Genomic DNA, 112024 nt, shown 5'->3' with positions numbered 1-112024 from the left:
CAGCCACACGTTCGACCAATAACCATCGTCAGGCTCGCGCTTGACGTTGATGTCGATGCCGCATTTTGCGGCACTCGCCTGGAACAGTGTCGCGGCGTCCAAGGCGCCGGCGAAGGCGGCGTTTGCTGCCGAAAGCTCGATCTTCAACGTATCGTGGCCAGCCTTCTTGAGGTGGAACTTGGCCTTGTCAGGGTCGTAGGCTCGTTGCGGCAGATCGGCGGCGTAGAAGCGGTTGGCTGGCGCGATCGGGCTGTCGTTGCCGAGGTGACCGTGGCCGCGCAGGATCTTCTGTAGCAGCTCTTCGCGATTGACGGCGTATTTCAGCGCCAGGCGCACGTTCACGTCCTTGAACGGCTCGCTATCGCACCACATGGGCCAGAGGTAGTGGGCGGTGCCCGTCACCTCTTCAATGGTAATGCCGGCCTTCCGCTGCAGCAGCGGCAACGTCTTGATCTCGACGCTGTTGATGACGTCGACCTGGTCCGTCAGCAGGGCATTCTGGCGGGCGGTTGCGTCGTTGATCGTCAGCAACTCGACCTCGTCGAACCAGGCGTGATCGGTCTTCCAGTAGTCTGACCGGCGCTTCAGCTTGATGCGCACACCGGGCTCGTGCGATTCCAGCGTGTAGCCGCCCGTACCGATGCCGGACTTCCAGTCCAGCGTACCGTCGCTATTGGCCGGCATGATGACGAATTGATACTCGGCCGTCAGGAACGGGAAGTCGGCATTGCCGGATTTCAGTTCGAAGACAACGGCCTCGCCGTCCTTGCGGATATCGACGACCTCCGAAAGGATCGCCTTCGCGCCGGAGGTCGAATCCTTGGCGCGGTGATGATTGAAGGAAGCGATGACGTCCTCGGGTGTCAACGGCTTGCCGTTGGAAAACGTGACGCCCTTGCGAAGCTTGAACGTCCACACCTTGGCATCGGGACTGGGGTCAATGCTTTCGGCAAGTTCCGGTACGATCTTACCGTCGGCATCGACTTCGGCGAGGTTGTTACAGACACCGCCCAGCATGGCCGTCACGACGGGGCCGGCTGCATAGGTCGCCGGATCGATGGAGTCGGAGGTGGCGCCGCCGGAATGGCCGATGCGGAGCGTCCCGCCGCGTTTCGGCGACGATTGAGCATGGGAGCGCGAGGGCATTGCGGATATGAGCGCCGCCGCTGCAGTCGCCTGCAGCAGGCCTCTTCTGGTCATGGAATTCTGAGACATTGTTGTTCCCCTTTTTTGCTTTCTCATTCATCGATTGACAGGCTGCTGGTCACGCACCTCCTTGTCTGGATCGAAGCAGATGGAAAGGGGATACAGGTCGCGGCAAGGCAATCGCATAGCCGAGTTCCGGCCGGCGGCACCGTAAGCCGCAGCCAAAATTCTCCGCTGTCCTGCCCGCTTCAGTCAAATCGATCGGTCCTGCCTCATTCCTACCAACGCTTCTTCAGTTTCAATTTCTCTCGCACATCCTGGGGTCTCAGAACGTTAACGTTCATTGCCGAAAGGATCGAAACGGCACGCTCCACCAGCTGACCGTTGGAGGCTAGGACACCCTTTGAAAGAAAGAGATTGTCCTCCAAGCCGACTCTGACATTTCCACCCGCGAGTGCCGCCATCGCAACGTAGGGCAATTGATTTCGGCCGATGGAAAATGCCGAGTAGGTCCAGCCCGCCGGAACATTGTTGACCAAGGCCATCAGCGTGCCGGGATCGTCAGGCGCGCCGTAAGGGATGCCCATGCAGAGCTGGATCATCACTGGATCGTCGATCAGCCCTTCCTTGACCAGCTGCTTCGCAAGCACGAGATGGCCGGTGTCGAAGACCTCGATTTCCGGTTTGACGCCAGCCGCTTGGATGCGGGCTGCCATTGCCCGCAGCATGCCTGGCGTATTGGTCATCACATAATCGGCCTCGGCAAAGTTCATCGTGCCGCAGTCCAGCGTGCAAATTTCCGGCAACAGTTCCTCGACATGGATAAGCCGCTCGGTCGCGCCGACCATATCCGTTTGCTTCGGATTGAATGGCAGCGGCTGTTCCGCGGAACCGAGTACCAGATCGCCGCCCATGCCGGCTGTCAGGTTGAGGACGACGTCGACTCCGGAATCCCGCACCCGCGCGACGACTTCGCGGTAGAGAGCGGGATCCCGCGAAGGCGCACCCGTTTCAGGGTTGCGCACGTGAATGTGAGCGACAGCCGCACCAGCCTTTGCGGCCTCGATGCTAGCCTCGGCAATTTGCTTGGGAGTTACCGGGACCCTGTCGCTCTTGCTGACGGTGCCGCCTGAACCGGTGACTGCGCAGGTAATGAATACGTCCCAATTCACGGTGCGGCCTCCTAACTCGATGAGGCCACTATACGAATTGCCGCCCTGCGCTTATTGGCATAAACTGCCAAAGAGTTTGCAGGAATTGACAGAATGGGTTTGAGCTGTGGCTTTCTGATCTTCGACGGTTTTTCCAATATGGTGTTGGCCAGCGCGATCGAGCCGCTGCGCGCGGCCCGCGACTATGCGGGCCCTAATACGTTTGCGTGGCGGTTGCTGTCGTCCGAGGGAATGGATGTCCGCAGCTCGAGCGGTCTCCTCATGCGGTGTGACGGCGAGATCGAGACCGCCCTTGATCTCGACATCCTGTTCATCGTTGCGGGCTACGGCGCACGCGAACACGCGCAGAGCTCGATCTTGAAGCGGCTGCAGCGTCTGAGCAGGTCTATCGGCATCGTTGGTGGGCTCGACTGCGGCGCCTGGCTGCTCGCGCAGGCAGGTCTTCTGAGCGGTTACCGAGCGACGATACACTGGCAGGATCTTTCGCAATTCGCCGAGATCCATCTTGATGTTGAGGTGACGTCGGACCGGTTCGTCATCGACCGAAACCGGATCACCGCCGGCGGCGCCACAACAGTGGTCGATCTCATGCTCAAGCTAATTGGTGATCATGGCGGTGGAGCGCTCGCCTTCGATGTTTCCAACATGTTCGTTTACGATGCCCGATTGCGGGCTCCTGAGGAGCGGGGGGCGCGCAGCCTTTCCTTGGCAACGCGCGTTCCGCAGCTTCTAAAAGCCGTCGCCTGCATGCGCGCGCATGTCGAAAGCCCGCTCAGCCTCGACGCGATCTCGGATGCGACCGCGACGTCTCCGCGTACGCTGGCCCGGCTCTTTCATCGAGAGTTCGGGATGGCCCCCGGCCACTACTATCAAAGCATCCGGCTCGACGTCGCACGCAGCCTTGCCGAGGAAACGTCGCTCGCCGCGCACGAGATCGCCGCGCGTAGCGGCTTTGCCTCGGCTGCATCGCTCTCCAGGGCCTTCAGTGGTCACTTCGGATCGACACTGCGGGAGACGCGGCGCAACCGGCGAGGCGCGCCACCCAATTGAGCGGCGAGAGGCCTTGCTCGCCCGGTCGCTCGAAGCCCCTGGCTCAAATTCGCAGGCTGTCATCCAGCCAAACCCGGAAGCCGCCACGGAAGGCGTTGTCGTTGTTGCCGCGCCGGCACTTCGGCGGCAGTTCCTTGAGCCGATCGACATTGCCGCCGCCGATGACGATGTAGTCAGGCAGCAGCGCCGCGCTTAGGCAATCAACGACATCAACGACCGATTTCCGCCACTTGCTCTTGCCTCGACGCTTCAGTCCTCGCTCGCCAACATAGTCTTCGAAGGTCGCCTTGCGGTAGGGCATGTGCGCCAGTTCCAGGGGCATGCAGACATTCTCGGCGATGATGGCTGAGCCCAAGCCGGTGCCCAAGCCAAGGAAGAGCATCCGGCCGTTTTCATAGCTGCCGATTGCCTGCATCAAAGCGTCGTTGACCATTCGGACCGGCCGGCCGAGGGCGGCTTCGAAATCGAAATCCTTCCATCCCGGCCCGAGGTTGAAGGGATCGGCGGCGGCACGATTGGCGGCGACGGGACCGGGGTAACCCATCGTGACAACGTCGTAGTGCCAGTCGTGGGTAAGATCGCGTAGCGCACCTACCATCTTGGTCGCGGTCATCTGATCACCGGAATCGACCGCGCGTCGCTCGCTGCCGCTGCTGAGTTCGGCTTTCACGTGCGATCCGCCGATATCGACGGCAAGCACAGTGCGGCCGGCCGGCGCTTTGGCGTGCTCGCGCTTCCGTTCGGCTGCAGATGTGTTGACGGTGTCTGCCATATCTTTGCGCTCCTCTGCCGGCCTATGCTCTCATCCCTGCCGCACCACGTATCGGGGCAAGATCGGCAGCTTCTGTCAAGCGCCGGGCGAAAATGCGGTGTCGCTTGATTTAAACGCCAGGATGGCTCACTGAAAAGAGCGCACACTAAGCGGAGGATCATCACTTGACCTTTCCGAGCTTGCCTCCCGGTTCCATCGACCCACCCGGCGCTCCCGGGATCGAGCCGCGCTGGACCTCAAGTGACAAGAGCGCGGTCGGCACCGCCGTCGGCCCGGCAAGTCCCGTTTGGTTCACGGCAAGCCACGGTATCCTCAACGAGATCTATGCGCCACGGCTGGATATGGCCTGTGTCCGCGATTTCGGCTTCATCGTGACAGGCGATGGTTACTTCTCAGAAGAGAAGCGTGATGCCGATCATCGGGTGCAGGCAATCGAGGATGGCGTCCCGGCCTTCCGCCTTATCAACACCGCCCGCGATGGCCGTTATCGCATCACCAAAACGATCCTTACTGATCCTGAGCGCGAGGTGGTGCTGCAAGAGTTACGCTTCGAGGCGTTGATCGGCGGCCTCTCCGATTACCAACTGCACGCCCTCGTGGCGCCGCATCTCGTCAACGGCGGCGCCGACAACACCGCCTGGTGCTCCGATTTCAAGGGCAGGCCGATGCTTTTTGCCGAGGGTTCTGGCCGAGCGCTTGCGGTTGCCGCTTCGGTGCCTTGGCTTGCGCGTTCGGCCGGGTATGTCGGTTTTTCGGATGGCTGGCAGACGTTGTCGCGGGGCGAAGGGCTGAAGGAGGAGTATCGCTGTGCCGTGTCCGGTAATGTTGCGCTATCGGGGACGCTCGACCTGCAGGCGGGCCAAGGGCGGATATTGGTCGCCATCGGTTTCGGCGCGGAGCCGGAGGAGGCTGCTTTCCGTGCCGTCCTCAGCCTGGAACAGGGTATCGAGCCGGCACTGAGGTACTATCAGAGCGGATGGCGGGAGTGGCAGGCCGGCCTGCTTGCGTTGGACGAGCCTCATGATCCCAACCAGTTGAACCGTTACCGGGTCAGCACCAGCGTGCTCGCCAGCCACCGCGACGATGCCTCCGGCGCCATTATCGCGAGCCTTTCCATCCCCTGGGGCTTCAACAAGAGCGACGACGATCTCGGCGGGTATCATCTGGTCTGGACACGCGATCTGGTGGAAACCGCGGGAGGGCTGCTTGCCGCAGGCGCCAAAGCCGACGCGCGGTCGGTGCTCGACTATCTCTCGGCGATCCAGGAGGCAGATGGCCATTGGGTGCAGAATGCCTGGCTCGACGGCCGGCCGTATTGGAACGGCATCCAGATGGACGAGACGGCCTTTCCGATCCTGCTTTACGACATGCTTCTTCGCGCCGGCGTGATCGGTTTGTCGGAGACAGGCCGATACGTGGCGATGATCGAGGCTGCTGCGGCCTACATCGTCACCAACGGTCCCGCCACCCAGCAGGATCGCTGGGAAGAGGATGCTGGCTACTCGCCCTTTACGCTGGCCGTCGAGATCGCGGGGTTGCTCGCGGCGGCCGATGCGATGGAAGCGGCCGGACGGTTGCCTCAAGCGCAATATCTGCGGGAAGTGGCGGATGGTTGGAACGAGTGCATCGAGGAGTGGACCTATGCCAGCGATACGGGGTTGTCGCGCCGGCTTGGCATCGACGGCTACTACGTTCGCATTGCCACCGCCGCGGAAGACGTCTCGTCGCTCGGCCGGGACTTCATCCCGATCCGCAATCGCGACGATGGCGAGGCCGTGCTCGAAGCAGACCTTCTTATTAGCCCGGACGCGCTTGCGTTGGTGCGGTTCGGACTTCGCGCCGCCGACGACCCACGCATCCTAGGCACGATCGCGGCGATCGATGCCGAGTTGCGACGTGACCTGCCAACCGGATCCTACTGGTACCGGTACAACGACGACGGCTACGGGGAGCGCGTTGGTGGTGCCCCGTTCGCTGGCCGCGGTGTCGGGAGGCTTTGGCCGCTTTTGACCGGCGAGCGCGCCCATTACGAACTTGCCGCTGGACGACGCGATGAGGCGCAACGCCTCTTGGCAGCGTTGGAAGCCTCGGCAAGCGATGGCGGACTGCTGCCGGAGCAGATATGGGATAGCGACGACGTGCCGGAGCGCGAGCTCTTTCTCGGTCGTCCGTCCGGCAGCGCCATGCCCTTGGTCTGGGCTCACGCGGAACATATCAAGCTCCTGCGCTCGATCCGCGATGGCGTCGTCTTCGATATGCCGCCTCAAACCTTTGCCCGGTATGTCGCAGCAAAGCTCGGTCGTCCGCCATTCGCATGGCGCCTAAACGCCAAGCGCACCCGTATGGCTGCCGGCCGCAAACTGCGGATCGAACTGCCCGAACAGGCCCTCGTGCATTGGTCTACCGACGGTTGGGCAACCGTTATCGACAGTCATGTCCACGATACGGGTTTTGGCACCTATGTCTGCGACCTGCCGACGGAGGGGCTGAGTCCAGGCACAATTCTGTTCACAATCTTCTGGACGAACACCCAGCGGTGGGAAGATGCCGATTTCAAGATCGACGTGGTTTGAGCGTGACCCGGCTCCGCTCAATCGAAGAGTTCGGGCAGTTCCGCTCGCGCGATCTGTCTTAGACGCTCAGCTTCGGCTTGATCGATAGAGCGGTATGGCCATCGGAGCTTCGGTCCAACCGGCCCCCAGCCTCCGATCGCGCACAGCAACTTGTCGAGGGCGGCATTCGAGTAGCCTTGCGCTTGGCGGAATGGAACGATGTGGTTATCCATGAACGCGCAAATGCGTTTCTCGATTGCTAGCGCGGCTTCGATGTCTTCCGCCATCAAATCTGTCCACCACTGGGCGCCTTGCGGGCTGAGGCAGGCCACGTTGGAAAAGGCACCTGCGGCAACGCCGTGGCTCATGCCGGTCGCGAGATGATGGCCAGGCACAAAGAGCGCGAACTCGGCAAGGTATTCGCGGGCAGCGGCATACCAATCGGCGTCGCCATCGGCGAGCTTGATACCGACGACGGCAGGCGATGGGCCACAGACGGCGGCAAGCTCCCGCGGCGTGAGAACCCGCTTGGCATGTGGCGGATTGTAGAGGATCAAGGGGGTCCCCTCGGCGCGGTCCGTCGCGCGCCTCAGGAAATCGATTGCCTCAAGATCGGTGACCGGCCACCAGTCCGGCAGAATGAGCTGGATCGCCAGCGGCTTCAGCGCGGATGCGCGGGCAACGCGTAACAGAGCGATGTGCGGATCCGGCTGGCATGCGCCGATCACGAATGGCATGCCGGCACTCGTGCAACGCTCCGCGAGGATAACCTGGATCCGCTCGAACTCGACGTCCGTCTGATTGTGAAACTCGCCGGCTGTACCGTTCGAATAGATGCCATCGACCCCGGCTTTGATCAGGATGTCGATCTCTTCGCCGAGGGCAGCGAAATCGATCGCGTCGTCCTCCACGATCGGGAGAAGAAGGCTCGCCCAATTGCCGGCGATTGAATGTCGTCTCTGCGTCGTCAAGGCATGGCTCCCAAAGGTATATCGTCGCGAATGCACGCCTTGAGGTGCCCCGGCGCGACTTCCCGCAGCTCAGGAACGGCCTGGCTGCAAGCTTCGATGGAATGCGGACAGCGGGTGCGGAAAACGCAGCCGCTCGGCGGATTCGCGGGGCTCGGGATTTCACCCTTCAGCACCTGACGCTGGCGTTTGGCACCGACATCGGTGGAGGGGATGGCGGACAGTAGCGCGCGCGTATATGGATGCTGTGGCCGGGCGTAAAGATCGCGGCTCGCCGCAATTTCCATGATACGGCCGAGATAGAGGACGATCACACGGTCACAGATATACTCCACGACCGCAAGGTCGTGTGAGATGAACAGCATGGTCAGCCCAAGCCGCTGCTGCAGATCGCGCAGCAGGTTTATGACTTGTGCCTGGATGGAGACATCGAGCGCCGACACCGGCTCGTCGGCGACAATCAGTTCCGGGGCCAGTGTCAGCGCGCGCGCAATGCCGATGCGCTGACGCTGCCCGCCTGAGAACTCGTGCGCGTAGCGATTGATCGCTTCTGCCGGCAAATCGACCTGCTCAAGCGCCACACGGGCGCGTTCGAGCCGTTCCCGGCGGGTTCCGATGCGCTGAATTTTCAGGCCTTCGGTCAGGATCTCGCCGATGGTCATGCGCGGCGAGAGGCTGGCAAAGGGGTCCTGGAAGATATACTGCATCCGCGGACGCATGCGTCGCATCGCCGTGGATGAAAGCCCCGTCAGATCGACGCCATCAAAATGCACGTTGCCTGATGACGGCTCGACCAGGCGAAGGACCGAGCGGCCGATTGTCGTTTTGCCGCTGCCGGATTCGCCAACCAGCCCAACGACTTCGCCCTTACCGATCTCGAAGGAAATGTCCTTCAGGATTGTCAGTTGCGTGCCGTGGGAAGTGTAGCTTTTCGACAGGTCGCGAACAGAAAGCAAAGGCTCGGTCATCTAAATCTCCCGCCACCGAATGCATCGGCTCTTATGAAGCGGTCCAACGGCTTCAAGCGCCGGCACCGCGTTGCGACAGGCCTCGATCGCAAATTGGCAACGCGGTGCGAAGGTGCAGCCAGAAGGCATGTTCATCAGGCTCGGAACGACGCCCGGAATGGCTGCGAGTTTTTCCCCTGATTGTTTCATCCGTGTTGCATCGCCAAGCCGCGGCATCGAGGCGAGAAGGCCCTTCGTGTAGGGGTGTTTTGGATTGCTGAAGACCTCGTTGACCGGGCCTTCCTCGACGATGCGGCCGGTGTACATAACGGCGACGCGATGGGCGATCTGGGCGACGACGCCGAGATTGTGGGTGACGAACAGCATTGCCATTCCGCGCTCGCGCTGAAGCTTCAGCAGCAGGTCGAGGATCTGCGCCTGGATCGTCACGTCGAGTGCGGTTGTCGGCTCATCCGCAATCAGCAAGGTCGGGTCGCAGGCAAGCGCCATGGCGATCGTCGCACGTTGGCGCATGCCGCCGGACAGCTCGTGCGGATACTGACGGGCCCGGCGCTTGGCATCTGGAATCCCGACGTTTTCCAGCAGCGAAATGGCAGTGGCCATTGCCGCTTTCCGGCTTGCTCCGCGATGAATGCGAATTGGCTCGGAGATCTGGTCGCCAATCGTATAGACGGGGTTGAGGCTGGACATCGGCTCCTGAAACACCATGCCGATGTCGTCGCCGCGAATGTCGCGCATCTCGTCTTCCGTTAGCGAAACCAGATTGCATCGGGATCCGTCCTTTCGGCGAAGCCGAATGCTGCCTGCCGCGATCGATCCAATGTTGCGGGTCAGAAGGCGCATGACGGAAAGGCTGGTCACCGATTTGCCCGAACCGGATTCTCCCACCAGGGCCACGGTCTCCCCCGCGCCGACGGTCAGGTCGACATCGTTGACTGCCGTGACATCGCCTCCGCGAATGCGGAAGATGGTCTTGAGGCCCTGAATGGCGAGGATCGGTTCGGCTGACTGCATATTGGTCACCCAAGCAGACCGGTTGCGCGCAGGATCTCGTTGATCCTGGCTGTCTCGGCTTCATTGAGCGCAGTGCGCGGGCGCGGCATTACCGCGCTGTCGATGATACCGAGGCTCTTCATGGCAGTCTTGAAGCCACCGATGCCGGAGGCGCCGCCGCTAACGCGGCCCTGGGCAACCCAGACGATTTCGAAGAGGCGGCAGAGCCGCTCCTGCTCCTTGCGTGCGGCGACCCAGTCGCCACGCTGGGCGGCGTCCCAAAGGCGCACATAGCCGTGAGGATCGACATTCGCGATGCCCGGAACGACCCCGTGCGCGCCCATCAGCAAGGCATTGTCGACGACAATCTCCGAACCGGTCATCAGGAACACGTCCGGCCGATCAGCGAGATCGAGGAGGGCATAGCGGAAGTTGCCGTCATCGCCACTGGAATCCTTGAGGCCGATGATCGTGCCTTCCTTCGCCAAGGCCACCGTCGTCTGGCGCTGCAGCTTGACGTGGACGCAGACCGGAATGTCGTAGGCGACGAGCGGTACGTCGACCGCGTCACGGATAAAGCGGAAATGGTCGAGGATCTCGGATTGGCTGGTGACCGTATAGAACGGCGCGGTGGCAACCACGGCGTCGGCCCCGGCACGCTTGGCAACGTCCGCATGATGAATGACGCGATCCGTCGTCGGATCGATGACGCCGACGATCAGAGGCACGCGTCCGTTCACCACTTTTGCCGAGTGCTCGATGATCTCGCGGCGCGTCTTGTCGTCGTGGAAGATCACCTCGCTTGTCGAGCCGAGCACGAAAACACCGTGGCAACCGCCTTCGATGAGATGCTCCAGAACCCGCGTGTAGGACGGATAGTCGACCGTGAAATCGGCATTGAGCGGCGTCACGACTGGAGGAATTACACCTTTGAATTTTGTCATAGTCTCTTTCTTTCGAGTGATCAGTTTAGTTCAGCGCGAGGGTCGAAAGCGTCCCGAAGACCGTCGCCGATGAAGTTGATGGCAAGCACCGCCAGGATGAGCGCCCCGCCTGGGAACAGCCATTGCCAAGGATACTGTTCGAGGACCGCCGTCGAACGGGCCGCGTTCAGCATGTTGCCCCAGCTGGCGGCCGGCGGTGCGATGCCGAGGCCAAGGAAGGAAAGCCCGGCCTCGAGCAGGATGGCGTTGGCGATCTGCAGCGTGGCGTAGACCACCAGGATATCGACGGCGTTCGGCAGCCCATGTCGGAAGAGCAGATGGGGCAAGCCGGCGCCCATTCCCCGAGCGGCGACGACGAAGTCACGCTCACGCAGTTCCAGCAGCCGTGCGCGCACCATTCGCGCCAGAAGTGGCCAGGACAACAGTGAGATGACGAGGACCGTCGGCCAGATGCCCGTGCCGGCGATCGAGGCGAGCACAAGGAGAAAAATCACCGGCGGCAGCGTCATCACAAGATCGACAAACCGCATACCGACCGCGTCTGCCCAGCGGCCGGAAAGGGCGGAGACAGCGCCGAAGAGAAAGCCGATGACGGCCGAGAGCAGTGTCGACGCAGCAGCGACGAGGAGCGAGATGCGGCCGCCCTCCATCACGCGGGCAAACACATCGCGGCCGACGCCATCGGTACCGAACCAATGTTTCAGGCTTGGGCCAGAGTTCATCGCCAAAAGGTCGATGTCGTTCGGCTTGAAGCTCCACCACAGGGGATAGGTGAGGATCATCGCCAGGACAGGAAGAGCCAGGCAGATACCGAAAACGGCGGCGCGGTTGATCAGGAAGCGGTCGAGTGCACGGGCGAGGGGGCCGGGACTGCGGCTAGAGGTTCTGGCCAGCATGCTCAGGCCACCTTGATGCGCGGATCGATCACCGCGTAAGTGACGTCCGTCAGAAGGTTCACGACGATCACGCAGGCTCCGATGATGAGCGTGGCGCCCATGATGACCGGGTAGTCGCGGGTCTCGACGGAATCCACCAGCAGCAGGCCCATGCCCGGCCAGTTGAAAACGCTCTCGATGAAGATTGCACCACCGACGGCAAGGCCGATAGTCGAGCCGATCAGCGTGACAACAGGCAGCAGCGCATTGCGCAACGCATGCTTGACGATCACCCAGAACTCGACGACGCCCTTCGCCCGTGCCGTGCGGACATAGTCCTGATTGAGCACTTCAAGCAGGGAGGCGCGCATATAGCGCATGATCAGAGCCGCTTGAGCGACCGCAAGGAGCGAGGCAGGAAGGATCAGGTGATGCAGCAGATCAAGGACCGAGAAAGGCTCGCCCGGCGTCAGCATTCCACCCGATGGCATCCATTTGAGCCGCACGGCGAAGACGTAGAGTCCGATCAATGCGCTGAGGAAGGCCGGGCTGGAAATGCCTGTGAGGGCAATCACCGAGAACGAGAGGTCGGCGATGGAGTTACGCCGTACGGCGCTGATGATGCCCGTGGCGATGCCGACGACAGTCGAGATAACGAGAGCCGTTCCCATGAGCAGGACGGTGGGACCTATGCGCGACAGGACGAGACCGAGCACCGGCTGATCCATCCGCTTGATCGAGTAGCCGAGATTGCCGGCCAAGGCTTGCTGCAGCCAGACCAGATACTGCACGGGCAGGGGCTGGTCGAGACCGAGGCTGCTGCGCAGCTCGGCCAAGTCGGCTGGCGACATCGGGATGTTCGGATCGATATAGGCGTCGATCGGATCGCCAGGGGTGAGGCGCAGCAGAAGGAAAATCAGCATGCTCAAGGCAAGCAGCATGCCTATTCCGATCGCCAGGCGCCGGAGACTGTATCTCAGCATTGCAACTCCGTCCTGAAAGGGTGGCAACGCCACCCTTTCGTATCCATGGCGGTCCTATTCGGTGATGGACCAGCGCTGCGGATCGGCCTGATAGGGGCCGCCGCCAGGGGCGGGAGTCCACACAAAATCCTTGACCTTGGAGGATACCACGCCATAGCGATTGGCTACCCAGAGGGTTCCCCACGGGAGCTGGCTATTCATGACCTTGCAGACCTGCTGATAGCGTTCGTCACGCTTTGCCGCGTCAGGTTCACCCAGGGCGGCGTCGAGCGCGGCCGTCAGATCGGGCATGCGGGCGCGAACGACGTTCGGGCCGGCCGGCGGGATCTGCTTTTCATTCAGCCCGACATTGATACTGCCTGCATCTGGTCCGTTTTGCAGGCCGGCATAGACCAGCTGAAACTGCGAGATATCTGCGTCCGGCTTCAGGACGATGCTGTTGTATGTTGGGGCATCGACCGCACGCGGCACGACGTTGATGCCAACCTGAGCCAGCATTGCCTGAACGGCGGCCAGCACATTGGTCGCCAAGGGCGTCGTGTAGTAGGTCAGGAGCGTAATCGGCTTCCCGCCGTTGATCTCGTCCCAGCCAGCTTCCTTCAGAAGCGCTTTCGCCTTTTCGGGATCGTAGGCATAGTCATCAATGCCCTTCGGGACGAGTTGATCGGCGACGTAGGCGCAGTTGGCGGGCTTGGCGGCGCCGCCGTAAAGGCTCTGGATAATCGCGTCGCGATTGATGGCGTGCATCACCGCCTGTCGGACACGCAAATCCTTCCAGATAGGCGATTCATGATTGAAACCCAGATAGTTGACGACGAAGGAATTGCCTTCGATCACCTGGAAAGACTTATCGTCCTTGAATGTCGGAACATCATTGGAGTCGACATAGGTGAACTGGATTTCACCGGCTCGAAGCGCGGCGATCGCAGCCGCCGGATCAGCGAAGTAGCGATTGATGATCTTCTCGAGGGCCGGTTTGCCGCCTCTGTAGTCCGTGTTGGCAGTGAGCTCGACATACTGGTCGTTGACGTACTTCGAGAATTTGAACGCGCCGGTGCCGATCGGTGACGTCGACCACCATGCGTTCTTGGCGAGGTGGTCGGCCGGTATTGCGGCCAGTGCGTGCTCGGGGAGCATCATGACCTTTGTCAGGGTATCCATGAGACTGGCCGACGGCGCGTTGAGCTTGATCACGAGCGTGTGGTCGTCCGGAGCTTCGACGGATGACACCGGTGTTAGGCGAGCGGCCAGGACAGATCCGGTCTTTGCATTCTTGGCGAGTTCCATCGTGAACTTCGCGTCCTTGGCCGTGAATGGCTTTCCGTCGTGCCACTTCGCGTCAACGAGCTTGAACGTATAGGTCAGCTGGTCAGGGCTCACGTCATAAGACGATGCAAGTACGCCGACCGTCTTCTGCAGCTTCGCATCATAGGTCACGAGCGGTTCGAAATAGATGCTGAGCCAGGTGAAGCCCGCGGTTGCGGCGAGCGGATTGAAATTGCCCTGAAAGCCACCGGGGCCAACATCGAAGCCGCCCGACAGGGTTGCAGCTTGCGCCGGGCGGGTGAAGCCCGATGCGACTGGTGTTGCCATCATCGCGGCGATTGCGATAGCCGAAAGTCGAGACAGGGTGTTCATTGCGTTCCTCCCACATTTGAACTTGTCTTATTGGTTGCGATAACTCGGGCGATGCCTTCGTAGTGGTGGTCGAGGCGCCGGCGGGCCTCCTCCACGTCCCGGGCTTCTACGGCATCGACGATGGCGGCGTGATCGCGCCAAGTGGCCATCGGATCGACGTTGTCGAGATTCACGAAATCCGAGGCCTTGTAGAAGGCGAGCCAGAACACGTCGATCAGCCGGCTCAGCGTTTCGTTCTCCTGGCAGCGGAAGAGCAGTCGATGGAAGAGCTGGTCGTCCTCGGCGAAGGATTCGCCGCGTTCGGCGTGCGCCTTCATACGGTTGACGGTGGCGCGGAGCTCGGCAATGTCGTCCTTGCCGATCGTTTCCAAGGTCTTGCCGATCAGGCCGACTTCGAGCGTCCGACGGATCTCGATCACTTCCTCGATCTGGCGGAGCGCGCCGCCAAGGCCGTAGGCAAGATTGTCGAGCAATGGCTCGAACGAGAACGCCTTCACGAAAATTCCGACGCCGCGCCGTGATTCCAAGACGCCAAGCGATTCAAGTGCCTTGATGCCTTCGCGCAGCGAGTTGCGGCTGACGCCAAGTTGTGTCGCAAGCTCGCTCTCGGCGGGCAGCAGTGTTCCCGGCTTCAGGCCGTTATCGTTGATGTAGGCGCGCAGGCTCTCCTGCACGGAAACATGCAGCAACGGGGCTCTTGTCAACGGCTTCATGGTCTTTAGGGGCATGCCGATCTCGCTGCGGAAAATTCCTAGTGTCGAGACACATATCCACTTGTAGGATATCTGTCAAATGAACATGTGTGCATGCTGGTACGGATTTCGGATCGAGCAGGCAGCGGGTCGTTCTCCTGACCATTGGGAGCGCTGCGTCAGCTACGAGTAGAGGGGTGTCAGAACCACGAATTTCGAGACCTTCGTTTCAGCGCGGTTGGCAAAGTTTTGCTGCAGCCGATGTCGAAAACGTCATAGCTTTTAATTATCGTAACGATCAGTAAATCCAACTTAGAATTATCGTCTAGTTCCGATAAGAAGAAGCAAAGGGAGGATGCGCGTCGACCGGTGTCTTCGCCTCAAGCACCGAACCTCATTCGGAAAGTGCCGCGGCTCGACCGGATGATTTGGAAGAGTTCCCTTTGGACGGCAGAAAACTCAAAGCAATCAAGGAGAACGTTATGGACCAGAAACCCGACAGCGCCGGCAAATGTCCCGTTGCGCATACGCCCCGTGGTCGATCCAACCGCGACTGGTGGCCAAACCAGCTGGACGTTCAGGTTCTTCATCAGCATTCCGGCCTCTCCGATCCGATGGGCAAGGCGTTCAACTACGCCGAGGAGTTCAAGAAGCTCGATCTCGACGCCGTGAAGACGGATCTTCATGCGCTGATGACCGACTCGCAGGACTGGTGGCCAGCCGACTTCGGCCACTATGGCGGTCTCTTCATCCGCATGGCCTGGCATAGTGCCGGCACCTACCGCATTACCGACGGCCGCGGCGGCGCCGGTGCCGGTCAGCAGCGTTTCGCTCCGCTGAACAGCTGGCCTGACAACGTCAACCTCGACAAGGCCCGCCGCCTTCTCTGGCCGATCAAGCAGAAATACGGCAACAAGATTTCCTGGGCGGATCTCTTGATCCTTACCGGCAACGTCGCGCTCGAATCCATGGGCTTCAAGACCTTCGGTTTCGCCGGCGGCCGCGCCGATGTCTGGGAACCGGAAGAGCTTTATTGGGGCCCGGAAGGCACTTGGCTGGGTGATGAGCGCTACAGCGGCGAACGCGAGCTGTCCGAGCCACTCGGCGCCGTGCAGATGGGTCTGATCTACGTCAATCCGGAAGGCCCGAACGGCACTCCGGATCCGGTCGCTGCTGCCCGCGACATCCGCGAAACCTTCGCCCGAATGGCGATGAACGACGAAGAGACCGTAGCGCTGATCGCTGGTGGTCATACCTTTGGCAAGACGCACGGCGCGGGTGATCCGTCTTTTGTCGGCGTCGACCCGGAAGGCGGCGAACTGGAAGCGCAGGGCCTCGGCTGGACGAGCAAGTTCAACACCGGTGTCGGGCGCGATGCCATCGGCAGCGGCCTTGAAGTGACTTGGACGCAGACCCCGACCCAGTGGAGCAACTACTTCTTCGAAAACCTGTTCGGCTTTGAATGGGAGCTGACCCAAAGCCCGGGCGGTGCGAAGCAGTGGAAGGCCAAGAACGCCGAGGCTTCCATTCCGGATGCTTTCGACCCGGCGAAGAAGCAGCTGCCGACCATGCTGACGACCGACCTCTCCCTCCGTTTCGATCCGGTATACGAAAAGATCTCGCGCCGCTTCCTCGAGAACCCAGGCGAGTTCGCCGATGCCTTCGCGCGCGCCTGGTTCAAGCTGACGCATCGCGACATGGGCCCGAAGGTGCGCTACCTCGGTCCGGAAGTCCCGGCAGAAGACCTGATCTGGCAGGACGTTATCCCGGCCGTCGATCATCCGCTCGTCGATGACGCCGACATTGCGGACCTGAAGGAAAAGGTTCTCGCGACGGGTCTTTCAGTGCAAGAGTTGGTTTCGACCGCCTGGGCGTCCGCTTCGACCTTCCGTGGCTCGGACAAGCGCGGCGGCGCGAACGGTGCGCGTATCCGCCTTGCGCCACAGAAGGACTGGGACGTGAACCAGCCTGCGCAGCTCGCCAAGGTGCTCGGCGTGCTTGAAGGCCTCCACAAGGACTTCAATGCCGCCCAAACGAGCGGCAAGAAGATCTCGCTCGCTGACCTGATCGTGCTCGCCGGTGCCGCTGGTGTCGAGAAGGCTGCAAAGGCTGGCGGTCACGACGTGACCGTTCCATTCACGCCTGGCCGTATGGATGCCTCGCAGGAGCAGACGGATGCGGCGTCCTTCGCCGCGCTCCAGCCGCGCGCCGACGCGTTCCGTAACTATGTCGGTGGCCGGCAGTTCATGCGACCGGAAGAGGCTCTCGTCGACCGCGCCCAGCTGTTGACGCTGACCGCTCCGGAAATGACTGTCCTGGTCGGCGGGCTGCGGGTGTTGAAGGCCGGCGTGCCTGAGCATGGCGTCTTCACCTCGCGTCCCGAAGCGCTGACGAACGATTTCTTCGTCAACCTGCTCGACATGGGCACGGTGTGGTCGCCGGTTGACGGCAACGAAGGCGTTTACGAGGGTCGTGATCGCAAGACGAACGAACGCAAGTGGACCGGCACGCGGGTCGACCTGATCTTCGGTTCGCATTCGCAGCTTCGTGCGCTTGCGGAAGTCTACGGCCAGTCCGATGCAAAGGCGAAGTTCGTCAAGGACTTCGTCGCAGCGTGGACTAAGGTCATGAACGCCGATCGTTTCGATCTCGTCTGATCGGTAAAATCTGGCATGGACGCGGCCGGTCAGCGGCGTCCATGCTTCCTCCCCTCCCCAAGTGCATCAGAAGGGATGTGCTTGCACATCAAGTCTCGACGATGATTTGCGCTTGAGGCGACCTCGGACTAACCTTCGTAAGTCTCGAAACCGGCGAGCACGAGGTCCATTTTGTCGGCACTACCCGTCGGATCGGCCGTCACGTGTAGAAAGCCGCGGTTGGGTATTCGATCCAGATGTCGATTGCTTCCCGCTCACGCTTATGGACTTTCCGCGAATCATAAAAATTCCTTCGATCGTCGCGCGTTCAATATCATGCCAGATGATTGCGGCTCCTATGCTTCGGGCTCTCGCCCGAAGTCCTTGCGGAGTTCGTCCTTGGCGTTTTCGAGTTTCGCGTGCTGCGCTTTGGTCAGTGGCTGCCCGGCGCGGTTGATATGGAAGTTCAGCATCGACATGGCGGCTGATTGTCGTCCAGTGGAGGCTGGAACAGTGCGCCAACCGCTTAGTTCCAGAATTTTTGGGCACCGGGCCTCGGGAGTTTTGATGAACAACAGATGAACGAAACAGGCTTGGGCGCGTTCCCTCTCCAGGAGATGGAATAATGTTCATGCCTCAATTCGATGGATACGCCTCTATTGGCGAACGCGCCCCTTTGGCTTCTCTTGCCGAGGAGATTTTGTCAGCAATTGCCTATTGCGGCTGTGCGGAAGACCTGCAGCTATCGATTGTCGAGTCGGCCGGACTGTTCTTTCTGGAAGGCCAGGTTCCGACCCAAGCCGCAGCCGACCAGATCCTTCAGGTCGCGCGCCGCTGCGCTGGTTCGATTGTTCTTTCCCGAATTTCTATAGGCTGATCGCGTTGCAATGTGAGGTGGAGTGTGGAATGAGCGCCAAGGTTAGTCTCGTAGCGGGCGCAAGCAGCCGCGGCGATCCAGGGCGAGGATGTGGCCGACTTGATCAGCTTCCAACACGAGATTCACCGAAAGGTAGGCCGCCTAACCGCCAATGGGGTACGTGCAGTCAATGCGCGGTTGTGATTTTATGGTCTCGGCCAGATGCGGCCATTGTATTGCGTCGAGGGCCCGTCAGGAAACTCGCGGGCCCATGCATATGGTGGCGTGGGTGGTCGCAGGCGAGGCGGAACATCGAACGTTTCGAATGGTTCTCCGACCACGGCAGTTTGGTCGAGCGCCGCAAACAATGCGATTGATCCGACGATCACCCAAACCAAGGGATTGCATCCGCAAGCAGCGGCTTTAGCTCTTCAACGGCGAGGTCTTGCGGCGTTCGAGCAGGGCTGCCCGGATCAAATCCACTTTCGTAGGCGCTGGCGAGGCCATCGGTGCAGGAGCGTCGGCATCCTCACGCGCCACACTTTGCCGCTTGAGGCCGAGATATTTTTCCTGCGCCGCAATCCGGTCACCCTCCGAGACCGGCTCGCGCGGTTTGCCATCGATGCCGTAACGCAAGGAGTCGGGCTGTGCGGTGGCGAAATAGTAGCGCTTGGAGTGAAGATAGGCACCCGTCGCGCGGCGCAGCGTGGTGATGCCAACGTCGGGCTTGAGAAGCGGCCTCAGCTCGTGCCAGAGCCCAAGCGCAAAAGGCCGGATAGGCTCGCCGACCGCGTTTGGCAGAACAGCGACGGGTTGCATGAGCAAGTCGCTGATTGCCTGGGCTTTGCGGATATCCGCTTCATTTGCGACAATCGGGCCGCGGCTGGTGGTCCAGGGTTTGCTCATCTCACAACTACCTCTGCGGACCTTTTAGGCAGCAACTGTGAACGCAATTTGACGAAAGCTTTTGGCGCGCCATGCTCGACCGCCGCTGGAGGAGAGCGATGCAGCTTCCGCCCCGCTCGCAGGCGAGGCTGCGCGCCTCCGCGACCTTCTGTCGGCGTGTCGTCTTGAGGCTGACGATGCTGTCTATGCGCCGGAGATCCGGGTGATTGCCGGTGGTTGAGGATGAGAAACGTCTCGAGCGTCTAGGCGCGGTTGCCCAGGATAGCGCGGGCCATCATGCTTATCGTGCGGGTCCGAGCTTCCAGTCGGAGTCACCGGACGGGCAGGCGAGGCCTTTGAAGCGGGTTTCGCCTTCGAGCGTGCGCTGTGTTGTCACAAATGCCCGGCATGAGCTTTCAGGGTCGACGCCGATTTCTTCAATCACGCCGGCACTTCCCGTCGATGGATTCGCCCAGGCAAGCGGCTTCACGCCGACGTCGCCGCGGCTGACAGTGTCTGCGATAACCGCTTGATCAGTCTTTGCGACTGGGGCCGACTGTGGAACGGCGGCGGTTTCCAGGGGCTCGACCTTCGTACATCCCGCCAGCACCAAGGCTACAAAAGACAGCTGCAATACGCCTATGTTTTTTCGCGTCATCCGGACGTCCCGATGATTATGGTTCTGCATAGTAGCATGCAATCCTGACTTCAAACTGAGGGCTACTATAGAAATGGGAGCTACACCAGTCAGTTCCGTTCATCGGGGTGTTTTTGCCGGCCCGTTCCCACAAAATCCGGTTCCAACGATGCCTGGAGCGCGGAACGCATCCTTCCCTTATTGCCTGCTTGCGGCGTCTGCGAGCAGCTCCTTACGGCAATCACCGAGGTCGGATGACGAGGCTTGCGCGGCGAGACGACGTAAAAATCCGAGCCAATCGTAAGTTCGTTCGGCAACACACGGAGGAGGCGGCCAGACGCAACGTCATCCTCCACGAAGAACGTGCTCGTAAGCGCGAGACCTTGGCCAGCAATCGCGGCCTCGATCGCTAAGGACGTCTGATTGAATCTGATATTTTTGGAGACAGTCGGCAGATTGTCCGGAAACGCCAGTTCGAGAAATTGTGGCCAAGAATCGTGGGCGTCGTGAAGAAGCGGATAGCGCCCGAAATTGCCATCCTGGCCTGGCGGCCCAAGCTTCTCGACCAGCAGGGGGCTGGCAACGGCGACGAGCACGTTGTCGAAGAGAAGTTCCGCATTCAGCCCCGATCCGAAAGGAAGCCGGCCATAACGCACGGCGAGATCCACAGCATCCGTCTGGAAATTGGCAATGCGATCGGTGGCCAGGATGCGCAGATCGATGTTGGGGTGGACCGCGGTGAAATCCGGCAGACGAGGGATCAGCCATTTCGAGGCGAAGGTCGGCGTGACGCTGATGGTCAGGTGAAGTGGTTCCGGCTTCAGCGTCTCCGTTGCGTCGGCGATCAATTCGAAGGCGCGTCGGATGTTGGTGATGTAGCTCTGTCCCGCCTCGGTCAGCGCCAATGTTCGCGGGAGTCTGTCGAACAGCTTCAGGCCCAATTCCGCTTCTAGGCCGCGTATTTGTTGCGCAACGGCTCCCTGTGTCACCCCAATTTCCTCGGCGGCCAGCCGGAAGTTCAAGTGCCGGGTGACGACCTCGAAGACACGGAGGCCGTTCAGGGAGGGAAGACGCCGGATACCTTCTGCCATTCGATAGTTTTTCTACTGCTTGATGAGAGGGGAATTGGTTCGCGTAGCCGATGCCGGAATGATATCACGCTTTCCGTGTGTGACAGAAGATGGCAATCGGTGCCGATCTTTTTGAAGCAGGAGAGGTTGATGTCAGTAGAAAAGGTAGCGGTGATTACGGCAGGCGGCAGCGGGATGGGCGCCGCGGCGGCGAAGCGTCTTGCGGCGGATGGGTTCAAGGTCGCAATCCTGTCGTCGTCGGGCAAGGGCGAGGAACTTGCGAAGACCCTGGGCGGTCTCGGGGTGACCGGCTCGAACCAGTCCAATGACGATCTACGCAGGCTCGTCGACCTTGCGATCTCGGCGTGGGGACGCATCGACGTGCTCGTGAACAGCGCCGGCCACGGTCCTCGGGCGCCACTCCTCGACATATCGGATGACGACTGGCACCGGGGCATGGAGGTCTATCTGCTGAACGTCATCCGCTCGACGCGGCTGGTCACGCCGCACATGCAGAAGCAGAAGGCTGGCTCCATCATCAACATTTCCACAGCCTGGGCTTTCGAGCCGAGCCCGATGTTCCCGACATCGGCCGTGTTCCGGGCCGGACTGGCATCGTTCACAAAGTTGTTCGCCGAGACGTACGCGGCCGAGAATATCCGTATGAACAACATTCTTCCGGGCTGGATCGACAGTCTTCCGGCTACCGAGGAGCGCCGCGACAGTGTTCCGATGAAGCGGTATGGCACGAGCGAGGAAATCGCCGCGACCGTTGCCTTCCTCGCATCACCGGGGGCGGGATATATGACGGGACAGAACCTTCGGGTCGATGGTGGATTGACCCGCTCGGTGTGATGTCACGAGGATACTGCGAAGCGCGCCGTCCCATGGGCAGGCGTGCTCCAGCCTTCCGTACGTCATCGATCAGAAGCGGAAGACAGCTCCCAAGATCGGGCCGTGTTCGATCGTGTCATAAGTGAAGCCGTCGTTGCTGTAATTGACGCCGAGGGCACGATAGCCGGCAACTGCCGAGATTCGATCGTTGAATTTGTAGCCAATCGCTCCCAGCACGTCCCAGTCGAAATCGGCGCCGCCGGCGCCAATCATGGCGGAACCAGTCAAAAAGGCCTTGTCGGTCAGCAAATAGTTGCCTCTGAAGCCGACAAGCCCATCCACCCAGTTTCCGGTGTCGGTGCGCGACAGGTTGCCAATGAGGCCGCCGTTTAGGGCGATCCTGGTTTCGACATGCCAGTATCTGGCGCCTCCAACCACATCCAGGCGGGCCTTGGGATCCTCATAGACCGTGTAGCCGACACCGAGCAGCGATGTGAACGTCACCGATTTGAGATCGACTTCGTCGGCGACGACGCCGCGTGGCGTGGCGGCATCCGTCGTTATGCGCGCGTAAATTATGTCGGTGAAGATGCTGAAGCGGTCATAGCGCGCATCGCCGGCTGCCATGAAGGCAAAGTCGAGATCCTTCAGGATGTCACTGAAACTCTGATTTATGTCGACGGTCGGAAGGCCAAACACCTGGGTTTTGCCGTCGAGTCCCGCGACCCAGAAATAGGGTGCGAACGAAAACGTCCAGCCGTTCGGTTCCGAAGCCTGAGGCTGAGGTGCCGTGGCCGGCAAAAGATCTGCTGCATGCAACGGTGTCACAAATGCCAACGCGGCGGCAGCGCATGCGATCAGCGAAATCCTGCTACTCATAGTGAACCTGTCCCCTCTCGCGTTCAGGTCACAAATGGCCCCGATTCACCGACCTGAACTGATATCGCAGATTGCACTAAGTTCTGTTTGCCGCAAAGTGCTTATATGTCGGTTCTCATATATCTGACGTCGGAAATCTCGGACACCGTTGCTAAGCCGCTTCAGCCTCCAGCGAAATCGGTGCATGTCAGTGCCGTACTGCTTCATCCGCGCCAGAATCTTTTCCGTTCCATCAGGTCATCCAGGGACGACTGTGCGGCGCTCAGCAGTTTTTCGCGGTTGCCAACGGCGACCAGCGATTCGGCGTCGGGATGCGAATCCAGTTCCAACTCGTGAACGACAGTCGGGGCCGTTGCCATATCGTTCAGGAGACCGAGTTCGTCCTGCAATTCCTCCATCGACTTGATGAACTTGGCGTACCTTCGCTCCGCCTGCTTGCCGGTAAACAATGAGATCAAGAACTCGCACGCGTATCTGAGCTTCTTCGCCGCCTTGCGTGCTTCGTGCCGGTGCTCGTCGTCAGCCTCGACGAGGGACTTGCCGCGCTTCTTCAACTTCTTGCGGTGACGGTCGAGAGTCTCGATCGCGAAATCGACCACCGGGCCGTTGCGGATCTCCGTGGTTTCCGACAACGTGAGATATTCCCCGCAACGGAGCCACTCGTTAACGTCGAGCATCAGGGCTTTGGCGCGCGAGCTGTAGATGGCATTCAGCACATCGTCATAGGCGCTATCGCGGGCCTCAAGCAGCCGGCCGCGGATGTCGCTGCTTCCTGCCCTGGCAATCAAGACATCTATGTTGCGCGCCGTTCCGAGAACGCCGGTCAGCCATTTCAGCTCGTCCTTGAGCCGCCGCGATTCCGCATCAACCAGGATTGCCTTGTAGAGTGAGAAGGCGGACCGCAGCCGCCTCAGGGATACCCGGCTTGATGAAGCGCCGCCGGGTTTGCCCGGTCGAGGAGAATTGACTCGTTCAGACGGAATTGCCGGAGGCACGCTTCGGCAACGATCTGGAACGACGCGGACACTCGCAGCTCGCGATTGAGGTGCACTGCTTCGGCTTTGTACGCGGTCGTCTGCTCGCCGAGGAGACGGTAGCCTCTCTCTGCTTTTGAGGCGACACCGAAATGGATTGGGACAATCGCCTCGATTCTGCGGGCAAGCACAAACAGGGCGTTTGGCTTGCCATCCTTCAGCTCCAGTTCCAATTCCCGTATCTGCGTCTGGCGGTCGCCGGCGACGACAAAGCCCGTATCCAGCGCAACTTCTATTTTGCTTCCATCCTGATCGACGTTCCATCGATGCCGCTTTACGGATGTAGAGAACTGTGGGATGGGGGCGGTCGCGTCGATATCAAGCTCTGCCTTCAATGGCGTCGAATAATCGATCACGGGTGTGTTGCCGGTGACCGGCGCTTCCCATTCGGAACGCGCGAAGATCGCATTGTTCGGGCCGGTCGCCTTTACCGTTTGGATGTGCGCTTCGCCGACACTGCGAATTCTTAGCGAATAACCGCCTTGCCATGCCTGGTGGTCGGGTGTGTCAAAATAAATCGAAGTCAGCGGCTCTACGGAGATTGGCTCGCCGAGCAAGCCGGATCCCAATAGTGTATCCGCGGCGTCGGCACTCAGCTCAAGCTTCAGTTCTGTTTCGGTTCCCAAATGGCGGTCTCCGCTCGGTCGCATGATGATCGATGGATGCAATTCCTTTGACGAGAGATAGAGCGGTGCCATCCGGACAAAACGCCTTGATGACAAAAAACTCGGGCAAGGGGAAACTGCAAACTAATCCCACAGAAAAAACGGCCTTTGAACTCTGCCATGCTACAGTAGAGCCCGCGCGAACATTTCCAGACCAAGCAGAAACAGGCCAATGAGGAACCACGCTCGGAAACGGGCAGGATTTATTCTTGTGCGGATAGCTTGTCCGGCGATCATGCCGGCAAGTGCAGGAACGACGGCCATTGTGGACATCATCAGGGCGCTCCCCTGGTATTCTCCATGCCAAGCAAGTCCGCCGGCAAGCGCAATCGTCGAGACGGTGAAGGACAGTCCGAGAGCTTGGATGAGATCGTCTCGGCATAGATTAAGCGATTGCAGATAGGGGACCGCTGGGACGACGAAGACGCCTGTTGCACCAGTGACCAGGCCCGTCACGAGGCCGATTGCCGGAGAAAGCCACCGCTCCTGCCATGCCGGGATGCTAAGCGGCTGGGCGACGAGAGTGTAGATCGCGTATAGCATGAGCACCGCGCCGAGCGCGGCGGTTGGCCCATTGCTGTGCCCGCCGGTTATGAAGGCGCTGCTAGCGATCGTAGCCACGGCAATCGCAGCCATCATTGGCCAGAGGCGTCGTGTCGCGGGAAAAACATTCGGTCCTGCCGCCAATTGCCAGATATTCGTGATCAGCGAGGGCACCACCAACAAAGCGGCTGCGGCAAGCGGCGAGACGAGTGCCCCCAACAGGCCCATCGCCACGGTTGGCAAGCCCATGCCCGTAATTCCCTTGACGACCCCGGCAACAAGGAAGATCACGATGACGAGCGGGAGGGAGGCAAGTGTCGTTTCCATCGGTTGCGGATAGCAGATCGATCATCGCGCACAATGCGGATTGCCGGAACACAGACTTCGGCTGGTCCGAAGGCTGGCCTTGGTGTAATCCTTTAGAATGCGCTTTGACCTTACCGATCTTCGCCTCTTTCTCGCGGTTGCCGAGGCGGGCAACATCACGCGCGGCGCGGCGGAAGTCGGCTTGTCGCTTCCTGCGGCCAGTGAGCGCTTGCGGTCGATGGAAGCAGTCTGCGGCGTCTTGCTCTTGGAGCGCGGACGCAGAGGCGTATCTCCGACACCGGCAGGAGAGGCCTTGGCCCATCACGCGCGGCTGATCGAACGTCAAATGGCGCATATGCGCGGTGAACTGAGCGAGCACGCAAAGGGACTGCGGGCGACAATCCAGGTTCTGGCCAACACTGCAGCGATCATGGAATTTCTTCCAACGCAGCTTGCGCCGTGGTTGGTCAAGCATCCCAATATCGATCTCGATCTTAAGGAGCGACAGAGCGCTGAAATCGCGCGGGCGATTGCGGCCGGGCACGCTGAAATCGGCATCTTCTCCGATGCCGTGGAAACAGGCGACCTGCACGTTCGCGATTTCGCCACGGACCGGCTGGTGGTCGTTGCGAGCAAACAGTGGCATCTTGCGGAACAGAAGAAAATCAACTTCCGCCAAGTCCTGGAGGAAGACTTTATCGGCCTCATGGACGGCGCGCTGCAAAGCCACGTCGAGGATCATGCCAGACGATTGGGCGCGAAGCTGAAGATGCGTGTCCGGGTAAGAAGCTTTGAAGGGATATGCCGTCTCGCTTCCAGCGGGGCCGGCATAGGCATTATTCCCGGCACGGCTGCAAAGCGATTTCGGAGATCATTGCCGCTATCGGAGGTGCGCATTGCCGACGCATGGGCCGTCCGGCGCCTGGTCTTATGCTGCCAGTCGCCGGATTGGTTGACGAGCCAAGCACGAGACCTCTTTGATCACCTGGCCGTCGATGTTTGATAAAGCGTGTTTGTGGCCGGTGTGCGCGTTCACGAGCCGGATTCGCGAGCAGCTTTGTCGAGGGCAGCAAAATCCTCTCCATCGAGAGTGATGTTCGCAGCCGCAACGTTCTCCTCAAGGTGTTTCACCTTCGAGGTTCCGGGAATCGGCAACATTACAGGGCTGCGTTTCAGCACCCATGCAAGAGCGAGCTGGCTTGGCGTCGCATCATACTTCCTGGCCAACCTGTCGAGGATGGAGCCGGGGCGGGCAAGCTCGCCGGCCGCCAGCGGATACCATGGAATGAAACCGATGCCCTCGCGTTCGCAGTAGTCAAGAACGTCTTCGCTACCGCGATCGACGAGGTTGTAGCGGTTCTGGACGGTCGCGACAGGAAATACCTCGCGGGCTGCCTTTATGTCGTCGACAGAAACTTCGCTGAGGCCCGCATGGGCAATGACGCCCTGGTCAAGAAGCATCTTGACGGCACCGAACTGCTCGCCGGCGGGAACCCGCGGATCTATGCGGTGCAGCTGCCAAAGGTCAATCCGGTCGACACCGAGCTTCTTCAAGCTGCCTTTCGCGCGCTCGATAAGATAGTCCGGCCGTCCGTTCGGCGTCCAGATATCCGGTCCTTTCCGAGTCAGGCCCGCCTTGGTCGCGATCAGCAGTCCTTTGTAAGGATGCAGCGATTCCCGGATGAGTTCTTCGGAAACATCGGGGCCGTAGGAATCGGCCGTGTCTATGAAATTGACGCCGATCTCCGGCAGGCGACGCAAAGTTGCCAATGCTGCGGCCTTGTCTGCCGGCGGTCCCCAAATGCCGGCCCCAGTGATGCGCATGGCGCCAAAGCCGAGACGATTGACGGTGATCTTGCCGATCGAAAATTGACCCGATGCGGCTGCTGAAATCGTGGAACTGTCGGGCACGGACCTTCTCCCGGTTGCCTGGTTTGGGGCTTGCTCGGGTGTTAAAGGTGGAGCGGGCAGGCAACAATACAAGTCGCTTTGCCCGCAATCTCGGCCGTTCGCGACACCTCCGGTGCCGCAGAGGTCAGGGGTGCTCAGGTCCGACCGAACGACCGGAAATGAGGCGCAGCCATGGCGGAAGGTGGAAAGCACACATCAGTAGGTACATGGTCGTCATGCCGTCCACCGGAAAGGCGTCCGGCATGGCGGAGCAGATCATCTCTGCTCCGCTGTTCGCCATCGTGACGATCGCCATGATGGCGAAGGTGGGCGCAGCGCCCAGGCATAGCCAGTCGGCGATGCTTGCTGCCGTGTCGGTCGGAGTCTCGATCGGTGCGCTGCGCTTCGTCTGGTCGTAGGAACGCATGAACGTTATCCCCGGCCATACTCGTCGTGACGACGCCACCAGATGCCATCCTCATTGCGGCCCCTGGGTGCCCGGTCGAGCAACTGATAGACACCCCAAATGCCGTCCAACCCGCGCGCGTAGCTGGAGTAGGTGTGGTAGACAACGCCATCCTCAAGAACGAAAGCACTGAGGCCGGGTCGGTCGCGCGTGTAGGTGGCAACGTCGGTTCCCGTCATCGAGGCGATCTGGGCGACGGGGCTCTCGGCGCCGCGCAGTTTCCATTCCTGCACGGTTTGACCTTCGAGTGGCACCCGGGCAGGTGGTTCACGGCGGTAGTTATACTCGATCCCGCCTTCGCGCTGCTGCTGTTCGCTGAACAAGACGCTGAAGTCGAGGTTGAAATCGCTGCCGAACGAGGAAGCCCAGTCGAATGTCCATCCCATCCGCTGCTTGAAAGCCTGCAGCTTCGGGAAGGGCGCGCGGGAGACGGCGGTGAAGGCCACGTCATGGTTTTCGAGATGGACGACGACGCCGTTGTAGCCATCTGCGATCGAAGAGCAGGACGGGCATCCGGCGGTGTAGTCGGGGCCGAACATGAAGTGATAGATCAGCAGCTGCGAACGACCCTTGAAGAGGTCAACCAGCGAAGCGCTGCCGTTGGCGGTCTCGAACCGGTATTCCTTGTCGATCCGTACCCATGGCAGCTCCTGGCGGCGTTGTGCCAGCATGTCGCTGCGTCGCGTCAGCTCTTTTTCTTCACCCAGCAGGTCGAGCCGGGCCGCAAGCCATTCTTCGCGTGAGCCTGTTTTATGCATTGTCATCCTACTTCTCCTTTTGCTGTCTGTTGCGTAGCATCGCCGCCGCGAGCGGCTGCTTTGCTGGTCGGGAACAGACTAGGGCCGGAGCGGGAGAAGGTGGGAGTTACAAGTTTGACGGGATTTCAATGGACTCGATGATCGTCGCTGCGGCGAGGCTGCTCGCGACCGGCGATCTTCTCGGCGCCTTGAAAAGGGTTGCGCTGCGCAACGATGCGCCGGCGCTCGCGCTTCGTGGCATCGCAATGGCACAGCTCGGCGATCTCGCGAGGGCGAAAATTCTGCTGAAGGCGGCGGCGCGTTCGTTCGGATCAAGGGAACCGATTCCGCGAGCGCGCTGTGTCGTCGCCGAGGCGGAAATTGCCCTGGTCTCGCGTGATCTCACCTGGCCGGCCAAAACGCTCACCGCTGCGCGCGAGGTGCTCGAAGCGCATGGCGACCGATTGAACGCCGCACATGCACGACATCTCGAAGCAAGGCGACTGCTCCTGGTCGGGCATCTGGACGAGGCCGAACACCTGCTTGCGGGCGTCGATCCGACACCGTTTCCACCTCCGTTGCGGACCACCCACGAACTGGTCGTTGGAGGGATTGCCATTCGCCGCCTTCGCACCGGCGCGGCGCGCGCGGCCCTGCAGCGTGCGGAAAATGCTGCGCGCGAGGCGGGAATTCCTGCTCTCCACGCCGAAGTCGACAGCGTATCGCAAGTTCTGAAAACGCCCGCAGCACGTTTGATCGGGCGAGGTGAGGAGCGGCTCCTGCTGCTGGAGGAGGTGGAGGCGGTTCTAACGTCAGACGCACTCGTGATCGACGCATGCCGGTACGTCGTGCGCAAAGGGGACTCGCTCGTTTCGCTGACGACGCGTCCGGTCTTGTTCGCACTGGCGCGTGCGTTGGCGGAGCGTTGGCCGGGAGACGTATCGCGAAACGCCCTTGTTGCTCGAGCCTTCGGGGCAAAGGAAGCCGATGAATCGCATCGCGCCAGGCTGCGCGTCGAAATCGGACGGTTGCGTGGTGAGCTTCATCGCATCGCGGATGTCAATGCAACGAGGGATGGCTTTACATTTGTACCGCGTCACAGCGAAGACGTGCTTATTCTGGCGCCGCCCGTCGAGGAGCAGCACGGTGAGATTCTCGCATTTCTGGCCGATGGCGAGGCCTGGTCGAGTTCGGCACTGGCGATTGCCATTGGTGCCAGCCCTCGCACCGTGCAGCGGGCACTCGATACCTTGTCGGAAAAAGGCAAGGTACAATCCTTCGGACGCGGACCGGCACGTCGATGGACGATCCCGTCCCTGCCTGGATTCCCGTCAACTTTGTTACTCCCAGGTCCACTGCCCAACGACTAGGATAGGCCCATGAAACACTCCAAAGCTGAAATCCTTCGCGAATATGGTCCCTTTGCGGATGTGAACCAGGTGGGCGGCGTCACCTATGACGGGCGACATGTGTGGTTTGCGTCCGGCGACAGGCTCAATGCCTTCGACCCCGATGCCGGTGAGCTGGTGCAAACGATCGACGTGGCGGCTCATGCAGGGACTGCCTTTGATGGACGCTACCTGTTTCAGATTGCCGAGGATCGCATCCAGAAGATCGATCCGAAAACCGGCGCGGTGCTCACCACGATCCCGGCACCGGCGAACGGCGGTGATTCCGGGCTCGCCTGGGCCGAAGGAACGCTCTGGGTTGGAGACTACCGCGGCCGAAAGATCCATCAGGTCGATCCGGAGACCGGTGCGGTTCTTCGCAGCATCGAGTCCAACCGGTTCGTGACCGGCGTGACCTGGGTGGATGGCGAACTCTGGCACGCCACTTGGGAAGGCGATGAGAGCGATATCAGGCGCCTTGAACCCAAGAGCGGGCGCGTGCTGGAACGCCTCGATATGCCGCCCGGCCTTACGGTGTCTGGGCTGGAATCCGATGGCGGTGATCGCCTGTTTTGCGGCGGTGGTAACAGCGGCAAAGTCCGGGCCGTTCGCCGGCCCCGGTAATTGGTGTAGATCGCGCCTGGTTGGTCGGGACTTCACTCGACTCCTAGTCCAAGGTCCGGCGGAAGCGGCGGACGGCGATGAGCATGGCCACACCCATCAGGCAGGCGAGGGCGATGGTGTCATAAGCAAGCGTTTCGATACTGGCGCCCTTCAGCATGATCGCCCTGACGATGCGGATGTAGTGGGTGAGGGGCAGGGCCTCACCGATCCATTGCGCCCATTTCGGCATCCCGGCGAACGGGAACATGAAGCCAGACAACAGAATATTCGGCAGGAAGAACATCATCGCCATCTGCATGGCCTGCAGCTGATTGGCCGCGATCGTCGAGAAGGTGTAGCCGATCGAGAGATTGGTGATGACGAAAAGCGTGGTCGCGGCTGCCAGCGAAGCAGGATTGCCGAGAATTGGCACTCCGAAAACGAGCAGACCGGCGGTGATGATCAGCAGCGACTGGACAAGGCCGATCAGCACATAGGGCGTGATCTTGCCCAGCATGATTTCGAGCGGCTTGATCGGCATCGAAAGCAGGTTCTCCATCGTGCCGCGTTCCACTTCCCGGGTAACCGAGAGGGCCGTGAAAATCAGCAATGTCATGGTTAGGATGGTACCAAGCAGGCCAGGCACGATGTTCAGGGTGGATGAACCGGCTGGATTGTAGCGACGGTGCTGGACGATGGAAAACGCGGGCTTGGTCGGCTCGGTGAACTCGACCTGCCGGTCGTTCACAAGCGCCGACGTCACGATGCCTGAAAGCGCACCCAAAGCCGAGCTTGACGCGACGGGATCGGTCGCATCGGCGGCGACCAGCAGTGAAGGCGTATCACCGCGGCGAAGTGAGCGTTCGAATCCCTCGGGAATCTCCACGACGAACAGCACCTTGCCGGATTCCAGAAGCGAATCCATGTCTTCGGCTCGGGTTACGACGGAACGGATCTCGAAGAAATCGGTGTTCGCAAGGGCCGCCAAAATCGACCGGCCGACATCGGTGTTTTCGCGCATCAGCACTGCGGTCGGCAGGTTGTGCGGCGTCGTGTTGATGGCAAAGCCAAATAGGAACAGCTGCATGATCGGCAAGGCAACCATCGTTGCCAGCGTTATGCGGTCGCGGGTCATCTGGATGAATTCCTTGATGGTCATCGCCCAGAAGCGCCCGAATGAGATGCCGTGGCCGTTCGTCGTTGTCATTGGAAATTGTCCTCGGAGCGGCGCATCAGGTCGATGAAGGCATCCTCCAGCGTCGCTTCGCCCTTTTGCCACTTGAGATCGGGCCGTTCCCGATAGGGCGCGATTGCATTTTCGAGCGCCTGTGGGTCCCGGCCGGCAACATGCAAGCTCGTCCCGAACGGGGCGATCATGTCGACGCCTGGCTGGTTCTCGAGTTCTGATTGAAGGCGGTGCACGTCCGTTCCCGAAACAGTCCAGGTGACGAGCCCGGTGCCGGCGATCACCTCGTCCACCGTTCCCTGCGCAAGCAATTTGCCATAGGCGATATAGGCGATCTCATGGCAACGCTCTGCCTCGTCCATGTAGTGGGTGGACACCAGGACGGAGAGGCCTTCGGCGGCAAGCGCGTGAATCTCATTCCAGAAGTCACGGCGCGCCTTGGGATCGACGCCTGCCGTAGGCTCGTCGAGGAGAAGCAATGCCGGTTCAGGTAGGATGCAGGCGCCCAGCGCGAGCCGCTGCTTCCAGCCACCGGAGAGCTCTCCAGCAAGCTGCCCCTCGCGGCCCTTCAGGCCCAAACGTTCAATCGCAGCAGTGGCTTTGCCGCGAGCATCGGCAAGGCCGTAGACGCGGGCGACGAACTCAAGGTTCTCCCGGATCGAGAGATCCTGGTAGAGCGAAAATTTCTGCGTCATGTAGCCGACGCGGCGACGGATGCGGTCGCTCTCGGTGAGGATGTCGAAGCCAAGGCAAGTGCCGTCACCGCTGTCTGGCGTCAGCAGGCCGCAAAGCATGCGGATCGTCGTCGTCTTGCCGGAACCGTTCGGTCCGAGAAAGCCGTGAATCCGGCCCTTTTTTACCGACATCGATACGTCGTCGACGACCTTGCGGCTGCCGAAAGTCTTGGTGAGATGATGGACATCGATCACAGTCTCAGGACTGTCGACGGCCGGTGCCGTGTCGCTCATGGGCGGGCTCCCGCAGTGACATCCACCGGCTGGCCGGGGCGCAGTGCCTTTGCATCGGCGGGGATCGCCTCGACGCGGTAGACGAGTTTGGCGCGCTCCTCGAGACTATAGATGACCGGCGGCGTATATTCGACAGTCTTTGAGATGAAGCTGATCTTCGCATCGGTTGGCTGGCAGGCATTGCAGGCGACGCGGATCGATTGATCCAGCGAGAACAGCGCGATCTCGGTCTCGGGCACGAAGAAGCGAATACGGACGTTCTCGGGCGGCAGGAGCGCGACGATCGGCCGGCCGGCAGGGACAACCTCGCCGGCGCGGTAATAGATGGTCTCGATACTGCCGACTGCTGGAGCCGAGACGAAACGGCGGGCGAGCGCGGCTTCTGCTGACGCGAGGTCCGCTTTCGCCGCGGCAACGGCCTGCCGCGCTTGGCGCAGCATCTCGACGCGGGCAGGCATGTTGCCAAGCGTGATTTGGCTGCGGACATTATCGAGAGCGGCACGGTTGGCAGCCTCGGTGGCCGTTGCGGTATCGAGACGGGCCTGTGTCGCCGTACCACGTTCGACCAGAACGCGGGTGCGGTCGAGGTCCTGCGACGCAAGCGCCAGCCGTGCGACTGCCTCGCGTTCGCTGGCGCGCAGCATGTCCATCTCCTCCGGGCGCTTCTGGGCCGCCTCGGCGAGTTCGAGTTCGGCCTGCAGCCGGGCAAGCGACGCGCGTGCCGAGCCAACAGCGGCCTCCTCGGTTTGAGAATCCAGGCTGAAGAGCGGTTCGCCGGGAGCAATTGCCTGGCCTTCGGCGACATCGAGCTTGACCACGCGACCGCTCGTGTCGGCGCCAATGAACAGCGTGTCGGCCTCGACCCAGCCCTGGTAGGCGCGCTGCGACTTGTCGGAGAACAGAAGAGGCAGGGTGGCGAGCGCCGCAGCGGCCACGATCGCGACAATAAGGAGCCGTTTCATTTCGCGCCTCCTTCCGGCACGAAGATCGTGTTGAGGAACGTGTCGAGAAGTTTCTGCGCGTCGAGGTGCTCGTACCCCTCAAAAAGCGTTGCCCAAACGACCGTCATCAAGGCGGGAGCCATGACCAGTTGCGGCACTTCTGCGACTGCAGGATTGCGCAATTCACCGCGAGCTGCAGCGCGTCCAAGCACGACGCGCAGGATCGCGAGACCCTTGGTGATGATTTCGCGATGGTAGAACTCGGTTACAACAGGAAACATCGGGCCTTCGGCGAGGATCAGCCGCAGCATGTGGCGACGCTCGGTCTCGAGGACTTCGCGCTTGAAGAGGGAATAGAACATGGAGACCACGGTGCGCGCCGGGATCGTCTCGTTCTGGATCATGCCGCCGACCTCGCCAAGGATTGGTGAGGCGATGCCGGACACAAGCTCGATAAACAGCCGCTCCTTGTCGGGGAAGTGCAGGTAGACCGTACCCTTGGCGATGCCGGCCCGCGCAGCGACATCCTCCATGCGTGTTGCTGCGAACCCGCGTTCTGCAAAACAGGCAAGGGCAGCCTTCAGGATCTCGGCCCGACGTAGCTCAGGGTCTCGTCTCTCGCGTTTTTTCTCTGGCATTCATTCTTAGCCTTCAATATGACTGACTGGACAGTCATTAACACAATGGGTGGCTGTTTGCAACGGTTGTCCGACGGAGCGCATCTGCTCGCAGTTTCGAAACCAGAAGGAACAGGATATGGAAAAGCCCCGAGACGCCGACTTCAGCGATTGCCGATCGGTTGGCTAGGAGGGGTGTCGCACGGATAGGGCGCAGCGAGGTATTCGCAGCGGAAACGATATCGACTCAATCCAAAGGAGGGGTTTAGAGGCGTGTGCAGAGAAATAATTAACCTATACGCGAATTTGACGGAACATTAGGGGGTTCGAATGTTTTTATAGGTGTAGATCGGCAGATGGACACCCACTCTTGGTTGCTCAACCGACGAGCATGAAGTGCGCGCTTCATTTTTCTTTGCCGAAGCATTGGGCCTCGGCTGGAGACAATGGAGGATGACAATGCAGTGCTATAAATCGGCCGTTGCCGCGGTGGCGCTTGGCTGCGCGACCATTATCGTTCCGATGCAGGCAGACGCCTTGGATATCGGCGGCAACAATGGGGTCAGTATCGGCAGCAATAGCAATGGAGGCCTCGGCGTGTCCGTCGGGGGTGCAAGTGGCATCAACGCCAACATCGGCGGCAGATCCAGCGGTGGACTTGGCGTCGATGCTTCGGTGGGCGGGGCCAGGGGCATCAATAGCAATACATCTGTCGGCGGGAGCAGCAGCAGGATCGGTGTCAGTACGACGGCCAGTGTTGGCGGCTCCGGCGGCATCAATGCTGATGTCAACGCTAATGTCGGGGGCTCCAGGCTTGCGACCGCCAACGCGACGGTAGGGGCGGGCGGAAATACGCTGCTCGATGCCAGGCTTGGGGTGCCTTCGGTAAATGATCCCAATTCAGGCGGGTCCGGCGGTCCTGGCGGTTCCGTTGGCGCGAATGGAGCGAGCGGTTTAGGCGGTTCATCGCCTACCAAGCCGGCGTTGACAGCTATCAACGACATGTCGGCCATGGATCGGGCGAAAGCAAAGCTCCGTTGCAAGGACGTGCTACGCTCGGGCGGATATGAGGCGAGCCTCACGAAACTCTGCAAGATGGTCGTGTCGATGCCTTAGCGGAACGGCACAGGATTTCAGTGGGAGGGCGCGAAGCGGCGCCCTCTTCCGTCCGAGAACCATTGCCTCGATAAACCCGGCGAGCGTTGCCCCGGCGTCGCCGCGGCGGCCCTTGCGCTGTCGTGGTAGCCGTTTCCTCCCTAAGTTGCCAAACACGCTCAAATGTCAGAAGTTTGCGCATGCAAGGGAACAGCGGACGTCTGCCGGGGCAGCCTAGACCATGACAACAGCCTCCGATTCCACAGATCCGACCAATCACCGCGACGCGCAAATCTGCCGTGGGTGCTGGGATCAAATGCGCGTGCCGATCCCGATCCGGGGTGCGCTCGCGCTGCCGTTCCGCATGTTTGGTGTTACCCGCAGCAAGATGAACCCGAACATCTGCACGATTTGCGAGCGCTCGTTTCGCTATGTCAAGAAACAGCGCCATATCGCCGCCACGGTCACCATTCTGTTCGCCGACATCAGAGGGTTCACGGCTCTTTCCGAGCAGATCGAACCGGTCAGATTGAGTGACATCGTCAGCTTGTTTCAGGATCGATGCGCGCAGGCGGTCTGGGCTCATGACGGGATCGTCAACAAGCCGATGGGCGACGGATTGATGGCGATCTTCAATTTTCCCATATTGAGAAAGGATCACGCGGCTGCCGCTGTCATGGCTGCGATGGATATACAACGGCGCTGCAAGACGGCCCTCGAAGCTTTGGATGTGGATCACCACGTGGGTGTGGGAGTTGGGATCCACAGCGGCGAGGTTGAAATCGGTGAGTTTTCGAGCTTCCGGAGCGATTTCACGGCGATCGGCGGCGCTGTCAATCTGGCGGCCAGATTGGAATCTCAGGCGGGCGCAGGCGAGATCGTCATGTCGCCGGAAACGGTCGTTCAGGCCGGGCCGCTGGCGGGCGGGGCGCACGTCCGTCCGCTCACCCTGAAGGGCATAGAACTGCCGGTGCAGGCGAGCGTGTTGGTTGGGACTTGATTTGCACTCGTGCACCTCCCGCGCCCACCAAGCATCGCGCAGTTATCGCGACCAAGGTCAGGTTGCTAGAACCACGGTCGCGATCCGAGGCGATCGGATTGGAGGGCACGCGCGAAGTCGGCGCCTTGACGTATAGATGCTATGCTGCATTGTCCTCAGCGCGGGCAGGAGGCGACATATCGACGGCCATAGCGATCCCGATAGTAGCACTGGCCAGGCTGCCCGGCGACGTTGCCGATGACGGCGCCAGCGGCGCCACCGATTGCGGCGCCCACTGCGGCACCGCGGACATTTCCGGTCGCCACGCCGCCGATGACTGCGCCCGAGGCGGCACCAATGCCTAAGCCCTGCTCAGTCGGGGTGCATCCGGCAAGCGTCACTCCTGCCAGAAGCAGCAAAATCGATAGACGTTTCATGTCGTTTTCCTTCTGATTGAGGTCGCACGCGCATTGGTAGATAGGGGCATTTCGGAAAAGACAATCGCTGCTTTAACCGGCTGCCCACGCCGGCTTCTTTCGATCAATCGATGCCGGGCCTCCATTGCCTAATGGGCTGCTTGCGCCAGTTAAGATCGGGTTGCAACGAAGAGCAGGATCCCTGTGATGAACGAGCGTGAAGAGAAAATCCGTCACCGCGCCTACGAGATCTGGGAGCAGGAAGGCCGCCCCCACGGCCAGGACATGAAGCATTGGCTGCAGGCTTTCAAGGAATTCGGCGAGCAGGTCGATGCCGCGGCCGCTCGCGTTTCGACAAAGTTGACTGCCAAGGCTAAATCCGCCAAGCCGCGCGCACCGGCGAAATCCGCGGCCGAAAAGCAGCCAGGAAAGAAGACAAAGGTGGCTGCCATCGCAATAACCGCGGCTCCGGGGGACAAGCCTCGTCGCGCTCGGTCTCCGAAGTCCGTGACGACACACTAGATCATACCCCGCAGCGTTGGTCGCTGTAGGAGGATGTATCCGTGCCATATGACGTGCGCCGCCGGGGCGTGTGATGGGATTTGCGCGTGATCTGCGGAAGGTGGCCAAATCATCTCAGCCACCCTCGCCCAAAGCGGGGCTACGCCAGCACCTTGGCCTCCACTGCGGCTGCAACGAAAGCGTCTCTGGAGGCTTCCAGGTGCGCGAGATAGTTCATGGCTTCCACACATCTGCGCTTCGCCGCTTCCAGATGCATGCTGTTTTCGATCGGCCACCTGTGTTCCAGATAGTCAACCGCTTCTGCCGGACCATGGATATGCTCGGAGGGGCGCGCGCCAATCCGGATAGCCACCGGCGCGGCCCATCTTGGTTCGGTTGCGTGGCTGATAGTGTTCATGATGAACCTCCTCGTTGCCAACAAGCGATACCGGGGATGTAGGTATTCGTCGCAACCGATCAACACCCGTCATGTCGGAGTATCTTGTTCCTCATGCACATACTGGCCGAGGCAACCGTCGACCAGTCGGCGCGGACTAATCAGTGGACACTCGGCAGCTTGGCTAAGACCGCGTAGTCCTCGGCCACGAGCTCGCTTATTGCGATCAGTACCTCTTCGGCGGTAAAGCCGGAGGCAATTGTCGTTCGGATCAGATCCTGGAGATCCGGTTCGATCACATCGCGGCAATCTTCCAGCCGTTCATCCGAAACAGTCAGGCTATGCAGTTCTTCCATCATTGACCCTTCTCGGGTTGGGGCTGTCACCGACGACGTCGGCGACAGCATCGTGACAAATTATCGGGCCGACGGGCGCCGTTTGGGCGAGGCCAGGAGGCCCTCCCGCTGCAATCTCTTCCGGGCGGCTTTGCGCTGTCTGGCGATAGCCTGCGCCCGTTCGCGTACGCGGCGCTCCGATGGTTTCTCGTAGGCTTTGCGTGCCTTCATTTCGCGGAAGAGCCCCTCGCGCTGCATCTTTTTCTTCAATGCGCGCATGGCCTGTTCGACGTTGTTATCTCTGACGATGACCTGCATGTTTTTCTCCTTGTTCTTGAGGGTCGGCATGCCTCTCAGCCAAGCTGTTCGGCAATCAATTCCTGCAATTCACGACGCGTGAGTAGGCAGGGGTAAGGTTTCCAGTTCTCGTCCGGGTGGCGAGCAGCGTCATCGCGCTCGCGCGGACACGCTGCCGGAGCAGCAGGCGTGTTTGGTTTGTTCAATTAAAGTCCTTTGCCGCGTAGGCGGCATTTCGACATGGCGCCCTCGGCTTCCATCACGCGAACGGAGGAAACACAGCAAAATGCGACGCTGTCGCGTCGACCATGTCAGTTAGAGTTTTGGGTGACCGACCTAAGATGGGAACACGGAACGCGCGTTGCAAGGCTTCCGTTCGAAGCGCCGTTTAGGTGCCGGTCGTGTCGAGGGTTTTGGCGAGGTCACCGCAAAACAGACGATGTGAGTTTTGCAGTGACCTCTTGATGACTAGGAAATGTAATCATCCAAGCACATGCTACTCGAAGTGACGGAACATGGAATTTACCAGATACGGTAATCCACATGTACTTTGGGGGCACGGGGGCGGTGCATATGAGCCTTTCGGTGGTATCGTGGGTTTGAATCACGAAAACGTGGCTCGTACCGACCCTATTTCGGATGATGTCTCTATCGCGCTGCCGGTGTCCCAGCAGTGATTCGCCCACGCATTACGATCGTATCCGATTAAATCGCATATTGACATTGTTGCCCCTTCCGTTTATTTACGGCGCATACGAGTTACTGGTGCGCGAATTGAATTCAGCGAAGGGATTTGTCTATGTGGCACGGGAACAGGTTCATGCCCTCGATGGAATCGGGCACTACAATCGCGCAAGCAGATGCCCTGACGGCCGGCAATCATCCGAACGCGTCCCCGGCCTATGGCGAGTTCACGAAGATGCTCGATCCCTCCGTCTACGAAGCGTTGCCCGATGATTGGCTGATCGGCATCACCGATGTGGTCAGTTCGACGTCGGCGATCAAGTCGGGGCGGTACGAAGACGTCAACTACGCTGGTGCGTCGGTGATCGCCGCAGTCGGAAATGCCTGGGGCGACTTCGATTTTCCCTTTGTGTTTCGCGGCGACGGGGCTGCGTTCGCGCTACCGCCGCATGGGATCATGACCGCGATTTCGGCAATGCGGCAGGTCGCAAACTTCGCAAGGAGCAGTCTTGACCTTGCCCTTCGCGTCGGTTTGCTGACTGTCGGCGAAATCCGTTCGAACGGGCATGATGTGCGCATCGCACGGTATGCCGCCTCTGAAAGTGCAACTTACGCGATGTTTGCCGGCGGTGGTCTCAAGTGGGCCGAGCGGCAAATCAAGAGGGGGCGGTACCTGGTGAAGCCGGGCAGCTACACGACGGAGCCTGATCTGACCGGGCTGACCTGTGATTGGAAGCCGTTTCCCAGCCAGCGAGGCGAGATCCTGTCGCTGTTGGTCGAACCATATGAACATACCAGTCCTGAGGCCTTTGCGTCGCTGGCCGGTTGCGTGCTTTCCGTTCTGGAGGCCGGCGCGCAGCACGCCCAACCTTTGTCCCGGGATACAGCCGTTCCCAGGGACGGTACTAGGTCTTTGGATATCGAAGGCTGGTCAGCGGTTGCTTCAAACTCGGACTTTCGCAAGTACGACGATGGCCTGCGTCTTACGCTCGACTGCACGCCGGAGCAGATCGAAACTGTCGAAGCCATGCTCGTTGCCGCAAAGGCGCGTGGCGAGATTAACTTCGGACTGCACCGCCAGTCTCACGCGTTGATGACCTGCTTCGTGCCTTCCGGGCGCCCCGAGTCGCACTTGCACTTCCTGGATGGCATGGGCGGCGGGTATGCCAAGGCAGCCGAGATGATGGAGGCAGAACTGCTTCCCTTGGTGTCATCGCGGTAGGACGAGGGCTCCTGTCGCAACGGGCGTCGGTCCAAAGGCCGGCGCTTTTTATCGCGCGAACATTTGCGCAAAGGGGAGTTGAGCGCCGAAACAGGCGCTCAATTGCATTGAAATCAGCGCTTCGTGGCGTTGTCCTGCGTTCTCTTCAGCAGGTTGTTGCGTAGACGCACGACGGATTTCTGAACGACGGGAAAATCCTCCCCGAGGCCCGTGGCTTCGACGAGTGGTGCGCCGGGATCAGCCGCGACGAGATCGCGTCCAGCCGGCGTCAGGCTCAGGCGCACTTGCCGCTCGTCAGCGGAATCACGTTTGCGCTGGATATAGCCGAGAGTTTCAAGTTTCTTCAGCATCGGGGTCAGCGTGTTTGACTCCAGGAACAGCTTTTCGCCGAGCGCTCCCACGGTCTGGTCGTCCTGCTCGGAAAGCGCCACCATCGCGATGTACTGCGTATAGGTCAGATTCAGCTTATCCAGAATCGGCTTGTAGGCGCGCCCGAAGGCAAGGTTTGCCGAATACACGGCGAAGCAAAGGAAGTTCGAGAGCTTCTTGTCGTTGCTCTCGGTCTCGCCGGAGGAGGGCATCCCAGTCTCTAGGGTTTTTGCGGTTTTGGACGTGGACATAAGGATATCCTGTTCGATTGTTTGTTCTATATATAAATCGCATCCGATTAAATCGCAATGCTATTGATATCGACTTTCTGCTTAACTATTTCAATCGCATCCGATCTAGGCGGATGCGATCAAAAGAGTAAAGCGAAGGATTTTGTGATGACTGAGAAGCTTCTTTTTTCCGGCAAGACTCACAACAAGGGCGGTCGCGACGGTTTCACCCGCAGCGGCGATGGCGAGCTGAATCTTCAGCTTTCGCAGCCGCATCCGGCCGCCGAGCATCTCTTTGGTGCAGCATGGTCGGCCTGCTTCATTGGCGCGATCGAGCTCGCGGCGTCACAGAGGAAGATCAAGCTGCCCGTCGATCCTGAGATCGATACGGAAATCGATCTGAACGTCGACGGAGGTTCCTTCTTTCTGCGGGCGCGCCTCAATGTGAGCGTGCCAGGCATCGAGCGCGGTGTCGCAGAGGAGCTGATGCATGCAGCGCACGAGATCTGCCCGTACTCCAAGGCAACCCGCGGCAACATCGACGTGTCGCTGACCCTCGTCTGAGCGAGGCTCGTAGCGACGCCGATATCAAGGCATCGCCGATCTTAACCATCGTGCATGGAAGCGCCCGGCCTTTGCGAAGAATGCGCCAGGCACCCGAATGAACCTGAACACTTAGGAGGACGTCATGTCAGCTCTATTATCATCGGTCACTCGACGGAGCCTGCTCGCTTCTGCGGCGGTTGCGGGTGCAGTCAGTCTCTTGCCGGCTTCGTTCGTTGCTGCGGCCGGCAACGGCAACGCAATCCGGCCCTTCCAGTTCAAGGCAACCGACGCGCAGCTCGCAGACCTGCGCCAGCGCATCAACGCCACCCGATGGCCGGAACAGGAAACCGTCAACGACAGTTCACAGGGCGTCCAGTACGCAACGACGCGAAAGCTGGCGGAATACTGGGCAAACGACTACGACTGGCGCAAGGTCGAGGCCCGGCTGAACGCCCTGCCGCAGTTCATGACCACGATCGACGGGCTGGATATTCACTTCATCCATGTTCGCTCCAAGCACGAAGACGCTTTGCCCCTGATCGTCACACATGGCTGGCCCGGCTCGATCATCGAGCAGTTGAAGATCATCGAACCGCTAACCGACCCGACGGCGCACGGCGGCCAGGCCTCGGACGCGTTCCACTTGGTCATCCCGTCGCTGCCCGGTCACGGCTTCTCGGGCAAGCCGACGAAGACGGGTTGGGACCCCATTCGCATTGCGCATGCCTGGATCGAGCTGATGGATCGGCTTGGATACACGCGCTATGTCGCCCAGGGCGGTGATTGGGGCGATGCCGTTTCGGAACAGATGGCGGTGATTGCACCGCCGCAATTGATCGGCATTCACGTGAATATGCCGGCCACCGTTCCCGATGACGTTGCCGCGGCATTGCAGCTCGGCGGCAAACCGCCGGCAGGTCTCTCGGCGGATGAACAGCACGCCTACGCGCAGCTCGACGATTTCTACAAGCATGGCCTTGGCTATGCGCTCGAAATGGCGAACCGCCCGCAGACGCTTTATGGAATCGCGGATTCGCCTGTTGGTCTCGCCGCATGGATGCTCGATCACGATATCCGCAGTTACGAAATGATCGCCCGTGTCTTCGACGGGAAAGCGGAAGGCCTGACGCGAGACGACATCCTCGACAACGTCACGCTCTACTGGTTGACGAATACCGCCGTCTCGTCGGCGCGACTCTATTGGGAAAACAAGCTCGCCTTCTTCGCAGTCAAGAATCTCCAGATACCGGTCGCTGTCAGCGTCTTCCCGGACGAGATCTATGCGGCTCCGCGCAGCTGGGTGGAGCGGGCCTATCCCAAGCTCATCCACTTCAACAAGCTCGACAAGGGCGGTCATTTTGCCGCCTGGGAACAGCCAGAGGCCTTCTCCGAGGAGGTTAGGACCGCCTTCCGGACGTTGCGGTCATAGCCACACCCGGATGGCGTCATCCGTCCTCTCGTAACATTAAACTGTGTTCCGGAAATCGCCGGAACACCCAGGAGACCAAGATGCGTGATGTCGTCGATTTTGGATTCGATCTTACTCCTCCAACGCGAGACCAGATGCAGGAGCTTGTGGCGGAGCTCAGCGAGGAGGACCGCCATTTGCTGCTCGAGCATGGGGAGGAGGCGCCGTTCTGTGGGGTGTTTCTGCATGAGCACCGCGAAGGGCTTTATACGTGTCGCCTTTGCGGCCTTCCCCTGTTCAAGGCCGTCGAGAAATTCGAGAGTGGCACCGGCTGGCCGAGTTTCACCGCCCCTGTCGAAAGCGATCATCTGCGGCGTATTCGCGACACGCGCTACGGCATCGTCAGGACCGAGATCGTTTGCGCACGGTGCGGTGCGCATCAGGGGCACGTCTTCCCGGATGGCCCGCCTCCGACGGGCGAGCGTTTCTGCATCAATTCAGGATCGCTCGAATTCACACCGAAGGGCGAGCCGCTTCCTGACAAGCTTGGCCGCGGCGGTCCAGAAGGCAAACCTGCGCGGTAGTTGATTGCCACCACGGCGGTAGCGGTAAGCCGCTACCGCCCCCAGACCACCGCTTCCTCATGCCGTTTGATGAGGTGGCGCAGGCTTTCGAAGCCTGAGCGGATATGTTGCACGAATTGGTCGACTGCTGGTGACCGCACCGAATCCGCACGCGTGAGGATTGCCAGCGCCCTCTCCGGATGCGGGATCGTCAACGGTAGGGCGGTGATGGATTTTTCCTTGCGCAATGCGAAGACGACGCTGTGTGGCATCACAGTGAGCGCGTCCGCCGCCTTGAGATAGTTGAGCACACTCATCAATGAACCGCCGGAATAGCGGACCTTGATCTCGGTTCCCCCAAAGGAAAGCAGCAGGGCTCTGAGATCGGCCAGGAGGGGGCTGCCGGGCGGCGGAGCGACCCAGGGATAATCGAGAAGCTGACTGGGTTGCAGGCGGCGCTTGAGCAAGAGGGGATGTGTGACGCGGCAGGCGATCACATTGCGCCCCGGCAGGATCTGTTGGAACTCCAGGCCGGATCCTTCGTCGAGAATGTCGATCGGGCAGATGGCAAGATCGATCTGGTCGGCCTTCAGTGCGGCACGGAGATCCGGAAAGTAGCCGTAGGTTTGATCGATCCGAACATCAGGGCGAGTAACCTGAAACTCGGCGCAGAGCCCGGCGATCAGCGCATCCATGAAGAAGGGCGTGCCTCCGACGCGCACGACGCCGCTTTTGCCGACGCGAAAGCTTTCCACGAGGTCGGACGCCTTGCGAGACGCCGCCAGCATTACCAGCCCTTGCTCCGACAGCGAGAGGCAAAGGGGTGTCGGCTGCAGCGGCCTGCGGCCTTTGATGAACAGTGGTTCGCCGAGACGCATTTCAAGCATCGACAGCGTGCGTGATACAGCCGGTTGCGCGAGCCCGAGAAGGGCTGCTCCCTCGGTCACGCCACCGGTCTTGACCACGGCGGCAAGCTGGATCAAGTGTCGTTCGTCTATCTTCATAACGATCCGTTATATTAAAGCTGAATCAAATCATCAATCGGCCGCTGCAGGACTGCTAGCTTATTCTCACCAACGATGCGGTTTTGGGAGAGACGCATGCCGACGGCAGCCGATGCGCTTATTTTCAGTGAGGCGACGTCTTCGGACGTGTTTGCCGAGCGCATGCCTTCGGGAAAAGGTGGCCAGCTGCCACGTCTCATGGCTGCGATCGTCAAGCACGCTCATGAACTGATCAAGGAATTCCGACCCACCCAGGACGAGTGGCGCAACGTCATCGCGTTTCTGACGGAAGTCGGGCATGCCTCCGATGAACGCCGTCAGGAATGGGTGCTGCTCGCCGATCTGATCGGAGCCTCCGCTCTCGTGGAGGAGATCAATTCGAGACGACCGAAGGGCGCCACGCCCAACACGATCCGAGGCCCGTTCTTTCGTAGCGATGTGCCGGAGCGCCCGCTGGGGAGTTCGATTTCGCTCGATGGGGTGGGAGAGCCGCTTTGCATCTCTGCCCGGATCGTCGATCTCGATGGACAGCCCGTTCCCTCGGTCGAACTTATTACCTGGCAGGCCAATGCCCAGGGTCTCTACGAGAACCAGCAGCCGGACCTGCAGCCTGAGCATAACCTGCGTGGCCTTTTCCGTGCCGATGCCAATGGATGCGTCAACTACCGGACGGTCATGCCGAAGGGGTACAGCGTTCCGGACGATGGCCCTGTCGGGCATTTGTTGGCGGCGGCGGGCTATCCCCTGCATCGGCCAGCGCACCTTCATTTTGTCGTGCGGGCGGCAGGGTTCGAGACGATCACCACGCATGTCTACGATCGCAATGATCCGCATCTCCATGAGGATGCGCTGTTTGGCGTCAAGCCTGAGCTCGTCCGCGACTTTCGCCCGGCCAACGGAGATGTGTCGCAGATGAAGCAGGTCGATTTCACCTTCGTGATGGTGCGCGCAAGACCGGAGAAAACACGATGAGCCTGTCATTCCACTATGCTGGCAGCCCGGCCCACATCGTCTTCGGCGAAGGCGCGAGCCAAGAGGTGGGAAGCTGGATCGAGAAGATTGGCTGCCGGAGGGCACTAGTCCTCTCCACGCCGCAACAGAAGGGCGATGCCGAGGCGCTGGCCGCAAGGATCGGGCCGCTGGCCGTCGGCGTGTTCAGCGGTGCGGTGATGCATACGCCTGTCGATGTAACCGAAACGGCCATGAGAGTGGTTGAGGAAAGCCGCGCCGACTGCGTCGTGTCGCTCGGCGGCGGCTCGACGACAGGCCTGGGAAAGGCCATCGCCTACCGCACCGACCTGCCGCAGGTTGTCATTCCAACGACCTACGCAGGGTCAGAGGTCACCCCGATCCTTGGTCAGACCGAGGGCGGTCGCAAGACGACAGTGAAGGGGGCGAAGATCCTGCCTGAGGTGGTGATCTACGATGCCACGCTGACAACCGGCCTACCGGTCGGTATGTCGATGACCTCCGGTCTGAACGCCATGGCCCATGCCGTCGAAGCGCTCTACGCGCAGGACCGCAACCCGATCTCGACGCTCATGGCCGTCGAAGGCTTGCGTGCCTTCCGGTCAGCACTTCCGAAGATCGCGACGGTGCCAAACGATATCGAGGCACGCGCGGAGGGGCTCTATGGCGCCTGGCTTTGCGGCACGGTCCTCGGCACGGTCGGCATGGCGCTGCACCACAAGATTTGCCACACGCTTGGCGGCACCTTCGACACGCCGCATGCGGAAACGCATGCGATCATGCTGCCGCATACCGCGGGCTTCAATGGCGTTGCACTGCCGGAGCTTCTTCAGCCTGTCGCGGAGATTTTCGGCGGCTCGGTCGGTGGGGGGCTCTGGGATTTCGCAAAGTCGATCGGCGCGCCGCTGGCTCTCCGTGATCTCGGCCTGACCGAGGCCGATCTCGACAAGGCAAGCCAGATCGCTGTCGAGAATCCTTATTGGAATCCGCGACCGATTGATCGGTCGTCGATCCGCGCGCTGCTGCAGCAGGCCTGGGAGGGCCGCAGGCCGGAGAACTGACATTACACAAGGGGGAATGGGAGGAGAATGAAATGACAACCAGACGCGATTTCCTGAAACAGACGGCGGCCACCGGCGTACTCGCCGCCACGTCCGGGCTGGCCTTGCCTGCGCTTGCGCAGAAGAGCTCCATCAAGCTCGGCTACGTCAGCCCGCAAACGGGGCCGCTCGCCGCGTTCGGCGAGGCCGACAAGTTCGTCATCGAGAACTTTCTCGCGACGACAAAGAAGATGGGTCTCGACTATCAGGTTGTCGTCAAGGATAGCCAGTCCAATCCCAATCGCGCCGCCGAGGTGACCAAGGAGCTGATCGTCACCGACGAGGTGAACCTGGTGCTCGTTTCCTCGACGCCGGAGACGACCAATCCGGTGTCGACCACCTGTGAAGCGGAAGAAATGCCGTGCATTTCGACGGTGGCACCGTGGCAGCCATGGTTCATTGGCCAGCAGGCCAATCCCGGCGACCCGAATTCCTGGAAACCGTTCAACTTCGCCTATCACTTCTTCTGGGGACTCGAGGATATCATTGCCGTCTTCACCGGCATGTGGGGCCAGGTCGAGACCAACAAGAAGGTCGGTGGGCTCTTCCCCAACGATGGCGATGGCAATGCCTGGGGGGACAAGGTCGTCGGCTTCCCGCCGGTACTCGAAAAGCTTGGCTATACGCTGACCGATCCCGGCCGTTTCCAGAACCTTTCGGACGATTTTTCCGCGCAGATCAACGCCTTCAAGCAGGCGAACGCCGAGATCGTTACCGGCGTCGTCATCCCGCCAGACCTTACAACCTTCTGGAACCAGGCGAAGCAGCAGGGCTTCAAGCCGAAGGTCGCCTCGGTCGGCAAGGCACTGCTTTTCCCGCAAACAGTGGAATCGCTCGGCGATGCCGGCCACAATCTTTCGACCGAAGTGTGGTGGACGCCAAGCCATCCCTTCAAGTCGTCGTTGACGGGCGAGACCGCAGCGCAGGTCGCCGACGCCTTCACCAAGGCGACGGGCCGTCCCTGGACGCAGCCGATCGGCTTTGCCCACGCCCTGTTCGAGCTCGCGGTCGATGTCATGAAGCGCGCCGACGAACCCGGCGACGGCGAGGCGGTTGCCAAGGTCATCGGCGAAACGAAGCTCGATACGCTCGTTGGGCCGGTCGCCTGGGGCAACGACAAGCTGCCGCCGTTCGCCCAGAAGAACGTTGCGAAGACACCGCTCGTCGGAGGCCAGTGGCGACTGAAGCAGGGTGGCAAGGGTTATGATCTGATCATTGTCGAGAACGCTACCGCCCCGAACATTCCGACTGGCGGAAAGATGGAGCCGATCGCCTGAGCGCATCGGCGCTTGCGGATCGAGGGAGCCGTGGAGGCGGCTCCCTAATGGGAGAGAGATGGATGCCAATACTGGAACTGGAAGGTGTCTCGAAGAAGTTTGGCGCGTTGACGGTCGCCGAGCAGATTTCCTTTGCCGTGGAGGAAGGGGAGGCGCTTGGAATCATCGGCCCCAACGGCGCCGGAAAGTCGACCCTCTTCAACCTGATCACCGGGAATATTGCGGCAGACAAAGGGACAATCCGTTTCATAGGCTCCGACGTAACCAAGACCCCGCCGATGGCACGGTGCTTTGCGGGTATGGGCCGCACGTTCCAGATCCCGCAACCCTTCGATCAGCTGACCGTGTTCGAGAATCTGCTGGTGGCAGGGTCCTTCGGCGCGCAAAAACGGGAAGGGGAGGTCACGGATCGCTGCGCGGAAATCCTCATCGACACTGGCCTGATCGACAAGGCCAATGCCACGGCTGGAAGCCTGACGCTGCTGCAGCGTAAGCGGCTGGAACTCGCCCGCGCGATGGCAACCAATCCGAAACTCTTGCTGCTCGACGAGATCGCTGGCGGACTGACGGAGGGCGAATGCCGGGCGCTGGTCGCCACCATCCGTGGCCTGCATAACAAAGGCATTGCGGTGATCTGGATCGAGCATGTCCTGCATGCGCTGAACGCCGTGGTCGGACGCCTGCTCGTGTTGCATTTCGGCCGGGTGATCGGCATCGGAAAACCAGACGAGATCATGAATTCGAAGGAAGTGCGCGAAATCTACCTGGGGATCGAGGTCTGATGGCTCTGCTTGAAACCCACGCTTTGACGGCTTCCTACGGCGATTTCCAGGCGCTGTTCGGCGTCGAAATCGGCCTTGGTGAGGGCGAAACGCTGGCAATCATCGGCGCAAACGGGGCCGGCAAGACCACGCTCATGCGCTCGCTTTCCGGCGTCCTGAAGAACGAGCCGGACTCCATCCGTTATCGCGGAGAGGCGATCGGCGCCCTCGGAGCTCCCGACGTTATGGCACGCGGGATCGCCATGGTGCCCGAAGGCCGGCGTTTGTTTCCGTCCTTGACCGTTGAGGAGAACCTGCTGGTCGGGACCTACGGCCGCAAGACCTCAGGTCCCTGGACGCTCGACAGCATCTATGCACTGTTCCCGATCCTCAAGGAGCGACGGCGCAGCCCCGCAACCGCGCTTTCCGGCGGTCAGCAGCAGATGGTGGCGATCGGCAGGGCATTGATGTCCAATCCGGATGTACTGCTTTGCGATGAGATCAGCCTCGGATTGGCGCCGGTCGTGGTGCGCGACATCTACGCCGCCTTTCCACGGATCCGCGAAACCGGCGCGGCCATCATCATCGTCGAGCAGGATATCGCCCAGGCGCTCAAGGTGTCCAATCGGGTCTATTGCATGATGGAGGGCCGCATCACGCTCTCCGGCAAGCCATGCGACCTCGATCGCGAGGCTATTCACAAGGCTTACTTCGGAGCGGATGGTCATGAACTGGCTTGATACGATAGCACAGGGCATCCTGCTCGGTGGGCTCTATGCGCTTTTTGCGGCGGGGCTCAGCCTCGTCTTCGGCATCATGCGGCTGGTCAATCTGGCGCATGGCGACCTGATTGTCTTCGCGGCCTTTCTGATCCTGCTGCTCGTTTCCCTGCTAGGGCTTCATCCTTTCGTTGCCGCGCTGGTTGCGGCTCCGCTCATGTTCGCAGCCGGTTGGGTGCTGCAATACCACCTGCTCAACCGCACGCTTGGAAAGGATATCCTGCCGCCGCTGCTGGTGACGTTCGGTCTTTCCATCGTGATCCAGAACGGCTTGTTGGAAGGATTTACGGCTGACAGCCGGCGGATTTCGGCCGGCACGCTCGAGACTGCCTCCGTTTCACTGGGGCCGATCAATGTCGGTGTCATGCCGATGCTCACCTTTGGCTCGGCGGTCCTCGCCATCGTTGCGCTGAACCAACTGATCTACCGGACCTCCGTCGGCCGGGCTTTTCGTGCCACATCCGACGACGTCACCACGGCGGGCCTGATGGGCATCCGGCCGCAACGCATTTTCGCCATGGCAACGGGTCTTGCCATGGTGGTGGTGACGATTGCTGCACTCTTCCTGGGAACGCGCGCCAATTTTGATCCCACGTCCGGACCGGCGCGCCTGATCTACGCATTCGAGGCCGTGATCATCGGTGGCTTGGGTTCGCTCTGGGGGACGCTCGCCGGCGGTATCATCCTTGGTGTCGCGCAGACGATCGGTGCTGCCGTCAATCCGGAATGGCAGATCCTCGCCGGGCATCTCGCCTTTCTTCTTGTCCTCCTCTTCAAGCCGCGCGGCCTCTTCCCGCGCGCAGTGGACTGAGCGTCATGGAACAGTTGCTAGCACCAGCCTTCAAAGTTGAGACCCGCACCGGCGCCTCCGCGGCATTCGCCGTCATCGCGGCGGTCGTCGTGATCCTCGCCTTTCTAGCGCCACTGCTGGTGTCGCGGGGCGCTGTCCAGGACCTGTTCTTCATCCTTACGATGCTCGTGTTGGCACAATGCTGGAATCTGCTTGCCGGATATGCTGGTCTGATTTCGGTCGGCCAGCAGCTCTTCGTCGGATCTGGGGCCTACGCGATGTTTGCGCTGGTCAGCCTGTTCGGGCTCGACCCGGTGGCGGCGGTCACCGTCGCCGGGTTCTTCGCGGCAATCGTTGCGGCACCGACGGCCTTCTTCACCTTTCGCCTCTACGGTCCCTATTTTGCCATTGGCACATGGGTCATCGCCGAGGTGGGGCGTCTGCTCTTTGCGCAATGGAAGGCGCTTGGCGGTGGCACCGGCACCTCGCTCCCCCGTGATGCGACGCGCGACATGATCGGCATCGATTTGTTGAAATCCTTGTTCCGCATGAAGTCGGCGGAGGCCGGCGATGCGCTGACCTACTGGCTTGCGCTTGTGCTCGCGTTGCTGACGATCGGAGCCATCTACTGGCTGCTGCGCTCACGACATGGGCTGGGCCTTGCCGCAGTTCGCGACAATGAGCAAGCGGCCCGAGCCGTTGGCGTCGATGCCCGTCGGATGAAGACGATGGTTTACCTGACCGCGGCATTTCTGACCGGCTGCTGTGGAGCGCTGATCTATGTCCAGAAGCAGCGCATCTCCCCGGACGCCGCCTTCTCGGTGATCGACTGGACCGCCTACGTGATCTTTATCGTCGTCATCGGCGGCATCGGCACAGTCGAAGGCCCGATCGTCGGCGTCATCGTCTTTTTCCTGCTGCAAAACCTGCTTGCCGGCTATGGCTCCTGGTATCTCCTGATCCTCGGCCTGGTTGCGATCGTCACGATGCTGCTCGCCCCGCGCGGGTTGTGGGGGCTGTTCTCCGATCGCACCGGCATCCAGCTGTTTCCGGTTCGCCGTATCCTCAAAGGCGGACCTCTCGAACACAAGAAGATAGGAGGGCCAAATGGCTGATATCACAACGGACGTACTCATCATCGGAACGGGCCCGGCAGGCTCGGCAACCGCGGCGCTGCTGTCGACCTACGGCGTCGAGAACATGGTGATCAATCGCTATCGCTGGCTTGCGACCACGCCGCGCGCCCACATCACCAATCAGCGTACGATGGAGGTCCTGCGCGACCTCGGTCGGGACGTCGAGGATGAAGCCTACATGTTTGCCGCAGAGCAGGACCTGATGGGCGAGAACGTCTTCTGCACCTCGCTGACCGGTGAGGAAATCGGCCGCATGAAGAGCTGGGGTAAGCATCCGCTGTCTCGTGCCGAGCATCAGCTCTCTTCACCGAGCCTGATGAACGACCTGCCGCAAACCTTCATGGAGCCGCTGCTCTTCAAGACTGCCTGCTCGCGCGGCACGCAGGCGCGCATGTCGTGCGAATATATCAGCCATGAACAGGATGCCGATGGTGTCACGACCACCTGTCTTGATCGGCTGACCGGTAAGGAATTTACCGTCCGATCCAAGTTCCTGGTTGGCGCCGACGGCGGCAATTCGAAGGTGGCGGAACATGCGGGCCTTGCCTTCGAAGGCAAGATGGGCGTCGGCGGCTCGATGAACATATTGTTCGAGGCTGATCTGTCGCGCCATGTCGCACATCGGCCCTCCGTGCTCTATTGGGTGCTGCAGCCGGGCGCTGATGTCGGCGGCATCGGCATGGGGCTCGTGCGCATGGTGCGGCCGTGGAACGAATGGCTGATTGTCTGGGGTTACGACATCAACCAGCCGGCGCCTGAGGTGACCGAGGATTTCGCCATCAAGGTTGTGCGCGAACTCGTCGGGGATCAGGAGCTTCAGCCAAAGATCAAGTCGGTGTCAACCTGGACCGTAAACAACATGTACGCGACGACGATGTCGAACGGACGCGTTTTCTGCATGGGCGACGCGACGCATCGCCACCCCCCGTCGAACGGGCTGGGCTCCAATACGTCAATTCAGGATGCCTTCAACCTCGCATGGAAGCTGTCGATGGTCCTGAAGGGACAGGCCGGGTCGGGACTGCTTGATAGCTACAATGCCGAACGTGCGCCTGTCGCCAAGCAGATCGTGACGCGGGCGAACAAGTCGATTGAAGAGTTCGGCCCAATCTTCAAGGCGCTTGGCCTATTGGACTCGGTCGATCCCGTTAAGATGCAAGAGAATATGGATGCGCGCTGCCAGGACACGCCAGACGCGGAAAAGCAGCGTAAGGCGATCCGCGATGCGATTGCCTACAAGGTCTATGAATTCGATGCGCATGGCGTCGAGATGAACCAGCGCTACAAGTCGGCCGGCATTGTAGCGGACGGCCGACCCGAACCCGCCTTTGCGAAGGATCCGGAGCTGCACTATCAGCCAACAACATGGCCCGGCGCTCGATTGCCGCACGCCTGGTTGTTCAATCAGAGCGGCGAGAAAGCTTCGACCCTCGATCTGACCGGCCACGGCACCTTCACCATCCTGACCGGCATTGGCGGTGACGGCTGGGCTGCTGCCGCTAAGGTGCTCGCGAAGGAGTTCAACATCCGGATCACCACGCACGTCATCGGACCGCGCCAGCAATGGCAGGATCTCGTTGGCGAGTGGGCCAACGCGCGAGAAGTGCGGGATTCCGGCGCCATTGTGGTACGTCCCGACCACCACGTCGCCTGGCGCGCGGACGAGATGGTTTCCAATCCGGAAGCCGAATTGCGCCGCGTCCTGAAATCCATTCTTGATAAGTGAGAGCAACATGGAAGCGCATGAAAAGGGCTTCTTCACGGAAGAAGATTCGGTGGCGGTCGTGACCGGCCGTAACAAGAACGCCAAGGACGAACGCCTGAAACAGGTGATGGAGGTCATCACCCGAAAACTCCACGAAGCAGTGAAGGAGATCGAGCCGACACAGGATGAGTGGATGCAAGCCATTCTCTTCCTCACGCGCACGGGGCAGATGTGCAACGAGTGGCGGCAGGAGTTTATCCTGCTTTCCGACACGCTCGGGGTGTCGATGCTGGTCGATGCGATCAACAATCGCAAACCGTCGGGTGCCTCGGAAAGCACGGTACTCGGCCCGTTTCATGTTGCCGACGCACCCGAGCTGCCGATGGGTGCGAACATCTGCCTCGACCAGAAGGGCGAGGACATGGTCATCGAAGGCAGGATACTGGATACCGATGGACGGCCGATCGCCAACGCGGTCCTTGATGTGTGGCAGGCCAACGACGAGGGCTTCTACGATGTCCAGCAGAAGGGCATTCAGCCGGACTTCAATCTGCGCGGCGTGTTCCGGACCGGGCCGGACGGGCACTATTGGTTCCGGGCGGTGAAGCCAAAATACTATCCGATCCCCTACGATGGTCCGGTGGGGCAGATGCTGAAGGCGCTAGGGCGCCACCCCAATCGACCCGCGCATCTGCACTACATCATCAAGGCAGACGGCTTCGAAACACTGATCACGCACATCTTCGATCCCGACGATCCCTACATCGACTCGGATGCGGTGTTTGGCGTTAAGGAAAGCCTGCTCGCCGAATTTCGCCGAACAACCGATGCCGAACGCTCGAAACAGTATCAGTTTGCCGGCGACTTCTGGGAGGTGAAGCACGACTTCGTGCTTGCTCGGGCGAAGCGATGAGGTGATCAGCCAGACGACTGTGCGGCGACGTTAACCAATCATCAACGCTGCCGCACGAGTCCGGTACCTTTTGTCTGTAGATGGCGTGTGGGTCGCCCCGACGCGATTGCGCTGCGCCACAGTCCGTCTATCTTGGCGCGGAGCGTTCCAGTGTAGCGCAACCGGGTAGGGATCATGAAAGCCGCGTTCCGTGTAACCTTGTTGACTTTCGCAGCCTTGCTACCGGTTGTGGCAGGTGCCGCGGACGGCTGGAATCCCGATGGCAGGGGTACGAGCACTTGGCACGTGGAGCCATCAGAGGGCACCTGTAACGTCAGTCAAGCGACCAACAGGGCCCGACGCGCCGGCATCTACCGCACGGATCTCGTCTATCGCGACGAGAATGTTCTGACGCTGCGAGGGCTGACAGGGTGGGGTGATCGCCGCGAGATCACTTTCGCCAATGTGCGCGGGTGCCCCGAGGTCGGATTTCAAGATCTTCAGCAGAGTCAGCCGGCGCGTTGACTGAGAGGGCCTACCGGCGCGGGCGACCGGTCGAAGGAGGAGGCCGAACGAACCCGCCGCCGGTATCCGACAGCGGGTCTCGCTTTTCAAGACTTTGCAGCTCGCTGTTTTCGATACTGCGCGGTCGGCAGTCCACCCCAGCCCCAATTGTCGAGATCGACTTCCTCGATGACGACATAGGTCGATTCAAGAGGCTTGTTGAGGACGTCGAGCAATACCTGGCTGACGCCCTTGATGATCGCGGCCTTTTCCTCGGCGGTGACCGAAGTGCGGTCGGGCGTCGTTCCTTCGCGGGTCACTTGTACGGTAACAATGGGCATTGCAGTCTCCTTTCTGGAGGTTGAACTTGAGGGTGGCTATGCTGCGAGCAGGGCGCCAATCTCCTGCTCCAATGTGTCGACATGGGCATATCCGTTGCCAATCCGGTGCAGTTTGCCTTGGTCAGAAAGAAACAAAGTCGGAAAACTCGATACTCCCATAGATCGCGCCCTGACGAAATCGGAAGCAGTAGCATCGATCGTGCTCTTGGCTTGCCACACCGTGAGGAACTCGTCCTGTGTGATGGGATAACCGGCAGCGCTCAGAGCCTCGGCACCGACTTGCGCGAGGACCGCACCATCGGTCGTATCGAGGGCATCGACGTAGAATGCGTGCTGGATGGCGCGGAAGACCGGCAACAGATCGGCTTCCGGCTTGAGAATACGCGCCGCCACGACCGCCCGGCAAACGGGCTCGGTGTCATAGACGAAGCCCTGACGGGCCATCAATCCGTCCCGATTGAACGGCAGGCCGCTCGCCTGTTCCACCCTTGCCCAGTGTTCCAAGCGAAAACGCTTGCCGGCATCATCAAGCACGTCGGTCGCACCGGCGCGCAAGCCTCCGACGACGATCTCAAGCGACATGTCGGGATGACGCTCCTGCAGGGCCGTCATTTCCTTTCCGAAGCCATAGCACCAGGAGCACATTGGATCGGCGACCAACACCAGTTTCATTTTTCACCTATTGAGCTTTGTCTCGACGGCGACTGCGGCCGTCCGGGCTCGCAGTCGCGGAATAAAATTGGTCCGGCCGAGCCGGGGCGCCCGGCCTACCAGCGACCGGCGTTCTGGCCGCCATCGACGTGGAGGATCTCGCCAGTGACGAAGCTCGCACCCTCGAGATAAAGGACGGCATCGACGATATCGCGAATCTCGCCCATCCGGCCTACCGGATGCAGTGTGGAGAGTGCTGCGTGCGTTTCCTGCGGATGCATCGGGGTCTTGATGATGCCCGGCGAGACTGCGTTAACGCGAACGCCGCTCTTTGCGTATTCGATAGCCAGCGACTGGGTAACAGCGTTCAACCCTCCCTTCGTCAGAGAGGCGAGGGCGGCCGGGACCCCTGCGATAGGCTGGTTCACTAGGCTCGTCGTGATGCTGACGATATGACCGGAGCCCTGCTTCAGCATTTCGGTCGCCGCGCGCTGCGTGATGTGGAAGAAACCGGCGACGTTGACGCCCATGTTGTGGTTGTAGTCGTCTTCGGTGAATTCAGTGAACGGCTTGGCAAGAAAGACACCGGCATTGTTCACCAATGTGTCGATGCGACCGAAACGCTCGCGTGCTTCGCGGACGACGCGTTCGGCAGTTTCCGGTTTGCTGATATCCCCGGGTACGGCGATGATGCCGGTGTCGGAGCTAGGCTCGATCGAGCGTGAGGTGGCGACGACGCGGTAGTTGCGGTCGCGGTAGGCTCGAACCAATGCTGCGCCGATGCCTTGTGATGCGCCGGTGATAATGGCGACCTTCTGTTCCGTGCTCATGATGGGATCCTTTCAAGTGCAGCGGCCTTTCAGTTGCTGGCCGCCCTACGCCCTCGGCGTTGGTGCATTTGATTTAGATCCATCCGATCATTGAGAGAATTGACGTTGATTGATCAACAATCAACCGTATTTCGGCACAATCAGGCGAGCATACCAGCCGCTGTTGCCATGCGCGCGAACTCGGAACGCAGCCGCGGCGTTGCGAAGTCCACAAAGGCGCGGACCTTGGGCACGGACATGCGGCCTTGTGGTGCGAGCAGATGCACAGGCAAGGGCGGGTGTTCCGCGTCCGCGAGCACGATCTTCAGCTGACCGTCGCGCACGTAGGATGCGACATGGTAGGAATAGAGTCTCGTCAGGCCGCCGCCTGCAGCCGCCGATGCCGCGGCAGCGCGAACGCTGTTGAAGATACAGCGCGGCGTGAAATGCACGACCCTGGGGATGGTGGTCCCCTTCGCCGGTATGAAACTCCAGGAATCCAGCCCGAAGTTGCTGAACGCGATGATCTGATGTTTTGCCACGTCGCCCGGCTCGTCGATGCGCGGATGAGCTGCCAGATAGCGGGGGGAGGCGACCACGACGCGTCGCACATCGCCACCGAGACGGGTGGAGACGTGCGAAGAGTCCGACAGGTGGCCGATACGCACCGCGAGGTCGACGCCCTCATCGACCAGGTTGACGAAGCGATCCAGCATGAGAAAGCGGACAGAGACGGTCGGGTGAAGGTTGAGGAAGTCGTCCAGTATAGGGCGCAGGACCTCTTCGCCGAGGATCGGTGGTGCGGAGATGGTCAGAGTTCCGCGCGGAGCCGCGCGCTCGCCGCCCGCCAGCATGTCGGCTTCTTCAAGATCGACCAGTACGCGCCGGCAGGCTGCTGCATAGCGTTGGCCCGCCTCGCTCAGCTTCAGCGTTCGAGTGGTCCGATGCAGCAACTCGACACCAACATGCGCCTCCAAAAAGCTTAGCGCCCGGCTGACCGCTGTTGGCGATCGCTTCAGATTGCGGGCGGCGCCGGCGAGGCTGCCCTCGTCAATTGCCGTCACAAACACCTTCATTGCGTCGATGCGATCCATTGTGCCGCCTCGCGGAATAGTGATTGCCCGGCGGCGAGTATTCACCCGAAATTGGACGGAAGTAAATATCGGGGATGAAACCAGGAAAGCCTGAGCCAGTGCGCTATCTGTGGATGGGCCCGGCGGTGGTTCGAAGGATCGGGTTTTCAGGGGGCAAAGCCTTGCAACGCGCCATGCTCACGTTCGGGCAAAGTGAGATGCCAGCCACGTCTTATGGTTGCTCAACAAAGGGAAACTGACGATGAAGATCCTGATGGTTTTGACTTCGCATGATAAGCTCGGAAACACCGGCAAGCCGACCGGCTTCTGGCTGGAGGAATTTGCCGCACCCTACTACGTGTTCAAGGATGCCGGCGCCGAGGTAACCCTTGCATCTCCGAAAGGCGGGCAGCCTCCCATCGATCCGAAGAGTGACGAACCAGCCAATCAGACAGAGGCGATGGCGCGCTTCAAGGGCGATCCAGCGGCGCAAAGGGCGCTTGCAAACACGGTGCGGCTCAGCGGGGTCAAGACAGATGGTTTCGATACAGTCTTCTATCCCGGCGGACACGGCCCGATGTGGGATCTCGCCAATGACGAGGACTCGATTGCCCTTATCGAAAGCTTCTACACTGCAGGCAAGCCGATCGCCTTGGTCTGCCACGCACCCGGGGTTCTGAAAAAGGTAACCTACCAGGGGCAGCCGTTGGTCAAGGGCAAGCGTGTCACCGGTTTTGCAAACAGCGAGGAAGAGGCTGTCCATCTCACCGAAGTCGTGCCCTTTCTCGTCGAAGATGAATTGAAGCGTCTGGGCGGGCATTACGAGAAGGCCGCCGATTGGGTCGATTTTACGATTGTCGATGGGCGGCTGATCACGGGGCAGAACCCGGCTTCATCAGGCTCGGCCGCGAAGAAACTGCTGAAGCTCCTGAACTCCTGAACCGCCCGGCCGCTTGCATTCTGATACAAATCGGGCGGAAAGCGACACAACGGAGATACTTCGGGCTGGTCCCTTGCAGCCACCATCAACGACCAATGCGTAAGCATCGGTCAACTGCAGGGGATGACTATGCTGCTGTTCCTTATTGCCTACCTTGCAGGGGCCCTGACGATCGTCAGCCCCTGCATCCTTCCGGTCCTACCCTTCGTTCTGTCGCGGGCAGGCCAGCCCTTTGCGAGAAGCATCCTGCCGATGCTGGTCGGCATGATCGTGACTTTCGCGGGCGTGGCAACGCTTGCTGCCGTCGGCGGCAGCTGGGCGGTGCACGCCAACGAAATCGGTCGATATGCCGCCATCGCGCTGATCGCCGGCTTCGGCGTGACGCTGCTCTCGCCGCGCATCGCGGCAGTCGTGACGCGGCCAGCCGTCGCCCTTGGCAGCCGCCTGTCGCAGCAGGCGAGCGGCAAGGGTGGCGTCAGCACCTCCTTCCTTCTCGGCGTTGCAACGGGCCTTCTCTGGGCGCCCTGCGCCGGCCCGATCCTTGGACTGGTCCTGACCGGTGCCGCCCTCCAGGGGGCGAACGTTCAGACAACGCTCTTGCTGACCGCTTACGCGGCAGGTGCCGCGACCTCGCTGGCGATGGCTGTTCTTGCCGGGGAGAAGGTGTTTGCGGCGATGAAGCGATCGCTCGGCGTTGGCGAGCGTCTGCGCCAGGGTCTTGGTATAGCCGTGCTGGCCGGCGTTACCGCCATTGCCCTTGGGCTTGATACCGGACTGCTGTCGCGTCTCTCCTATGCCAGCAGTGCCGGCATCGAACAGTCGCTGCTGGACAAACTGCATGGTTCGAGCGGTGTTGCAGAGCCGGGCGGCAATGCCATGCAACTTGCCGCGAACGATGCGCGGAAGGGATACCAGAGCGATTTGCCCGTCCTCGGACGCCTGCAGTCGCTCGACGGTGCCGTAGAATGGTTGAATTCCAAGCCGCTCACCGCGGAAGAATTGCGCGGCAAGGTCGTTCTCGTCGACTTCTGGACCTACTCCTGCATCAACTGCATTCGGACAATCCCCTACGTTCGGGCCTGGGCGGAGAAGTATCGGGACCAGGGACTGGTCGTGATCGGGGTCCATTCGCCCGAGTTCGCCTTCGAGAAGCGGATCGACAATGTCCGTCAGGCAATCGACAAGTTCCAGATCGGCTACCCTGTCGCGATCGACAACAACTTCAAGATCTGGAGGTCGTTCGCCAACAACTACTGGCCGGCCCACTACTTCATCGACGCGAAGGGCCAGATCAGGCACACCCAGTTCGGTGAAGGAGACTACGAGCAGTCCGAACGGGTCATCCAGGATCTGCTGGCCGAAGCAGCAGGTAGCAAGAAGGCAGATGCGGCCACCGTCGCGCCTGACGCCAAGGGTGCCGAGGCGGCGCCCGACCTTGCCCGACTGCAGTCGGGAGAATCCTACATCGGCTATCTCCGAGCTGCCAACTTCATCTCGCCGGAAGGAGTCAAGGCAGATGCCGCTCGCGACTACACCGTCGGTGAGCCGGGCCTCAACGAATGGGGGCTTACCGGAAAGTGGACCGTCGGCGGAGAGCAGGCCTCACTCGATCAGGCTGGCGGCGGCATCACATATCGGTTCAGTGCCCGAGATCTCCATCTGGTCCTCGGACCCGGGGCGGACGGCAAGAAGGTCCGCTTTCAGGTGAAGGTCGATGGGGCCGCACCGGGAGCCGATCATGGCTCGGATATCGATGCAGACGGCAATGGCACGGTTTCCGAAACGCGGCTCTACCAGCTGGTGCGCCAGTCGGGAGAGGTGCGGGAGCGGACGTTCGAGATCCATTTCCTCGATCCCGGTGTCGAAGCCTTCGTATTCACCTTCGGATGAAAGGATAAGATCATGAAACATCGAGAAAAAACTCGTTCGTCGTTGCTTGGCTCCATCGGAAAGCTAGGCATTGTGACCCTTGCCGTGATCGGAGGCGGCGGTCTTGTGCTCAAGCTAAGTGGCGGAGCGGCAGCGGAAGAGGCCAGGCGCGTTCCTCCGGTCCTCCACGATGTCGCCGCGACCCCAGCTACACAATCGCTGGTCCTTGCCGGCGGGTGCTTCTGGGGTGTCCAAGGCGCTTTCCAACATGTCGCCGGGGTTGTCAGCGCGACGGCAGGCTACGCAGGCGGGAGTGCCGCGACAGCCACCTACGAGATGACCGAGACCGGGCAGACCGGTCATGCGGAAGCAGTGGAGATCGTCTTCAATCCGCAGCAGGTCAGCTACGGTCAGTTGCTGCAGATCTTCTTCTCCGTGGTTCACGATCCGACACAGGTCGACCAGCAAGGTCCCGACGCCGGAAAGCAGTACCGCTCGGCAATCTTTCCGCTGAACGACGAACAGGAGAAGGTCGCCTCCGACTACATCGCTCAGCTCCGCGGCGAGGGTGCTTTTGTTCGCCCGATCGCGACCTCGATCGAGGTCGGGAAGACGTTCTATCGTGCCGAGGCCTATCATCAGGACTATGTCTACAACAATCCCAACCAGCCCTATGTGTACGTCTATGAGCAGCCAAAGATTGAGGCGCTGAAGCGGCTTTTCCCGGAAGAGTATCGGGAGCGTCCCGTTCTTGCCGCAGAACAGGCGGGCTGATTTTGCCGCGGCAATGTCGCGGGATATTTCTCCCGCGACATTGCGGCCTGGACCGGCCGCGACCAGGCCGCACCTACACAACGATACAGTTCTTCGGGGATTCGAACACATGCGGGATACGCGCGGTCGTCACGCTCGAGTTCTCGCCGGAAGATCAGAATTTTCCGGGAGTTGGCCCAGATGGGTCAAGCAATTGAGGAGAAAGCAATGCGCCTTCTAGTCACTTCCTTCGCCATGCTTGCGCTGGCAGCCGTACCATGCGCCTGGGACAGCGCTCCAGGCGAGCCGCCTCCGATTGCAGCGCTCTTCTCGCTACTGTCGCCTTCAGCCGATGCGGGCGCAAAGCAATTCGCGCAGAGCGCGGATACTGTCTTGGCCAAGGCGACGCCCGAAAGCTTGAACGACCGAGGAGATCGGCAATGAAATTGTTCGAGGACAAGATCTCGTCGGCGGCGTCGCGCGTCAGGATCGCGCTGGCGGTGAAGGGGCTCGACGTTGAGCGCGAGACAATCGGCATCCTTGGTGCCGATGCCGTCAATCGGAAGCCCGAATATCTGCAGGTCAATCCGCAGGGACTCGTTCCCGCCCTGCTGACCGACGAGGGCGTGCTGCTGACACAGTCCCTGGCAATCATCGAATATCTGGACGAACGCTACCCAGAGCCACCGCTGCTGCCGGGCAGGCTTGAGGATCGCGCCTTTGCGCGGGCCGTCGCCTTGGCGATCGCCGCCGACATCCATCCACTTCTTCCGCCCCGGGTGACCGCGCACTTGAGTGCGATTGGCGTTGGGTCGGCGGATGTCGCGGACTGGAGCCGCCACTGGATCGGCGTCGGCTTGACGGCGGTCGAAGAACTTCTTCGGCGGAGACCAACCGGCAAATACGCGGTTGGCGATATTCCAACGGTGGCCGATATCTGCCTGTTCCCGCAAGCCGTGAACGCTGAGAGGAACAGCCTCTCCCTCGATCAATGGCCGCGCATAGCGACTATTGTCGCCAGCCTTCGCGAGATCCCGGCCTTTGTCGACAACGGCCCCGTGCCGCGAACATGAGCATTCGCCGAATTTAAACGTCCCTCGCAAGTCGCTCACTGATAGATTCAACAGGAGGAATCTAAATGCTTGATAAAGCAAAACAGTATCCAAAAATCGGATCGCAGACGATTTTCGTCAACGAGTTGACCAACGGCATTCTGGACCCAGCGGCACCGATGCTCGGGCCGGTCGCCGATGGCGGCACGATCATTGCCAACACCGCTCCCGGGTGCTGGGGTCCGATGATCACGCCGGAAATTCGCGGAGGACATGAGGTGACGCGCCCGGTCGCGGTGGCAGGTGCGGAGGTAGGTGACGCGATTGCCATCCGCATCCGCTCGATTGTCGTGACCTCGTCGGCCACGGCATCCGGCAACGACGAGCCAATGGTGGGCCGGTTCAACGGCGATCCGTTCTGTGCGGCCGTGTGCCCCGGTTGCGGAGTGGAGTGGCCGCGCACGCGTGTCGAAGGCATCGGGCCGACGGCGATCCGTTGCGAAGCATGTGGGGCGGATGCGTCACCGTTTACCTTTACCAATGGCTATACGATCGCGTTCGACGACGAGCGACAGGTCGGTCTGACGGTGGGCAAGGCCGAGGCGGAAGCCTTCGCGGAAGATGCCGATCGCCTGATGGCGCTACCGGATGCGTCCATCCAGCATCCTATCCTGACTTTCGCGCCGGCTGATCTCATTGGTATCGCCACGCGCTTGCGGCCTTTTCTCGGGCAGTTGGGGACCACGCCGTCGAAGGCCATGCCGGACTCGCACAATGCCGGCGATTTCGGCGCGTTCCTGGATCATGCGCCCCACATCTACGCGCTGACCGCAGAGGAGATCGCCGAGCACAAGACGGACGGCCACCTCGACGTGAACACGGTCCGCGAAGGAGCCGTTCTGATCTGCCCGGTCAAGGTTCCCGGTGGTGGCATCTATCTGGGCGATATGCACGCGCTGCAGGGAGACGGCGAGATCGCTGGTCATACGTGTGACGTGGCTGGAACGGTCACCCTTGAGGTGCATGTCATCAAGGGGCTCGACATCGATGGGCCCATCCTTTTTCCGGTTCTCGATGACGTGCCGTTTCTGGCGCGCCCGCTCGACGAAGCCGAGCGGACAAGGGTCCAGGCGCTTGCCCGCAAGCACGGGGTGCGAAAGGTCGAGGACGATGCGCCCGTCTGCTTCATCGGCACCGGTCCAAACCTGAACGATGCCACCACGAATGGCCTTGAACGGGCCGCCGAACTCCTGGGGATCACCGTCCCCGAAGTGATGAACCGTGCCACATTGGCCGGCGCCATCGAAATCGGCCGTCACCCCGGCGTGGCCAGGGTGACGTTCCGGGCACCGCTCAACTTGCTGGACGCCAAGGGTATCGGCGCGTTCGCGCGGGGTGTTTACAACATTCCGTCCGCCAGTGCCTGAAGTCATCCGCTGACAAAATGCGCCGGCAATGCCGGTCGCAGCGATATTTGAGGTCGGGTCATGTCGTTGGCCCGGCCAATCTTGTTTCAGCAAGCCTGGGTTGTCGCGAACTGCTCACGAAAGTGCGCGAATGTATACCAATGTATCGCTAGACCGATACCTACATTGGCTTTCAATTCCAGGTATAGGACACACATTTGATACACACAGGTAGTGATTTATGCAGATGTCTTTAACACAGATCGGAGAGCAGTGATGGCAGAGGAAATCAATCAACAAAGACGGCGGTTCGTGGGCGTGGCAGCGCTGACCGTTGCCGCCGCGCAATTTGGCGCAATCGGCACGAGCGTTGCTCAGGCCGCGGCGCCGGCGGCTGCTCGAATCCCCACCATCGCGCCAGGCACCAATACCTCATTTGGCTCGATCAAGCAGATCGACGCAGGTCTGCTCAATGTCGGCTACGCCGAGCTGGGCGCGAGCGACGCGCCTCCTGTCATTCTCCTGCATGGTTGGCCCTACGATATCCATACCTATGTCGATGTTGCACCGCTGATTGCCGCCGCAGGCTATCGCGTCATCGTGCCTTATCTGCGCGGCTACGGCGCAACACGGTTCCTCTCGGACAAGACGATGCGCAACGGCCAGCAGTCGGCGATTGCCGCCGATATCGTTGCGCTCATGGATGCGCTGAAGATCGAAAAGGCGCTGATTGCCGGTTGCGATTGGGGAGCCCGCACGGCCTGCATTATCGCCGCCCTCTGGCCCGAGCGCTGCAAGGCCCTGGTTTCCGTCAGCGGCTATCTCATCGGTAGCCAGGAAGCAAACAAGGCACCCTTGCCGCCGAAGGCGGAGCTTGCCTGGTGGTATCAATTCTACTTCGCCACGGATCGTGGCCGCGCGGGCTATGAGAAGTACCGCAGCGAGTTCGCCAAGTTGATCTGGCAGCTTGCATCGCCGAAATGGAACTTCGATGATGCGACCTTCAATCGCAGCGCTGCCGCATTCGAAAACCCCGATCACGTCGACATTACCATTCACAACTACCGTTGGCGCATCAGCGCGGCCGAGGGTGAGAAGAAGTACGATGAGCTCGAAGCGCGGCTCGCGAAGTTCCCTGTCATCGGCGTACCGACTATTACGCTGGAGGGCGATGCCAACGGTGCCCCCCATCCCGAGCCGGCTGCCTATGCCAAGAAGTTCTCCGGCAAGTACGAGCATCGGCTGATTACCGGCGGCATTGGTCACAATCTGCCACAGGAAGCGCCGCAGGCCTTTGCACAGGCCGTGGTCGACGTCGACCGGCTCTAACCGGTCACCTTGGGGTGGTCGCGGCAAGCGGCTCCCCACATCCCTCCATTCCAGACATTGCACTCGGCGTTGGCGTTTCAATGCACTTTCGCCAGGTCTGGTTTCGAGCGCCCATTGCCTCGCCAAGAAGCGGCCGGGCCGTTCGTATCACATTGTATCGGGATCAGGTTTCCGCGGCAGTTGGCTACATTTTAGCACCGCGACGAAACATTCCAGACACGTGCGGGACGCCATCTGCGTCTCGGCAGCGAGCCGTTCATTCTATCGAAAGGAAGAATATCATGAGCGACAATCAGAAAGTACTCTACACCGGAAAGACGCATACGACCGGCGGCCGCGATGGCGCATCGCGTAGCTCCGACGGCCGCCTCGATGTCAAGCTTTCCTCACCAGGTAGCGCGGGACAAGGAACGAACCCCGAGCAACTGTTCGCCGCCGGTTGGTCCGCCTGCTTCATCGGCGCGATGGGCTTTGCTGCGAAGAGCCTTGCCGTTGCGCTTCCGACCGATCTCGCGGTCGACACCGAAGTTGATCTCTGCAGCAATACAGGCGGTTACGCACTTCAGGCGCGCCTAAACGTCAGCCTGCCCGGCGTCGATCACGAAACTGCTCGCGCGATTGTCGATGCGGCGCATCAAACCTGCCCGTATTCCAAGGCCACGCGCGGCAATATCAACGTCACCATAAACCTCGTCTGACGAGATAAGAAAAACGATGCCCCCGTCAGGCGGGACGTGATGTTGAGAAGCGGCAGCCGCAAAGGGCTGCCGCTTTTTTCTGGTCGAGCAGCATGTCACCGATGTGCGAGGCGGTTCAACCGCCGTTCAGCCGATGGCGATTTCGGCGACGAGGCCGCCGCCGTCGCGATTACGCAACGTCAGCGATCCGCCGATCGCTGTGACCAGTTGGACGGCAATGGCGAGGCCGAGGCCAGTCCCGCCAGTGTCGCGGTTGCGCGATTGCTCGAGACGGAAGAAGGGCTTGAGGACAGCTTCCAATTGATCTTCGGGGATGCCGGGACCGCGATCGAGCACTCTAACGACCACGTCGCTATCGGTACGGCGCAGTACCTCGATCTCGGCGCTGCCACCAAACTTAAGCGCGTTGTCGATGAGATTGGTCAGAACTCGTCTCAAGGCGTGCGGTCGGGTCATGATGGCGCCGCCGCTCATCTCTGTGATCGTCACGTCCTTGCCGGTATCCTGGTAATCGTAGACGAGGCTCTCGATGAACGAAGAAAGGTCAATGCGCGAGGCTTTTTCGACATTGCCATGGGCGCTGCGAGCATAGGCGACGCCTTCCTTGACGAGACGTTCGATCTCGCTGAGATCCTGCATCAGCTTGTCCCTGTCGCCGAAATCCTCGGCCATCTCCGCCCTCAGCTTCATGCGCGTGATCGGCGTTTGCAGATCGTGCGATATTGCCGCGAGGATCTGCACACGTTCCTCCAGATATTGGGCAATGCGCTCGCGCATTGCGTTGAAGGCGGTTGCGGCATAGGCGACTTCCCTCGGTCCCGTTTCGCTGAGGCGAGGGGCTTTCACATTCGGATCGAGCGTATCGGCTGCTTTTGCGAGGTTGACGAGAGGACGAATTGCCTGATGGACCGCAAACCAGCTGCAAAGCACCAGCAAAGCCAACTGCGCGGCCAACACGTAGGGCAGCCAATCGGCCAACGGCATGACGCCATGCGGGTTGATGTCTATCGTCAACGGCGCGCCATCGCTCAGGGTCAGATGTGCCTGGAGCCTCAGGGTGTTGCCGGGAACGGTCTCCACCTCGATGGGATATTTTGCACCGATCGCCGCCCGAACCATGGAAGCGATCTCGGTGGTGCGTGCGTCGAGCGCCGGATTGCCGGGCAGGCCCGCTCCCAGCACGAAACTATAACTGCCTCGATCAAGACGATCGAGCCAATCGGCTCGTTCGTCGGCCGGCAGCCGATCGAGAATGGCGATCGACGTTGCAACGTCGTTTTCGAGCGTGTTGAACATGACGGACTTGGCGGCCGCGTATCGTTCATAAAACAGCACCGTGAACGACATGGTATGCGCGATCGCTACCCCGGCAAGCAGGATAAGAAATAGCCGCGCCCCCAAGGTGCGCGGCCATAGGCGAAATCCATTCAGAAAGGCGTGTGTCGCCATCAGCGGGCCTCGGTGATCTCGATCGGCATGGAGAAGACATAGCCTTCGCTGCGGACAGTCTTGATATAGGTCGGTTCCCGGGCATCGTCGCCAAGACGCTGGCGGACGCGGCTGACGAGAAGATCGATCGAACGGTCAAAGAGCTCGGCGTCGCGGCCCTGTGTCAGGTTAAGCAGCTGATCGCGGTTGAGCACGCGCTGGGGGTGGTCGATGAAGACGCGAAGCAGCCGGTATTCGGCACCGCTGAGGCCGATCACCGTCCCGTCTGAATCGATGAGGTGGCGTGCCGTCGTGTCGAGCTTCCATTGGCCGAAACTCAGCAGTTGGCCGGCTTCCGACACCTGCAGGTTCGGCGGTAGCATGCGCGTGCGTCGAAGGACAGCCTTGACGCGGGCCAACAACTCCCGCGCCGAGAACGGCTTGGCGAGGTAGTCGTCCGCACCCATCTCCAGACCGATGATGCGGTCCATCTCGTCTGTGCGTGCTGTCAGCATGACGATGGGAACAGCCTTGTGTCGTCCGGCACGCAACTCGCGGCTAAGCACGAGGCCGTCGTCGCCCGGCATCATGACATCGAGGATGATCAGATCGACGGAGTTTGCTTCGAGAAAGGAGCGCATGTGCCGCCCGTCAGCGACTGCGGTTACGCGCAGGCCATTCTTCTTCAGGTAGCTCGATACGAGCTCCCTTATTTCGCGATCGTCATCGACGATCAGGATGTGGTCGATGTGCTCCATCGCGCGATCTCCGTGATTTTTCTGCTAGTGACGCCGTTGATGTGTCCGCCGTGTGTTTATCGCCTCATGGCTTGCATGGCGCTGTATCCAGCCAACCTTGAGATACATTTTGATACGATGTCCGCACGTTCATTTCGCCTGGTAAGTAATGGAAATCGCTCACGTCGCCATTGCTGATATGCTTGGCTGGCAGCTACTTGGCAAACAGGCTGTCGATCAGTTCGGTGGTCGAGCCTTGCCAAAGCTCGCCTTCTCCGGTTCCTGCCCACAGCGACAGGAAATCTGCCGAGCCCCTTGCTGCTGACGCGCCACGCAGGTCGCGCGTAAACTTGTTCTGGGCGGGAAACGGCATGACAGCGTCCATCTTCGGCGTCATCTCCTCCATGAAACGGTTCTCGATGCCTCGAGCGAATCGACCGGAGAAGACACGCGTCGTTCGGGTCTGTCGCTTTGGCGCACTGAGTGCCGACCTGTAAGGGGCCGACGTTCCCGCCTCGTGCGCTGCCAGAAAAGCCGTTCCCATCTGAACCGCCTGAGCGCCTGCGACGAGGGCGGCGCGAACGTCCGCAGCGGTCATGATGCCGCCTGCTGCAATCAACGGCACGTGCACCTTTCCCCTACATTGAGCGAGAAGGTCGTGAAGTCGGACTTCCGGATCGGCGGCGTCGGGCTCGAAGATGCCGCGATGGCCGCCGGCCTCGAAGCCTTGCAACGTGATCGCGTCAACATTGCTGTCTTCGAGGGCCCGCGCTTCCTGGAGTGAGGTCGCGGTCCCGATCAGCAGAATGCCGGCTTCTCGTGCGGCTTTCGTATGTTCGGCTGCCAATACGCCGAAGACGAAGCTGAATACAGCTGGCCGGATCTTTAGGACGGCTTCGAACTGGGCGTCGAAATCCTCCTCGAACGGTGCGGAGAACTGTGGGGACGCTAGCCCGAGTTCTGAGCGATAGCCGGCAGTGGCGGCAATCGCTCGCTTCACCGCAGCCGGATCGACCGTTGGAGCGGGGTGGGGAATGAAGAGGTTGATCGCGAAGGGCTTGTTTGTGCGCTGTCGGACCTTGTCGGCAAATTCGACGATCGTGGCGGGATTGGAGTAGGCGGCGCCGACGGAGCCCAGCGCGCCGGCAACCGATGCTGCTACCACCAGTTCCGGCGTTGAGGGGCCGCCAGCCATTGGCGCGACAATAAGGGGATATTTCAATCCGAGCTGGCGAAGGGGTTCGCTGTCGACTTCTGTTGGCACGTCCGATCTCCTTGTCCAGCACTGGGGAATTCGTCGGTTTGGCAGGTTATGCTGTCCGGACAGGCCTGAGGAATGCCGCAGGCTGCCGGTCCGGCGATTATTTGCGCCTATTGTCTTGCTTTCACAAGGAGCTTGACTTCAGCCGCGAGGGCGGAGGAGCGATCGCGGACGGCACGACGCTGGCGCTAGTGGCTCATCAGCAGGGGAACTGTAGCGTGGGAGAGCAGCCGATAGGTGACGCGGCCGAGAAGCAGTTCGAGCAGATAGCCGTGCTTGAAGGCTCCGGTCAGAATGCAGGTGGCATTCACCGATGCACCAAAGTCGAGGATGGTGTTGCCGACCGAGCGGCCTGTTGAGGAGGTCACGACGATCTCCGCATCGAGCCCCATCTGGCGGCAGATTTCCCTGGCGGTGGTTTCGTAGTGCCTGTTCGGCTTGTCGTCGACGCAGAGCACCGTAATGCGGTCGGCAGCGGCAAGCCAGCGCCTGGCGGCGACGATCGTGCGCCGTGCGTGGTCGTGCGGCTTCCAGCCGATCAGCACGTGGTCAAGCAGACGTCCGCGATAACCATTGGCCGGCGGGATGAGCACGAGCTTACCCTCATGGAAGAGGACGTTATGGAAAACATCACGGGCATCGAGATTGCCCCGATAGGGAGTGACGACAAGTGATGCGTTCCGGCAGACGCTGCCCACGCAGCGGCGGAGGTCGCCCTGGTAGTCGCCAAGCACCAGGCTTTGCCGGTGCGGCGCGCTCAGTTTCCATTCGTCGAACAGCTGTTTGACGCGCTCGAACCGCTCGTGCGGCGAGCCTTCGTCCAGGTCCCGCAGCATCTGCAATTCGATTTCCTCGGCTGAGACCAGCATCGCCAGCGGATCGGCGCCGATATGGACGGCGGCGATGCTGTCCTGCACCGCATCAGCCGCATCGTCGGCCAGATCGAGGCAGGACTGTGCCGAGGCGGGATCGGGCAATAGCACAACGATATCGGCATGTTCGGTGAGATCACGAACGTTGCGCGGCACGGCGGCTGGATCAGGCGGGTTGAAGCCTTTTGACCAGTTGCCGTCGGTCGTTGTCGTGATCACTGTGGCCCTCCTTCGTGGATCGGCCTGAAAAATCTACCCCTGGAACAATACGCCAATCTGATCGGTGTTGAAATCGTCTTGGCGCCCAAAGGCGATCTATTTTAAGCGCCAAAGCCAGTGCCGAGACCGGTCGCGACGCCAATTCCGGCGGTCTTGCGCCTTGATTGCGACCTGCTAGAATCTGTTGCGGCAAGCTTTTGTGTTGGCTGCATTTTTTGTTCCCTCTGGCCATGTAGGGCGCGCGATGGAAACGCCAGTTATCCCAAAACTGAGCTACGGCGCGGAACCCGGATTGCGTTTCGCCCTGCTTTTGAACGGCTGTGGCGGTTGCACGCAGTTGGACATTGCTGAGGCGCGGCGATGGAAACCGGAAGACGGGATCATCTGGCTGCATCTCGAGCGTGACCATGCGGCAGCTGCCGATTGGGTCAAGAAGGAAAGCGGCCTCGATAGCTTCGTGACGGAAGCCCTGCTCGAAGAGGAGACGCGACCGCGTGTCGAGCCTGTCGATGACGGCCTGTTGATCATCCTTCGGGGCGTATGTGCGACCGCCCCCGACGAGGAACCGGAGGAGAGGACCGACATCGATCTCGTGCCGCTTCACCTGTGGGTCGACGTCAACAAGGTCATCTCACTTCGAGACAGCGGACATTATATCACGGCACTTCGCGACATCCGCCTCGCCCTCGAGAAGGGCAAGGGTCCACAGCGCACCGGAGACCTGTTGGCGCTGATCGGCGACAAGCTTGTCCGTGACTTGGAGCCGGTGCTCGACTCGATGGACGAGGAAGTGGATGAGCTCGACGACATGATCTTTCACGGTGAGGCTGGCGAGGTGCGCGAGCGTCTCAAGCTACTGCGCCGGCGTTCCGTGCAGCTGCGCCGCTATCTGGCACCGCAGCGCGACGCACTAAACCGCATCGAACACGACGACGCGCCGTGGCTGCTCGAGCGTGACAAGCTGCGGATGCGTGAGGTGATCGACAAGCTGATGCGGTTCATTGAGTACCTCGATGCGATCCGGGACCGCACGGGGATCCTCCACGACGACCTCTCGACAGTGATCAGTGAGCGTATCGCGCGAAATTCCAATCGGCTGGCGGCGCTGGCCGCCCTGCTGCTGCCGCCTAGCGTCGTCGCCGGCCTGTTCGGGATGAATGTCGGAGGTATTCCGGGGGTCAATGACACCTGGGCATTCGTCATCATCGTGGCGTTTGTGACGATCACCTCCATTGCAACGCTTTGGGTGCTTCGACGGATCGGTTGGCTTTAGGCAGTGGTCGCGTCAGGTGCGAATGGCATTGCGGGTTGTGAGCATGCGCCACCCGCAATGCCGCGCCGATCAATTCGATGCAAAGCAGTAGAACAGGCCGTCGCCTCCGGTCCCGTTGAAGGCTTTCACCGTGCAGCCGCCGCGTGTCGGATGCGACGAGTTCCACGATTTGGCTTCCGCCGAGTCGTTCAGTCCCGTCCGGTCGCTATGGCCCACGATCGCGACACCGTCTTCGCCGCCCATCGTCCAATTTCCGCAGGTCTCAGGCGCCGCAGTACCATCAGCCTTTGAACCGGTCAGCATGTCGTGGCGGTTCGGCGTGTCCCCACGGCCGTTGATGACCGCACCTTTCTCGCTAAGCGCGGTCTGTTTGGTCAGGTTGTTCTTGTCGCTGTGCAGGGAGGCCACGTCGTCGGCGATTTTTTCGCCTTTGGCGTTATACCATGGCCCGGAACCGATGCGATCCTTGGCGTTTTCAGCGTCGGTAGACAGATAGGCCTTCCAGGTCTTGCCGGTCGAACCGGCGGCTGTGGCAAGCGTGTTGCAATATGCGTCCGCGCCGGCGAGGCCGCCGAGATCGCCGCCCTTGCCCGGATTTACACTGGTCACGAAGAAACTCATGGCGTTGTCCTGAGCGTAGACTGCGCCGGCCGAAAGGGCCAAAAGGGCCGCGATATAGGCAAACCTGCGTTTCATGGCGTCTCTCCCTGGTTGAATTTCTACCGGGACGAAGGGTATTGCAGGTAAACCTCGGCGTAAAATCGAAATCGCGTGATAGGGCGATCCCCCTTGGTAGGGTCAAGGGGAGGGGCAGGCGCGGTGGGCTGGTTTTGGTACTGTCAGCGCAGTCTATTCCGCGGCCTCTTCCGGGTGGCTGATCGAGCCACGAACGACACCATACTGGCTACCCCAGCGATCGGTCATCGTGCAGCGGATATCCCATAGCTCGGGAAAGAACCGGTGCCGAGCGCCGCCTTCCAGCATTTCGACGGGGCGACCCTTGAGCGATTTGGAGCCAAGGCCGATCGAGCGGTGGATCAGGTAAAGGTGGTTTGCGCGGAATTTCTGGAACAGCTCGTCGAATTCAACCAGGGCCTCCGCGACGACATAGCTGTCCCCGTGGTCGTATTTGCCATCATAGATATCGTCGATCGTCAGATTCCGGCCGTCGAGATAGGCGGCCTGGAAAGCTCGCCAGAGATCGGGTGGCATTCGTAGCAGGAGCTTGAAGCCAGGCGACTCCTGACCGCTGCCGTTGCCGAGCTGAAGCCGGACTTGCTGGTATTCCTTGGGCGACATCGTTTCGAGAAGGTCGAGTTGCGCCGTCATCATCCGCATCAGGCGGTGGACGCGGCCCATCAGCGTCACGACGCGATGCGTGTTTTCCTTCTCCAGATAATCGATGACGTCGACCAGTGAATAGGCAATCAGCTTCATCCAAAGTTCTTCAACCTGGTGGACAATCTGGAATTGCAGCTCATCCGCATTCGCCATCTCCGCCAGGGGCTTCTGACAGCTGAGCAGCCTGTCGCACTGCAGGTAGACGCCGTAGTCGCGCATGTCGGGCGCTTCGATGCGGGCGTAGTAATCTTCCTTGTTCATGAATGCTGCTCCGGAGTGTCGTTGGCCTACAACTATCCAGTCTAGGCGCTTTGACTTGAACATTGGTCCTTTCTGTTATCAAAATGCAGAGATGTGCAGAACGACTGCCAACATAGAAGGCGATTCATGGAACAAATGACACTCGATGCGCTTGATCGAAAGATCATCGGTGCGCTGGAGGCCGATGCCAGGATTTCTTTTGCCGCGCTGGCGGATCATGTCGGTCTCAGCAAAACGCCCTGCTGGAAACGTGTGAAAGCGTTGGAAGATGCGGGCATCATTCGCGGATATGCGGCCCGGCTTGATCCCGCAAAGCTTGGGTTCGGCATCGAAGCCTTCATTCAGGTCTCGATCGATTTCGAAGTGTCGGAGGAGTTTGAGGCCGCGGTCCGCCGGCACCCGCTCATCTGGCGTTGCCACGCAACGACCGGTGAAGCCGACTATCTCCTGCATATCGTCGCGGTCGACATGGCGGCCCTGGACAGGATGCTTCGGGAAGAATTGAGCCGCCTGCCGGGAGTGAGGCGCACGATCACGTCAATGGCAATGCGCGAGATCAAAGGCGAAATCTCGTTCGCCGCTGCGCAAAGCCGCACACAATCGACGAAACGCTGATCGAGCTAGCCTTTCGTTTCAGTCAAGTCGCCGTGATTTCAATTTCTCGTTCTTGACAATGGATTTGCCCGGCAAATATCTGTGGTGACCGGCTTCAGACGCAAGGCCTCAGCACAGCATGATCGACACCCGCTTTTCGACTGCTCTACAGATTGTCATCAGTGTGGCCGTCAACGAAGAGGCAAACCTCCGGACCACAAGCCAATCACTTGCGCAGGGCCTTGATACAAGCGCGAGCTTCGTCCGCAAGCTGTTGCAGCCGCTCAATGAAAGCGGCATTCTCGCCACTGCCCAAGGCGGCAAGGGCGGTATCAACCTAGCGCGACCGCGCGACCAGATATTGCTCAGCGAGATCTATGCTGCCGTGACCGGCGACAAGAAAATCTGGGCAACCCGCCACGATATTCCGCACGAGGGGCTCGTAGGGGAGAATATCGGCGACCTCTCGGAGTTTCTTTGCGATCGGGCAGAACAGGCCGTCGTCGACATGCTGGGTTCAGTGACCATCGATGATAGCGTCGCGGAGCTGCGTCGCCTCGAGGCGAAGAAATCTGTCGACCACGAGCAGCCGGCGGATGCGAGCCTTGCCCCCGATCGTCACGCCGCCGAATAGTTTCACAGAGTGAAAGGGGCGGCCGGGCAGGGAACCCGAGCCACCCCTCCTAACTGATCGGAGGTCAATCTGATCAGAAACTTTCAAGCGCGGCGCCGCGCTGCCACTCCCTGTGACCTTAACCACAGAGAGAGGCGGAAACGCGGCGCCGCTTTTGATTAGAATGCGCGCTGGAGGCGGAAGAAGCCCGTCGTCACGTCGTCGATGTTGTCGCCGTCGAGGTAGTTGACGGTTGCCTTGGCGTAGAAGTTGTCGACGATCTGATAGTCAACCGTCAGACCGACCTTCCAAGCGTCGTTGTCCGAGAAGTCAGCGTCGGTAGCGGCGTTAACTACGCCGTAGCTGCCGTAATACTGAGCGGCCGGGGTGATCTTCAGCTTGTCGGTGGCCTTGATAGCGTATTCTGCGGCAATCGCCCACTCGGAAGCAGAGTAATACGCGCCCGGAGCGGACGCCCAGACGGCTGCGAGACCGAGGGTGCCCGGACCAACGGCAACGGTGCCCATGGCGCGGACAGCGCCGGCTTCGTTGTCGGTGTCGTAACCAGCGGTTACCTGGTAGGAGAAGATGCCTGCCTTGCCGCCGATGCCGATTGCTACGCCGACGTTGTTCGGAACTTCGCCGTTGTAGAACGGGCTGTCTTCCAGCTCGTCGACGCTGATGCCGGCGTAGAAATCCGTGGCTTCATACTGATAACGGATCGAGTTGTGCAGCGTAACCTTGCTGCCGATGTCGTCCGTTTCGCCCGAGAGACCATCGTCCCACCAGCTGTAGAACAGACCGGCGCGGAAGCCGGCGATGTCGATGTAAGCGGAGTCCAGGATCGCGTTCTGATCACGAGCGTTGTCAGCATTGTGCTGCAGAACGATCACGCCTGTGAGCGGGCCGTATTCAGTGTCGCTCTTGGCGGTAAACTGAACCTGGCCGCGGGTCACTGCATCCCAGTCGGACGTACCGCCCCGGTTGCCGCTTACACTGCCGTTGACGGCGTCCGGGCCGGCGTTAACCTGGAAACGGATGTAACCGCTGATCTTCAGGCAGGTTTCGGTGCCGGGGATGTAGAAGTAACCGCTGCCGTAAGCGTCGCACACGCGAACGTATTCAACCGGCTCCGGCTCGGCAGCAACGATGGCGTCAGCGGCCTGGGCGCTCGAGAAGGCAGCCAAAGCCGCCGCCGAGCTCATAAGGATCATCTTAATGTTCATTCTCAGTCCAATCTTCTGTCGATTGGGCACAGGTCATCACTGCCGAAAACCGGCCTCTACCTACCCCAAATTGTTTCGTACAAGCCCTCGCGGGAAACGCGGTACGTCCGCGGCGCCAAATTACATTTCCGATTAAATGTATCAATAATAGATACAGTCAAAATTGAGTTTTGCTGCAAGGCGGAAATTGGGTGTTGCGCAAACGCAACGATCGGCTCTCGCGCAAAAGCATATTTACTACCGCAGGCTATAACCAGTTGTTACTCAACACGTTTTTGTAATGGATGTTATCTGGGCAATAATGCTGCGTCGCAGCATTTCGCCACGGGATTGCGTCCATCCTTTCTTCAACCCTCCCCGAATCACAACGAAGCGTGCCTCGCTGGACTCCTCTCATCGAGAAGGGCGGCCGTGACGGAATCGCCGCCGTCGAGCCTCAACGCGCCGTGCGCGTCGATCAAGTGTTCCAGCAGATTGCTCAGCCCGTCACTGAAGTGGCGGCTCGCCTCGGCAGCTTCCTGGCTCGCAAGCGTCGTGGAACCTATGATTCGAATGCCGAAGATGTCGGTCGTCTCGTCGGCTCTGGTCAGCGCGCAATTCCCGCCAATTTCGGCGGCGAGATCCACAATGACCGTTCCAGGGCTCAACTGTGAGAGCATCTCTTCGTTAAGCAGCACGGGGGCAGAGCGACCGGGATACATTATGTTGGTGGTGATCAGTTGCATCTTCGACAAGGCACCGGAGAGGTCTTGACGAAGCCGCGCAAGTTCTTGCTCTGAAGAGGTGCCGAGAAATTTAGCGCCAAGCCGCTCGATCTTTGCCTGCGAATCCTTCGCGAGGCCAAAGCCATAGGTTAGGGCGCCGAGGCGACGTGCAGTCGCCAGTGCCTGCAGGCTTGCTGGGTCGCTGCCCAAGGCGGCCATTTTAACCGGCCGCACGAAGCTTCCGTCAGCCAACAGCATCGGATGCGAAATGCCGAACTGCCTCGCCGCCTCCAGGACAGCCGCGTGGCCCGTGATGGCGGCCTGCCTCGAAGAAATATCGGCACCCTTCTGGCCCGACATCCCGGAAAGCCGGGCGATGTCGAGATGGAGCGGCTGTTGCCTGGCTAGCGGGACGGCGACCTGGCCCGGTTTCGAGCCAAGGAAAAGCAGAACCGCTGCCGCTGGGAAAACTCGCGCGGCGATTGGCTGCCGCACGCTCACGAATAGATCCGAAGAGGACGCCATCTCGGCAAAATCGGCGGGCTCTGCGCCGGCAGCAATGTAGCCGTCGTCTGAATGGCCGGCGCCAACGCCGCAGCCGGGCTCGAAACGAAATGATATGCGCTCGGAAAGGCGCCCAACGTCATCCGGCGTCAACGCAACGCGGCGCTCACCGGGATGTGTTTCCCGAAGCAACCCGGCACGGACTCGGATAAGCTTAGACATTCATCGCTCTGAAAGAAGGGTAAACAGGGACTGTGGGCGCGCGAGCGATATAGTCTGTCTATTCCATAGTTTTATGACAGTTTCGTAATTTTATTTTGGGCAGTTTCGATCATTTTTCCCCGCGCGCAACTACTGATAAGTCTTTCATTTTATTGCATACTGTGTGCAGCTTGCATGAGTAACTTCGAATAAGGTTGCTCGCGGTGCGAGCGCAGGTTTTGCCCGGAAGCATTTGGATGTAATGGTCAGTCATTGGGCGCGTGGATGCTGGAGGCATTGGTGAATTTCTATTCGGTTTATGATCAGGGTTTTGTCCGCGTGGCCGCCTGCACGCCGAACTGCGAAATCGGCGATCCAGACTTTAACGCGCAAGCAACATTGGAACTGGCCCGTCAGGGACATGCCGCGGGCGTTGGCCTCATGGTGTTTCCCGAACTTGGAATCTCCAGCTACTCGATCGATGACCTGCTGGGGCAGGATGCCCTGCTCAAGGGCGTGGACGCGGCAATAGCCGAGATCGCCCGGTCAAGCCGCGATCTTACACCTGTTCTTCTCGTTGGCGCTCCGCTGCAGACTGGCGGTCGGCTCTACAACTGCGCCGTCGCCATTCACGCCGGTCGTATTCTTGGCGTCGTCCCGAAAATGCACCTGCCGAACTATCGCGAGTTCTACGAAAAACGCTGGTTTGCGTCCGGGCGGGGCGTCCGCGGCGACAGCATTCGCGTCGCCGGCGAGACTGTACCTTTCGGAACCGATCTGATCTTTGCAGCCGAGGATATGGATGATTTCGTTCTCCATATCGAGATCTGCGAAGATCTTTGGGCACCGGCGCCTCCGAGCGATTTTGGCGCACTGGCAGGTGCGACGATTCTCGCCAACCTTTCGGCCAGCAACATCACCGTTGGAAAGGCCGATACACGTAAGCTCCTGTGCTCGGCGCAGTCGGCGCGCAGCCTGTCTGCCTATGTCTATTCGGCAGCGGGCCCCGGCGAATCGACGACGGACCTCGCATGGGATGGTCAGGCCTGCATCTACGAACTCGGTACTATGCTTGCTGAAACCGATCGTTTCCCGATGTCATCGCAGATGTGCGTGGCGGATATCGATGTCGAGAGATTGCGGCTGGAGCGGCTGCGGACCGGGACCTTCAATGATGCGGCGACGCTCAATCTGACCGCCGAACGAGCGTTCCGGCGTGTGGCTTTCCAGTTCAAGAAGCCGAAGGGCGATATCGGCCTGAAGCGCGACGTTGCCCGCTTCCCGTTCGTGCCGGCGGATGAAAGCCGTCTTGACCAGGATTGCTATGAAACCTTCAACATCCAGGTTCAGGGGCTGATGAAGCGGCTGCGTTCTACCGGCGTCAAGCGGCTTTGCATCGGCATTTCGGGCGGTCTCGATTCCACGCATGCGTTGCTCGTGGCGGCCCGTGCCTTCGATCAGCTTGGCTGGCCGCGCTCTGACATTCTCTGCTTCACCATGCCGGGATTTGCGACAGGTGACGCCACCAAGTCGAACGCCTGGGCGCTGATGCGCAGCATAGGCGTCACGGCGGAGGAAGTGGACATAAAGCCGTTGGCCCTTCAATTGCTCAAGGACCTGAAGCATCCGTTTGCAGGCGGCAAGCCGGTCTACGATACGACGTTCGAAAACGTTCAGGCTGGTCTGCGGACAGACTTTCTGTTCCGTGCCGCGAACCAGCGCAGTGCACTGGTGCTCGGAACCGGAGACCTGTCGGAAATCGGGCTCGGCTGGTCCACCTATGGCGTTGGCGACCAGATGAGCCATTACAACGTCAACGCATCGGTGCCGAAGACATTGATCCAGCATCTGATCCGCTGGGTTATTCGCTCCGGAGATTTCGACGCCGAAGCAAACGCGACATTGGAAAGCATCCTTGGCACGCTGATTTCGCCGGAGCTGGTCCCTGCCGATGAGAATGGCGTCATGCAGAGCACGGAGGACAAAATCGGACCCTACGATCTGCATGACTTTGCACTTTACTACACGACGCGTTTCGGCCTGCGTCCTTCGAAGATCGCCTTCCTTGCCTACAATGCCTGGCGCGATGCCGAGGCCGGAATCTGGCCGCCACACTTTCCCGCCGACAAGCGCCGCAGTTTTGATCTGCCTGTCATCAAGCACTGGATGGAGGTTTTCCTTTTCCGGTTCTTCACGATCAGCCAGTTCAAGCGGTCGGCATCGCCAAACGGCCCGAAAGTGACGTCGGGCGGTTCGCTGTCGCCGCGTGGCGATTGGCGCGCGCCGTCCGACGGCAACGCACGGATATGGCTGAAGGAATTGAAGGCCAACGTTCCTGAGATAAAAGGGTAGGGCGAACGCGCCTTGCAAAAGCCATTCGTCGCGGCAGATATGATCGAGAAGAACACTGAGGCCGCGGTGAAACGTGACAGATGAAACTTGTGCCCCTGATGATCTGCCTCGCTACGAGATTCGCCAGGAACCACGTGGCGGGTGGACGATTGTCGACACATTGACCTCCTTGCCGGCGGCAACGGACGGCAGGGACTTCGTTGGCCTCAGCAAGAGGGATGCGGAGGACATCGCCCGTGAACTGAACCTCAGCGCAGCCGAGGGCCGTGATCCCCTGATCTGATCTGACCTCTCAGGGAACTTGCCGAACACCGGCCGCGTTTCGGTGCCAGAGGTGCGACGATGACCGCCAATGACAACAGGCCGGACGACCATTCCACCGAACGGCACACCGCCTACGAAGCGCAGGAAAGGGCTCTGTCGAGAGAAGGGCGCAGTCTTTCTGCCTGGGCGTTGCTAATCGCGGTTGTCTTCGTGGTCGCGGTGATCGTCGTGGCATTCAGCGTTTGGACGGGCGGCGGCACCAGCCCGGCGCCGAGAGCGCCGGCAGGAGCCAGCAGCCCCAGCGCTGCTCCACCGCCGACGCAAAACACGAACTGAGCTAACCCTTCAGGTCATCCATTTCCGGTGCTCTGCAAAACGCTCAACGAGCAGGTCGAGGAAGAGTCGGACCTTCGTTGGCAGGTGATTGCGGTTCGGATAGATGGCATTGATGCTGAATTCGACGGCACGATAGTCGGTCATCATTCGAACGAAACTTCCCGAGGCAATGTCATCGAACACCACGAAGCTCGGAGCCAGGAAAATGCCCTGGCCGGTTGCCGTGAGGTGCCGAAGCGTCTCGGCGCTGTTCGATACGATGTTGCCGCCGATCCTCATGCTCACCTGCGCGCCATCGGTGTCTTCAAAGCGCCACTCGTCTCCATAGGGGTAGTAGGTATACTGAAGGCAGTTGTGGTTGGCCAAATCAGCCGGCACCTGCGGCATCGGGTGGTTTTCAAGATAGCTTGGCGAGCATACGAGGATGTGCCTCCACGGTGTCAGCTTCCTGACAATGAGGCTCGAATCCGGCGGCGGCACGGTGCGGATCGCTAGATCGCAACCTTCCTCGACCATATCGATCATCCGTTCCCCGACACTCAGGTCGAGGGCGACCGAAGGGTAAAGCTCAAGAAACTCGCTTACAACGGGCAGCAGAAAGCGGACGATCGCGGCGCTGGTATAGACCTTGAGCGTGCCGCGCGGTGTCGAACTCATCGCACCGGCGGTGCCGTCGGCTTCCTCGAGATCGGCGAGGATCTGGGCCGAGCGCTCATAGTAATATTTGCCGGTTTCCGTGAGGCTGACCTTGCGCGTCGTACGATTCAGCAACCTGACACCCAGCCTGTCTTCCAGCGACTGAACGTGATTGCCGACCATAGTGACGGACATATTGAGACGACGAGCCGCCGCGGAAAAGCCGCCGCATTCCACCACGCGACCAAACACTGCAAGGCTTGTCAGCCGGTCCATTGCATCTCCCCGATTATCCGCTCTGAGTTGATGATCCTTCCCGATTTAAGCAGATTATCAGAACGCACGCGACAGCGCATATCCGTCTCATCGAATTGAACCTCGCCCAGCGAGGCAAAGTACTGGAGAAGGACAATGGTCGAATTACCTCGCAAGGTAGCGTTCGAAGTTACCGGCGACGCTGACGTCGCAAAGGTCGCCGAAGCGCCACTCGCCCCGAAGGCGGACGTCCCCGGCTCACCTGCAGGCAAGAAAAGCCGCAAAGCATTCAAGCGGACGATCATTGCCACTGCGCTCCTGGCCGGCGTCGCCCTGATGGTTGACTACGGCCATCACTATTGGACCGTCGGTCGCTTCATCGAATCCACCGACGATGCCTATGTGAAAGCCGACTATACGACCGTTGCGCCGAAGGTCTCAGGGTATGTCGCCGAAGTCCTCGTCAACGACAACGATACGGTGAAGGCTGGCCAGGTTCTCGCCAAGATAGATGATCGCGATCAGCAGGCTGCGCTGTCGCAAGCCAGGGCGGATGTAAAGGCAGCCACAGCAGCCATTACCAATCTCGATGCGCAAATCGAACTGCAGCAGTCGATCATTGGCCAGGCGAAGGCCACGATCGATGCATCGCAGGCAACGCTGGATTTCGCCCGTTCTGACGCGGCTCGCTCGCAGCGGTTGATCACCAATGGCGCCGGCACGCAATCGCGGGCGGAACAGAGTCGGGCGGTTCATGACCAGGCGCAAGCGGCGGTCGAACGAGACCAGGCGGCATTGGTCGCGGCGGAGAGGAAAGTCCCCGTGCTGGAGACACAGCGCGACCAAGCCGCTGCTCAGCGCGATCGCGCTGCTGCCGCCCAGCACCAGGCTGAGCTCAACCTGTCCTACACTCAGATCATCGCTCCCGTTGACGGCACCGTCGGCGCGCGCACCATTCGGGTCGGGCAGTTCGTGACGTCGGGCACACAGCTTATGGCGGTTGTGCCGCTGCATTCCGTCTATGTGGTTGCGAACTTCAAGGAAACCCAACTAACCCATGTCCGCGCCGGCCAGCCTGTCGAGGTCAAAGTCGACGGCTTTCCCGACGAGGAAATCAAGGGCCATGTTGACAGCATCTCGCCGGCGAGCGGATTGGAATTTTCTCTCCTGCCTCCGGACAATGCGACCGGCAACTTTACCAAGATCGTTCAGCGCATCCCGGTCAAGATCGTGATCGACGACGAGGGCATGAGCGGGTTGCTGCGTGCGGGAATGTCCGTGGAGCCGGAAATCGACACCAAAGCCGCTGTCAAATAAGTCGCCTGCGTCAGGGACTATCCACGCTGACTGGATGTCCTGCCTCGGTTTCCGAATTATCAGTCGAATCTCGTTCGCGAGATTCTCTTCCGTAGAGCCGGAAGGAGAAGCGTCATGTCTACTATTCAGGCCACCAGCAACAGCGCACCCTCCGCTGCTGTTTCGAATCCCGCGCCCGCAATGAGCACATTGAGAATGTGGAGCGCAGTCGTCGGCTCGACGCTCGGTGCGTTCATGGCCGTTCTCAATATCCAGATCGTCAACGCTTCGCTCGCGGATATTCAGGGCGCGATCGGCGCGGGCAAGGACGATGGAGGCTGGATTTCGACGTCCTACCTCATCGCGGAGATCGTGGTTATCCCGCTCAGCGGCTGGCTTGCCCAGGTCTTTTCCCTTCGGAAGTATCTTCTGACCAATGCCATTCTGTTTCTGTTGTTCTCGGTCGCCTGCGCGCTTGCAACAAACCTGCAACAGATGATCGTGCTGCGTGCTATCCAAGGTTTTGCTGGCGGCGTTCTGATCCCGATGGCGTTTACGATTATCATCACGTTGCTGCCCAAGCCCAAGCAGCCGATCGGTCTGGCGCTCTTTGCACTCTCGGCAACTTTCGCTCCCGCGATCGGGCCGACCATCGGTGGATACCTGACTGAGAATTACGGCTGGGAGTTCATCTTCTACGTCAACCTGGTTCCCGGCGCGTTGATGGTGGGATTGCTTTGGGCCTCGCTCGATCGCGCTCCGATGAAACTCGGCCTGCTCGCCAAGGGCGATTGGCCCGGTATCATCACGATGGCCATCGGCCTCGCCGCACTTCAAACCGTTCTCGAGGAAGGTAACAAGGAGGATTGGTTCGGATCGGACTTCATCGTCCGGCTCTCGGTCGTTGCTGCTGTCTCGTTGGCGCTCTTCCTCATCATCGAATTCAGAACTGCGAATCCGCTATTGAACCTCCGGCTGCTAGCGCGACGCAACTTCGGCTTCGGCATTGTGGCGAATGTCCTGCTCGGCATCGCGCTCTATGGCTCGGCTTTCGTCTTGCCGATCTATCTGTCGCGCATCCAAGGATACAATTCGGAGCAGATTGGCATGGTGTTGGCATGGACAGGTATCCCGCAGTTGCTGTTGATTCCCCTGGTGCCCCGCCTGATGAAGCGCTTTGACGTGCGGTTGCTGATTGCCGTCGGTTTTGCTCTGTTTGCAGCGTCGAACTTGATGAACGTCCACATGACCGGGGACTATGGGAGCGATCAGCTCTTCTGGCCGAATGTTATTCGCGCCATCGGACAGTCGCTTGTCTTCGTGCCGCTCTCGGCCATCGCAACGGCGGGTATCGAGCAGGAAAATGCGGGTTCCGCGTCCGCACTGTTCAACATGATGCGCAATCTCGGCGGCGCTGTCGGCATTGCAAGCCTGCAGACCTTCCTGACGAAGCGGGAGCAGTTTCATTCGAACATCCTGACGAACTCGGTCTCGGTCTTCGAGGAAGCCACGCGGGATCGTGTCGCGAAACTGACAGCCTACTTCATGAACCATGGTGTCAGCGATCAGGCGGTTGCCACACACAAAGCCGTCGTTGCGATCGCGCTGAAGCTGCGCAAGCAGGCCAACATCATGGCCTTCAGCGACACCTTCTTTCTGCTTGGCGTCGCCCTGATCGTCGCATTGCTTGCGACGCTCCTGTTGAAGAAGCCCGGCCACCTTTCGGGAGGCGGTGCTCACTAGCGTCGCCTGCCGTTTCCAAGGAGAAATGCCATGAACCGCATTGCCCAAATCGACGAAGCCGAAAATCGGATGGCAAAAGCCGACCGCATGGCGGGCAGTACCAACTCGCTGCTGTCGCTGATCGAGTGGATCTCCGGCGATGAATGCCATGCCCTTGATGAGCCCGGTTTGATATCGGGTCTTGGCCGCCGCCTGCAGGCACTCGGCCTGCCCATCGATCGCCTGACGCTTCACCTGATGACGCTCCATCCGGAACTCATCGGCCGAACGCTTGCGTGGGCACCCGGCGAGCCGGTGGAGATTCACGATCGCAACCACGGCATGCGTCAGACCTTTGCCAACAGCCCGTTGCGTAAAGTCATGGATAGTCGCGAGCCGCTTGTCGTCGGACCGGGCGATAGTGTTCACGGACGCTGGCAGGGCATCGATATCTTTGCCGGCCGCGGGCTTGTGCAACTGATGATCGCGCCGCTCTGCAATGCCGACGGGCCGGTGAGTGCGGTCGCCTTCGGTACGCGGCGACCAGGCGGCTTCACGGCCGCAGAAATCCAGGTTATCGAGCGAATCCTGCCGGCCTTGCGTAACACCTGCGAATTGCGGGTGATGCGTCAGGTCGAGCTTAGCCTGCTCGATACCTATATTGGCCCGCTGACGGCACAACGCATCCTCGCCGGGCAGATCCGGCAGGGCGAGATCGAGTCCATGGAGGCCGCGCTGCTGCTTTGCGACCTGCGCGGTTTCACCGAAATCTCGAACCTGCTCCCCAGCAACAGCGTACTTGAATTGCTGAACGCCTATTTCGACAAGGTCATCCCGCCGATTACGCGGGAAGGCGGCGAAGTGCTGAAGTTCATGGGCGATGCCGTTCTCGCTTTCTTTCCCGGCTACGATGCGGCCCGCAGCTGTGCGTCGGCATTGAGCGCCGCCCGGGATATTCTGCAGGAGATCGATCGCTTCGAGTTTGGCGAAATTGCTCCGAAAGTCGGCATCGCGCTACACCATGGCGAGGTCAGCTACGGCAACATCGGCTCCGGCCGCCGTCTCGATTTCACGTTGATCGGCCCCGATGTCAATCTTGTCAGCCGCATCCAGACGGCATGCGGAGATCTTCGTGTTCCGCTTCTGATGTCGGACCGATTCCGGAAGGAAGCGTGCGCGGCCGCTGTCTCGGCCGGCTGGCACACGCTCAAGGGGTTCGCTGAGAAGGTCGAGCTCTTTTGCTTGCCCGAGCGGTGAATGTGAGGTTGCCGCAAAACGTCGGCGCACCGGCTCTTCTGGAGGCCGCCGGTGCCCAGCCTTCGTCAATGCTTCAATGACCAATTGAGATCAGAGGACGTTGTTACGCCGCAAGAATTGCGACTGGGCACTTATGCTGTGACCCAGCAAGGCGAACACGGATATAAACTATATAAATAATGGCTATTCGTTGTGTGTTCACGTTTTTGGCGTTATTTGCTGAATAATGGGGATGGAGTAGGGGGGCGCAAGGCAATAAAAAATGCTGACGAAAAAGGGAAAGTATGGGTTGAAGGCGCTGGTCGACTTGGCACGGCTTGCCCCGGGGGAAACGGCCTTCATTAACGACGTTGCCTCGCGCAACAACATTCCGAAGAAGTTTCTGGATACGATCCTGCTCGAATTGCGAAATGTCGGCATTCTGCGATCGAAGAAGGGGCCTGGCGGCGGCTACTCGCTATCGCGGCCGGCATCTGAGATCCGCATCGGTCACGTTATCCGCACCCTCGACGGCCCTTTGGCGCCCATTCGCTGCGCCAGCCGCACGGCCTTTGAGGCGTGTGACGACTGTTCCGATCCCGAGAACTGTCAGGTGCGGCGTTCCATGACCGAGGTCCGGGATGCGATCGCTGACATTTTGGACAACATGACGCTCGAGCAATTCGTCGCTTCGGGCAATAAGCTCGATGATGCCGAAGATGAAGTCCGCATCTCGGTCGCCAACTAAGGCGTCAGTTATCGCCGAAATAGTATGCCGCCGCGGTCCGGTAGAGATCGTCGGTGGCCGTGGCGTTCGCGCGAATCCGAGCGTTTCTCCAGTGCCGGTCGAGGTTCCGGCCGATGCTCGTTGCATCGTTACCTGACCACTCGAACAGTGCGTTCGCAACGTCCAGCGCCGTCCTGCTCGCCATGACCTTGGCGGCCGACGCTGAGAAGAAGGCAGCCTCGGTCGCTGCTGTCGACGGGCTTACTTGGGCGAAATCCAACTTGGTGCCGGCGCTTTCCACGAGCGCTGCCGCTGCCTGCACGGAGAGCGCAAGCTTTCCAACAGCGGCGGAACGCGGCGCGTCCCGAAGATTGGAAAGGGCGGCGCGGGCGATGCCGAGGTCCGTGCCCGCATGGAGCAGGGCCGCCAGGACCGGAGCGGTCGTGTGGCGCGCTGCTTCCCCGTTGCCGGTCACATCATGGGCGACTGCGGTTCCGGCGCCGTTCGTTCTTTGCCCGAAACCATCCCAATCGTCGATGATCTGCAGCCCCGGGGTTTCGCAAGACAGGTAGAAGCGAAGCGACTGTCCTTGGGCATCGACGGCGTCGGCGGCAATCCAATCGGCAAAAAGGATGCCGGGGACCCGAGAGCTCCGGCCGCTCAATGGATAGTGGCGCCCTACGGGAGTCGCCGCGCTCGTTTCAGCGAAGGTCGCACCCACGAAATGGTCGCCGGCAAGGGCGCGTGCGAAGAGGAGGGTTTTGCGCTCGTCGTCGGGCTCATTCCTTAGCCCCTCCAGCGCGGTGAAGTGTTGCTCCAGGCATTCGCCGATCGAAGAATCGCCCTGAGCGATGATGGCGACAATTTCGCCGAGAAGCGCGTTGGCAACGTCAAGGCCCTCATGCTCCGGTGGGATTGTCACAGCGGCCAGGCCGGACTGAAAAAGCGCATCGAGCTCAGCGCGAGGGAAGACCCGGTTGATATCCCGCTCGCTTGCCTGGAGTGCGAAATCTACGGCGAGGCGCCGTGCAGTGGCTATCGCCTCTTCCTCGCTTTCGATACGGTGCGCGGGTGGTCTTGTCCGGTCATGAAACCGCGATACGGTACCCATCGCTCCTCCGATCAGTTGAGCCTGTAGGATTGATGGATCACGGGCGCAATGATAAGGGCCGTTTTTCTACGAATGCGCGAGCGATTGAATTTTTATTGTCGCTTGATCGCACACATGCGAAGCGTGACGACGCTTCGACGCCCGCAATGAGAGGTTCAATATGCCTTCGACGGTCCGTGAGCGGCTGAAACTGGATCCCGGCGATATTCCGATCTACGCCATCGGCGATATTCATGGCAGGCTTGACCTGTTGCAGAAGGCAGAGCAGGCAATCACCGATGATGCTGCGACTATTCCAGGCCGCAAGCTGATCATCACGCTTGGCGACTACATCGACCGGGGCCCGTCATCGGCGCAGGTCATCTCTCACCTGATGGCGCCTCCGCCCGAGAGCTTCGACCGCATCTGCCTGACCGGCAACCATGAGACGACGATGCTCGATTACCTCGATGGCCTGATTTCGTTCTCGGATTGGATGCGAATGGGTTCTGACGCGCTGCTGCGGTCCTATGGGCTTGATCCGGATCAACTGCCGCGGATTTTCCCGACCGCGGCGAAGCTCGATGGGTTCATCAGGCAATCTATACCGAAGCCGCACGTGGACTTTCTGCGATCCTTGCCGATCCTCGTCGATACGCCGAATGTGCTCTTCGTGCACGCGGGCATTGATCCCATGCTGTCGATCGACGCTCAAAGCGACGACGACCTCGTTTTCATCCGTCATCGCTTCTTCGAGAGCCGCGTGCCGCTGCCGAAGGTGATCGTCCACGGCCATACGCCGAACGATGAGCCCGAGGTGCTGCCGAAGAGACTGAACCTCGATACCGCAGCCTACCACAGCGGCAAACTGACTGTTGCCAGACTGTGGAAGGGGCGTGTGCATCTGTTCCAGACTTGATCAGGCGCCAGCTTCCGCTGGCTCCCGCTTCTTTGACTTTTCGTCGGTATAGTAGCTCACGTATTTATGACGGTAGCGTTCCGTGCCGCCGAAATTGGTGAACTTGCCGAGTTCGGTCATATCTGTCTTGTTGAGGATCACACCGAGAATCTTGGACTTGATTTGCGGCTCTGCATTGAGGAGGTCACGCACGACTGATGTCGGCGTCGAGCCCCACTCAGTTACAAACAGGAAGCCGTCCACCTGTGGTGCAAATGCCTTGGCATCGATGACCGGGCCAAGCGGCGCAAGGTCGACGACGATGTAGTCGAACATCTTGCGGGCATTCTCCATGAGATTGAACATGCCCTGCGAAGCAAGCAGTTCGCTGGTGTGCATTAGATGATCGTTCGGCAGAACCGGCAGGATTGCCAGCTTCGTTCTCGGATCGATCTTGACGGCGCTTGCCCACGGAACCTCACCAAGAACGGCTTCGACAAGTCCCTGTTGCGGAGGATTCTTCAGCATCCGGGTCAGTCCCGGGTTGCGAAGGTCCGCGTCGATGAGCAGCGTGCGCTTGCCGCTGGAGGCGAGGAGTGCCGCGAAATTGGCGGCCGTCGTCGACTTGCCTTCTCCCGGCATTGCCGAGACAACGCCGATGACGCGGTCGGATTTGCCCTGGAACATGACGTCGCTCGCAAGCTTCGCATTGCGCAGGGTTTCGGCGAAGATCGAGCGTGGTGCTTCGAGGACGACGCGCATGATGCGTTCGAACGTCGCGTCGGAATCGGCGGCTTCGGCAGGCTCCACGGAAGGGCTGGTACGCTGCCGGAAGATCGTGCCGTCTCGCGTCGGTTTGCCGATGCGGGGCAGATAACCGAGGAACTTGAGGCCAAGCATAGTCCTGACATCGCCCTCGACGCGGAAGAAGCGCTCCCGGAACTCCTGGAAGGCGGTCAGCGCGCCGCCGGCCATCAGGCCAAGAACGATCGCGAGGCCGAGCGTCATGGTCTTCTTCGGGCTCGACGGCGATACCGGTACTCCAGCTTCGGAGATCACACGAGCCTTGGCAATGGGGAAGGACTGCTGCTGTGAAGCCTCCTCGTACTTGCCGAGGTAGGATTCATAGAGGGTCTTCAGCGCAGCTGCGCGTTGCTCGAGATCGCTGAGTTGGACGATCGACCTGTCGGCTTCCGAATTCTTGCCGGTCAGGTGTTCGATGTTCTGGCGAAGCGAGGCCTCGCGCGAGCGGGTGACTTCGAACTCGTTGCGGTAGCTGGCGGTCAGTTGCTGCAGTTCCTGATAGATCTGCCGGGTCAGATCCTGTTTTTCGGCACGCAAAGCGACGGCCTGCGGATGATCTTCCCCGAAATTCGTCGTGACCTCCTGCTCACGCTTGTTTACGGCCGCGTAGCGCGTGCGCAGGTCCTTGATCACCGTATTATCCGCTTGGCCCGACGAGATCGCGGCGTTGTTGACGGCGCTCTCAGGACCAAGATCGATGATGGACTTGAACTGGTTGTACCGGGCCGATGCACTGGCGCTGTCGGCCTGGGCGACGATCAACTGCTTGTTCAAGTCGGCAAGCTGTTGCTCCGACATCAGTTCGCCGTTGGCGGACGTCAGGCCGTTCTCAGCCTTGAACTTTGCGACATCGAGGGCCGCCTGCTGCGACCGCTCGCGAAGATCGGAAAGGCGCTGCTGCAGCCAGACGGAGGCGCTCTCCGTTGCGTCGAAATTGGCGTTCAACTGATCGTTCAGATAGGCGTTCGCATAGGCTTTGGTGATCCGCGCGGCAAGAAGCTTGTCGGTCGAACGGAAGGATACCGCCAGAACGGAACTGCGGTTGACGCGCGATACGGTCACGGCGTCCTGAAGCAATGCGGCCGCCTTCTGGCGGCGGGCATTGCGCTCATCGGCTTCGGTGGCCGGTGGGCCACCCGGAGCCAATGCGCTCACGACCAGCTTTATCCCCGACTTGATCAGCGCGGCGGGGGACTTCGGAGGATCGAGGAGCGTATCATTGTCCTGGAGCTTCTCGGCATCAACCACGCGAAGCGCAAGCTGGTTCGATTTCAGGATTTCGACGGCGCTGGCGATCTCCATGTCGACCTGCTGCGAGCTTGCGACCGGGGTCGCATCTTGTGCGTATTTCGCCATGTTGTCATCAAGCAGGATCTGGGTCATCGACGTGTACTGCGCCGTCGCAAAGAGCAGATAGATGACGGCGAGCGTCACGGTTGCGGCGACGCAAAGCGCGATCGATCCGGCACGGCGGATCAGAATGGCAATCAGGCGATCGATGTCGATGAATGAATCGGAATCGTCGGCCCCTTTGGGCAGGGTGCTGTGCAAGGTCAGGTTCCGTTGGTTCATGGCTCTATCCTTTGCGGGAGCGGGTCACGCCATCGATGGCTGTTAGGTCGGTCCGTGGGCTTATCAGATGGCGAAGCGGCGCGAGTGCGCGATTGATCCGAATGGCGATCGGCATCTTGAGATGCGCCACCGCCGACGGATTGCTCCAGGCCGTTTTGATCGCTCCGGAGATCGACCGGTCTTTGATGTTCTGTACGAGGATGAGGAATGCGCGGCCTCGGCGGAGGCTTTGTTCGCGAAACTCCTGTGCGGCCGCCGCCTCCGCATCCAGCGTGTGATCTCGAAGGAAGGTCTTATCACCCTCGATCATGGCATCGATGTGATGAAGGGCAAGAACGCGCGAAATCGATCCCTCGCGGATCTGGTAGTCGTAGCCGGGGACCGGCTCGATCACGCAGCGCCCCCCAAGCGCCATGGCCGAGGCGAGGAACAGGTAGTCCTCGCCAACCTTCAGGGCCTCGTTGAAGCGAAGTTCATGCTGTTCGATGAAAGCGCGCTGAAAGATCGGCTTGAGATAACCAAAGTTATGGGTTGTCTGAAACAGGGCATTCGACCGTATAAATACGGGAAGTATCAGTTCCGGTGTTTCGGCCAGCGATTGCTCGGTAAACATCGTCTCCGGCGGCGTCCCGTCGGCGCGAATGACGCGAAGATTGTCGACGGCAATCTGGGCACCGGCATTCTCGGCGCGCTCGATTATGCGCTGCAGTCGCCGCGGCTCGACCGTGTCGTCGGAGTCGAGCACAGCTAGCCATCGGCCGGTCGCCGCCGACAACGCGGCGTTGCGCGCTGCCGCTGGCCCGCCATTGCGCGCAAGCGCCAGAAGCTTCACGCCCCTGTTCGCATAGCTTTCGGCAATGGCTCTCGTCTCATCCGTCGAGCAGTCATCGGCGACGATCACTTCCACCGACACGCCCTGTTGTGCAAGGGCGCTGTCGATCGCCTTGGCGAGCGTTTCTTCCGCATTGTAAGCGGCGACGATGAAGCTGACGTCGGGCTGGGTTTGCGTCATGCAGCCTCCGCCGTTCCGTACTGACGGATTTCCCTGACACCCAGCAAACCACTCACCACGCCGGTATGCATGAGGCCGCGAAGGGCGTAGCGATAGCGTGGAATCGGAGAAAAGATGCAGGCAAGCGCCGCGCCGTAGCAGAAGGCCGCCTTGGCAGCGGCAAGGCCGATCTGCTTTAGACGCTGCAGGCCGGTGTTCTTTTCCTGGAGCAACCGCCCATGCGTCTGGCCGAAGCGAAAGCGGCGTTTGGCGAGCCAGGACAGGCCAGCCCGGCTTTCGGTTACCGGTTCATAGACATAGGCTTCGGGTGCAAAGGCAATCCCGCCGCCATCGGTATGCATATGGCTGAAGAATTCGGTGTCCTCACCGCCGGTGCGACCGAGGGCCAGATTGAAGCGGCGGCCGGCCACGTGAGGTGAGTCGAGGCGAAGGAGGACGTTGCAGGTATAGCCGGTGCGGATTTCACCGCCGACCCATACGGGCAGGGTCGAGTGGAAGTCACCCTCGCGCATCCAGTTCGGCGCCGTGGACGAGTAGACGCTGCGAACGGGGCCAAGCACGGCGTCGGCCTTGGTCTTCTTGGCAGCGGCAAGTAATTCCACCAGCCATTCTTCGCTGGCATCCTCATCATCATCGATGAAAGCCAGGAAGTCGCCGGTTGCTTTGTCCAGGCATGCGTTGCGGGCAATCGAGATGTTCGATGCCGGGCAGTGCACATAGGCAATTTCGTGCGGAATGGTCGCACGAAGCGCATCGACCCGTTCCTTGGCGCTCGGAACCTTGTCGTTGTCGGCAACGATGATCCGCAGCTTCGCGCCTTCCGGAACGGCAAGAATCGCAAGCGAAAGCAGCGCTTCGTCGAGCGAAGCGCGGCGGTAGGTGCAGACGCCGATATCGATCTGCATGGGCTTCACATCGTTCATGAAGAGACCTTCCTGCCGCGGAAGCTCAGAAGCTCCATCCAGAAGCCGGCCGACCAGGCAAAGTGCATCACCATTGCCGAAACGGCGGCGAGGGGCCCGTATGGATTCTTGTGGCCGATGGCCATCCAGAAGCCGTAGCCAACGCAGGCAACGGCCCAGAGGCTAAACGGGATGACGGCGGCCCAGTTCAGAACGGCGAGAAACGCACCGATGAACACCGGTACGACGAGAAGCGGAAGCATCTGCCGAAGATTGGGCATGCTGCCGTGCTTCAGGATGTTCTTGGCGCGGCCGCGACCGTAGCCCAGATATTGGCGGAACAGCGTCGAGATGGTCGAGCGCGGATAGTAGGTCATCCGCGTCTTGTCCGTCATCCAGATGCCGAAGCCCGCCTGTTTCAAGCGGTAGTCGAGTTCTGCATCCTCGTTGTGGCTGAAGGTTTCATCGTAGCCGCCGACAGTGTCGAAGGCTGCGATGCGCATCAATGCGTGATGGCCGTGATTGGTCCAATGGCCCTTGGCGCCTTCGCGATGCTTGGAGCCACCGTTCCCGAGCTTCGAGTTCTGGGCGAAGGCCGTCGCCTTCTGAAAGACTCCGAAGCCGACGGTTTCCATGGCGACCACGACAGAGTCCGCCTGGGTCAGTTCGGCCTCCTGGACGAGGCGGCGGCAATAGTCGGCGGGGTAATCGCCGTGTGCGTCGATGCGGATCAGGTAGTCATAGTCGCGGCCAAAGGTCTGGACCGCGAGATTGATCGCCGCACTCTGGATCCGCCGGGGATTGTGGAGCAGCACAATCCTCGGATCAGCGGCGCTGATGCGGGCGACGATGTCGCGCGTCGCATCCGTGCTACCGCCGTCGGCGACGACGATCCGGGCATCCATGTGATCGATTTCGAGGCTCAGCTTAGCGAGCAAAGCCTCGATATGCCTCTCTTCGTTCAGGCAGGGAATGATGATGAGACTGGAGACGCTGGCACCGACATCAGGCTTCATGGTTGTCCACCCTTCTGGAGTCACTCTTGTTGGAATAATTGCACCGGCACCGCCCCTCTCTGCGGTTGCCGGGACAAGGCGGGAAAGGCTTGAAACGAGGGCCGCACAATCGCTGCGGTCGGCAAGCCATATCTTGCGATCCTTGGCGGCAACAGCCTCGCTCAATGCGCCGTAACGCTCGCCGGACATGTTTTCGAACAGCTCCTCGAGCTGCGAAAAGTTCGCTTCGGAGAGTCTAAGGCCAATGTCGCGCGCTTGAAGGAAGCGTGCCGTCTCGGTTCCTTCCAGAGCGATCGGGACCGCTCCATACAGGCAGCCCTCGTACAGCCGGTTCGGCAGGAGCCAGCTTGAATTGAGGCCCTCTTCGAAGAAATCGATGGCCCAGGAAAAGTGGACGTCGTCGTAGATCGCCCGCAAGTCCTCGGGATTGCGATAGGCGCCTTCGAAGCGAAGATAGGGTTCATCGCGCACGAAAGCGTCGAAATCCTCGAATTCGGAGTAGGCAGGGCGGCCACGCAAAACGATCTCGACCCTGCCTTCCATCTGGCGTGAGAATTCGGCAAGGAGACCGAGCGACTTGCGGCAGCGAAGGGCACCGAACCAGCCGATCTTCCAAGGCTGTCCGGGCTGCTTGAACGGGCGGGCGAAGGCGGGCTCTATCGCGGTTTCATCCAGAGCGATGACCTTGTTTTCGATCAGAAGCGTTTCCGCTTGGACGCCTGAGCGAGGACGGAAATAGTTGTCAATGAAGGCGGGAGAACTCGTCAGGATCAGCTTTGCATCCTGGCCGAAGTGTCCTTCGGCGCGGCGGATCATCTTGCCGACCACATCGTCGCGCAGCAACAGGCGGTGGATGTCCAGACATTCATAGACGACAGGAACGCTGCCGCCGAACAGTGCGTTGGCCCTGTGGGCGACGGCGAGTGCCTCGAGATTGCGGCCGATGATGAGATCGGGTTTCTCGACGTTCTTCAGCAGCGCCTTCAGGCCGACCATCGCCTTTGTAACCGCGCTCATTCGCTGCGCAAACTGGGCGTCGGCCGTGCGTCCGAGTTCGATCGGGGTTACACCGTGCACTTCGGCAAGGCGGTTTTCCCCGCGGCGAAAACCGGCCAGCACCACTTCGGCACCGCCCTCGCGCAGCATCAGCACCCGCCGTCGGACGGCAGGGTCTGCCAGGTCGTGCACGAGGTAGAGCACTTTGAGCATCGACGTTCCTTTTCCTGTGTGGGCTCTGCCGGCGCTGGTCAGTTGAGCGTGCATGCGATGGATTCAGGGAATTGGCACTTGTCGCCAAGCGCGGTGAAGGCAACCCGATCGACGCTGAGAACGGCTGGCTTCGTGTAGTCGAAGCGCCCCATCCAGTTCGCAAGCGTGTCGGAACCCCAGAGGCTGAAGAAGATCTTCTGCGGGTTGGACGGTATCTTCGACGGATCGGTAACGTCCTGAACGAGCTTGCCGTTCAGGTAGTAGCGCAATCGGTCTTTTTCCCAGATGAATGCATAGTCATTGAAGCCATCATCGGCTTTGCTGCCAACCGGAACGAGTTTCTCGTTGCCGCCCTTGGCCTGGACATACTGGTTTACCTGCACTTCGCCGGTGTTCTTGCCCAACACTTCGAAGTCGATCTCATCGTGCTTCTGCTTGTCGGCAGGGCCGATGTAAGTGAAGAACGCCGAATTCAGACCCGAGCCGGTGCCGGCCTTGATACGGGCTTCATAGGTGCCATAGCTGTAACGCTTGGTCGTCTGGATCTCCCCGCAGAGATAGCTGCGGTCCTTGGACTTTCCGTCCGCGAAGGAGAGTTGAAGGACGCCGTTCTCGACGTTCACGTTGTTCTTCGACCAGGTGCAGTTCTGGTGGGCGCCGTTGTTCCAGCCGTCGGAAACATACCAGAAGCCGCGGTTGATCTTGTCAAAGTCATCCACGAAGGATTTTCCAGATGCCTGTTGTGCCGAGGCCGGCAGGACTGAAACGCCTATTGCCGCGATGGCAATTAGGCTCAGGCAAAGTTTTCGCGCATGGGCGATTTTGGTCGTCATGTGTCACCTTTGCTGTGAAACGAGTTCGGGAGAGACGTCGCGCTGCGACGCCGAGTTCACGGACCGTTTGGTTCTGCCGCCCGTCAGGACGGCGTAGACGCGCGGAAAATTCTTCCGGCACAGCCCGTTTGAGAGAGCGAGCAATGGAAACAGCAGGACGAAGGACAGAACGAAGAACAACGGATAGAAGCTCAGGTCTGCTTTGCCCCACAGAATCCAGAGGAAAATGAGGAGCGGGTAGTGGGCGCAAAAGATCCAGAAGCTGAGGCTCCCGGTCTTTGCGAGTCGTTGGCCAATCTGCGTCTTGATCAGCGGAGCCGAGAGCAGCCAGAAGCCCAATGCACCACCGATTGCGAGCGCGTTGCGGAAGAATTGCACCCAATCAGGTAGCGAAGGTCCGGTGAAAAAGATGGCGGTTGCCAGAAGGGCCGAGGAAGCGAGCAGCAGAAGGACGCCAAGCGACGCAAAGCGATCAAGAGCCTTGAGGTCAAACTGCTGCAAGGCAAGGAAGATGCCGAGACTAAAGGTGAAAAGGATGGAGCGCTTTAGAACGATGTAGATCGACAGTTCCGGAATGAGCGCGATTACCAGCAAGGCAGTCAACGTCAATATAGGAGCCCGGCTGATCAGCCAGGCAAGGATTGGCGAAAGCAGGATGCAGACGAAGAGATCGCGAAGGAAGTACAAGGGTACGTTGGCCGGGAAATTCTCGACCGCCAGCACTTGTGACATCAGATCACGGCCGGACGCGTGCAGCGGGTCGGGCAGATAGCCGTCACCCACCCCGACACTGGTGGCGAGGACGATTGCTGCGATGAATCCACAGTTCCAAAGCAGGAATGGCACAAACACCGTCTGCACCTTCGTGCGCACGGTTTTCTTGTAGCTGAAGTTCTCCTGTCCGCTGCGAAACAACAGATAGCCCGAGATCGCGCTCAGGCATGGAACGCCGACGCGAAACAGCGCCTCCGTCAGAAAAACCCGTATCCAGTCAAATGCGCCGTAGGCCCCCTCGTAGGGACTGCTGGCGGCGTCGAACGGTATATGGACGAACACAATGCCCGATATGAGCACGATGCGCATCAGATTTATCCGCGACGAAACATTCGCATCAACATTCACGCTATCAGTCACCCCTTTTGGGCCGCACCTCCCCTTGCGACCGTTTTCAATCAGAGCAGACTCGAGCCCGCACCCCGAAGTTAGGGCGGATTCACGGAAGAAAATATGGCAGTGCAGCAAAAAGTGATCGGCGGTCCCACTTCGTAACAGTCGTCCTGTCCTGGCTCAGTATGAGAAAAAGCCTATGTGTCGGCCCGCCGAATGGTCCTCAACGTCAACGTCAGCAGTGCATTTCATAACATGATGATATTCATCAATTTCTAGGCTTTTCCGTCGCGAGTGGCATAAAAGTTTTTGTTGACTGGTGAACGATTGTTACAACGAGAGGCTGACGAACGGCTCCGATCATGGCGGAATTGCGGCTTGAGAGCGAGCCGCCGTTTCGTTTCGATACGGGTTGATGCGATCCTATCACTGGACAGCTTTGACAAACTTCGGCCGAAATGAACGTCATCATTTTGCAGTGCAGCACACTTGCTGCGCCTGTCATTCACCCCTAGATGCGCTGGGGCGAAAACATAAATTCGCGTATCTCAAGGGAGAGACTATGGCGACCTTCACGATCATCATCCCCTTCTATCAGCGCGAGGACGGCATTCTCAGCCGCGCCTTGGAGTCGGTCTTCTCGCAAAGCTACACGGATGTTGATGTCATCGTCGTCGACGACCAGTCACCACGTTCCCCAGATGCGGACCTCGCTCTTTTGTCGGAGGAGAACAGGGCGCGCGTGACAGTGATCGCCCAACCGAACGCCGGGCCTGGCGGCGCCAGAAACACTGGCCTCGATCATGTGCCGAAGGCGACGCGATACGTTGCCTTTCTCGACTCCGATGATGTCTGGACTCCCGATCACCTGGAGAACGCAGCCAAGGCGATGGAGGCCTTCGGGGGCGACTGCTACTGGGCGTCGATCGAAGGCGGCGAGGAGTTTGACTATCACTTCGGTATCGCCGCTCTCGAGAAAGAGGAGGGAGCGCGGCGCCTGCTGGACAAGCCGCTGATCCTGGACGTGCCGGATCTTGCCGGCGTCATGCTGAAGAACTGGGCCTTCCTGCATATGTCCTGCATGGTCATCGGTCGGCCGCTGTTCGAGAAGGTCCGTTTCGACGCCGCCTTGCGATTGGCCGCCGAGGACGTCCTGTTCTTCTGCGATTGCATCATTGCGGCGAAACAGGTGTTGCTCTGCGCGGAGCCGGGTGCGCTGCGCGGCGAGGGCATCAACATCTTCCACGGCGTCGACAACGCCTCACCGGAATTTCTCAAGCAGCAATTCATCACCTGGATGGCGCTTGACCAGCTGGAAAGCCGGTTCTCCCGCCGGCCGCAGGAGGTCGAAACCATCAAGAAACACAAGAATACGGCGCGAAGGCAGGCCATCTGGAGCCAGATCGGCCTGCTGCGCCGGCGCAAGACGCCAGATTTCAGATTGCTTGCACGATGGGCGGCACGCGATCCCCGTTTGTTGGGAAGTGCGCTGCAGCTGGCTGCTGCGAAGCTCTCGAAGTAGTCGATTCCCGGTTATTTTGCCGGGGCGCTCAAAAGATATCGTAGGCCATTGCCCGGCGCCGTGACGGAGACGCCGCCGGGGTTGCGCAGGCGTTCCGTCTTGTCGGCAAGGATGCCCGTCGCAATCGCGGGGAAGGCTCCTGGGTTCCCAGCAACGTAGGCGATCGCTGCTAGCGGCCCTGCCTGGCCCTTGATATCGAGGAACCGCCGCAGCTCATATTTGCCGCGTACATGCCGCTCATGCCGGCGCACGGCTTCCGCCGCCTGTGGGGGCAACTTCACCGACTTCAGGAGCGTGCGATCGGCCTCATACAAGCGGCGCAAATCCTCGGTGCGATGGCGTCCGCTGAGCGAGTCGCCGCGCACGACCGCGCCGTAGCCGCAGCTGTGGATCACCTTGTAGCGCGCGCCGAGCGCCAAGGCCCGGATGTAGAGATCGTAGTCTTCGCCGAGCCGCATTTCTTCACGGTAACGCAGGCCGTGCTTATCCAGAAAGGCGCGTCGCATGACCGGCTTGAGGAAGCCGATCTCGCCGCGGCGGACACCGCGCTTTGAAATGTTGCCGTCAACGAAGGTAGGCAGGTCGAGGAAGAGCGGATTTTCGGCGAATTGCTGGAGCCGCCCCGGCGCCAGGCTTGCCGCATCGGCATCGACGAAGGCGATGTTGTCGGCAACGAATTCCCAGTCGTCTTCTGCAAGCATGCGGCGAAAGCGACCTGCGAAAAAGAAATCGTCCGCATCCAAGATTGCGATCAGTGGCGCCGAAGAGATTGCGATGGCGTGGTTGCGGGCGGCCGACGGCCCTTTGTTTTGGTCGAATCTGACAACGTTCAACCTGCCGCTGGCGTCGTCGGCCCGCCTTGCGGTTCCCGCCGTGTCATCGCTGGAGCCGTCATCGACAACGACGACTTCGGCCACTTCAGGCTCTTGAAGGGCCGATCTAACGGCAGTTTCGATGGTGTCTGCTGCGTTCTTGGCAGCGATGATGACGCAAATGTTTGCGGTTTTTGCCACGCGTGACCTCCGTTGTTTCGCCCAACAACTAAGACGTCAAAATGTGGCGGACAACGGTCCGCTCTTCAAATGATGTTACGAACGGGATGCTCTTCATGCCGGGAAGGCATGGCAATGCTTCGAATCGAAGAGGCTTAGCGGTTGAAAGGTTCAGAACCCTTGAATGGCGACACAGGCAGCTTTTCCGTCTCTTCGCGCCTCACTGAGGGGCGAATCGTGCGGCTCCTGCTCTCCTTCCAGACGAGGTATAAGACGCCGCCGAAATAACCGATTTGAAGCAGGACGGCAGAGATTGCCGTCTTGACTGCGGTCCCGGTGAGAGAACCGCTCAACCAATACGTCGCGACAGCAAATACGGCCAATGCGCCGAGCATGCTGAAGATAACGCGAGGTGCATACATCTGTTGCCTCCTCCATCGGAGCTTCGTTCAATGTACAATCATTGAAGACGAAAGCGCCACCAGGATCCTTCCTAGGATAATGTTTTACAGGACTTCCTGTTTCAACTGAAGGTCTGGAGACGTTTTTTTGCGTCTGCGAGAGGCGTAGTACAGCCACGATCTTAAAGGTTTCTTCCGGCTATTGGTAAAAATGCCACGCACTGCCGCCGCCGCATCGCTTTCTCGAAAGATGATTAAAAAACATTGCGTCCATCGGTAGTTGCGCACAATTTGGCAATACACGCTCCTATTAGTGCCACAATGTATGCGGTGTGGGGTGCGTTCGGAGTGCTTTCTGTTCAACTTTTATTACAAAGTTTTAATTTCAAACGGTTAGCTGGTGCAGCGCAAAATGCATGGTGCAATGCAATAGGTGGCTCCTTTTTGCAAATAGAAACCGGGCCTTTCTCAGAAGCCGACAGTGGAAACCAGCAATTGCCGGCACCCCGCCCTGACGTCCTAGACTTCAGTATCTTTGGCTCGGATAGCAATGCCAGAGACTTTTATTGGTACACGCAGAGATTAGTTCGAAATCGCCAAAGAATTGTATGATTGTTTCAGCAGAGTCTTAAAAACAAAAAAGTTGAACGGCGGCTCCAAAAACATGCCGTAACGCCACGGTCTTAAAATTGTGGCTTAAAAAAACAAAATCACCTCATACACTTCGAATTCGTCAGCGCTAGCTAAGCGGCCTGAGCCTACCCGACCAAACGGCAAACATAAGTGGAGTTACCTCTATGAAGTCTGCGACGAGATCGGACAGTTCGCCATTTTATGGCGTAGTTCATCAGAGCGTGTTTCCGCCGACTGGCGGGATCGCGAAACGGGCATTCGACATGTCCGCCGCCTGCCTCGGGCTCATCTTTCTGAGCCCGCTTTTTTTGATGGTGATGTTGCTTGTGAAGCTCTCGGACAAAGGACCGATCTTCTATGGGCATCGCCGCATCGGCCATAACGGCCAGGAGTTCCGTTGCCTGAAGTTTCGGACAATGGTCACCAATGGTGACAAGGTTCTGCAGGAGCACCTGCGCAACAATCCGAAGGCCATGGAAGAGTGGCGTGCAACGCGCAAACTGCAGGATGACCCCCGGGTCACTGCCGTGGGTGCCGTTCTACGCAAGTTGAGTCTTGATGAGCTTCCCCAGCTCTTCAATATCATCCGCGGCGAAATGAGCGTCGTCGGTCCGCGTCCTGTCGTTCGAGACGAACTCGAAATGTACGAGAATTCGGCCGTCTACTATCTGCAATCTCGCCCTGGCCTGACGGGCCTGTGGCAGATCAGCGGACGCAATGACGTTTCTTACGCAACTCGCGTCGCCTTCGACACACACTACGTCGAAAACTGGTCGCTGGTTCGGGATGTCGTGATCATCGCACGCACAATTCCGGCGGTATGCGCTCAACGCGGCAGCTACTAAGCCGCATCTCAAAAACCAAACAGTACTGCGCGGCAACGCCTTGCGGCTTGTCGTGCCGAGACACGGGGAAGGTAATGGAAAAACGCTTTCTTGACGGCAAGGCCGGACGATTTCGCACGCTAAGATCCGGTGTTGTTGTCGCAGCCGGACTTGGTGCTTTTCTGGCGTCTTCATCGCTTGCTGCTGCCGACGACTACCGTCTTGGTATCATGGACAAGCTGAAGATTCGGGTGGCCGAGTGGCAGACCGCGGATGGCAGCATCCGCGACTGGTCGGTCGTCAGTGGGGACTACACGGTCGGGCCTTCAGGAAGCATTTCCTTGCCTTTCGTCGGAGACATGCCTGCTTCGGGCAAAACGACTGACGCAATCGCCCAGGAGATCGGCACGGCTCTGCAGAAGCAATTTGCTCTGAAGGACCGTCCATCTGCCTCGGTCGAGCTCTCGGAATTCCGGCCGGTTTATCTGTCCGGTGACGTCGAAAAGCCCGGTGAATACCCGTTTGCGCCGAATCTGACGATCATCAAGGCCGTGAGCCTTGCCGGCGGTCTGCGCCGTGCAGACGCCGGGCAACGGTTCGCCCGTGACTTCATCAATGCAAAGGGTGACGCGGTCGTCTACATGGCAGACCGTGCACGCCTATTGGTGAAGCAGGCGCGGCTGCGGGCCGAGATCGCCAACCAGGATACGATTGACATGCCGAAGGAGCTTCAGGACAAGCCGGAGGCGAAGCCCCTGCTTGACAGCGAAACGGCTCTCATGAACACCCGCAGGAAACGCCTGACGCTGCAGCTTCAGGCGCTTGCCGACCTCAAGCAGTTGCTCCAAAGCGAAGTCGAGACACTTGCCAAGAAGAGCGAAACCCAGACCCGGCAGTTGCAGCTGGCGACTGAGGATCGCGATAAGGTCGAAGATCTTGCGGAGAAGGGCCTTGCGTTGAGCGCCCGCAAGATGGCCGCTGAACAGCGGGCAGCTGATACCGAGGCGACGCTCCTCGATATCGATACCAATTCGCTGAAGGCCAAGCAGGACATCAGCAAGGCCAACCAAGACGAGATCACGCTTCGGAACGACTGGGATGCACAGCTATCCCAGGAGCTCCAGAATGCCGACGCTCAGCTCGACGAACTCAATCTCAAGCTCGAAACCAGCAACTCGCTGATGGCGGAGGCGTTGACGCAATCGACCGATGCCGCCCGTTTTGACACCAGCACCGGGGCTGCGAGCATCGCCTATTCAATCGTCCGCGAAGTTGACGGCAAGGCGAAGGAGATTCCGGTTCAGGAAAATACTGCGCTCCTGCCCGGCGACCTGATCAAGGTCACTGCCGGACTGGCGATGAGATAACGAGGCCGCAATGCGGATCGCAAAATCGGCGCTCATTCAGCCAGGCGGGAACGCGGCTTATGCCATTCCCGCCGTGGCACTGTCACTTTTTTGCTTCGCCTACTCGATCAAGTTCGGGCAGGTGGCGATCCTGCTTTACTATGCGCTCTGGCTGCCGCTGATCGCCGTCGACTACAAGAAGGTGCTCGGCAGTCACGGTCGTTACCTCTGGATCTACGCCTTCGCCGCGCTCGCCTTCCTGTCGGTGTTCTGGTCTGCCGTTCCAAGCATCTCTGTGCGAGCCAGCATTCAGTACCTGACGCAGGTCATCTGTGCGCTGATTGCGGTGCGGGTGCTCGACGTCAGGACCCTGACGGTCGGCATGATCGCCGGCGTCGGGATCGTCCTCATCTATTCGTTGTTGTTCGGCTACTACGAGTACGATCCGCTGGACGGAACCTTCAGTTTCGTGGGGGCCTTCGCCTCAAAGAACCAGCTCGGCTTCTACGCGTCGCTGGGGTTGATCGTCTCGTTCGCAGCCGTCTTCATCTTCGGCGAGAGACGCCTCTGGATGGCTGCGTCCGGCATCGTTGGACTTTTGTCCGCCTATTGCCTCATCGCCTGCCAATCGGCGACATCCGTGCTGACCACGGCTGTCGTGCTGGCCTTGATGATGGGATTGCATGTCGTCCTCGCACTGACGCCTGATCACCGAAAACTGCTGGTCGTCGGCGGCGGCGTCGCCGTTATCGTTCTCGCCGTTGCCGGCGTTTATCTCGGAGCGGTCGACGCCGTTCTAGGCATCTTCGGCAAGGATTCGACGCTGACCGGGCGCACCTATCTCTGGCAACAGGGGATCGAGGCGGCAAAACAGAATCCGATCTTCGGCATCGGCTACCAGGCCTATTGGGTCCAGGGCTTCTCCGAGCCGGAGCGGCTGTGGGAAGAGTTCTTTATCGGGTCGCGGAGCGGCTTCCATTTCCACAACACCTATATCGAAACGGCCGTCGAACTGGGCCTCGCGGGCGTCTTTATCCTCGCGGCGATGCTGCTGCGGATCCTCTGGGGGCATTTGCGGCGCGTCATCGAGGATTTCAGGAATGTTGAATCCTATCTGCTTTTCTCGATTGCTGTCCTGCTGACGATCCGCTCCTTCGTCGAGATTGATATTCTGACGCCATACAACGTCGGGACGTTTCTTTTCTACTTCACCGCTGGAAAGCTGGCGACTGCGCGTCGACTGCCGGCGGTGAGCTCTTGGCGACACCACAAGTTGCCTGAGCCCATCGCTCAATAACGCCATAACATTTCGACCGGCCTGACCGGCTCCCCGAGGAAACCGATGAAGACACTTTACGGCATCCAATATCTGCGCGCCTTTGCGGCACTTGCCGTCGTGGTCTTCCACGCTGCCGAAAAGACCGGTGAGCATTTTGCAATCGGTGCCGCTGGCGTTGATGTTTTCTTCGTGATCAGCGGCTTCATCATGTGGGTCATCAGTGATCGCCGCCCGATGACACCCCAAGGGTTCCTGCTCGATCGCATTAGGCGTATCGCGCCCTCCTACTGGCTGGTGACGAGCGTGATGATCGCCGGCGCTGTGGTCGGCCTGTTCCCGAACCTGAAGCTGACCGGCGCCCACATCCTTGCCTCGCTGTTCTTCATTCCGGCCCTGTCGCCAAGCACCGGCGACATCTGGCCGGTCCTCGTCCAGGGTTGGACGCTGAGTTTCGAGATGTTCTTTTACGTGTTGTTTGCTGGGGCGCTTTTCCTGCCACGTCGCTGGCGGCTGCTGTATCTAACGGCGATCTTCGGTGGCTTTTTCCTGATCGGCCTTCTCTTCGAGCCGGCGTCGCCGGTGCTCAAAACCTATACCCGGCCGATCATTCTGGAATTCCTCGGAGGCGTCTTCATTGCGGAATTGTGGATCAAGCGGTGGATCGCAGGAACTAGCCTGGGGCTTGCTTGTGTCGGTGCCTCGCTCTCCGGCTTTGCGACGATTTTCCTGATCGGTGCCGATTTCGACGAAACGATCTGCGGGCCGCTCGCCATGGCGCTGGTCTACGGCATGGTGTCGCTCGAGACAGATGGCAGCATTGGCCGTGTGCCGCTTCTCACGTATCTCGGCGATGCGTCCTATTCGATCTACCTCTGGCACACGCTGGCGATCTCGGTGATCGTCAAGGCTGCCGGCATGATCGGGTTGTCGACCACGTCGACGATCGGGCTCGCCGCTGTTGGCGGAACGGTTCTCGGAGCGGCAGCCTACGAGCTTGTCGAGAAGCCGCTCCGGAAGATCCTGTCGTCAGACCTGCTCAAACAGAACGTGGTCGAGCGGCGCCCTTCATGAAGAAGTCCCGGTGGCAGCCTCCTCGGAGGGTTGCGCGGCTTCGGTCTGCGCAACAGCAGGCTTTTTCCGGCGCCCGCGCAGCACGACGTAGAAAACGGGCGTCAGGAACAGGCCGAAAATCGTTACGCCAAGCATCCCTGAGAAAACGGCCGTCCCGAGTGACTGACGCATTTCGGCTCCGGGGCCGGTGGCGATCGCGAGCGGCAATACGCCGAAGATAAAGGCGAACGCCGTCATTAGGATCGGGCGCAAGCGAAGATGGCTGGCCTCCACTGCGGCCTCCACCGGCGATTTGCCTTCCTCTTCCGCCTGCCGGGCGAACTCGACGATCAGAATCGCGTTCTTGGCGGCAAGACCGATGAGGACGATCAGACCGATCTGCGTCAGGACGTTATTGTCCATTCCCCTCAACCAAACACCGATCAGAGCAGCGAGCACGGCAAGTGGAACGATGAGGATGATGGCCAGAGGCAACACCCAGCTTTCATATTGCGCCGCCAGAGCCAGGAAGACGAAGACCACCGACAGAATAAATATGTAAATCGCCGTGTTTCCGGTGTGGGTTTCCTGGTAGGCCAGTTCCGTCCATTCGAACGTGGTTCCCGGTGGCAGGATCTTTGCCGCCAGCGCTTCCATCTTCTTGATGGCATCGCCGGTCGATGTGCCCGGCGTCGGATTTCCCTGCAGCGGCACCGAAACGTACATGTTGTAACGCTGGACAAGCGCCGGGCCGCTTGCATCCTTGATCTCCATCAGGGTTCCGAGGGGCACGAGCGCACCTGTCGCCGACCGGACCTTCAGGGCAAGGATGTCGTCTCGGTCCATGCGGTATTGTCGGTCGGCCTGAGCCCTGACCTGGTAAACGCGGCCGAACGCATTGAAATCGTTCACATAGGAAACGCCGAGATTGATCGACAGGGCGTTGAAGATATTGGGGATCGGCACGTTCAGGAAGCGCGCCTTATCACGGTCGATCTCGAGGAAGTATTGCGGGCTGGCGTCCGAGAAGGTTGTGAAGACGCCGGTCAGCCCCTCAGTTGTGGCGGCGGCGCCCATCATCTGCCGCGCGAGTCCAAGCGCGCGGGTCATGTCGGCGTTTTCAAGATCGGAAACCTGCATCTTGAAGCCGCCAGAGTTGCCGACGCCTCGTACCGAGGGCGGTGGGATGGCGATGATAAAGGCCTCCTGGATGCTCTGCAGCTTGCCGAAGAGTTCTCCGATAATCTTGTTTGCGGTCTCGCCGCCTTCCTCGCGTTCGGCGAAAGACTTGAACGGAACGAAGACCACACCCGCATTCGAGGCATTCGTGAAGGTCGCACCGCTGAAGCCAGCAAACTGGACGGCGTTGCCGACGCCGGGAACTTGCCGGGCGATGTCGCCGACCTGCTTGACGACGGCATCGGTACGCGCGAGCGAGGCGCCATCGGGAAGCTGTATGACGATGATTGCGTAACCCTGGTCCATGGTCGGAATGAAGCCCGAAGGGACTTTAGTGCCCATGTACCACGTTGCTCCCAAGAGCCCTGCGAAGACGAGAAGCGAGCAGGTCAGCCCCACCCAGCTGCTGACGAGATGCCGGATGATCCATGAGTAGCCGGCACTCATTCGATCGAAGCCGTGGTTGAAGCCGTTGGCCAGGCTGCGCACGAAACGCGTTGCTATGCTGACACGCTTGGTTTCGTGGTCATGGCTTTTCAGCAGGATCCCGGCCAGCGCTGGTGAAAGCGTCAGGGAATTCAACGCCGAGATTGCCGTGGTGACCGAGATCGTAACCGCGAATTGCCTGTAGAACTGGCCAGATATGCCCGGAATAAAGGCCGTCGGTACGAACACGGCGATAAGGACCAACGAAATCGCAACGACCGCGGTGCCGACTTCATCCATGGTGACATGAGCCGCTTCCTTCGGAGACATCCCGCGCGCCAGATTGCGTTCGACGTTCTCCACCACGACGATCGCATCGTCGACGACGATACCGATGGCAAGCACGAGACCGAACAGGGTCAGCATGTTGAGGGAGAAGCCGAATGCCAGCAGCACCGCGAAGGTGCCGATCAGCGATACCGGTATTGCAACGATCGGAATGATCGCCGTGCGCCAGGATTGCAGGAAGACCAGCACGACAATGGCCACCAGAATCGCCGCTTCGGCAATGGTTCGATAGACCTCCGCAATCGAATCCGAGATGAATTCGGTCGTGTCGTAGACGATCCGATATTCCAATCCCGGCGGGAAATTCTGCGAGATGTCCTTCATGATCGCCTGGACCTGATGCGCGGTATCCAGTGCATTGGTTCCGGGCCGGGCGAAGACACCGAGGGCAACGGCCGGATCGTTGTTCAGATAGCTATTGGTGACGTAGTCTTGCGCGCCGAGCTCGATACGAGCGACATCCTGCAGCGCGACCAGCCGGCCGCTGGCGGTTGATTTAACAATGACATAGCGAAATTGGCGGACATCGGAAAAACGTCCCTCGGTGCGCACCGTGTATTCGAACGCATTCTTGCCGGTAACGGGAGGCGCGCCGATCTTGCCGCCAGATACCTGGACGTTCTGGTCGCGGAGCGCTGCGACAACGTCATCCGATGTCATCTGATAGGCGGAGAGTTTTTCCGGATCGAGCCAGATTCGCATCGAATATTGGCGCTCGCCAAAGATCTGTACGTCACCAACGCCATCTAGACGAACGAGAACGTCGCGGATGCGGTTGCGCGCGTAGTTCGAGACGTAAAGCTGGTCGTAGCGGTGCGACGGTGACAGCAGATGCACGACCATCATCAGGTCGGGAGAACTCTTGTCTGTGGTGACACCGAGCCGCTGCACCTCTTCGGGAAGGCGGGGCAAGGCGATCGAGACGCGGTTCTGGACAAGAACCTGCACCTTGTCCAGGTCGGTGCCCAGCTTGAAGGTAATCGTCAGCGACATGGCGCCGTCGGCGCTGGAATAGGAGGACATATAAAGCATGTCCTCGACGCCGTTGATCTGCTGCTCGAGTGGCGTTGACACGGTGTCGGCGATAGTCTGCGGGTCGGCGCCGGGATAGGACGTGCGTACGACGATAGTCGGTGGTGCGATCTCCGGGTACTGAGATACCGGCAATTGCGTATAAGCAATGCTGCCGACGACGAGGAAGACGATCGAGATGACGGCCGCAAAGATCGGCCGGTCCACAAAGAAATGGGCAAATCTCATTGGCCGCTCTCCGGGACCGGGGAATCGGGCGGCGTATCGCGCCGTTCTTGCGGCAGTTCTATCATCTTCGGCGTGATCGTTGCGCCGGGCCGGACGCGCATCAGGCCATTGACGACGATCGTCTCGGTGCCGTCGAGGCCTTCGCGAATGACCCGATAGCCGTAGATTCGCGGACCCGGCCGTACCGGCATAGTCGAAACCTTGCCGTCGGTGCCGACGACAAACACGACGCGCTCATTCTGGTCGGAGCCGATCGCTTCGTCGGGGACGAGGACGGCTTTATAGGTATTGGAGGCCGCGACCTGGATGCGCCCAAACAGGCCAGGCTGAAGCACGAGATCCGGGTTGGCGAAGCGGGCGCGAAGCCGGATCGTGCCGCTCTGGTTGTCGATCCTGTTCTCCGCAAAGTCGAGCTTTCCCGTGAAGGGCTTGGCGTTCGGGTCGCTGATCGTCACCGTCACGTCGACGCCTCCGCCGCCCTGCTGAAGCACCTGGCCCTTCCTGCGAGCAGTGTCAGCGAAATTCAGGAGCCGGCGCTCGTCGACATCGAAATAGAAGTCGATCGGGTCGAGTGAAACGATTGTCGTCAGTACCGATTGGTCGGCTTGAACCAGGTTGCCGATCGAGATCAGGCGGCGATCGATACGGCCGCTCAAGGGTGCCGTGATTTTGGTATAGTCCATATCGAGAGCAGCACGGTCGGCAGTCGCCTGGGCACCGCGGACGTTCGCCTGCGACGAAAGCCATTCCCGGCGACGGTCGTCCAAAGTAGAGACCGACTGGCTGCCGCTGGTCGCCAGCGACTCCGCGCGCTTGAACTGCGCTTCAGCATAGGTCTGTGTGGACTTGGCCACCTCCAGCGCAGCGTTTGCCTCATTAAGCGCAGTGATGAAAGGCCGCTGATCGATGACGAAAAGCAGGTCGCCTTCTTTGACAACGGCGCCGTCCGTGAAATGCACTTCCTGCAGGTAGCCGCCGACGCGAGAACGGACAGACACCTCATCCACCGGTTCGAAGCGGCCGATGAATTCATCGTTGTCGACGACATCGCGCACGACAGGCTTGGCAACGGTGACGGGTGGGGGAGGCGGGGCACCCTGGGCGACTGCGCTTGCTGCAGGCAAAAGGATCATGCTGCTCAGCAAAAGCATGTTTCTAATTGAGAAAGGCATAGCAGTCTCCCAATTTGGGCCGCTGCCAGCGAGCCCACTATGTCGATAAGATAATGCGTGTCACGTCTTGCTGCGTCCGAGCGAAAAAGCGTCGCCCGTATCGATATTCTGCACCTGAGCGCCATTCTGGGCGCGTGGACGATCTGCGATTGCTAGAAAAGAATAATGCGGAGACCCGCTAAGTACCTGTAGGACGTATATAAACTGCCTCCGGCAGAAATTGCAAATGCCGACCGGTTGCAATTTCACGGGCTGCTGGAAGCCATGCGTGTAAGTCCGACCAGAATGCTGGTGCGGCATTTTGCTCGCAACACACGATTTCGTGGCCGACAGACTTGTGCAGCGCACACGCTTAATATATCTGAGCGTATTATAAGTGTGCTTACAATTGGCGCGAATATCAATGAACGGCAATCCCACTCTCGGCTTTCTGCTGCACGACGTTGCACGGCTGCTTCGCAAGCGGTTCGAGCAGCGCGCGCGTTGCCTTGGGCTGACGCGGTCGCAGTGGCAGACGCTCGCCTATCTCCGCAGCAATGAGGGAATCCACCAGGGCGGACTTGCCGAGATCCTGGAAATCGAACCGATCACGCTGGTCCGCATTCTCGACAAGTTGGCCGATCGTGGTCTCATCGAGCGCCGCCAGCATCCGACTGACCGCCGCATCTGGCTTCTCTATGTGCGCGAGGAAGCGCATCCGCTTCTGGCCGAGATGCGTCAACTGGGCGACCTGACACGCGGCGAAGCTTTTGATGGCATCCCTTCCGAGCAGCGCGATCAGCTGTTCGGTATCCTAACCGCAATGAAGACGAACCTAGCGCAGGCTTGCCGAACCCCGGTAGCCGAAGATGAGACAAAACATGGCTGAGAAGTCCTCCCTGCGCGTCGTAGCAGACGCAAATGCCAAGAACCCAGTTGAAGAAAACGAGGCTTCCCCCCGCGGGGAGACGGTAGCCGAGGCGCCTTCATCCAATTCAGCGCCCGCTACTGCAGTGGCTGCGCCCGGCGGCACACAGGTCCGCCGCCGGCGCAGTCTCACGCGGCCCGTTCTCTTCGCCCTGCTGCCGGTCGCGCTCGTCGTCGGTGGATACTACTATGTCAACGGCGGTCAGATCATGTCGACCGACAATGCCTATATCCAGGCCGACATGGTGGGGCTGACGACCGACGTTTCCGGTATCGTCGACCAGATCAACGTGCATGAGAACGAAGCGGTGAAGAAGGGCCAGGTGCTCTTCAGCCTGCAGCAGGATGCCTTCAAGATCGCGCTTGAAGGCGCTGAGGCGCAGCTTGGCACCGTACGCAACCAGATCCTGAACATGCAGGCCAGCTACCAGCAGTCTCTTGCCGAGATCACCCAGGCGGAAGCCGACATTCCCTACTATCAGACCGAGTTCGATCGGCAGCAGAGCCTGCTGAACAGCTCTGCCGCGACGCGGACCGCCTATGATCAGGCCAAGCACAATCTCGACGCCGGCCGCCAGAAGGTCGCCGTTGCGAAGGCCGAGGCAGCAGCAACGCTGGCGCAGCTCGGGGGCAATGCCGATCAGCCAGTGGACCAGAACCCGCTTTACCTCGAGGCCAAGGCGAAGGTCGATGACGCTCAGCGCCAACTCGACCACAGCGTCGTCAAGGCGCCGTTCGACGGCGTCGCGACGAACGTCAACTCGCTGCAGCCGGGCTCCTATCTGCAGGCGTCGACACAAGCCTTCTCGCTGGTTTCGGACAACAATCTCTGGATTGCGGCGAGCCCCAAAGAAACCGAGCTGACCTATGTGAAGCCCGGCCAGCCAGTGACGATCTATGTCGATACCTATCCGGGCGTCGAGTGGAAGGGCAAGGTCGAGAGCATCAGCCCGGCCTCCGGTTCCAGCTTCTCGCTGTTGCCGGCGCAGAACACGACCGGCAACTGGGTAAAGGTCGTGCAGCGTATTCCCATGCGCGTCAGCATCGATGACGCTGCCGGCAAGCCGCCGCTTCGCGTCGGCATGAGCACGGTCGTCGACGTCGATACGGGTCGCGCCCGCGGTCTTCCGGATTTCGTTTCCAAGCTTTTGGGCCGCTCAGGCGGCAAGGACCATGAGTAACGCTGCATCATCTCCGGCTACCCCGGTTGCCAACCGCGGCGCGATCACGGCCTGCGTCATCCTGGCCGTCATCATGCAGGCGCTGGATACGACCATCGCCAACGTCGCGCTGCCCTATATCCAGGGGAGCGTCTCGGCGAGCGCCGACCAGATCAACTGGGTGTTGACTTCCTACATCGTGGCGGCTGCGATCATGACGCCGCCGTCGGGCTTTCTCGCCGCCAAGTTCGGGCGCAAGCGGGTGTTGCTGGCGGCGATCGCCGGCTTCGTCTTCGCCTCCGTCCTGTGCGGCCTTGCGCAATCGCTGAACCAGATCGTCGCCTTCCGCCTGTTGCAGGGCCTGTTCGGCGCGTCTCTGGTTCCCCTCTCTCAGGGCATCCTCCTCGACATTTATAGTGTCGAGGAGCGCGGCTCGGCCATGGCCTTATTTGGCGTCTCGGTCATGGTCGGGCCGGTCCTGGGACCTGTCATCGGCGGCTGGCTGACCGACAACATCAGCTGGCGCTGGGTGTTCTATATCAACGTCCCGATTGGTGCGCTGGCATTCGCTGGCATCGTGATCTACGTCACGGAAACGAAGCTGGACGCGTTGGCGAAGCTCGACTGGTTCGGGTTCGGGATGATGAGTCTCGGCATCGCGTCGCTGCAGCTGTTTCTCGATCGCGGCGAACAGCTCAACTGGTTTGCATCGGGCGAGATCATGATCGAGGCAATCGTCTGCGCCGCCGCCTTTTACCTGCTGATCGTGCATACGCTGACGGCGGAGAAGTCCTTCGTGAATCCGCGGCTGTTCCTTGACCGGAACTTCGCGGTGAGCATGCTCTTTATCTTCGTGATCGGCATAACCTATCTCGCCTCCCTGGCGCTGATGACGCCATACCTGCAGACGCTGATGGGCTACCCCGTCATCACAGCGGGCATCGTCATGGGGCCGCGTGGGCTTGGCACTATGCTTTGCATGTTCATCGTCGGCAAGCTGATCGGCAAGGTTGATACGCGCCTGCTCCTGGTGCTGGGTCTCGGTCTGACAGCCTGGGCGATGTACGACATGACCGGCTGGACGCCCGATGTCTCACAGTGGACGATCGTGTCGGTCGGCTTCATTCAGGGCGCCGGGCTTGGCTTCCTGTTCGTGCCCCTGACGACGATCGCCTTCTCGACGCTGCCCGCGCACATGCGCGGCGACGGTACCGGCCTCTACAACCTGTCGCGTAACATCGGCTCGAGCGTCGGCATCTCGATCGTTTCGGCGCTGCTGGTGGAGAACGCCCAGGTCAATCATGAGAACATCGCCGCTTATGTGACGCCGTTCAACCGCGCCTTCGAGGCAGCGGCGGCGCAGGGGATGAACCCGCTGACCGCAGCCGGTCGCGCGGCGCTCAACGAAGTGATCACCCTGCAGTCGACGATCATCGCCTATATCGACGATTTCAAGCTGCTGATGCTGATGTCGCTTGCGGTCATTCCGCTTGCGCTGCTGCTGCGCAAGCCGAAGGTAGCGCCTGTGATGGACCACAGCGCCGTCATGGAATGATGCTCAGCGAAACGGTTTGCTGAGATAGCGAGACCCGGAGATGCCGAAGCGCCAAGGTGCTTCGGCATTTTTCGTAATGCCTATGCGTTTGCCGGCGACAATCTCGACGGGGGCGGAAGGGGCGATCGAAAAGGGCGGCTCGTCGAGGAGCCTGTCGTTCAGGGACAGATCGATGCCGAGCGCCTGGCAGAGCTTGCCAGGGCCGCTGCAGAGTTGGGTCAACGCATCGTTGTTGCGCCGGTCGATCATGGTCGCGATGCCGGCTTCCGGCTCGAGTGCGCGGATCAGCACGGCGGAGCCCGTCGTGCACACGAAATTTACGCACCAATGCATGCCGTAGATACGGTAGATGTAGACGTTGCCCGGTTTGCCGAACATCGCGCCGTTGCGCGGTGTAGGGCCGCGGAAGGCATGCGAGGCTGCATCGTCGGGGAAATAGGCTTCGGTTTCGGTTATGCGACCGCCGACATCACCGACACGGAGATGGCAGCCAAGCAAATCACGGGCAACAGCAATCGCATCGCGTTCGAAAAAGCGCGTGAGATCAGGGCCGGTGAGGGGAGCGGCGCCGATCGCACCGGCGGCATGTGTCATCTGGTTCAGGCTTTCGATCGCTCGGACACTCTAGTGGCCGACCTTCGGGTCGTGCGCGGAAATCGATGATCCGGTGACCGATACGGGATCGCTGGCGGGGAA

General features: G+C 60.2%; 109 protein-coding genes and 2 pseudogenes (2 of these 111 cut by a window edge). 52 read left to right on the top strand and 59 right to left on the bottom strand.

Features of this window, described 5'->3' with window-relative positions; all coding sequences use genetic code 11:
• Both FHX16_RS09895 and FHX16_RS09890 read right to left on the bottom strand, forming a co-directional pair.
• On the bottom strand, positions 1–1215 hold the 5' portion of the coding sequence (locus tag FHX16_RS09895; RefSeq protein ID WP_183861779.1) for an ABC transporter substrate-binding protein. The gene continues 339 nt to the left of window position 1, outside the view; only the first 1215 of its 1554 coding nucleotides appear in the window; its start codon is at positions 1213–1215; the stop codon falls past the left edge of the window.
• Positions 1216–1424: 209 nt separating this feature from the next.
• A complete protein-coding gene (locus tag FHX16_RS09890; protein WP_183861777.1) occupies positions 1425–2318 on the bottom strand; it encodes a 3-keto-5-aminohexanoate cleavage protein in 894 nt (297 codons plus the stop codon).
• Between the two features lie 93 nt (positions 2319–2411).
• On the opposite strand from FHX16_RS09890, the gene FHX16_RS09885 reads away from it, so the two are divergent.
• A complete protein-coding gene (locus FHX16_RS09885) occupies positions 2412–3368 on the top strand; it encodes a GlxA family transcriptional regulator (protein WP_259127383.1) in 957 nt (318 codons plus the stop codon).
• Between the two features lie 43 nt (positions 3369–3411).
• Here the strand turns inward: FHX16_RS09885 and FHX16_RS09880 are convergent, their stop codons facing one another.
• Complete coding sequence (locus FHX16_RS09880) at positions 3412–4140, bottom strand: ROK family protein (RefSeq protein WP_183861774.1); 729 nt, start codon at positions 4138–4140, stop codon at positions 3412–3414.
• A gap of 164 nt (positions 4141–4304) precedes the next feature.
• Between FHX16_RS09880 and FHX16_RS09875 the strand changes: the two genes are divergently transcribed.
• The gene (locus tag FHX16_RS09875; protein WP_183861772.1) at positions 4305–6713 is read left to right on the top strand and encodes a glucan 1,4-alpha-glucosidase; all 2409 of its coding nucleotides are present in this window, start codon (positions 4305–4307) and stop codon (positions 6711–6713) included.
• A 17-nt stretch (positions 6714–6730) separates the two neighbouring features.
• Here the strand turns inward: FHX16_RS09875 and FHX16_RS09870 are convergent, their stop codons facing one another.
• The 8 genes from FHX16_RS09870 to FHX16_RS09835 are packed head-to-tail and all read right to left on the bottom strand — an operon-like array spanning position 6731 to position 14789.
• Entirely contained in the window at positions 6731–7663 is a 933-nt protein-coding gene (locus tag FHX16_RS09870) for a dihydrodipicolinate synthase family protein (protein ID WP_183861770.1), read from the bottom strand.
• Positions 7660–8628 (bottom strand): ABC transporter ATP-binding protein, encoded by a 969-nt coding sequence (locus FHX16_RS09865; RefSeq protein WP_183861755.1) that lies wholly within the window; start codon positions 8626–8628, stop codon positions 7660–7662. The genes FHX16_RS09870 and FHX16_RS09865 overlap by 4 nt, the downstream gene beginning before the upstream one ends.
• Entirely contained in the window at positions 8629–9642 is a 1014-nt protein-coding gene (locus tag FHX16_RS09860; RefSeq protein ID WP_183861753.1) for an ABC transporter ATP-binding protein, read from the bottom strand.
• Positions 9643–9647: 5 nt separating this feature from the next.
• Positions 9648–10565, bottom strand: a complete 918-nt coding sequence (locus FHX16_RS09855; protein WP_183755473.1) for a dihydrodipicolinate synthase family protein — start codon at positions 10563–10565, stop codon at positions 9648–9650.
• Positions 10566–10585: 20 nt separating this feature from the next.
• Positions 10586–11461, bottom strand: a complete 876-nt coding sequence (locus FHX16_RS09850) for an ABC transporter permease (protein ID WP_183861751.1) — start codon at positions 11459–11461, stop codon at positions 10586–10588.
• A 2-nt stretch (positions 11462–11463) separates the two neighbouring features.
• Positions 11464–12423 carry an ABC transporter permease gene (locus FHX16_RS09845; protein ID WP_183861749.1) on the bottom strand — a complete coding sequence of 320 codons (960 nt, stop codon included), beginning with the start codon at positions 12421–12423 and terminating at the stop codon, positions 11464–11466.
• A 54-nt stretch (positions 12424–12477) separates the two neighbouring features.
• Positions 12478–14061, bottom strand: coding sequence for an ABC transporter substrate-binding protein (locus FHX16_RS09840; RefSeq protein WP_183861747.1), 1584 nt, complete (start codon positions 14059–14061; stop codon positions 12478–12480).
• Positions 14058–14789, bottom strand: coding sequence for a FadR/GntR family transcriptional regulator (locus FHX16_RS09835; protein ID WP_183755477.1), 732 nt, complete (start codon positions 14787–14789; stop codon positions 14058–14060). Before FHX16_RS09835 ends, FHX16_RS09840 begins: the two co-directional genes overlap by 4 nt.
• Before the next feature lie 446 nt (positions 14790–15235).
• Here FHX16_RS09835 and katG point away from each other — a divergent pair, with 446 nt between their 5' ends.
• Entirely contained in the window at positions 15236–17410 is a 2175-nt protein-coding gene (gene katG, locus FHX16_RS09830) for a catalase/peroxidase HPI (RefSeq protein ID WP_183861745.1), read from the top strand.
• Between the two features lie 335 nt (positions 17411–17745).
• On the opposite strand, the pseudogene FHX16_RS09825 reads toward katG, so the two are convergent.
• Positions 17746–17874: pseudogene (locus FHX16_RS09825) on the bottom strand (DUF3175 domain-containing protein); the annotation flags it as partial.
• Positions 17875–18014: 140 nt separating this feature from the next.
• Between FHX16_RS09825 and FHX16_RS09820 the strand changes: the two are divergent.
• Positions 18015–18266: a BON domain-containing protein gene (locus FHX16_RS09820; RefSeq protein ID WP_183861741.1), complete on the top strand. Its 252-nt coding sequence runs from the start codon at positions 18015–18017 to the stop codon at positions 18264–18266.
• Between the two features lie 402 nt (positions 18267–18668).
• On the opposite strand, the gene FHX16_RS09815 is transcribed toward FHX16_RS09820, so the two are convergent.
• The 3 genes from FHX16_RS09815 to FHX16_RS09805 form a co-directional block, all read right to left on the bottom strand.
• Positions 18669–19151, bottom strand: a complete 483-nt coding sequence (locus tag FHX16_RS09815) for a ProQ/FINO family protein (protein ID WP_183861739.1) — start codon at positions 19149–19151, stop codon at positions 18669–18671.
• A gap of 280 nt (positions 19152–19431) precedes the next feature.
• Positions 19432–19788 carry an RT0821/Lpp0805 family surface protein gene (locus tag FHX16_RS09810; protein WP_114713645.1) on the bottom strand — a complete coding sequence of 119 codons (357 nt, stop codon included), beginning with the start codon at positions 19786–19788 and terminating at the stop codon, positions 19432–19434.
• A gap of 89 nt (positions 19789–19877) precedes the next feature.
• Positions 19878–20858, bottom strand: coding sequence for a LysR substrate-binding domain-containing protein (locus tag FHX16_RS09805; protein ID WP_259127365.1), 981 nt, complete (start codon positions 20856–20858; stop codon positions 19878–19880).
• A gap of 129 nt (positions 20859–20987) precedes the next feature.
• Here FHX16_RS09805 and FHX16_RS09800 point away from each other — a divergent pair, with 129 nt between their 5' ends.
• Positions 20988–21692 (top strand): SDR family oxidoreductase, encoded by a 705-nt coding sequence (locus tag FHX16_RS09800; protein WP_183861735.1) that lies wholly within the window; start codon positions 20988–20990, stop codon positions 21690–21692.
• Positions 21693–21761: 69 nt separating this feature from the next.
• On the opposite strand, the gene FHX16_RS09795 is transcribed toward FHX16_RS09800, so the two are convergent.
• The 4 genes from FHX16_RS09795 to FHX16_RS09780 all read right to left on the bottom strand — a co-directional run bounded on the left by FHX16_RS09795 (position 21762) and on the right by FHX16_RS09780 (position 25119).
• Positions 21762–22550: a DUF481 domain-containing protein gene (locus FHX16_RS09795; protein WP_183861733.1), complete on the bottom strand. Its 789-nt coding sequence runs from the start codon at positions 22548–22550 to the stop codon at positions 21762–21764.
• Between the two features lie 203 nt (positions 22551–22753).
• Positions 22754–23545, bottom strand: coding sequence for a CHAD domain-containing protein (locus FHX16_RS09790; protein ID WP_259127362.1), 792 nt, complete (start codon positions 23543–23545; stop codon positions 22754–22756).
• Positions 23461–24210, bottom strand: a complete 750-nt coding sequence (locus tag FHX16_RS09785) for an inorganic triphosphatase (protein ID WP_259127359.1) — start codon at positions 24208–24210, stop codon at positions 23461–23463. Before FHX16_RS09785 ends, FHX16_RS09790 begins: the two co-directional genes overlap by 85 nt.
• A 162-nt stretch (positions 24211–24372) precedes the next feature.
• Positions 24373–25119 (bottom strand): sulfite exporter TauE/SafE family protein, encoded by a 747-nt coding sequence (locus tag FHX16_RS09780; protein ID WP_183861729.1) that lies wholly within the window; start codon positions 25117–25119, stop codon positions 24373–24375.
• 97 nt (positions 25120–25216) lie between these two features.
• On the opposite strand from FHX16_RS09780, the gene FHX16_RS09775 reads away from it, so the two are divergent.
• The gene (locus tag FHX16_RS09775; RefSeq protein WP_183861727.1) at positions 25217–26101 is read left to right on the top strand and encodes a LysR family transcriptional regulator; all 885 of its coding nucleotides are present in this window, start codon (positions 25217–25219) and stop codon (positions 26099–26101) included.
• A 29-nt stretch (positions 26102–26130) separates the two neighbouring features.
• On the opposite strand, the gene FHX16_RS09770 is transcribed toward FHX16_RS09775, so the two are convergent.
• The 3 genes from FHX16_RS09770 to FHX16_RS09760 form a co-directional block, all read right to left on the bottom strand.
• A complete protein-coding gene (locus FHX16_RS09770) occupies positions 26131–27009 on the bottom strand; it encodes an aldo/keto reductase (RefSeq protein ID WP_183861724.1) in 879 nt (292 codons plus the stop codon).
• 124 nt (positions 27010–27133) lie between these two features.
• Positions 27134–27415, bottom strand: a complete 282-nt coding sequence (locus tag FHX16_RS09765; RefSeq protein ID WP_183755489.1) for a hypothetical protein — start codon at positions 27413–27415, stop codon at positions 27134–27136.
• A 5-nt stretch (positions 27416–27420) separates the two neighbouring features.
• Complete coding sequence (locus FHX16_RS09760) at positions 27421–28218, bottom strand: thioredoxin family protein (RefSeq protein ID WP_183861722.1); 798 nt, start codon at positions 28216–28218, stop codon at positions 27421–27423.
• Between the two features lie 122 nt (positions 28219–28340).
• On the opposite strand from FHX16_RS09760, the gene FHX16_RS09755 reads away from it, so the two are divergent.
• Positions 28341–29561 (top strand): helix-turn-helix domain-containing protein, encoded by a 1221-nt coding sequence (locus FHX16_RS09755; protein WP_183861721.1) that lies wholly within the window; start codon positions 28341–28343, stop codon positions 29559–29561.
• Positions 29562–29570: 9 nt separating this feature from the next.
• The gene (locus tag FHX16_RS09750; RefSeq protein ID WP_183861719.1) at positions 29571–30203 is read left to right on the top strand and encodes a PQQ-binding-like beta-propeller repeat protein; all 633 of its coding nucleotides are present in this window, start codon (positions 29571–29573) and stop codon (positions 30201–30203) included.
• A 43-nt stretch (positions 30204–30246) separates the two neighbouring features.
• On the opposite strand, the gene FHX16_RS09745 is transcribed toward FHX16_RS09750, so the two are convergent.
• From FHX16_RS09745 to FHX16_RS09730, 4 genes are read right to left on the bottom strand one after another with little or no spacing between them, the layout of a single operon-like run.
• On the bottom strand, positions 30247–31389 hold the full coding sequence (locus tag FHX16_RS09745) for an ABC transporter permease (RefSeq protein WP_183861717.1): 1143 nt from the start codon (positions 31387–31389) through the stop codon (positions 30247–30249).
• Positions 31386–32336, bottom strand: a complete 951-nt coding sequence (locus FHX16_RS09740) for an ABC transporter ATP-binding protein (protein WP_183861714.1) — start codon at positions 32334–32336, stop codon at positions 31386–31388. Before FHX16_RS09740 ends, FHX16_RS09745 begins: the two co-directional genes overlap by 4 nt.
• Positions 32333–33298, bottom strand: a complete 966-nt coding sequence (locus FHX16_RS09735; protein ID WP_183861712.1) for an HlyD family secretion protein — start codon at positions 33296–33298, stop codon at positions 32333–32335. Before FHX16_RS09735 ends, FHX16_RS09740 begins: the two co-directional genes overlap by 4 nt.
• Complete coding sequence (locus tag FHX16_RS09730; RefSeq protein WP_183861710.1) at positions 33295–33915, bottom strand: TetR/AcrR family transcriptional regulator; 621 nt, start codon at positions 33913–33915, stop codon at positions 33295–33297. The genes FHX16_RS09735 and FHX16_RS09730 overlap by 4 nt, the downstream gene beginning before the upstream one ends.
• 438 nt (positions 33916–34353) lie before the next feature.
• Here FHX16_RS09730 and FHX16_RS09725 point away from each other — a divergent pair, with 438 nt between their 5' ends.
• Together FHX16_RS09725 and FHX16_RS09720 are read left to right on the top strand one after the other, a co-directional pair.
• Positions 34354–35010, top strand: coding sequence for a hypothetical protein (locus tag FHX16_RS09725; RefSeq protein WP_183861708.1), 657 nt, complete (start codon positions 34354–34356; stop codon positions 35008–35010).
• Positions 35011–35230: 220 nt separating this feature from the next.
• Positions 35231–35989, top strand: coding sequence for an adenylate/guanylate cyclase domain-containing protein (locus FHX16_RS09720; RefSeq protein WP_259127347.1), 759 nt, complete (start codon positions 35231–35233; stop codon positions 35987–35989).
• Between the two features lie 155 nt (positions 35990–36144).
• On the opposite strand, the gene FHX16_RS09715 is transcribed toward FHX16_RS09720, so the two are convergent.
• A complete protein-coding gene (locus FHX16_RS09715) occupies positions 36145–36405 on the bottom strand; it encodes a YMGG-like glycine zipper-containing protein (RefSeq protein ID WP_016555051.1) in 261 nt (86 codons plus the stop codon).
• Between the two features lie 186 nt (positions 36406–36591).
• Between FHX16_RS09715 and FHX16_RS09710 the strand changes: the two genes are divergently transcribed.
• Positions 36592–36906 (top strand): DUF2934 domain-containing protein, encoded by a 315-nt coding sequence (locus FHX16_RS09710; protein ID WP_183861704.1) that lies wholly within the window; start codon positions 36592–36594, stop codon positions 36904–36906.
• A 139-nt stretch (positions 36907–37045) separates the two neighbouring features.
• Here the strand turns inward: FHX16_RS09710 and FHX16_RS09705 are convergent, their stop codons facing one another.
• The 3 genes from FHX16_RS09705 to rpsU all read right to left on the bottom strand — a co-directional run bounded on the left by FHX16_RS09705 (position 37046) and on the right by rpsU (position 37935).
• On the bottom strand, positions 37046–37303 hold the full coding sequence (locus FHX16_RS09705) for a DUF982 domain-containing protein (RefSeq protein ID WP_183755500.1): 258 nt from the start codon (positions 37301–37303) through the stop codon (positions 37046–37048).
• A gap of 140 nt (positions 37304–37443) precedes the next feature.
• A complete protein-coding gene (locus FHX16_RS09700) occupies positions 37444–37638 on the bottom strand; it encodes a hypothetical protein (RefSeq protein ID WP_183862015.1) in 195 nt (64 codons plus the stop codon).
• A gap of 60 nt (positions 37639–37698) precedes the next feature.
• The gene (gene rpsU, locus FHX16_RS09695; protein ID WP_016555047.1) at positions 37699–37935 is read right to left on the bottom strand and encodes a 30S ribosomal protein S21; all 237 of its coding nucleotides are present in this window, start codon (positions 37933–37935) and stop codon (positions 37699–37701) included.
• 799 nt (positions 37936–38734) lie between these two features.
• Here rpsU and FHX16_RS09690 point away from each other — a divergent pair.
• Positions 38735–39820, top strand: coding sequence for a DUF3095 family protein (locus tag FHX16_RS09690; RefSeq protein ID WP_183861702.1), 1086 nt, complete (start codon positions 38735–38737; stop codon positions 39818–39820).
• Between the two features lie 113 nt (positions 39821–39933).
• Here FHX16_RS09690 and FHX16_RS09685 read toward each other — a convergent pair whose 3' ends face one another.
• Positions 39934–40440: a MarR family winged helix-turn-helix transcriptional regulator gene (locus FHX16_RS09685; protein ID WP_183861700.1), complete on the bottom strand. Its 507-nt coding sequence runs from the start codon at positions 40438–40440 to the stop codon at positions 39934–39936.
• 147 nt (positions 40441–40587) lie between these two features.
• On the opposite strand from FHX16_RS09685, the gene FHX16_RS09680 reads away from it, so the two are divergent.
• From FHX16_RS09680 to msrB, 3 genes are all read left to right on the top strand, one after another.
• Positions 40588–40983: an Ohr family peroxiredoxin gene (locus FHX16_RS09680; RefSeq protein WP_183861698.1), complete on the top strand. Its 396-nt coding sequence runs from the start codon at positions 40588–40590 to the stop codon at positions 40981–40983.
• A 124-nt stretch (positions 40984–41107) separates the two neighbouring features.
• Positions 41108–42394 carry an epoxide hydrolase family protein gene (locus tag FHX16_RS09675; RefSeq protein WP_183861696.1) on the top strand — a complete coding sequence of 429 codons (1287 nt, stop codon included), beginning with the start codon at positions 41108–41110 and terminating at the stop codon, positions 42392–42394.
• Between the two features lie 80 nt (positions 42395–42474).
• Positions 42475–42957, top strand: coding sequence for a peptide-methionine (R)-S-oxide reductase MsrB (msrB, locus tag FHX16_RS09670; RefSeq protein WP_183861694.1), 483 nt, complete (start codon positions 42475–42477; stop codon positions 42955–42957).
• A 32-nt stretch (positions 42958–42989) separates the two neighbouring features.
• On the opposite strand, the gene FHX16_RS09665 is transcribed toward msrB, so the two are convergent.
• The gene (locus FHX16_RS09665; RefSeq protein ID WP_183861692.1) at positions 42990–43940 is read right to left on the bottom strand and encodes a LysR family transcriptional regulator; all 951 of its coding nucleotides are present in this window, start codon (positions 43938–43940) and stop codon (positions 42990–42992) included.
• Positions 43941–44036: 96 nt separating this feature from the next.
• Here FHX16_RS09665 and FHX16_RS09660 point away from each other — a divergent pair, with 96 nt between their 5' ends.
• The 10 genes from FHX16_RS09660 to FHX16_RS09615 all read left to right on the top strand — a co-directional run bounded on the left by FHX16_RS09660 (position 44037) and on the right by FHX16_RS09615 (position 53874).
• A complete protein-coding gene (locus FHX16_RS09660) occupies positions 44037–44912 on the top strand; it encodes a dioxygenase (protein WP_183861690.1) in 876 nt (291 codons plus the stop codon).
• Positions 44909–45970, top strand: a complete 1062-nt coding sequence (locus tag FHX16_RS09655; protein WP_259127329.1) for a maleylacetate reductase — start codon at positions 44909–44911, stop codon at positions 45968–45970. Before FHX16_RS09660 ends, FHX16_RS09655 begins: the two co-directional genes overlap by 4 nt.
• A gap of 32 nt (positions 45971–46002) precedes the next feature.
• The gene (locus FHX16_RS09650; RefSeq protein ID WP_259127326.1) at positions 46003–47286 is read left to right on the top strand and encodes an ABC transporter substrate-binding protein; all 1284 of its coding nucleotides are present in this window, start codon (positions 46003–46005) and stop codon (positions 47284–47286) included.
• Positions 47287–47348: 62 nt separating this feature from the next.
• Positions 47349–48068, top strand: coding sequence for an ABC transporter ATP-binding protein (locus tag FHX16_RS09645; RefSeq protein WP_259127324.1), 720 nt, complete (start codon positions 47349–47351; stop codon positions 48066–48068).
• A complete protein-coding gene (locus FHX16_RS09640) occupies positions 48068–48787 on the top strand; it encodes an ABC transporter ATP-binding protein (protein ID WP_183755511.1) in 720 nt (239 codons plus the stop codon). Before FHX16_RS09645 ends, FHX16_RS09640 begins: the two co-directional genes overlap by 1 nt.
• Positions 48774–49637 (top strand): branched-chain amino acid ABC transporter permease, encoded by an 864-nt coding sequence (locus FHX16_RS09635; RefSeq protein WP_259127321.1) that lies wholly within the window; start codon positions 48774–48776, stop codon positions 49635–49637. The genes FHX16_RS09640 and FHX16_RS09635 overlap by 14 nt, the downstream gene beginning before the upstream one ends.
• A gap of 5 nt (positions 49638–49642) precedes the next feature.
• Positions 49643–50731 carry a branched-chain amino acid ABC transporter permease gene (locus FHX16_RS09630; RefSeq protein ID WP_259127318.1) on the top strand — a complete coding sequence of 363 codons (1089 nt, stop codon included), beginning with the start codon at positions 49643–49645 and terminating at the stop codon, positions 50729–50731.
• Positions 50724–52478, top strand: coding sequence for an FAD-dependent monooxygenase (locus FHX16_RS09625; RefSeq protein ID WP_259127316.1), 1755 nt, complete (start codon positions 50724–50726; stop codon positions 52476–52478). Before FHX16_RS09630 ends, FHX16_RS09625 begins: the two co-directional genes overlap by 8 nt.
• 7 nt (positions 52479–52485) lie before the next feature.
• Positions 52486–53370 carry an intradiol ring-cleavage dioxygenase gene (locus FHX16_RS09620; protein ID WP_114713614.1) on the top strand — a complete coding sequence of 295 codons (885 nt, stop codon included), beginning with the start codon at positions 52486–52488 and terminating at the stop codon, positions 53368–53370.
• A 174-nt stretch (positions 53371–53544) separates the two neighbouring features.
• A complete protein-coding gene (locus FHX16_RS09615) occupies positions 53545–53874 on the top strand; it encodes a hypothetical protein (RefSeq protein WP_183861673.1) in 330 nt (109 codons plus the stop codon).
• A gap of 86 nt (positions 53875–53960) precedes the next feature.
• Here FHX16_RS09615 and FHX16_RS09610 read toward each other — a convergent pair whose 3' ends face one another.
• From FHX16_RS09610 to FHX16_RS09595, 4 genes are all read right to left on the bottom strand, one after another.
• On the bottom strand, positions 53961–54194 hold the full coding sequence (locus tag FHX16_RS09610; protein WP_183755517.1) for a 4-oxalocrotonate tautomerase family protein: 234 nt from the start codon (positions 54192–54194) through the stop codon (positions 53961–53963).
• Positions 54195–54230: 36 nt separating this feature from the next.
• On the bottom strand, positions 54231–54866 hold the full coding sequence (locus FHX16_RS09605) for a DsbA family protein (RefSeq protein ID WP_259127309.1): 636 nt from the start codon (positions 54864–54866) through the stop codon (positions 54231–54233).
• A 95-nt stretch (positions 54867–54961) separates the two neighbouring features.
• On the bottom strand, positions 54962–55675 hold the full coding sequence (locus tag FHX16_RS09600) for an SDR family NAD(P)-dependent oxidoreductase (protein WP_259127307.1): 714 nt from the start codon (positions 55673–55675) through the stop codon (positions 54962–54964).
• A gap of 140 nt (positions 55676–55815) precedes the next feature.
• Positions 55816–56748 carry a LysR family transcriptional regulator gene (locus FHX16_RS09595; protein ID WP_183755519.1) on the bottom strand — a complete coding sequence of 311 codons (933 nt, stop codon included), beginning with the start codon at positions 56746–56748 and terminating at the stop codon, positions 55816–55818.
• A gap of 241 nt (positions 56749–56989) precedes the next feature.
• Between FHX16_RS09595 and FHX16_RS09590 the strand changes: the two genes are divergently transcribed.
• The 8 genes from FHX16_RS09590 to FHX16_RS09555 all read left to right on the top strand — a co-directional run bounded on the left by FHX16_RS09590 (position 56990) and on the right by FHX16_RS09555 (position 64774).
• A complete protein-coding gene (locus tag FHX16_RS09590) occupies positions 56990–57667 on the top strand; it encodes a type 1 glutamine amidotransferase domain-containing protein (RefSeq protein ID WP_183861667.1) in 678 nt (225 codons plus the stop codon).
• A 129-nt stretch (positions 57668–57796) separates the two neighbouring features.
• Positions 57797–59557, top strand: coding sequence for a cytochrome c biogenesis protein DipZ (locus tag FHX16_RS09585; RefSeq protein ID WP_183861665.1), 1761 nt, complete (start codon positions 57797–57799; stop codon positions 59555–59557).
• Positions 59558–59569: 12 nt separating this feature from the next.
• Complete coding sequence (msrA, locus tag FHX16_RS09580; protein ID WP_183861663.1) at positions 59570–60310, top strand: peptide-methionine (S)-S-oxide reductase MsrA; 741 nt, start codon at positions 59570–59572, stop codon at positions 60308–60310.
• 207 nt (positions 60311–60517) lie between these two features.
• Entirely contained in the window at positions 60518–60733 is a 216-nt protein-coding gene (locus FHX16_RS09575; protein WP_183861661.1) for a hypothetical protein, read from the top strand.
• Positions 60730–61362 (top strand): maleylacetoacetate isomerase, encoded by a 633-nt coding sequence (gene maiA / locus FHX16_RS09570; protein WP_183861659.1) that lies wholly within the window; start codon positions 60730–60732, stop codon positions 61360–61362. The genes FHX16_RS09575 and maiA overlap by 4 nt, the downstream gene beginning before the upstream one ends.
• Before the next feature lie 65 nt (positions 61363–61427).
• On the top strand, positions 61428–62768 hold the full coding sequence (locus FHX16_RS09565) for an acetamidase/formamidase family protein (RefSeq protein ID WP_183861657.1): 1341 nt from the start codon (positions 61428–61430) through the stop codon (positions 62766–62768).
• A 255-nt stretch (positions 62769–63023) separates the two neighbouring features.
• Positions 63024–64076 (top strand): alpha/beta fold hydrolase, encoded by a 1053-nt coding sequence (locus tag FHX16_RS09560; protein ID WP_183755526.1) that lies wholly within the window; start codon positions 63024–63026, stop codon positions 64074–64076.
• 281 nt (positions 64077–64357) lie between these two features.
• Positions 64358–64774, top strand: a complete 417-nt coding sequence (locus tag FHX16_RS09555; protein ID WP_183861655.1) for an organic hydroperoxide resistance protein — start codon at positions 64358–64360, stop codon at positions 64772–64774.
• A gap of 126 nt (positions 64775–64900) precedes the next feature.
• Here FHX16_RS09555 and FHX16_RS09550 read toward each other — a convergent pair whose 3' ends face one another.
• The 4 genes from FHX16_RS09550 to FHX16_RS09535 form a co-directional block, all read right to left on the bottom strand.
• Complete coding sequence (locus FHX16_RS09550; RefSeq protein WP_259127301.1) at positions 64901–66223, bottom strand: ATP-binding protein; 1323 nt, start codon at positions 66221–66223, stop codon at positions 64901–64903.
• On the bottom strand, positions 66223–66960 hold the full coding sequence (locus FHX16_RS09545) for a response regulator (protein WP_183861652.1): 738 nt from the start codon (positions 66958–66960) through the stop codon (positions 66223–66225). Before FHX16_RS09545 ends, FHX16_RS09550 begins: the two co-directional genes overlap by 1 nt.
• Positions 66961–67153: 193 nt before the next feature.
• Complete coding sequence (locus FHX16_RS09540; protein ID WP_183861650.1) at positions 67154–68203, bottom strand: nitronate monooxygenase family protein; 1050 nt, start codon at positions 68201–68203, stop codon at positions 67154–67156.
• Positions 68204–68388: 185 nt separating this feature from the next.
• Complete coding sequence (locus FHX16_RS09535) at positions 68389–69291, bottom strand: universal stress protein (protein ID WP_183861648.1); 903 nt, start codon at positions 69289–69291, stop codon at positions 68389–68391.
• 244 nt (positions 69292–69535) lie between these two features.
• Here FHX16_RS09535 and FHX16_RS09530 point away from each other — a divergent pair, with 244 nt between their 5' ends.
• Entirely contained in the window at positions 69536–70564 is a 1029-nt protein-coding gene (locus FHX16_RS09530; RefSeq protein ID WP_183755532.1) for a CorA family divalent cation transporter, read from the top strand.
• Between the two features lie 69 nt (positions 70565–70633).
• Here FHX16_RS09530 and FHX16_RS09525 read toward each other — a convergent pair whose 3' ends face one another.
• Together FHX16_RS09525 and FHX16_RS09520 are read right to left on the bottom strand one after the other, a co-directional pair.
• The gene (locus FHX16_RS09525) at positions 70634–71260 is read right to left on the bottom strand and encodes a hypothetical protein (protein ID WP_183755533.1); all 627 of its coding nucleotides are present in this window, start codon (positions 71258–71260) and stop codon (positions 70634–70636) included.
• 153 nt (positions 71261–71413) lie between these two features.
• The gene (locus FHX16_RS09520; RefSeq protein ID WP_183861646.1) at positions 71414–72166 is read right to left on the bottom strand and encodes a tryptophan 2,3-dioxygenase family protein; all 753 of its coding nucleotides are present in this window, start codon (positions 72164–72166) and stop codon (positions 71414–71416) included.
• A gap of 126 nt (positions 72167–72292) precedes the next feature.
• Here FHX16_RS09520 and FHX16_RS09515 point away from each other — a divergent pair, with 126 nt between their 5' ends.
• Together FHX16_RS09515 and FHX16_RS09510 are read left to right on the top strand one after the other, a co-directional pair.
• Positions 72293–72781, top strand: coding sequence for an Lrp/AsnC family transcriptional regulator (locus FHX16_RS09515; protein WP_246712589.1), 489 nt, complete (start codon positions 72293–72295; stop codon positions 72779–72781).
• Positions 72782–72899: 118 nt separating this feature from the next.
• Positions 72900–73394: an Rrf2 family transcriptional regulator gene (locus FHX16_RS09510; protein ID WP_183861644.1), complete on the top strand. Its 495-nt coding sequence runs from the start codon at positions 72900–72902 to the stop codon at positions 73392–73394.
• Positions 73395–73552: 158 nt separating this feature from the next.
• On the opposite strand, the gene FHX16_RS09505 is transcribed toward FHX16_RS09510, so the two are convergent.
• Both FHX16_RS09505 and FHX16_RS09500 read right to left on the bottom strand, forming a co-directional pair.
• Entirely contained in the window at positions 73553–74599 is a 1047-nt protein-coding gene (locus tag FHX16_RS09505; RefSeq protein ID WP_259127275.1) for a porin, read from the bottom strand.
• A gap of 362 nt (positions 74600–74961) precedes the next feature.
• A complete protein-coding gene (locus tag FHX16_RS09500) occupies positions 74962–76029 on the bottom strand; it encodes an NAD/NADP transhydrogenase subunit alpha (RefSeq protein ID WP_183861640.1) in 1068 nt (355 codons plus the stop codon).
• 279 nt (positions 76030–76308) lie between these two features.
• Here FHX16_RS09500 and FHX16_RS09495 point away from each other — a divergent pair, with 279 nt between their 5' ends.
• The 3 genes from FHX16_RS09495 to FHX16_RS09485 all read left to right on the top strand — a co-directional run bounded on the left by FHX16_RS09495 (position 76309) and on the right by FHX16_RS09485 (position 78960).
• Complete coding sequence (locus FHX16_RS09495) at positions 76309–78360, top strand: NAD(+) synthase (protein WP_183861638.1); 2052 nt, start codon at positions 76309–76311, stop codon at positions 78358–78360.
• Between the two features lie 73 nt (positions 78361–78433).
• Positions 78434–78643 (top strand): hypothetical protein, encoded by a 210-nt coding sequence (locus FHX16_RS09490; RefSeq protein WP_183861636.1) that lies wholly within the window; start codon positions 78434–78436, stop codon positions 78641–78643.
• 59 nt (positions 78644–78702) lie between these two features.
• A complete protein-coding gene (locus FHX16_RS09485; protein ID WP_183755540.1) occupies positions 78703–78960 on the top strand; it encodes a hypothetical protein in 258 nt (85 codons plus the stop codon).
• 9 nt (positions 78961–78969) lie between these two features.
• Here FHX16_RS09485 and FHX16_RS09480 read toward each other — a convergent pair whose 3' ends face one another.
• Positions 78970–79872: a LysR family transcriptional regulator gene (locus FHX16_RS09480; protein WP_183755541.1), complete on the bottom strand. Its 903-nt coding sequence runs from the start codon at positions 79870–79872 to the stop codon at positions 78970–78972.
• A 135-nt stretch (positions 79873–80007) separates the two neighbouring features.
• Between FHX16_RS09480 and FHX16_RS09475 the strand changes: the two genes are divergently transcribed.
• The 4 genes from FHX16_RS09475 to FHX16_RS09460 all read left to right on the top strand — a co-directional run bounded on the left by FHX16_RS09475 (position 80008) and on the right by FHX16_RS09460 (position 84853).
• Positions 80008–81168 carry an HlyD family secretion protein gene (locus FHX16_RS09475; RefSeq protein WP_183861634.1) on the top strand — a complete coding sequence of 387 codons (1161 nt, stop codon included), beginning with the start codon at positions 80008–80010 and terminating at the stop codon, positions 81166–81168.
• Positions 81169–81282: 114 nt separating this feature from the next.
• A complete protein-coding gene (locus FHX16_RS09470) occupies positions 81283–82890 on the top strand; it encodes an MDR family MFS transporter (protein ID WP_183861632.1) in 1608 nt (535 codons plus the stop codon).
• Between the two features lie 69 nt (positions 82891–82959).
• Complete coding sequence (locus FHX16_RS09465) at positions 82960–84126, top strand: adenylate/guanylate cyclase domain-containing protein (RefSeq protein ID WP_246712599.1); 1167 nt, start codon at positions 82960–82962, stop codon at positions 84124–84126.
• Between the two features lie 262 nt (positions 84127–84388).
• Positions 84389–84853: an Rrf2 family transcriptional regulator gene (locus FHX16_RS09460; RefSeq protein WP_183861630.1), complete on the top strand. Its 465-nt coding sequence runs from the start codon at positions 84389–84391 to the stop codon at positions 84851–84853.
• Between the two features lie 4 nt (positions 84854–84857).
• Here the strand turns inward: FHX16_RS09460 and FHX16_RS09455 are convergent, their stop codons facing one another.
• Positions 84858–85943 carry a monooxygenase gene (locus FHX16_RS09455; protein WP_183861628.1) on the bottom strand — a complete coding sequence of 362 codons (1086 nt, stop codon included), beginning with the start codon at positions 85941–85943 and terminating at the stop codon, positions 84858–84860.
• A 160-nt stretch (positions 85944–86103) separates the two neighbouring features.
• Here FHX16_RS09455 and FHX16_RS09450 point away from each other — a divergent pair, with 160 nt between their 5' ends.
• Complete coding sequence (locus tag FHX16_RS09450) at positions 86104–86841, top strand: metallophosphoesterase (protein ID WP_183861626.1); 738 nt, start codon at positions 86104–86106, stop codon at positions 86839–86841.
• Here the strand turns inward: FHX16_RS09450 and FHX16_RS09445 are convergent, their stop codons facing one another.
• The 7 genes and pseudogenes from FHX16_RS09445 to FHX16_RS09415 form a co-directional block, all read right to left on the bottom strand.
• Positions 86842–89196, bottom strand: a complete 2355-nt coding sequence (locus FHX16_RS09445) for a polysaccharide biosynthesis tyrosine autokinase (protein ID WP_183861624.1) — start codon at positions 89194–89196, stop codon at positions 86842–86844.
• A gap of 4 nt (positions 89197–89200) precedes the next feature.
• Positions 89201–90208, bottom strand: a complete 1008-nt coding sequence (locus tag FHX16_RS09440; protein WP_183861622.1) for a glycosyltransferase family 2 protein — start codon at positions 90206–90208, stop codon at positions 89201–89203.
• A complete protein-coding gene (locus tag FHX16_RS09435; RefSeq protein ID WP_183861620.1) occupies positions 90205–91131 on the bottom strand; it encodes a glycosyltransferase family 2 protein in 927 nt (308 codons plus the stop codon). The genes FHX16_RS09440 and FHX16_RS09435 overlap by 4 nt, the downstream gene beginning before the upstream one ends.
• A complete protein-coding gene (locus tag FHX16_RS09430) occupies positions 91128–92126 on the bottom strand; it encodes a glycosyltransferase family 2 protein (protein ID WP_183862011.1) in 999 nt (332 codons plus the stop codon). The genes FHX16_RS09435 and FHX16_RS09430 overlap by 4 nt, the downstream gene beginning before the upstream one ends.
• 60 nt (positions 92127–92186) lie before the next feature.
• Positions 92187–93335 (bottom strand): annotated as a pseudogene (locus tag FHX16_RS09425) (glycosyl transferase); the annotation flags it as partial.
• Positions 93336–93373: 38 nt separating this feature from the next.
• Positions 93374–94168: a glycoside hydrolase family 16 protein gene (locus FHX16_RS09420; RefSeq protein ID WP_183861618.1), complete on the bottom strand. Its 795-nt coding sequence runs from the start codon at positions 94166–94168 to the stop codon at positions 93374–93376.
• A gap of 3 nt (positions 94169–94171) precedes the next feature.
• A complete protein-coding gene (locus tag FHX16_RS09415; protein ID WP_183861616.1) occupies positions 94172–95290 on the bottom strand; it encodes an acyltransferase in 1119 nt (372 codons plus the stop codon).
• A gap of 547 nt (positions 95291–95837) precedes the next feature.
• On the opposite strand from FHX16_RS09415, the gene FHX16_RS09410 reads away from it, so the two are divergent.
• Positions 95838–96797, top strand: coding sequence for a glycosyltransferase family 2 protein (locus FHX16_RS09410; protein WP_183755553.1), 960 nt, complete (start codon positions 95838–95840; stop codon positions 96795–96797).
• Between the two features lie 11 nt (positions 96798–96808).
• Here the strand turns inward: FHX16_RS09410 and FHX16_RS09405 are convergent, their stop codons facing one another.
• On the bottom strand, positions 96809–97810 hold the full coding sequence (locus FHX16_RS09405) for a glycosyltransferase family 2 protein (RefSeq protein WP_183861614.1): 1002 nt from the start codon (positions 97808–97810) through the stop codon (positions 96809–96811).
• A 134-nt stretch (positions 97811–97944) separates the two neighbouring features.
• Positions 97945–98211 carry an exopolysaccharide production repressor protein gene (locus tag FHX16_RS09400; protein WP_183755555.1) on the bottom strand — a complete coding sequence of 89 codons (267 nt, stop codon included), beginning with the start codon at positions 98209–98211 and terminating at the stop codon, positions 97945–97947.
• A 776-nt stretch (positions 98212–98987) separates the two neighbouring features.
• On the opposite strand from FHX16_RS09400, the gene FHX16_RS09395 reads away from it, so the two are divergent.
• The 4 genes from FHX16_RS09395 (at position 98988) to FHX16_RS09380 (ending at position 103343) form a co-directional block, all read left to right on the top strand.
• Positions 98988–99668: a sugar transferase gene (locus FHX16_RS09395; RefSeq protein WP_114713575.1), complete on the top strand. Its 681-nt coding sequence runs from the start codon at positions 98988–98990 to the stop codon at positions 99666–99668.
• A gap of 74 nt (positions 99669–99742) precedes the next feature.
• A complete protein-coding gene (locus FHX16_RS09390; RefSeq protein WP_183861612.1) occupies positions 99743–101014 on the top strand; it encodes a polysaccharide biosynthesis/export family protein in 1272 nt (423 codons plus the stop codon).
• A 10-nt stretch (positions 101015–101024) separates the two neighbouring features.
• Entirely contained in the window at positions 101025–102290 is a 1266-nt protein-coding gene (locus FHX16_RS09385) for an O-antigen ligase (protein ID WP_183861610.1), read from the top strand.
• 45 nt (positions 102291–102335) lie between these two features.
• Positions 102336–103343, top strand: coding sequence for an acyltransferase (locus FHX16_RS09380; RefSeq protein WP_183861608.1), 1008 nt, complete (start codon positions 102336–102338; stop codon positions 103341–103343).
• Here the strand turns inward: FHX16_RS09380 and FHX16_RS09375 are convergent.
• Complete coding sequence (locus FHX16_RS09375; protein WP_183861606.1) at positions 103338–106535, bottom strand: efflux RND transporter permease subunit; 3198 nt, start codon at positions 106533–106535, stop codon at positions 103338–103340. The two genes, FHX16_RS09380 and FHX16_RS09375, sit on opposite strands and share 6 nt — an antisense overlap.
• Entirely contained in the window at positions 106532–107707 is a 1176-nt protein-coding gene (locus FHX16_RS09370; RefSeq protein ID WP_183861604.1) for an efflux RND transporter periplasmic adaptor subunit, read from the bottom strand. Before FHX16_RS09370 ends, FHX16_RS09375 begins: the two co-directional genes overlap by 4 nt.
• Positions 107708–108110: 403 nt before the next feature.
• Here FHX16_RS09370 and FHX16_RS09365 point away from each other — a divergent pair, with 403 nt between their 5' ends.
• The 3 genes from FHX16_RS09365 to FHX16_RS09355 are packed head-to-tail and all read left to right on the top strand — an operon-like array spanning position 108111 to position 111328.
• The gene (locus FHX16_RS09365) at positions 108111–108575 is read left to right on the top strand and encodes a MarR family winged helix-turn-helix transcriptional regulator (RefSeq protein ID WP_259127216.1); all 465 of its coding nucleotides are present in this window, start codon (positions 108111–108113) and stop codon (positions 108573–108575) included.
• Positions 108568–109794 (top strand): HlyD family secretion protein, encoded by a 1227-nt coding sequence (locus FHX16_RS09360; protein ID WP_259127213.1) that lies wholly within the window; start codon positions 108568–108570, stop codon positions 109792–109794. The genes FHX16_RS09365 and FHX16_RS09360 overlap by 8 nt, the downstream gene beginning before the upstream one ends.
• A complete protein-coding gene (locus tag FHX16_RS09355; protein WP_259127210.1) occupies positions 109787–111328 on the top strand; it encodes a DHA2 family efflux MFS transporter permease subunit in 1542 nt (513 codons plus the stop codon). Before FHX16_RS09360 ends, FHX16_RS09355 begins: the two co-directional genes overlap by 8 nt.
• 3 nt (positions 111329–111331) lie before the next feature.
• On the opposite strand, the gene FHX16_RS09350 is transcribed toward FHX16_RS09355, so the two are convergent.
• Positions 111332–111922: a DNA-3-methyladenine glycosylase gene (locus FHX16_RS09350; RefSeq protein ID WP_259127185.1), complete on the bottom strand. Its 591-nt coding sequence runs from the start codon at positions 111920–111922 to the stop codon at positions 111332–111334.
• A gap of 30 nt (positions 111923–111952) precedes the next feature.
• A protein-coding gene (locus FHX16_RS09345) for a hypothetical protein (RefSeq protein ID WP_040674664.1) crosses the window boundary here: on the bottom strand, positions 111953–112024 show its final stretch. Its footprint extends 249 nt past the window's final position; only the last 72 of its 321 coding nucleotides appear in the window; its start codon lies beyond the right edge, outside the window — the gene reads right to left on this strand; its stop codon occupies positions 111953–111955.

Origin of the sequence: Rhizobium sp. BK661, from assembly GCF_024808825.1 — a bacterium.
GTDB lineage: Bacteria > Pseudomonadota > Alphaproteobacteria > Rhizobiales > Rhizobiaceae > Rhizobium.
The sequence above is the reverse complement of the archived record's forward strand: the minus strand, read 5'-3'. Positions and strand labels throughout refer to the sequence as shown.

Excerpts from the sequence above, each read along its gene's own strand:
- FHX16_RS09385 (WP_183861610.1), top strand. The coding sequence starts at position 101,025 with ATGCGGATCGCAAAATCGGCGCTCATTCAGCCAGGCGGGAACGCGGCT.
- FHX16_RS09590 (WP_183861667.1), top strand. The coding sequence starts at position 56,990 with ATGAAGATCCTGATGGTTTTGACTTCGCATGATAAGCTCGGAAACACC.
- FHX16_RS09390 (WP_183861612.1), top strand. The coding sequence starts at position 99,743 with ATGGAAAAACGCTTTCTTGACGGCAAGGCCGGACGATTTCGCACGCTA.
- FHX16_RS09395 (WP_114713575.1), top strand. The coding sequence starts at position 98,988 with ATGAAGTCTGCGACGAGATCGGACAGTTCGCCATTTTATGGCGTAGTT.
- FHX16_RS09480 (WP_183755541.1), bottom strand. The coding sequence starts at position 79,872 with ATGGACCGGCTGACAAGCCTTGCAGTGTTTGGTCGCGTGGTGGAATGC.
- FHX16_RS09810 (WP_114713645.1), bottom strand. The coding sequence starts at position 19,788 with ATGACGCGAAAAAACATAGGCGTATTGCAGCTGTCTTTTGTAGCCTTG.
- FHX16_RS09680 (WP_183861698.1), top strand. The coding sequence starts at position 40,588 with ATGACTGAGAAGCTTCTTTTTTCCGGCAAGACTCACAACAAGGGCGGT.
- FHX16_RS09360 (WP_259127213.1), top strand. The coding sequence starts at position 108,568 with ATGGCTGAGAAGTCCTCCCTGCGCGTCGTAGCAGACGCAAATGCCAAG.
- FHX16_RS09500 (WP_183861640.1), bottom strand. The coding sequence starts at position 76,029 with ATGTCTAAGCTTATCCGAGTCCGTGCCGGGTTGCTTCGGGAAACACAT.
- FHX16_RS09550 (WP_259127301.1), bottom strand. The coding sequence starts at position 66,223 with ATGGCGACACACGCCTTTCTGAATGGATTTCGCCTATGGCCGCGCACC.
- rpsU (WP_016555047.1), bottom strand. The coding sequence starts at position 37,935 with ATGCAGGTCATCGTCAGAGATAACAACGTCGAACAGGCCATGCGCGCA.
- FHX16_RS09735 (WP_183861712.1), bottom strand. The coding sequence starts at position 33,298 with ATGAAACGGCTCCTTATTGTCGCGATCGTGGCCGCTGCGGCGCTCGCC.
- FHX16_RS09600 (WP_259127307.1), bottom strand. The coding sequence starts at position 55,675 with ATGAGCACGGAACAGAAGGTCGCCATTATCACCGGCGCATCACAAGGC.
- FHX16_RS09720 (WP_259127347.1), top strand. The coding sequence starts at position 35,231 with ATGACAACAGCCTCCGATTCCACAGATCCGACCAATCACCGCGACGCG.
- FHX16_RS09760 (WP_183861722.1), bottom strand. The coding sequence starts at position 28,218 with ATGACAATGCATAAAACAGGCTCACGCGAAGAATGGCTTGCGGCCCGG.
- FHX16_RS09865 (WP_183861755.1), bottom strand. The coding sequence starts at position 8,628 with ATGACCGAGCCTTTGCTTTCTGTTCGCGACCTGTCGAAAAGCTACACT.
- FHX16_RS09475 (WP_183861634.1), top strand. The coding sequence starts at position 80,008 with ATGGTCGAATTACCTCGCAAGGTAGCGTTCGAAGTTACCGGCGACGCT.
- FHX16_RS09745 (WP_183861717.1), bottom strand. The coding sequence starts at position 31,389 with ATGACAACGACGAACGGCCACGGCATCTCATTCGGGCGCTTCTGGGCG.
- FHX16_RS09625 (WP_259127316.1), top strand. The coding sequence starts at position 50,724 with ATGGCTGATATCACAACGGACGTACTCATCATCGGAACGGGCCCGGCA.
- FHX16_RS09525 (WP_183755533.1), bottom strand. The coding sequence starts at position 71,260 with ATGAAACGCAGGTTTGCCTATATCGCGGCCCTTTTGGCCCTTTCGGCC.
- FHX16_RS09545 (WP_183861652.1), bottom strand. The coding sequence starts at position 66,960 with ATGGAGCACATCGACCACATCCTGATCGTCGATGACGATCGCGAAATA.
- FHX16_RS09515 (WP_246712589.1), top strand. The coding sequence starts at position 72,293 with ATGGAACAAATGACACTCGATGCGCTTGATCGAAAGATCATCGGTGCG.
- FHX16_RS09350 (WP_259127185.1), bottom strand. The coding sequence starts at position 111,922 with ATGACACATGCCGCCGGTGCGATCGGCGCCGCTCCCCTCACCGGCCCT.
- FHX16_RS09765 (WP_183755489.1), bottom strand. The coding sequence starts at position 27,415 with ATGCGTTCCTACGACCAGACGAAGCGCAGCGCACCGATCGAGACTCCG.
- FHX16_RS09565 (WP_183861657.1), top strand. The coding sequence starts at position 61,428 with ATGCTTGATAAAGCAAAACAGTATCCAAAAATCGGATCGCAGACGATT.
- FHX16_RS09400 (WP_183755555.1), bottom strand. The coding sequence starts at position 98,211 with ATGTATGCACCTCGCGTTATCTTCAGCATGCTCGGCGCATTGGCCGTA.
- msrA (WP_183861663.1), top strand. The coding sequence starts at position 59,570 with ATGAAACATCGAGAAAAAACTCGTTCGTCGTTGCTTGGCTCCATCGGA.
- FHX16_RS09755 (WP_183861721.1), top strand. The coding sequence starts at position 28,341 with ATGGACTCGATGATCGTCGCTGCGGCGAGGCTGCTCGCGACCGGCGAT.
- FHX16_RS09445 (WP_183861624.1), bottom strand. The coding sequence starts at position 89,196 with ATGAACCAACGGAACCTGACCTTGCACAGCACCCTGCCCAAAGGGGCC.
- FHX16_RS09835 (WP_183755477.1), bottom strand. The coding sequence starts at position 14,789 with ATGCCCCTAAAGACCATGAAGCCGTTGACAAGAGCCCCGTTGCTGCAT.
- FHX16_RS09715 (WP_016555051.1), bottom strand. The coding sequence starts at position 36,405 with ATGAAACGTCTATCGATTTTGCTGCTTCTGGCAGGAGTGACGCTTGCC.
- FHX16_RS09860 (WP_183861753.1), bottom strand. The coding sequence starts at position 9,642 with ATGCAGTCAGCCGAACCGATCCTCGCCATTCAGGGCCTCAAGACCATC.
- FHX16_RS09610 (WP_183755517.1), bottom strand. The coding sequence starts at position 54,194 with ATGCCCATTGTTACCGTACAAGTGACCCGCGAAGGAACGACGCCCGAC.
- katG (WP_183861745.1), top strand. The coding sequence starts at position 15,236 with ATGGACCAGAAACCCGACAGCGCCGGCAAATGTCCCGTTGCGCATACG.
- FHX16_RS09690 (WP_183861702.1), top strand. The coding sequence starts at position 38,735 with ATGCCCTCGATGGAATCGGGCACTACAATCGCGCAAGCAGATGCCCTG.
- FHX16_RS09410 (WP_183755553.1), top strand. The coding sequence starts at position 95,838 with ATGGCGACCTTCACGATCATCATCCCCTTCTATCAGCGCGAGGACGGC.
- FHX16_RS09455 (WP_183861628.1), bottom strand. The coding sequence starts at position 85,943 with ATGGGTACCGTATCGCGGTTTCATGACCGGACAAGACCACCCGCGCAC.
- FHX16_RS09555 (WP_183861655.1), top strand. The coding sequence starts at position 64,358 with ATGAGCGACAATCAGAAAGTACTCTACACCGGAAAGACGCATACGACC.
- FHX16_RS09725 (WP_183861708.1), top strand. The coding sequence starts at position 34,354 with ATGCAGTGCTATAAATCGGCCGTTGCCGCGGTGGCGCTTGGCTGCGCG.
- msrB (WP_183861694.1), top strand. The coding sequence starts at position 42,475 with ATGCGTGATGTCGTCGATTTTGGATTCGATCTTACTCCTCCAACGCGA.
- FHX16_RS09505 (WP_259127275.1), bottom strand. The coding sequence starts at position 74,599 with ATGAACATTAAGATGATCCTTATGAGCTCGGCGGCGGCTTTGGCTGCC.
- FHX16_RS09365 (WP_259127216.1), top strand. The coding sequence starts at position 108,111 with ATGAACGGCAATCCCACTCTCGGCTTTCTGCTGCACGACGTTGCACGG.
- FHX16_RS09635 (WP_259127321.1), top strand. The coding sequence starts at position 48,774 with ATGAACTGGCTTGATACGATAGCACAGGGCATCCTGCTCGGTGGGCTC.
- FHX16_RS09450 (WP_183861626.1), top strand. The coding sequence starts at position 86,104 with ATGCCTTCGACGGTCCGTGAGCGGCTGAAACTGGATCCCGGCGATATT.
- FHX16_RS09780 (WP_183861729.1), bottom strand. The coding sequence starts at position 25,119 with ATGGAAACGACACTTGCCTCCCTCCCGCTCGTCATCGTGATCTTCCTT.
- FHX16_RS09630 (WP_259127318.1), top strand. The coding sequence starts at position 49,643 with ATGGAACAGTTGCTAGCACCAGCCTTCAAAGTTGAGACCCGCACCGGC.
- FHX16_RS09885 (WP_259127383.1), top strand. The coding sequence starts at position 2,412 with ATGGGTTTGAGCTGTGGCTTTCTGATCTTCGACGGTTTTTCCAATATG.
- FHX16_RS09645 (WP_259127324.1), top strand. The coding sequence starts at position 47,349 with ATGCCAATACTGGAACTGGAAGGTGTCTCGAAGAAGTTTGGCGCGTTG.
- FHX16_RS09560 (WP_183755526.1), top strand. The coding sequence starts at position 63,024 with ATGGCAGAGGAAATCAATCAACAAAGACGGCGGTTCGTGGGCGTGGCA.
- FHX16_RS09710 (WP_183861704.1), top strand. The coding sequence starts at position 36,592 with ATGAACGAGCGTGAAGAGAAAATCCGTCACCGCGCCTACGAGATCTGG.
- FHX16_RS09700 (WP_183862015.1), bottom strand. The coding sequence starts at position 37,638 with ATGGAAGAACTGCATAGCCTGACTGTTTCGGATGAACGGCTGGAAGAT.
- FHX16_RS09845 (WP_183861749.1), bottom strand. The coding sequence starts at position 12,423 with ATGCTGAGATACAGTCTCCGGCGCCTGGCGATCGGAATAGGCATGCTG.
- FHX16_RS09675 (WP_183861696.1), top strand. The coding sequence starts at position 41,108 with ATGTCAGCTCTATTATCATCGGTCACTCGACGGAGCCTGCTCGCTTCT.
- FHX16_RS09520 (WP_183861646.1), bottom strand. The coding sequence starts at position 72,166 with ATGAACAAGGAAGATTACTACGCCCGCATCGAAGCGCCCGACATGCGC.
- FHX16_RS09615 (WP_183861673.1), top strand. The coding sequence starts at position 53,545 with ATGAAAGCCGCGTTCCGTGTAACCTTGTTGACTTTCGCAGCCTTGCTA.
- FHX16_RS09880 (WP_183861774.1), bottom strand. The coding sequence starts at position 4,140 with ATGGCAGACACCGTCAACACATCTGCAGCCGAACGGAAGCGCGAGCAC.
- FHX16_RS09440 (WP_183861622.1), bottom strand. The coding sequence starts at position 90,208 with ATGACGCAAACCCAGCCCGACGTCAGCTTCATCGTCGCCGCTTACAAT.
- FHX16_RS09820 (WP_183861741.1), top strand. The coding sequence starts at position 18,015 with ATGTTCATGCCTCAATTCGATGGATACGCCTCTATTGGCGAACGCGCC.
- FHX16_RS09460 (WP_183861630.1), top strand. The coding sequence starts at position 84,389 with ATGCTGACGAAAAAGGGAAAGTATGGGTTGAAGGCGCTGGTCGACTTG.
- FHX16_RS09465 (WP_246712599.1), top strand. The coding sequence starts at position 82,960 with ATGGCAAAAGCCGACCGCATGGCGGGCAGTACCAACTCGCTGCTGTCG.
- FHX16_RS09750 (WP_183861719.1), top strand. The coding sequence starts at position 29,571 with ATGAAACACTCCAAAGCTGAAATCCTTCGCGAATATGGTCCCTTTGCG.
- FHX16_RS09855 (WP_183755473.1), bottom strand. The coding sequence starts at position 10,565 with ATGACAAAATTCAAAGGTGTAATTCCTCCAGTCGTGACGCCGCTCAAT.
- FHX16_RS09575 (WP_183861661.1), top strand. The coding sequence starts at position 60,518 with ATGCGCCTTCTAGTCACTTCCTTCGCCATGCTTGCGCTGGCAGCCGTA.
- FHX16_RS09605 (WP_259127309.1), bottom strand. The coding sequence starts at position 54,866 with ATGAAACTGGTGTTGGTCGCCGATCCAATGTGCTCCTGGTGCTATGGC.
- FHX16_RS09805 (WP_259127365.1), bottom strand. The coding sequence starts at position 20,858 with ATGGCAGAAGGTATCCGGCGTCTTCCCTCCCTGAACGGCCTCCGTGTC.
- FHX16_RS09850 (WP_183861751.1), bottom strand. The coding sequence starts at position 11,461 with ATGCTGGCCAGAACCTCTAGCCGCAGTCCCGGCCCCCTCGCCCGTGCA.
- FHX16_RS09380 (WP_183861608.1), top strand. The coding sequence starts at position 102,336 with ATGAAGACACTTTACGGCATCCAATATCTGCGCGCCTTTGCGGCACTT.
- FHX16_RS09665 (WP_183861692.1), bottom strand. The coding sequence starts at position 43,940 with ATGAAGATAGACGAACGACACTTGATCCAGCTTGCCGCCGTGGTCAAG.
- FHX16_RS09795 (WP_183861733.1), bottom strand. The coding sequence starts at position 22,550 with ATGAGTAGCAGGATTTCGCTGATCGCATGCGCTGCCGCCGCGTTGGCA.
- FHX16_RS09815 (WP_183861739.1), bottom strand. The coding sequence starts at position 19,151 with ATGAGCAAACCCTGGACCACCAGCCGCGGCCCGATTGTCGCAAATGAA.
- FHX16_RS09650 (WP_259127326.1), top strand. The coding sequence starts at position 46,003 with ATGACAACCAGACGCGATTTCCTGAAACAGACGGCGGCCACCGGCGTA.
- FHX16_RS09640 (WP_183755511.1), top strand. The coding sequence starts at position 48,068 with ATGGCTCTGCTTGAAACCCACGCTTTGACGGCTTCCTACGGCGATTTC.
- FHX16_RS09435 (WP_183861620.1), bottom strand. The coding sequence starts at position 91,131 with ATGAACGATGTGAAGCCCATGCAGATCGATATCGGCGTCTGCACCTAC.
- FHX16_RS09355 (WP_259127210.1), top strand. The coding sequence starts at position 109,787 with ATGAGTAACGCTGCATCATCTCCGGCTACCCCGGTTGCCAACCGCGGC.
- FHX16_RS09375 (WP_183861606.1), bottom strand. The coding sequence starts at position 106,535 with ATGAGATTTGCCCATTTCTTTGTGGACCGGCCGATCTTTGCGGCCGTC.
- FHX16_RS09685 (WP_183861700.1), bottom strand. The coding sequence starts at position 40,440 with ATGTCCACGTCCAAAACCGCAAAAACCCTAGAGACTGGGATGCCCTCC.
- maiA (WP_183861659.1), top strand. The coding sequence starts at position 60,730 with ATGAAATTGTTCGAGGACAAGATCTCGTCGGCGGCGTCGCGCGTCAGG.
- FHX16_RS09485 (WP_183755540.1), top strand. The coding sequence starts at position 78,703 with ATGACCGCCAATGACAACAGGCCGGACGACCATTCCACCGAACGGCAC.
- FHX16_RS09430 (WP_183862011.1), bottom strand. The coding sequence starts at position 92,126 with ATGAAGCCTGATGTCGGTGCCAGCGTCTCCAGTCTCATCATCATTCCC.
- FHX16_RS09370 (WP_183861604.1), bottom strand. The coding sequence starts at position 107,707 with ATGCCTTTCTCAATTAGAAACATGCTTTTGCTGAGCAGCATGATCCTT.
- FHX16_RS09585 (WP_183861665.1), top strand. The coding sequence starts at position 57,797 with ATGCTGCTGTTCCTTATTGCCTACCTTGCAGGGGCCCTGACGATCGTC.
- FHX16_RS09840 (WP_183861747.1), bottom strand. The coding sequence starts at position 14,061 with ATGAACACCCTGTCTCGACTTTCGGCTATCGCAATCGCCGCGATGATG.
- FHX16_RS09775 (WP_183861727.1), top strand. The coding sequence starts at position 25,217 with ATGCGCTTTGACCTTACCGATCTTCGCCTCTTTCTCGCGGTTGCCGAG.
- FHX16_RS09620 (WP_114713614.1), top strand. The coding sequence starts at position 52,486 with ATGGAAGCGCATGAAAAGGGCTTCTTCACGGAAGAAGATTCGGTGGCG.
- FHX16_RS09530 (WP_183755532.1), top strand. The coding sequence starts at position 69,536 with ATGGAAACGCCAGTTATCCCAAAACTGAGCTACGGCGCGGAACCCGGA.
- FHX16_RS09655 (WP_259127329.1), top strand. The coding sequence starts at position 44,909 with ATGAGCCTGTCATTCCACTATGCTGGCAGCCCGGCCCACATCGTCTTC.
- FHX16_RS09595 (WP_183755519.1), bottom strand. The coding sequence starts at position 56,748 with ATGGATCGCATCGACGCAATGAAGGTGTTTGTGACGGCAATTGACGAG.
- FHX16_RS09705 (WP_183755500.1), bottom strand. The coding sequence starts at position 37,303 with ATGAACACTATCAGCCACGCAACCGAACCAAGATGGGCCGCGCCGGTG.
- FHX16_RS09510 (WP_183861644.1), top strand. The coding sequence starts at position 72,900 with ATGATCGACACCCGCTTTTCGACTGCTCTACAGATTGTCATCAGTGTG.
- FHX16_RS09470 (WP_183861632.1), top strand. The coding sequence starts at position 81,283 with ATGTCTACTATTCAGGCCACCAGCAACAGCGCACCCTCCGCTGCTGTT.
- FHX16_RS09730 (WP_183861710.1), bottom strand. The coding sequence starts at position 33,915 with ATGCCAGAGAAAAAACGCGAGAGACGAGACCCTGAGCTACGTCGGGCC.
- FHX16_RS09740 (WP_183861714.1), bottom strand. The coding sequence starts at position 32,336 with ATGAGCGACACGGCACCGGCCGTCGACAGTCCTGAGACTGTGATCGAT.
- FHX16_RS09800 (WP_183861735.1), top strand. The coding sequence starts at position 20,988 with ATGTCAGTAGAAAAGGTAGCGGTGATTACGGCAGGCGGCAGCGGGATG.
- FHX16_RS09660 (WP_183861690.1), top strand. The coding sequence starts at position 44,037 with ATGCCGACGGCAGCCGATGCGCTTATTTTCAGTGAGGCGACGTCTTCG.
- FHX16_RS09420 (WP_183861618.1), bottom strand. The coding sequence starts at position 94,168 with ATGACGACCAAAATCGCCCATGCGCGAAAACTTTGCCTGAGCCTAATT.